Origin of the sequence: Bradyrhizobium vignae, from assembly GCF_004114425.1 — a bacterium.
Taxonomy (GTDB): Bacteria; Pseudomonadota; Alphaproteobacteria; order Rhizobiales; family Xanthobacteraceae; genus Bradyrhizobium; species Bradyrhizobium vignae.
In genome coordinates this window covers 1-114012 of the sequence record NZ_RDQF01000016.1, presented here as the reverse complement: position 1 = coordinate 114012, position 114012 = coordinate 1, and the positions used below count along the sequence as shown (strand labels likewise).

The following is a 114012-nucleotide window of genomic DNA, read 5'->3' as shown; positions in this document are numbered from 1 at the left end:
TGACATCGCGGAGGCGCTGTTCGGCGAGAGGCCGCAGCTCTATTGCGCGATCGCCGAGTGGAACGGCGAGCCGGTCGGCTTCGCGGTGTGGTTTGCAAATTTCTCCACCTTCAGCGGCCGCCACGGCATCTATCTCGAAGATCTTTACGTGCGGCCGTCGCATCGGGGCAGGGGGCTCGGCAAGGCGCTGCTGGTCTATCTCGCGAGGGAGTGCGTCGAGAACGGCTGGTCGCGCCTGCAATGGGCGGTGCTGGACTGGAACGCACCGTCGATCGCGTTCTACAAATCGCTCGGTGCGGTCATGATGGACGACTGGACGCTGTGCCGCGTCACCGGGCCTGCGCTGACGCGGCTTGCCGGGAGCGCGCCCTGATGGAGATCGTCTTTGTCGTCGCCATCGCGGAGAACGGCGTCATCGGCGCGGGCAACGCCATTCCGTGGCGATTGAAATCCGACATGGCCCGCTTCAAGGCGCTCACGATCGGCAAGCCGGTGATCATGGGCCGCAAGACTTTCGAATCCCTGCGCCGGCCGCTGCCGGACCGCACCAACATCGTGATCACGCGCGATGCGGCCTATCGCGCCAGTGGCGCCATTGTTACGACGTCGGGAGCGGCTGCGGCTGCGGTTGCGCTCGGCGATGCCCTGCGGCGTTCGGTCACTGAGATCGCGGTGATCGGCGGCGCCGAGATCTACCGGCAATGGCTCGATCGCGCCGATCGCCTCGAAATCACCGAAGTGCATGCGCGGCCGGAAGGCGACACGCATTTCGACATCGACAAGGCTGATTGGGACGAGATTGAGCGCATCCGCCATCCTGCCGGCCCCGACGACAGCGCTGACTTCTCCTATGTGACATATCGTCGGCGCCCCCGCCATTAACCGCATTCGTCAATGTTTACATTGACTTTTTCGTGCCCAAGCATAGCTCGGAGGACGGCCCAGGCCGCGTTGTAAGGGACCTGCCTGTCCCCTATAAAGCCGGACCGGACAAAGCGGGCGGGGGCAATTCCACCCTGCCGAGGAGAGCGTCGAATGCCGTGGAAGAATCAGGGCGGTGGCCCATGGGGCTCGGGTCCAAAGGGACCATGGGGCTCAGGTCCGCAACCGGTCGGGCCGAGACCGCCGGATCTGGAGGATCTTCTGCGGCGCGGCCAGGACCGCCTCCAGCAGATCATGCCGGGTGGTTATTTCTCCGGCATCGGTATCACGCTGATCATCCTGCTGATCGTCGCATTCTGGCTGCTGTCGGGCTTCTTCCGCGTGCAGTCCGAAGAACTCGGCGTCGTGCTGCGCTTCGGCAAGCATGTCCGCACCGTGCAGCCCGGCCTGAACTATCATCTGCCTTATCCGATCGAGACAGTGCTGCTGCCCAAGGCGCTGCGCGTCAACACCATCTCCATCGGTATGACGCTGATCGAAGATCCGGCGCGTCGCGGCCGCTCCATACGTGACGTCCCGGAAGAGAGCCTGATGCTGACAGGCGACGAAAACATCGTCGACGTCGACTTCACGGTGCTCTGGCGCATCAAGCCGGACGGCGTCGGCGACTTCCTCTTCAACATCCAGAATCCCGAAGGCACCGTGAAAGCGGTCGCCGAGAGCGCGATGCGCGAGGTGATCGGCCGCTCGCAGATCCAGCCGATCCTGACCGGAGCACGCAACGTCACCGAGCAGGGGGTGCAGGAACTGATCCAGAGAACTCTGGACAGCTACGGAGCGGGCATTCAGATCACCCAGGTGCAGATGCAGAAGGTCGATCCGCCCGCCCAAGTGATCGATGCCTTCCGCGACGTGCAGGCGGCGCGCGCCAATCAGGAGCAGTTGCAGAACGAAGCGCAGACCTACGCCAACCAAGTGGTGCCGCAGGCGCGCGGACGCGCGGCCAAGATCCTGCAGGATGCCGAAGGCTACAAGGAGCAGGCGGTTGCCGAGGCCAAGGGCCAGAGCGCGCGCTTCCTGAAGATTTACGACGAATACAAGAAGGCGCCCGACGTGACCCGAGAACGGATTTATCTGGAGACGATGGAGCGCGTGCTCGGCGGCGCCGACAAGCTCGTCTATGACGGCGGCCCCTCAGGCCAAGGCGTCGTGCCCTATCTGCCGCTTCCCGAACTGGCGCCCAAGCGGACACCTATGACCGGTCCGCAGTCGAGCGGAGGCAGCCGATGAGGTCTCCGGTTACAGGTTTCGCCACGCTGCTCGGGCTGCTCCTGGTCCTGATCGTGGCCTACATGTCACTGTTCACGGTGCAGCAGACCGAGCAGACCATCGTGCTCCAGTTCGGCAGGCCCGTCGACGTCGTCACCGCTCCCGGCCTGCATTTCAAGGCACCGTGGAATTCGGTGATCAACATCGACAAGCGGATCCTCGACCTCGAGAACCCGTCGCAGGAAGCGATCGCGTCCGACCAGAAGCGGCTCGTGGTCGACGCCTTCGCGCGCTATCGCATCAAGGACGCGCTGCGCTTCTATCAGAGCGTCGGCTCGATCCAGGCCGCCAACATCCAGCTCACCACGCTCCTCAACGCGGCGCTGCGCCGCGTGCTCGGCGAGGTCACCTTCATCAACGTGGTTCGCGACGACCGCGAGAAGCTGATGCTGCGCATCCGCGACCAGCTCGACCACGAGGCCGACGGCTATGGCATTCAGGTGGTCGACGTCCGGATCCGCCGCGCCGACCTGCCGGAGCAGAACAGCCAGGCGGTCTACCAGCGCATGAAGACCGAGCGCGAGCGCGAGGCGGCCGAGTTCCGTGCACAGGGTGGACAGAAGGCTCAGGAGATCAAGTCCAAGGCCGACCGTGAGGCGACAGTCATCATCGCGGAAGCCAATTCGCAGGCCGAGCAGACCCGCGGCGCGGGCGATGCCGAGCGCAACCGCCTGTTTGCGGAAGCCTACGGCAAGGACGCCGACTTCTTCGCCTTTTACCGGTCGATGACGGCCTACGAGAACGGGCTGCGTGCGAGCGACACCCGCTTCCTGCTGCGGCCGGAATCGGATTTCTTCCGGTACTTCGGTCACCCGTCCGGCAAGACGGCAACCGAGACGCCGGCTAAGCCGTAAGCTAGACAAGGGCGGCGGATCTCGCCGCGCTTTGCCCGGACAAGAACAGCATAACGGGAGGTTCCATTCCGATGAGGTCCATTGCGTTCGCCGACTTCCTCATCGGCCTAGGCATCCTGTTCGTGCTGGAAGGCTTGATGTTCGCGGCCAGTCCCAACTGGATGCGCAAAGCCATGAAGAGCGCCATCGCCACGCCGGACAACATCCTGCGGGCGGTCGGGATCGGCTCGGCCGTGGCCGGCCTGGTCCTGATCTGGGTTATGCGGCGCCCAATTTAGCTATCAAGCCAACGCCAAAGTGAAGGCGCCGGACTGGTTTTCGCCCTATTATCGGGCTCTTGAAGCCCGTTAAGCTCCGCGCTTGCGCCGTGCCCCCGTTCGAGCGCAGTCTGGCGCCGAATCCCTTTGTCTGGAGATCACAATGACCGCTGCCACCACTGCCCCGTCCCACTCGCGCCGTCGCGTGCGACTTGGTGTGCGAATTGGGCTGGCCGCGCTCGCCGTCGGTGCTTTCAGCGCGTTCGGCACGCCAGCCTATGCGCGCGGACCGGATGGCATCGCCGACGTCGCCGAGAAGGTGATCGACGCGGTCGTCAACATCTCGACCTCGCAGACGGTCGACGCCAAGGGCGGCGGCAGCAACACCATGCCGCAATTGCCGCCCGGCTCGCCGTTCGAGGAGTTCTTCGACGACTTCTTCAAGAACCGTCGGGGCCCCGGTGGTGGCAGCAAGGGCGGTGACAACAACCCGCCGCGCAAAACCAACTCGCTCGGAAGCGGCTTCATCATCGACGCATCGGGCGTCGTCGTCACCAACAACCACGTCATTGCGGACGCCGATGAGATCCACGTCATCCTCAACGACGGCACCAAGATCAAGGCCGAGCTGGTCGGGGTCGACAAGAAGACCGATCTCGCCGTGCTCAAGATCAAGCCGCCGAAGCCGCTGGTCGCGGTGAAGTTCGGCGACTCCGACAAGCTGCGCCTCGGCGACTGGGTGATCGCGATCGGCAATCCCTTCAGCCTCGGGGGCACGGTGACCGCCGGCATCGTCTCGGCCAAGAACCGCGACATCTCCTCAGGGCCATATGACAGCTACATCCAGACCGACGCCTCCATCAACCGCGGCAATTCCGGCGGCCCGCTGTTCAACCTCGACGGCGACGTCATTGGCGTCAACACGCTGATCATTTCCCCCTCCGGCGGTTCCATCGGCATCGGCTTCGCCGTGCCGTCGAAGACGGTGGTGGGCGTCGTCGACCAGCTCCGCCAGTTCGGCGAGCTGCGCCGTGGCTGGCTTGGCGTGCGCATCCAGAGCGTCACCGACGAGATCGCCGAGAGTCTCAACATCAAGCCGGCGCGCGGTGCGCTGGTCGCCGGCGTCGACGATAAGGGCCCGGCCAAGCCCGCCGGCATCGAGCCCGGCGATGTGGTCGTCAAGTTCGACGGCAAGGACGTCAAGGACCCGAAGGACCTGTCCCGCGTCGTCGCGGACACCGCGGTCGGCAAGGAGGTCGATGTCGTCATCATCCGCAAAGGTCAGGAAGAGACCAAGAAGGTCACGCTGGGCCGCCTCCAGGATCCCGAAAAGGTGCAGGCTGCGGTGAAGACCGACGAGCCGGCGCCGGAGAAGCCCGTGACGCAGAAGGCGCTCGGCCTTGATCTCGCAACGCTGAACAAGGATCTGCGCACGCGCTACAAGATCAAGGACAGCGTCAAAGGCGTGGTGGTCACCAGCGTCGACGCCAATTCGGACGCGGCCGAGAAGCGCCTGTCCGCCGGCGATGTCATCGTCGAGGTGGCGCAGGAGGCAGTGTCGAGCGGGGCCGACATTCAGAAGCGGGTCGATCAGCTCAAGAAGGACGGCAAGAAATCGGTGCTGCTGCTGGTCTCCAACGCCGACGGCGAGCTGCGGTTTGTCGCGCTGAGCGTGCAGTAGTCGCAGTACGGTCTCGTACAGGGTGGGCAAAGCAAAGCGTGCCCACCACCTTTCCAACATCGCGGCAAGAGTGGTGGGCACGGCGCAAGCGCGCCTTTGCCCATCCTACGGCTGCTGAGCCAGCAACAAGGGCTGACGACGGCGAGGCTACCCCTCCACGAACTCGTCGCGCCGATACCCCTGCGCATAGAGCAGCGCGGTGAGATCGCCATGATCGATCCGCGCGCCCGCGGCAGCGGCCACCGCAGGCTTGGCGTGATAGGCGACGCCGAGCCCCGCCGCCTGGATCATCCCGAGATCATTGGCACCGTCGCCGACCACGACCGAGTCGATGTCGTCGAGATCGAACGACTCCATCAGGTCCACCAGCGTCGCAAGCTTTGCGGCGCGGCCGAGGATCGGCTCCTTCACCTCGCCGGTGAACTTGCCGTCGCGCACGACGAGCTCGTTGGCGCGGTTCTCCTGAAAGCCGAGCTTGGCGGCGATCGCGGTCGTGAATAGCGTGAAACCGCCCGAGACGAGGCAGGTGTAGGCGCCATGGGCGCGCATGGTCGCGACCAGTGTCCTACCACCCGGCGTCAGCGTGATGCGCTTGGCCAGCACCTCGTCGACCGCGCTGGCCGGCAGGTCCTTGAGCAGCGCGACGCGCTCGCGCAGCGCTGGCTCGAACTCGATCTCGCCGCGCATCGCACGCTCGGTGATGCCTGCGACATGCGCCTTCACCCCGACGAAATCGGCGAGCTCGTCGATACACTCCTGGCCGATCATGGTGGAATCCATGTCGGCGAGAAAAAGCTTCTTGCGCCGGAAGCCGACTGGCTGCACGACGATGTCGATGGGCAGGTCGCCGCGGAGCTCGCGCAACCGCTGCTCGATGGCGTGGCGGTCGCCTTCGAGGTTACTGTCGACGCCGAAGGGAATGTCGACCGCAACCCCGTCGAACAGCCAGTGCGCGGGAGCTGCCTGAGGCAGCACGGCGCGGGCGCCGTCGACGATGGTCGAGTCGAGCGCGGGATTGTCAGGGTTGCAGATCAGCGTGGCAACGAGGGACATTTGAGGTTTTCGTGAGCGAGGGGCATTCAGGCAAGGCCGTGCTTATCGCAGGCCCGACCGCCAGCGGCAAGTCGGCGCTGGCGCTCGAGCTTGCGCTCGCCACCGATGGCGTCGTCATCAATGCCGATTCCATGCAGGTCTACCGCGACCTGCGCATCATCACGGCGCGGCCGACAGCGGCGGATGAGGCGCTCGTGCCGCATCGCCTTTATGGCCATGTCGATGCCGCCGTGAACTTCTCGGCTGGTGCCTGGGTAAGCGACGCGGCGAAGGCGCTCGATGGAGCAAGGGCTCAGGGGCGTCTGCCGATCTTCATCGGCGGGACCGGGCTCTATTTCAAGGCGTTGACGGCCGGTCTCTCCGTGGTGCCGCCGATCCCTGCCGAGGTGCGCGACGATGTACGCGCGCGGTTGGAACGGAACGGCGTCGAGGCGCTGCACGCGGAACTCGCGCGCCGCGATCCGCCCGCGGCCGAGCGGTTGAACCTGCGCGACCGCACCCGGATTGCGCGCGCGCTTGAGGTGATCGAGGCAACCGGGCGTTCGCTGCTCGACTGGCAGCAGGAGGGGCAGCCACCGCTGCTGCCGAAAGACAGTTTTCGCGCGGTGTTTCTCGCCCCCGAACGCGACGAGCTGTATGCCCGCATCGATGCCCGCTTCGATGCTATGCTGGGTGCCGGTGCGCTCAGGGAAGTCGAGCGGCTCGCCGCCCGACACCTCGATCCGCTGCTGCCGGCGATGAAGGCCCATGGGGTGCCGGCCTTGATCCGGCATCTGCGCGGCGGGCTGAGCCTGGAGGAGGCCGCTGGGATCGGCCGGGCCGATACCCGCCATTATGCCAAGCGCCAGTTCACCTGGTTCCGGCACCAATTGCCGGAATTCGAGTGGGTGAGGCCGAATGAGGCGAGGGGGTGGCTGGCGACGATGGTGAGCGCGACTGAGGACCCTGGCTGACACGCGTTTGTGCCCGGGTTCCCGAATTTACCTCTCGCCGAACTCCGGGAACACCGCTACACTCCAGAAATCGCGCAGGAACGGCCGCATTGCCTTGACATCCAGGGTTTGGCCGCTATGTTTCGCGCAACCTTTGGGAAGCCGAGCGCCTGCCATGCGTAACATTATTACCAAACTCCTTATCGCCGTCGTACCCAGGCACACCGCCGGGGGTGGCTAGCTGCCATCCACAAGACAGGCGGTGTGCGTGGGCCCTCTTCGGGGCCTTTTTTATTTCCCGAACCCGACACGAATGAAGCCGCTGGCAACAGCGCATCCGGAGCAAGCCAATGAGCGACAAGAGCCACGATCCGAACCAGATGACCGGCGCCGCAATGATCGTCCGTGCGCTCATCGATCACGGCGTGACCGACATTTTCGGTTATCCCGGCGGCGCGGTGCTTCCGATCTATGACGAGATCTTTCAGCAGAGCCACATCCAGCACATCCTGGTCCGCCATGAGCAGGGCGCGGGCCATGCCGCCGAGGGCTATGCGCGTTCCACCGGCAAGCCCGGCGTTGCGCTGGTGACCTCCGGTCCCGGCGCCACCAACATGGTGACGCCGCTCACCGACGCGCTGATGGACTCGATCCCGCTGGTCTGCATCTCCGGCCAGGTGCCGACGCATCTGATCGGCAACGACGCGTTCCAGGAATGCGACACCGTCGGCATCACGCGGCCCTGCACCAAGCACAACTGGCTGGTGCGCGACGTCAATGATCTCGCCAAGGTGCTGCATGAGGCCTTCTATGTCGCAACCTCCGGCCGTCCGGGCCCGGTTCTGGTCGACGTTCCCAAGGACGTGCAGTTCGCGACCGGCACCTATCACCCGCCGCGCAAGTCCGATGTGCACCGCTCTTACGCGCCGCGCCTGAAGGGCGATGCGACGCAGATCCGTAAAGCCGTGGCGCTGCTGGCCAGTGCCAAGCGTCCTGTGATCTACAGCGGCGGTGGCGTGATCAATTCCGGCCCCGAGGCGACCAAGCTCTTGCGCGAGCTGGTCGAGGTTACCGGTTTTCCGATCACTTCGACGCTGATGGGTCTGGGCGCCTATCCGGCATCGGGCAAGAACTGGCTCGGCATGCTCGGCATGCACGGCACTTACGAAGCCAACATGACCATGCATGATTGCGACGTCATGCTGTGCGTCGGCGCGCGCTTCGACGACCGCATCACCGGCCGTGTCGATGCGTTCTCGCCGGGCTCGAAGAAGATCCACATCGACATCGACCCGTCCTCGATCAACAAGAACATCCGGGTCGACGTGCCGATCATCGGCGATTGCGGCAATATCCTCGGCGACATCCTCCAGGTGTTCAAGGCCGAGGCGAAGAAGCCCGACATCAAGTCGTGGTGGCAGCAGATCGCGCAATGGCGCGCCCGCAACTCGCTCTATTACAAGAAGAGCAACGACGTCATCCTGCCGCAGCACGCGATCCAGAGCCTGTTCGAACAGACGCGCGGCAAGGATACCTACATCACGACCGAGGTCGGCCAGCATCAGATGTGGGCGGCGCAGTTCTACGGCTTCGAGGAGCCGCATCGCTGGATGACCTCGGGCGGTCTCGGCACCATGGGCTACGGCCTGCCGGCTGCGGTCGGCGTGCAGGTCGCGCATCCGGACAGCCTCGTCATCGACATCGCGGGCGACGCCTCGGTGCAGATGACCATGCAGGAGATGTCGACGGCGGTTCAGTATGAGCTGCCGATCAAGATCTTCATCCTCAACAACCAGTACATGGGGATGGTGCGTCAGTGGCAGCAGCTGCTGCATGGCAACCGCCTGTCGCATTCCTACTCCGAAGCGCTGCCCGACTTCGTCAAGCTCGCGGAAGCCTATGGCGCCGTCGGCCTCCAGGTGCACAAGCCGGCCGATCTCGATGGCGCCATCAAGGAGATGATCTCGGTCAAGCGTCCGGTGCTGTTCGACTGCCGCGTCGCCGCGCTCGAAAACTGCTTCCCGATGATCCCCTCGGGCAAGGCGCATAACGAGATGCTGCTGCCGGAGCAGGCAAATGACGAGGCCACGGCCAAGGCGTTCGCCGGCGGCAAGGCGCTGGTGTGAGCGCGATGGTCACAAACTCCGCTGTCATCGCCCGGCTTGACCGGGCGATCCAGCACGCCGCGACAGATTTGGGGGCCTCGACGCTGGTGGTTACTGGATGCCCCTTCGCCTTCACGGGACATGACGACGAAGAATAGAGGGGACGACAATGAACCAGCCCGCATCCGCCTATTTCATCGAGGACCGTCACGATCCCAACGAGACACATACGCTCGCTGTGCTCGTGCAGAACGAGCCGGGCGTGCTCGCGCGCGTCATCGGCCTGTTCTCGGGCCGCGGCTACAACATCGAGAGCCTCACGGTCTCGGAGACCGAGGCTCAGAAGCATCTGTCGCGCATCACCATCGTCACCACGGGCACGCCGATGGTGATCGAGCAGATCAAGCACCAGCTCGACCGCATGATCCCGGTGTACCGCGTCGTCGACATGACCCTGACCAAGCGCTCGATCGAGCGCGAGCTGGCGATGGTGAAGGTGCGCGGCCAGGGCGAGCATCGGGTCGAGGCGCTCAGGCTGGCGGACGCGTTCCGCGCCCGGGTGATCGACGCCACCACCGAGAGCTTTGTGTTCGAGATCACAGGCAATACGGACAAGATCAACCAGTTTATCGACTTGATGCGCCCGCTCGGCCTTGTCGAAGTGTCGCGCACCGGTGTTGCCGCGATCGGCCGCGGGCCTGAAGGGATGTGAACCATGCTGGCGCGCGACTGGTACTATAACGAGCGGAATCGGATGGGGATCGAGCCCGCCGTGGCCTCGATCTACGACAATCATGACGATGCCGATCTGCGGGCGCGCGCCGCGCTGAAAATGCTCGGGGTCCAGCGCAGCTGGCGCATCGCCGATATCGGCTGCGGCAACGGCGTGCTGGCGACCGAAGCCGCGCTGATGGGCGCCGAGGTCGACGCCATCGACATATCGCCCGCGATGCTGGCGCTCGCTGAGATCTACGCGCGCGACCGCAAGGCGCCGGTTCGCACCCAGTCCGCAGGCCTGCTCAGCTTCGCCTACTGTCCGGAGTCCTACGACCTGATCGTCAGCGAGTTCACGCTGCACCATCTGCCCGATTTCTGGAAGGCGGTGGCGATGTCGCGGATCTATCGCGCCCTGAAGCCGGGTGCGAGCTTCTATCTTCGCGACATCGTCTATACCGCGATGCCCGACGCGGTCGAACGCGACGTCGAGCAATGGGCCGATTTCCAGATCAAGAATCACGATTTCGCGCGGGAGAGCGTGGTGACGCATATGCGCGACGAATATTCCACCTTCGGCTGGGTGATGGAGCGGATGCTGACCGACGTCGGCTTCGTGCTGGTCTCGGCCGACTACCACGCCCCCATGCATGGCACGTATCTGCTGCGGAAACCGAAAGCCGGCGAGCAAGGCTAGACCAGAACAATAGACAGGGCTGCACGGCAAGCAGAACCGGAAACAACAATGAAGCCGGCCGACATCCTCATCGCCGTCATGGTGGCGATCATCTGGGGGTTTGCGTTCGTGGCGAGCCGGATCGCGCTCGACGAGCTTTCGCCGGAGCTGATGACGGCATTGCGCTTTACGATCGCCGCGGTGCCGTGCCTGTTCATTCCCAAGCCGAAGGTCGCCTGGTCGCGGCTGATCGCGATCAGCTTCACGCTGTTCCTCGGCCAGTTCCTGTCTCAGGCCTACGGCATCGCTCACGGCGTGCCGGTGGGACTGACCAGCGTCGTCGTGCAGAGCCAGGCGCTGTTCACGATCGGCTTCGCAGCGCTCGCGTTCGGCGAGCGGCCGACGCCGGTGCAGACGCTGGGCATCGTCATTGCAGCGGCGGGCCTGCTGATGATCTGCGGCACAGTCGGCTATGATTTCAGCGTCGCGGCCTTCGCGGTGCTGATGATATCGCCGCTCAGCTTTGCCGTCGGCAATCTCCTGCTGCGCGGCGCGCGCGGCGTGCCGATGTTCGATCTGTTCGCGTGGCTGTGCCTCGCTTCGGCGGTGCCGCTGTTCGTGCTGGCACTGATCGCCAACGGGCCGGCGCCGACCTGGACTTCGCTGACGCACATATCGCTGACATCGATTCTCTGCATGCTGATGCTCGGCGGTATCTCCACCTGCATCGCCTATTGGCTGTGGGGCCGCCTGCTGCGTGACTATCCGGCCGCGCAAGTGGTGCCGTTCGCGCTGCTGGTGCCGTTCGTCGGCTCGGCTGCCTCCAGCATCGTATTCGGCGAGCGGTTCGGACCGTTGCGGCTCGCCGGCATGCTGACCGTGATCGGTGGTATCGCCGTGATGGTGCTGGCGAAGCGCCCGCAAGTCCTGCCGAAGACCGCGTGAGGTGAACATGGCCTTCTCGCTATTCTATGCGTTCCTGGCCTTCATGGTGGTGATGTACTTCACGCCCGGGCCGAACAACATCATGCTGCTGTCCTCCGGTCTGACCTATGGCTTCCGCCGCACCATTCCGCACATCGTCGGTATCGTCATCGGCTTTGCCTTCATGGTCGCGACCGTCGGTCTCGGGCTCGGCACCGTGTTCGTGGCCTATCCGATCCTCCAGACCGTCCTGAAATATGCCGGCGCCGCTTACCTGATCTACCTGGCCGCCGTGATCGCGATGTCCGGTCCGGCCAAGTCGGGCGAGGAGAAGGCCCGTGGCCCGATGACCTTCTGGGGCGCGGCCATGTTCCAGTGGATCAATGCCAAGGGCTGGGTGATCGTGATCGGTACCATCACCGCCTATGCTGCGATCGCCCAATTCCCGCTCAATATCGCTATCCAGACCGTAATCAGCCTCGTCGTCGGCACGGTCTCGACCGTGGTCTGGGCGTTGTTCGGCACCGCGTTGCGGCCGATCCTGACCTCTGAGCGGCTGGTCCGCGCCTTCAATATCCTGATGGCTATCCTGCTGCTCGCTTCCCTCTACCCCGTTTTCATGGATGCATGATGTCGCGGATTTCCATGCAGAAACGGGTTTCCCTCGGGGCTGAAAATGCTCTAGACAGCCCCCGAAATCCGCAAATTTCACCCTTCGGACACTGACCATTGGCCGATTTTTGGCCCTGAACGAGGAAACGACTATGCGTGTTTATTACGATCGCGACGCCGACCTGAACCTGATCAAGGGCAAGAAGGTCGCCATCGTCGGCTATGGCAGCCAGGGCCACGCCCATGCGCTCAACCTGAAGGATTCCGGCGTCAAGGAAGTCGCCATTGCGCTGCGCAAGGGCTCGGCCTCGGCCAAGAAGGCGGAAGCTGCCGGCTTTAAGGTGCTGGAAGTTGCGGAAGCTGCCAAATGGGCCGACCTCGTGATGATGCTGACCCCGGACGAGCTTCAGGGCGACATCTATCGCGAGCACCTGCAGGACAACATGAAGAAGGGCGCTGCCCTCGTGTTCGCGCACGGCCTCAACGTCCACTTCAACCTGCTCGATCCTCGCGCCGACCTCGACGTGCTGATGATCGCGCCGAAGGGCCCCGGCCACACCGTGCGCTCGGAGTATCAGCGCGGCGGCGGCGTACCCTGCCTGATCGCGATCGCCAAGGACGTCTCGGGCAACGCCCATGACCTCGGCCTGTCCTACGCCTCCGCGATCGGCGGCGGCCGTGCCGGCATCATCGAGACCACCTTCAAGGAAGAGTGCGAGACCGACCTGTTCGGCGAGCAGGTCGTGCTCTGCGGCGGCCTGGTCGAGCTGATCAAGGGTGGCTACGAGACCCTGGTCGAAGCCGGCTACGCTCCGGAGATGGCCTATTTCGAGTGCCTGCACGAAGTGAAGCTGATCGTCGACCTGATCTATGAAGGCGGCATCGCCAACATGAACTACTCGATCTCCAACACCGCCGAGTACGGCGAGTATGTCACCGGTCCGCGCATCATCACCGAAGAGACCAAGAAGGAGATGAAGCGGGTTCTCAACGACATCCAGTCCGGCAAATTCTCGCGCGACTGGATGCTCGAGAACAAGGTCAACCAGACCTCGTTCAAGGCGACCCGCGCCAAGCTCGCCGCGCACCCGATCGAGGAAGTTGGCGCAAAGCTGCGCGACATGATGCCCTGGATCAAGAAGGGCGCGCTGGTCGACAAGAGCAAGAACTAAAGCATGATCCGGAAAAGTGCGAAGCGGTTTTCCGGAAAGATCATGCGTGAACAACAAGCTAAAGCGCGATGACGATTCATCCAAATCTCATCGCGCTTTAAGTCACCGTTCCTCGGACGCAGCGCATCACGCAAGTGGTGCGCTGCCGAGCCGGGCCCATTGCGGCTTCCGGGTCCCGGCTCTGCGCTCTGCTTCGCTGCGCTTGTCCGGGACACGAGCGAAGACACGAGCATCGCGCGTCGAACCAAATCTTAAGCCTTCGCGATTAGTGTTGGCTCACAAAGAGCGTTCGCTCTTTCATTTCCCGCGCCAAGTATTGCTGCTTCATTCAAATTCTTCGCGAGCTGAAGTACAGCCTTAACGCGAAGAACTGACGCTTAAACCACTTTCTTGACCTCGCGTCGGTTCTCGGATTCTCGTCGCTGCTACTGCAGCACCAAAACGCCTGCCTCTTCAGAGGCAAGCATTCGGCTCTTCATCTACAGTCTCATCACGCGTATCGCGAACCACGATTGCGTCCTGGCACCTTTCTCCGACATGATCGCCGGAACTGGAGGGCGGGGGACCATGCGATCTGTGTCATCACCGGTGCGTCCACAGGCATCGGCTGGGCCGTCGCGAAGTTTCTGATCGGGCGCATCATCGCCAAGCGGCTCGGGCTGCTGGCGCAGTAAGGCGGCCGTTCAGCCCGCCGCGACGGTTTGCCCGCGCGGGCGGCGGCCCATCGCGAGCGTGCGCAAGGCCATCTCCGCCGGGCCTTGGTCTACGGCTTTCGTTCGCCGGCCGCTAACATTAAGCCAAGGTCGGATCGCGCCGCACGTTGCCTGTCCGCGACAGTTCCACTACAGTTTTATGAAACGGTGCAGCCGGCTGCCCCGGACGCCCTGGCCGTTTTCAGGCCGGCCAGACGGCTTGGCATCACTGCGCCGGACCAGAGTTGCGTGTCGTCGATGGCGTCCGCGCCCAATCCAGGTCCTTCTGCCGCGACCACCGTGCTGGCGAGCGTCGCCGCGCTCGGCATCTGGCGGCTGCTCGCCGTTGCCGCGCCGCATCTGGCGGCGCTCGCGCTGATGTACGAGACTGAGACGGATTTCGGCTCGCGCCTGTCCTTCGCGCTGGCCTGGGGCATCCTCAACTTCTTCTGGATCACCCTCCTGCGCCGGCCGGCGCTGTCGGGGGCGCTGTCGCTGACCCTGGTTGTGGTGCTGGTGCTGCTGTCGCGGCTCAAGCACGACGTCGTGCAGATGACGGCCAACTTCATCGACCTGATGATGATCGATCGCGACACCGTCGCGTTCCTGTTCACGATCTTCCCGAATTTGCGCTGGTCGGTGATATCAGCCGGTCTCGTCACGCTGCCGCTGATGTATGCGCTGTGGTGGCTCGACCCGTTCCGCATCCGCCGCCTGCCGGCACTCGCTTGCAAGCTTGCCTGTCTTGCCGCCCTGGTCGCCTATTCGCTCTCTCACCCGGAGGAGGCCTGGCGCGGCTACTACGATGACGGCTATCTCTCGAAATTCTTCCGCTCCGCCGTCACCGCCGTCTCCGACTTCGCGCAGTACGGCTTCATGGAATCGGCTGCCTCGACCGACGAGCGGCTCAACATGCCGCTGGTCGATTCCTGCCATCCCGCCGGCCGGCGGCCGAACATCATCATGATCCATGATGAGTCGAGCTTCGACATCCGCGCCGCGCAGGGCGTCAAGGTGCCCCAGGGCTATGGCGGCCACTTCAAATCCTGGGACGGCAGGCAGCGCACGTTCCTCGCCGAGAGCAATGGCGGGCCGAGCTGGTTCACCGAATACAATGTGCTCGCGGGACTCTCCTCGCGCTCGTTCGGCCGCTTCGCCTATTTCGTGACGCGCATCGCCTCGAACCGGGTCGAGCGCGGCCTGCCGCTGGCGCTACGCCGTTGCGGCTATGATACGCTGTCGCTCTATCCCGCCCATGGCGGCTTCATGGGCGCGCGTAGCTTCCAGATGACGACCGGCATCGAGCGTTTCCTCGACTCCAAGGATCTCGGCGCCAAGGATGTGGAGCCCGACAGCTTCTTCTACGACAAGGCGCTTCAGCTGATGGGGCAGCAGCCGCCGAACAAGCCGCTGTTCACCTTCATCTATCTCGGTGCCAATCATTTTCCCTGGGAGACCCGTTTCCGTCCCGACCTGCTGCCGAACTGGCGCGCGCCGGGCAATGCGCCGTCCATCGACGAATATCTGCGTCGTCAGGCCATGAGCGCCGAGCAATACAAGGCATTCGTCGCGGGCCTGAAGAAGAGCTTTCCGGGTGAGCCCTTCCTGATCGTGCGCTATGGCGATCACCAGCCCGAGTTTGCGCCGCACCTGCTCGAGCCCGGGCTCGATGAGGGGGCGATCGGCAAGAAGCTCGATGTCTACGATCCGCGCCTCTACGCGACCTATTACGCCATCGACGCCGTCAACTTCGAGCCGGTCAGAAGCGCGGCCGTGATGGACACGATCGACGGCCCCTATCTGCCGCTGGTGATCCAGGAAGCTGCCGGCATCCCGCTCGATCCGTCCTTCGCCGAGCAGAAGGAGATCATGCTCCGCTGCAAGGGCATCTTCTACGGCTGCAAGGATGGCGCCGAGGCGCGTCGGCTCAATCGGCTGCTGATCGACGCCGGGATGATCAGAGGGCTTTAGCGGCACGATGTCCTTCGAGCATCATCGCCGCCCCGGGTCCGGCCGGGCGCGATCCGTTGCACTGCGACATCGTCATCTCTCGCGCCTGCACGCCGACTTCGAACTAAAGTCTGAGGCAAAAATGCCCGCAATCACAGACTTGTAACTGGCAGGGCGCTTCGCTTCCAAAACTTCGTCACGATTGCTTCCATCATCCGACACGCCGCCAAATGGTCTTTCCGGCGGTGCGAAGCCCATCCCTGATCCACCCTTCCTTGCAGGAGTGTCGTCCATGCGAGCGCTTGATGCTGCGCGTCTTGCATTTGCCCTCGTGCTGCTGAGTCCGGCTGCCCATGCGGCCGAAGCTGCGCACGACATCAAGGGGCTTTATCTCATGACCGACTATCCGGCGGTCACGGTACGGCCGGGGACCACGACCAACATCTCCCTGCGTCTGCAGAACTATGGTCTCGCGCCGCAGCGCTACCAGCTTTCGGTGGCGGGCGTGCCGAGCGGCTGGACCGCGACGCTACTCGGCGGCGGTCAGCCGGTCGGCGCCGCGATGCCGGCCCCCGACGGCAGTGTCGCGCTGCAGCTCAGGCTCGACGTGCCCGCAGGCAACGATCTCGCCCCGCATACGCTCACGGTCAAGGCCGAAGGGCAGGGCACAACGGCCGAACTCCCGGTTGCGGTCTCGCTCGCCAAGGAGCTGCCGGCCAAGCTCAGCGTGAAGTCCAGCCTGCCGTCGCTGCGCGGCAGCCCGAAATCCAATTTCGATTATACGCTCTCGATCAAGAATGATTCCGGCCGCAATCTCGTCGCCAGTTTTGCAGCAGAGGCTCCCGTCAATTTCGAGACATCGTTCACCGAGGCTTACGGCACCCAGGAGCTCTCGTCGATTCCGATCGATGCGGGTCAGTCCAAAGACATCAAGCTGAAGGTGCGCCCGCCCACGACGATCGACGCCGGTCACTTCCCGGTCAAGGTGACCGTGAAGGCGGAGGATGCCTCTGCCTCCACCGAGCTTGCGCTCGACATCGTCGGCCAGCCGCAGCTCCAGATCTCCGGCCGCGACGGTCTGTTGAGTGCGCGTGCGGTCGCCGGCAAGCAGAGCTCGATCCCGATCGTCGTGACCAATTCCGGCACTGCTCCGGCGGAGAATATCACGCTGGCCGGAACGGCGCCGAGTGGATGGAAGGTGACATTCGAGCCGGCGACCATCGAGCGGCTCGTGCCGGGCAAGGACGGTGAGGTGCAGGCGTTGATCACGCCCAGCGACAAGTCGCTGGCCGGTGATTACCAAGCCACGATCCGCGCCACATCGCGCGGCGAGAACGCCTCCGGCCAGTTCCGCATCACCGTCGGCACTTCGACCGTATGGGGCATGGCAGGTGCCGGCGTCATCGGTGTCGCGCTCCTGCTGATGTTGGGTGCAGTCGCGAGGTTCGGACGGCGATGAGGAATCAATCAACGGACAGCCGAGGGACGGCACCGGATCCCGTCATCGCCGCGCGCGGACTGACGCGGCGCTACGGCGCTACGGCCGTCGTCGACGGCATCGACTTCGACATCGCGCGCGGCGAGGTGTTCGGCCTGCTCGGCCCGAACGGCGCGGGCAAGACCACGACCATCCTGATGATGCTGGGATTAACCGAGATATCATCGGGCGAGGTCAGCGTGCTCGGCTTCAATCCAGCCCGCGAGCCGCTGAAGGTCAAGCAGCGCGTCGGCTATCTGCCCGATGCGGTCGGCTTCTACGATCATCTCACCGCCGCGGAAAACCTCGCCTATACGGCGAAACTGATGGGACTGGCGCGCGCTGAGCGCGCGCGGCGGATCGAGGCGGCGCTGGCGCGGGTGGGCCTCGCGGAAGTCGCCTCAAAGCGGGTCGCGACCTTCTCGCGTGGCATGCGGCAGCGGCTGGGTCTGGCCGAGATCATCGTGAAGCGGGCCGAGATCGCCATCCTGGACGAACCGACGTCGGGCCTCGACCCGCAGGCGACGCAGGAGTTCCTGGGATTGATCGGAGAATTGAAGGCCGAGGGCATCACGGTGCTGCTGTCGTCCCACATGCTCGACCAGGTGCAACGCATCTGCGACCGGGTCGCGCTGTTCCAGGGCGGACGCATCGTGTTGATGGGTGCGGTGCCGGAGCTCGCAGTCAAGGTGCTCGGTGCCGGCTTCGTCGTGGAAGTCGAGGCCGACGGACTCGGTATAGCCCGGCGGCTCGCAATGATCCCCGGTGTGACCCAGGTCGACACCCTGGGCGTCGATCGCTTCCGCATGACTGCCGAGCGCGACGTGCGGCCGGACGCGGCACGCGCCGTGGTCACGGTCGGTGGTGACTTGCGCAGATTGTCGATCGACGAGCCAAGTCTCGAGGCGATCTACGCGCGCCATTTCCAGATCAGGCCCAGGGGAGATGTTCGCCATGCGGCGTGAGGGTTCACCGTTCCGCGGGCTGTCCACCGTCTTCGTCAAGGAGCTCGCCGATCATCTCTCCAGCATCCGCATGCTGATGCTGGAGCTCCTGATCGTCTTCACGGCGCTCGCCGCGCTCTACGGGGCGATCAGCAGCCTCAGGCAGAACACGGCCGAAGATCCGTTCCTGCTGCTCCGCCTCTTCACCATCGACAAGGCGCCCCTGCCGTCCTTCGTCGCCATCCTCGGATTCCTCATCCCGCTGATGGCGATCGGCCTCGGCTTCGATGCCATCAACAGCGAGCACAACCGGCGGACGTTGTCGCGCATCCTGGCGCAGCCGATCTATCGCGATGCGCTGCTGATGGGAAAATTCCTCGCAGCCCTCGCCACCATCGGCATCAGCCTCGCTGCCTTGTGGTTGCTGGTGATCGGTCTCGGCCTGATCTTTCTCGGGGTGCCGCCCGGCGGCGAGGAGATCGCACGCTCGATGGTGTTCCTGGTCGTGGCGATCTTCTATGCCGGTGTCTGGCTCTCGCTGGCCATGCTGTTATCGATCGTGTTCCGCTCGCCGGCGACTGCGGCGCTGGTTTCGCTTGGCATCTGGCTGTTCCTGGCCGTGCTCTGGCCGATGCTGGCCCCGGCGCTCGCGCAGGCAATCGCTCCGGCCGATCCGCGCTACGCGCTGCTCGGGCTCAATGATCCGGCCACCGCGATCTGGACGCAGGAGCTGCTGCGGCTGTCGCCCAACGACCTGTTCGGAGAGGCGATGCTCGCCGTGCTCTCGCCGACCACGCGCACGCTCGGCCCGGTGTTCCTCGACCAGCTTCGCGGCGCCGTCATGGGATCACCGCTCCCATTCGGCGAGAGCGTCATGATCGCCTGGCCGCAAACGGTCGGCCTGATCGCGGGCACCATCGTGCTGTTCGCTTTCGGCTACGTGCTGTTCCAGCGCCAGGAGGTGCGGGCGTGAACCGATCGCGGTCAGCTAGACGAATTCTGCCCTAGCGTCGCGCGATCTGCTCCCACAGCCATCGGGCGACCGCATCGGGCGAGGAGTTCGCATCATTGCCGCTGGCGCGCAAGTTCGCCTCGCGCATGATGGCGATGTCGATCTTGCCGAGCAGCGGCTGCAGCGCAGCCTTGAGCCGTTCGTCGCCGGCGCGTTTCGGCGCCAGCAGCAGGATCGCGTCGTAGGGCGGAATCGCGTGGCGGGGATCGTCGAGCGTGACGAGGTCGTATTTCGCGATCAAACCGTCGCTGGTGTAGCCGGCGATGACGTCGACCTCGCCGCTGGCGACGGCCGCATACATGAAATCCGGCTGCATCTGGCGCTGGGCGCGGAACGGGAGTCCATAGGCCTTTTGCAGCGCCGCCCATTCGGGGCGGGAGAAGAATTCGTAGTCGCCGGCAATCGACAGTGTCGAGGCATGTCCGCTGAGGTCGGCAATGGTGCGGATGCCGAGCGCCTCGGCGCGCCGTCTCGGCATCACCAGCGCATAAGCGTTCTCGAAGCCGAGCTCACCGAGCAGCGTGATGTTGTCCTTCGCGAGCGCCGTCTTCAGCTCGGCGACCAGCTCGGCGCGCGGCTTGATGTCGGTGCGGTGGAGCTGGTTGGCCCAGAGCGTGCCGGAATAGTCGACATAGAGATCGATGTCGCCCGCCTTCAGCGCCTGGAAGATCACGCTCGAGCCGAGGCCCGACCGCGCGGTGGCCGAGAGGCCTGCCGCCTGGAGGCGGTCCCTCATCAGCGCCGACAGCACATATTGCTCGGCGAAGGTTTTTGCGCCGACCACATAGCCTGACGACGGGCGTCCCATGGTCGGCACCAGCGTTGCGGCGACCAGCGCCGCGATTCCGATCGCGCCGAGACCGCTGCGCAAGGGGCTGCGGTGGCGCAAGCCGTTCTCGATCAGGCCAAGCAACTGATCGACGGCGAGCGCGAGCAGCGCCGAGGCCAGGCAGCCGAACAGCACGAACACCCAGTTCTGGGTCTGGAGCCCGGCAAAGATGTAATTGCCGAGGCTGGTCTGCCCGATCGGCGTGGACAGCGTGGCTGTGCCGATCACCCACACAGCGGCGGTGCGGATGCCCGCCATCATCACCGGCAGCGCCAGCGGCAGCTCGACGATGAGCAGCGATTGCCGTGCCGTCATGCCGACACCCTTTGCGGCTTCGATTAGCGCGGGATCGATGCCGTTGAGGCCCGTGATGCCGTTGCGCAGGACCGGCAGCATCGAATAGAGCGCCAGCGCCAGCATCGCCGGCAGGAAGCCGAACGCGGAGAAGGAAACGCCGAACCAGGCCAGCGTGACGGAAGCAGCCAGCAGCAGCAGCGGATAGAACAGCGCAAGCAGCGCCAGCCCCGGTACCGTCTGCACGATGCTGGCGAACGCGAGCAGGATGCCGCGCGGCGCCGGACGGTTGCGGGTCAGGATCGCCAACGGCAGGCTGACGGCGAGGCCAAGTGCGAGCGCGGCGAGGCTTACCCGCACATGGTTGCCGAGATAATCGGGCAGATGCCCCAGCGCCTCGCCCCAACGCGGATCGGTGAAGAGGCTCATGCCGCACCGCTCTGCGGCAGCAGCACATTCAGCCGCCCGACCTGGCGCCGCGGCGTGCTCAACAGCTCCAGCACGTAGTCGTCGCTGCTGCTCGAGAGCTCCGCGGGCGTACCCTGCGCGAGCAATCGTCCGCCGCGCATCACTGCGATGCGGTCGGCGAGCAGGATCGCCTCGGTCATGTCATGCGTGATCATCACGGTGGTCAGGCCGAGCTTGCGGTGTAGCGCGCGATAGTCCTCGCCTAGCGCATCGCGGGTGAGGGGATCGAGTGCGCCAAACGGCTCGTCCATCAGCACGATGCGGGGCTTTGCGGCGAGCGCCCGCGCCACGCCGACACGCTGGCGCTGGCCGCCGGAGAGTGCCTCTGGCAGACGGTCGCGATGCGATGCGCCGTCGAGCTGCACGAGCTCCAGCAGTTCGTCGATGCGCCCCGCGATCGCCACTGCCGGCTCGCCCAGCAGCTTTGGCGTGATCCCGATATTGTCGGCGACGCTTAAGTGAGGAAACAGCCCGCCGCTCTGGAAGACGTAGCCGATCCGGCGCCGCAGCGCGACCGGATCGACGCTCCGCACGTCTTCCCCCTCAACCATGACCGTGCCGCCATCGGCCTCGATCAGCCGGTTGGTGAGCCGCAGCAGCGTGGTCTTGCCTGAGCCGGACCCGCCCACGATGGCCAGAAACTCGCCCTCGGCAATGTCGAGCGACACATCGTCGACGGCTGCGAGGAAGCCGAATCTCTTGGTGACCTCTTGGTAGCTGATCGCCAGCTTGGAAGGCATCGCGGATGGGCTCGCTTTTCTCTTACCCTGCCCCTCCAGGGGAGGGTAAGAGCACGGCAAGTCCCCATGCGTAGCACGCTTGGCGCCTTGATTGAACTTGGCCGCGCGAGCGGCTAAGGCATCGGCCTGAGTTCGGAGGAAGCACATGACGACGCCCACGGCAGTGGCGCTGGAAGATGCCAAGGTCGCGTTCCGGCTGGGGGACGGCCGGGTCTATACGGCGGTGGAGAAGGCGCATCTCGCGGTCGCGCAGGGCGAGTTCGTCGCCATCGTCGGCCCGACCGGCTGTGGGAAATCGACGCTGCTCAATGTCGCGGCCGGCCTGCTCAAGCCGGCGGCGGGCAGCGTCAGGATATTCGACCGGCAGCTGACGGGACTGAACCAGGATGCCGGCTACCTGTTCCAGGCCGACGCGCTGTTCCCTTGGAAGACCGCGCTCGACAATGTCGCGATCGGGCTCGAGATCAAGGGCACGGCGCGCGCAGAGGCGCTGCCGCGGGCGCAGAAATGGCTGACCTCCGTCGGTCTCGGCGCGTTTGCCAGCCGCTATCCGCACATGCTCTCCGGCGGCCAGCGTAAGCGCGTGGCGCTAGCGCAGGTGCTGATCCGCGATCCGAAAATCCTCCTCATGGACGAGCCGTTCGGGCCGCTGGACGCGCAGACGCGCCAGGTCATGGGCAATCTGCTGCTTGATCTCTGGAATGCCGACCGCAAGGCCGTGCTGTTCGTGACGCACGATCTGGAAGAGGCGATCGCGCTCGCCGACCGCGTGGTGATCATGTCCGCGGGGCCGTCCTCGCGCATCATCGGCGACTGGCGCGTCAGCTTGCCGCGCCCGCGCGACATCTTCGAGGTGCGCCTCGACAAGGAGTTCCATGCGCTCCATCGCGAGATCTGGAGCGTGCTGAAGGACGAGGTGATGAAGGGATACGTGCAATCCACTCAGGCAGTGGAGGCGGTCTGATGTCGCGCCCGACGCTGTTTGCGCTGCAGGTCCTGGTCGCGGTCGTCTGCATCGTGCTGTGGCAGGTGCTGTCGACCATCCCCGTGTTCGGCAAGATCCTGCTGCCGCCGTTCTTCTTCTCCAACCCTTTCGACGTGTTCAGCCAGATCGTGAAATGGTTCGCCTCCGGCGTCATCTGGAAGCATCTCGGCATCACACTGGCGGAATCGATCCTGGCTTTCGTGATCGGATCCCTCGGCGGCGTGCTGGTCGGCTTCTGGTTCGCGCGCCAACCGCTGGTCGCCGCGGTGTTCGACCCCTACGTCAAGATGGTCAATGCGCTGCCGCGCGTCGTGCTGGCACCGATCTTCGCGCTGTGGCTCGGCCTCGGCATCTGGTCGAAGGTCGCGCTAGGCGTCACGCTGGTGTTCTTCATCGTGTTCTTCAACGTCTATCAGGGCGTCAAGGAGGTCAGCCGCACCGTGCTCGACAACGGCCGAATGCTCGGCATGAGCGAGCGGCAGTTGATGCAGCACGTCTATTGGCCGTCGGCCCTGTCGTGGATGTTCTCCTCGCTGCACACCTCAGTCGGCTTCGCCGTGGTCGGCGCGGTCGTCGGGGAATATCTGGGATCGGCGGCGGGCCTCGGTTATCTCATTCAGCAGGCCGAAGGCGTGTTCGACGTTGCCGGTGTGTTCGCCGGCATGTTCGTGCTGTCGGCCTTCGTCATCCTGATCGACTTCGGCGTGACGCTGGTGGAGCGGCGGCTGCTGGTGTGGCGGCCGATGGCGTCGGACGGGCGGGGGTAGGGCCCAAGTTCACCTCTCCCGCTTGCTTGCGGGAGAGGCGTAGGCCGCCTCTGGCGGCCGTCATCTCAAAACACGCCGAGGCAAAGCCTCGGCTATGGCGTAGCGTCGGGTGAGGGTTTTCTCCTTCGGGCGATTCTCCCATCGCGGGGACACCCTCTCCCCAACCCTCTCCCGCTTGGCAGGCGGGGGAGGGAGCGCAGAGCCATCAATCCAGCAGCTTGATGTCATCGGGGGCCTGCGGCGGCGTCTTGATCGCGATGGCCTTGACCTGGCCGCTGATCGGCTTGGTGCCGCCATGCGGCGTGCCCTTCGGAATGATGACGAGATCGCCTGGCTTCACCGTGACCTCCTTGTCGCCGAGCCAGATCGTCCCGGTCCCGTCCAGGATGTACTGGATCTCGTTGGTGTTGGAATGCAGGTGCTTGGGCACATTGCCGACCTGGATTGACACAGTGGCGCCGTCGGCGGTCATGAACGTCTTCGAGCGGTAGCCAACCTTGTTGGCGGGGCCTAGCGCGTCGCCTTCCATCTCGCCGGTATGAATGATCTGCGCGGTGATGCTCTCGGCGGCGAGTGCCGGCCCGAGCAGGTAAGTTGCGCCGCATCCGGCGGCAAAGGCGGCGGCGATCGACAGGCTGGCTGTAAGGCGATTCATGGACGATCCTTCCCATTAGGAATTGTTATTGTCTGCGCATGCTATTGCGCCGAAAGACCGATGGCCAGCCCACTTCGGCAGTGCTTCTCAAGCCCGCCCCGCTGCTCTATGGTGCCGCCGGCCGAACGGAGGAAACCAATGAAGAACACGATTGCCAGGCTCGCCGGCGCGCTGCTTGCGCTGACGGTCACCACCGGATTTGCCGCGGCGCAAAGCAAGGTCACCATCGCGGTCGGCGGCGGCTCCTGCCTGTGCTATCTGCCGACAGTGCTGGCCAAGCAACTTGGCGAATATGAGAAGGCCGGCCTCAATGTCGAGCTGGTCGACCTCAAGGGCGGCTCGGATGCGCTGAAAGCCGTGCTCGGCGGCAGTGCCGACGTCGTCTCCGGCTATTTCGACCATTGCGTCAATCTCGCGGCCAAGAAGCAGGAGCTGCAGTCCTTCGTGGTCTATGACCGCTATCCCGGCCTCGTGCTGGTCGTCGCGCCCTCGCGCACCAATGACATCAAGTCGGTCAAGGACCTTGCCGGCAAGAAGGTGGGTGTGAGTGCGCCCGGCTCCTCCACCGACTTCTTCCTCAAATATATGCTCAAGAAAAACGGGCTTGATCCCACCAGCGCCGCCGTGATCGGCGTCGGCCTCGGCGCCACCGCGGTCGCCGCCATGGAGCAGGGGCAGATCGATGCTGCCGTGATGCTCGATCCTTCGGTGACCGTGCTTCAGGGCAGCCACAAGGATCTGCGCATCCTCTCGGATACCCGCACCCAGAAGGATACACTCGAGACGTTCGGCGGCGAATATCCGGGCGGCGCGCTTTACTCGACGGCAGCCTGGGTCAACGGCCACGAGAAGGAAACGCAGGCGCTCACCAATGCGATCCTCGCCACGCTCGCCTGGATCCATTCGCATTCGCCCGAGGAGATCATGGCGAAGATGCCGGAGGAGACGGTCGGCAAGAACAAGGATCTCTATCTTGCCGCGCTGAAGAACACGATCCCGATGTACTCCGAAACCGGCAAGATGGACCCCAAGGGCGCCGATGCCGTGCTCGCCGTGTTCAGCGTCGGTTCGCCCGAGGTCGCGAACGCCAAGATCGACGTCAGCAAGACCTTCACCAACAAATTCGTCGACCAGGCCAAGAAGACGACGGGGAGCGCCAAATAGCTGACGCGAAGGCGTAGTAACCAGGCGTCATGACGTCACTTGTCATTCATCGCGTCACGACGCTTGATCTTGCCGTGCGGCCGATCGTGTGGCCGTTCGCCGAGGAGCGCCGCGCCGAGATCGCGGCGCATTTTGCCGAGAAGCAGCGCGAGCGGCCGAAGATCTGGAACGGTCGCGTCCTGCTCGGGCGCGATGCCGCGTTCACGGACGGCCATCTCGCTGCGACCTATTTCGAAACCGATTTCGCCAGCTTCCTCGCCTGGCGCGACTGGGGTTTTCCTGATCCTGCCGTATTCAACGGTTTCGGCATGGGCGCGCTGCGCACCTCCGATGGCGCCTTCGTGATGGGCGAGATGGCGCAGCACACGGCCAATGCGGGCCGCATCTATTTCCCTTCGGGCACGCCCGACCTTGACGACATCAGGGACGGCGCCCTCGACCTTCCCGGCAGCGTGGTCCGCGAGATCGCGGAGGAGACCGGGCTCACCGCCGACGATTACGCGCCGGAAGCCGACTGGCATTGCGTCGTCTCCGGTCGTGCGATTGCGATGATTCAGGTCCTCAATCTGGACATGCCGGGCGATGAAGCCCGCGCCCGGATCGAAGCCAATCTCGCGCGCGAGGCCGAGCCCGAGTTGTCGGCCATTCATCTCGTGCGCGGGATGAGCGATCTTACGCCGACCATGCCGCGATTTGTCACGGCCTTTATTGCGCAGCAGTTCGCCTCTCGCTGACGCGCGAGGCTTGACATCGCTTCGCGCAGCCCGTGTGATGGGCGAAAACAAGAACGACAAGAATGCAACGCACAATCGTCCGGGAGGTTTTGATGCGCGAGGCCGTGCTGCCACTGCCGAAGGGCACCACCGACAGCAACCAGTAGCGGCGGAGAACGGCGGTGCTGGAGGTGAACGGATTGGTGAAGCGGTTCGGCGGCTTCACCGCCGTGAACAACGTCTCGTTCAGGGTCGACCAGGGCGAGATCCTCGGCCTGATCGGGCCCAACGGCTCGGGCAAGAGCACGATCTTCAACATGCTCTCCGGCACGCTGGCGCCGACCTCCGGATCGATCCTGTTTGCCGGGCACGAGATCGCAGGCCTTGCGCCGCACCGGATCATCAACCGCGGCATCGGCCGCACCTTCCAGATTCCGCGACCCTTCCGCCGCCTGACCATCTTCGAGAACGTCGCGCTCGCCGGATTCTACGGCCAGGGCCGCCACAGTCGCATCAAGGCCGAGGAGGCAGCCGAGCGGTCGCTGGCGATGGTGGGCCTGCCGACCGATCGCCACGCCAGCGTCGACGGCCTGGGGGCGGCCGGCCTGAAGAAGCTCGAGCTGGCGAAGGCCCTTGCCACTTCGCCGAAGCTGCTGCTCGCCGACGAGAGCCTCGGCGGTCTCGACGAGGCCGAGATGGACCAGGCGGCCGACATGCTGCGCAATATCCGCGACGAGCTCAGCATCACCATCATCTGGGTCGAGCACATCATGGGCGTGCTGATGCGCGTCGTCGATCGCGTCATGGTGCTCGATCACGGCGAGAAGATCTCGGAAGGGCTGCCGAGCGCGGTCGCCGGCGATCCGCGCGTCATCGAAGTCTATCTCGGCACCGATGCAGAGACCACGCAGGCCGCGGCCGCCGAAGCGCGCCGCCGGGCGGGAGGTTAGCCCATGCTGGAGCTCCGCGGCGTCAATGCCGGCTATGGCACGTTCCAGGCGCTGTTCGACGTCAATCTCGACGTCAAGGCCGGCGAGGCCGTCGGCGTCATCGGTCCCAACGGCGCCGGCAAGACCACCTTGATGCGCGTCATTTCCGGCCTGATCCGTCCCTCGCGCGGATCGATCAAGATGGAAGGCGTCGATGTCGTGGCGACGCCGGCGCACAAGATCGTCAGCCTCGGCATTGCGCATGTGCCGGAGAACCGGCGGCTGTTTCCGCAGCTCACGGTCGACGACAATCTCAAGATGGGCGCGTTCATGAAGGAGGCGCGCGGACACTATGCCGAACGGCTGGACGTCGTGTTCGACCTGTTCCCGCGCCTGAAGGAGCGGCGGCATCAGATGGCCGGCACCATGTCCGGCGGCGAGCAGCAGATGTGCGCGATCGGCCGCGCCCTGATGTCCAGCCCGAAGCTGCTGCTGCTCGACGAACCCTCGGCGGGGCTCGCGCCGGTCGTGGTGCAGCAGGTGTTCGAGCTGGTGAAGCGGATTCGCGCCAGCGGGCTGACGGTGCTGATCGTCGAGCAGAACGTGCAGCAGGTCCTGAAAGTGGTCGACCGTGCCTACCTGATCGAAGCGGGCACGATCCGCGCCTCCGGCACCTCGTCCGAGATGCTGGCAAGCGACACGGTCAAGGAAGCTTATCTCGGGGTGTGATGGGCATGCAGGCGTTCCTGGACATTTTCGACATCTATCTGCTGGAGGCCGTCATCAACGGCATCCTGCTCGGCGGCGTGCTGGCGCTGCTCGCGCTCGGCCTCAACCTGATCTTCGGCGTCATCGACGTGACCTGGATCTGTTACGCCGAGCTCGTGATGATCGGCATGTACGCCATGTATTTCATGGTGCAGTATTACGGCGTCGGCTATTTCATCGCTGCGCCATTCACCATCCTGCTGGTGGCGGCGCTCGGCGCCCTCTTGCATTACCTCGTGATCGCGCCGCTGTTGACCGCGCCGCCGATCAATCAGCTGCTCGCGACCGGCGGCGTGCTGTTCGTGCTGCAGAGCTTTGCCACTGTCGCCTTCGGCATCGACTTCCGCAATCTCGGCATCCGCCTGCCGGTGCTCGCCTTCGGCGACATGAATTTCAGCTACGCGCGGCTTTTGTCCTTCCTGGCGGCACTGGTCGGCATGGTCGCGGTCTATCTGTTCATGACGCGCACCTTCACCGGCACCGCGATCCGCGCCATCGCGCAGGACCGTCAGATCATGGCGCTGATGGGCGTCGATACGAAGCGGATCTATCTCATCACGTCCGCGCTCGGCGGTGCGCTGGCCGGGCTCGCGGCCTGCCTCCTGGTGCTGCAATATGACGTGCATCCGTTCGTCGGCCTCTCCTTCGGGCCGATCACCTTCCTGATCTGCGTGCTCGGGGGCCTCGGCAATTTCATCGGCGGCTTTATCGCCTCCTTCCTGTTCGCGGAGATCATCTCGCTTGGCGGCCTGTTCTCCGACCTCGAATGGGGCTATGTGCTCGCCTTCGCCTTTTTCATCGTCATGATGTTCATCCGGCCCGCGGGCCTGCTGGCGAGGCGGCGATGAAGGGGCAGGGGCGGCTTGCAGCATGGGGCGTGGGGCTGGCGGTGCTGGTCGCGCTGCCTTTCGTCTATCGCGATCCCTATCATCTGCACATCCTCGTGCTGATCCTGATCTGGTCGTTCGCCTATACCTCCTGGTCGATGATGGGGCGGTTCGGACTGGTCTCGCTCGGGCATGGCGGCTTCATGGGCATCGGTGCTTACGTCACCGCGCTCTTGTGGAATCACCTGGGCCTGTCGCCCTGGATCGGCATTCCCGTCAGCATGATCGCGGCCGGTGCGCTGGCGCTGATCGTCGGCTATCCCTGCTTCCGCTTCCGCATCACCGGGCATTATTTCGTGCTGGTGACGCTGGCGCTGTCGGGCATCGTGCTCCAGGTCATCACCGCGACGCGCGACTACACCGGCGGCTCGCTCGGCTATACCCCGAACCGCGCGTCCGGCAACAAGCTCCTGGCGCTGCAGTTCGACGACAAAACCACCTGGTATCTGATCGCGCTTGCGGTCTGGCTGTTCGGTATCGTGGTCTGGCACTGGGTCGACCGCAGCATGGCGCGCTATGCGCTGGAGGCGATCTCGGAGGACGAGGACGCCGCGGCTGCGGCCGGCGTCAACGTCACCGCCGAGAAGCTGAAGATCACGCTGCTCAGCGCGCTGATGACGGCACTGGCCGGCGCGATCTACTGCCAGTATCAGATGTTCATCACACCCGACACCGTCAGCGGCATCGCGGTTTCGCTGCAGATGGTGTTCGCGGCCATCGTGGGCGGCCTGTTCGTTTCGCTCGGCCCGACCTTTGGCGCCATCATCACCATTTTGCTGGCCGAGAGCTTGCGCATCGGCTTCGGCACCAAGGCGGTCGGCTGGGACAACCTCGTCTACGGCGTGCTGCTCGTGGTTTTCATCATATTCCTTCCCAAGGGCATCCTTGGTAGCGTCCTCGACCGACTGAAGCCGCAACGCAAGGTGCCCCGCGCTCATGAGCAAGAAGCCGTCCAGATCGCTCGCCCAGGAGCTTGACCGCTACATCACGCCATTCCGTTACGATGGCTCGGGCAAGTTTCATCTCAAGGACCATAAGACCGACGAGAAGGGCGACCTCGACAAGGAGAAAGCGCAGGCGCTTCTCGACGCCAACAAGAAGCGCCTCGTCGGGTTTCAGGAGAAGCTCTACGCCCAGGACCGCTGGTCCGTGCTGATCGTGCTCCAGGCAATGGACGCCGGCGGCAAGGACAGTGCGATCAAGGCGATCTTCGAGGGCATCAATCCGCAGGGCTGCGAAGTCACGGCCTTCAAGGCGCCAAGCAGCAAGGAGCTCGACCACGACTTCCTCTGGCGCCACGTGGTCGCGCTGCCGGAGCGCGGCCATATCGGCATCTTCAACCGCTCGCATTACGAAGAATGCCTGGTGACGCGCGTGCATCCGGAAATCCTCGCCAAGGAGAAGCTGCCGCCAAAGCTCGTCACCAAGCACATATGGAAGGAGCGGTTCGAGGACATCTCCGCCTTCGAACGCTATCTCTGCCGCAACGGAACCCTGGTGCTGAAGTTCTTCCTCAACGTCTCCAAGGAGGAGCAGCGCCAGCGCTTCCTCGACCGGTTGGAGGAGCCGGCCAAGCAGTGGAAGTTCTCCATGGACGACATCAAGGAGCGCGCGCTGTGGCCGCGCTACCAGGCGGTCTACCAGGACATCGTCCGCCACACGGCAACGCCTCATGCGCCGTGGTACGTCGTGCCCGCCGATCACAAATGGTTCGCCCGCGTCGTGATCGGCTCGGTGATCAATGCAGCGCTCGAAAAGCTCGACCTGCGCTTCCCCCGCGCCGACAAGGCCTCGCTGGAGGAATTCGAGCAAGTGCGCAAGGCACTGGAGAAAGAGGGGACGGGAGGCAAGAAGCAGGCAAAGTGACAGCCAAGGAGATCGCCGATCGCAAGACCGTCAACTTCGCGCTCCAGGGGGGCGGCGCGCACGGCGCCTTCGTCTGGGGCGTGCTCGACCAGGTGCTCGAGGACGGCAGGCTCGCGATCGAGGCGGTCAGCGCCACCAGTGCCGGTGCCATGAATGCGGTGGCGATGGCCTCCGGCATGGCGAACGGAGGCGCGGAGGGTGCTCGGGAGAACCTGCACGCATTCTGGTACGAGGTGTCGCGCATGGACATGGCGTACGATTTGATGTCGCCGCTGAACCAGTGGATCCAGGCCCTGAAGCTGCCGCCGGAATATCATCCGGTGCACGCCGTCATCCACACGCTGACGCACACCCTGCCGCCGAACCTGCTCAATCCCTTTCATTTCAATCCGCTCCGCGCGCTGCTGCAGCGCGTGGTCGATTTCGACCGGCTCAATTCCTCGCCCGAGGCGCCGCAGCTGTTTCTCAACGCCACCAACGTCCGCACCGGCAAGATCAAGGTGTTCCAGAGCCCGCTTCTCACGGCGGAAACCGTGCTCGCCTCGGCCTGCCTGCCGCCCTATTTCCAGGCCGTCGAGGTCGACGGCGAGCATTATTGGGACGGCGGCTATCTCGGCAATCCCGCGATCTATCCGCTGATCTACCGCAAGGGCAGTCACGACGTCATCATCGTGCAAGTCACGGCGATCAGGCGCAACGAGCTGCCGACCAGTGCGGCCGATGTCCTCCACCGCATCAACGAGATCAGCTTCAATTCGTCCTTGATGCGCGAGATGCGCGCGGTCGCCTTCGCCACGCGGCTGATCGACGACGGCGAGCTCGACAGCGACAAGCATAGCCGCATGTACATGCATTGGATCGGCAACGACCAGTTGATGTCGCAGCTCGGCACGGCCACGCAGTTCCACCCCGAATGGAGCCTGTTGTGCCGCCTGCGCGATGAGGGCCGCGAGGCGGCGCGAAGCTGGCTGGCGCGGAACTTCGACCAGATCGGAAAGTCCTCGACCGTCGACCTGGCAGACATGTTTCTCTAGCCGGCTGAGCCGGCCATGCACAAAAACGCGAAAACAACCCCATGCACAGTAGCCGAGCGCAGCAGAATCAACCGCTTGCAGCTCCGTCATCGTTGCTGCGGATTTTACGAAACTCATTTGACTCGTCGGGCAAAACAGGGGCATGATGTCAACATGCCCGCTGCCCCTCGACAGCTGCGACCCGCGCGCAAGCGCTTTGCATCGGCGGGCTGCTTCCAGGGAACTCGCGCCTTCAAATGTGATCTCTAGATCGTTGATCTTGCTTGACAGTTTTGTGTCCTAGGACGAGCATCGTGGCGGTCGCAAACAAGCGACGCGCAACGTCCACCTCATGAGCAAGGGGAGGTCTATGACGCCACCTCCGCAAATCCAGCCGCTGAGTGCGATGGAGCTCGTTCGGACTATCGCATAGCGGCGAAAACCGCGAACGGCACGCCGGGTCAAGGTTTAGCGGGCCGCATCAGTGAGGCAAGGCCCCTACCTTCCCGGCGCTGTAATTTGCATTACATCACATCGATCGTGTCGGATGGCCGTGACGGGCTGCCGCAACGAGTTTCTCTGACATCCGCTGTTCCCATTCTCCCCGCCGTCGCTCCGCATTGGCGCAAGAGGTCTTTGGCGCATCACAGCACGTCGGTGATGCCGCGGCTCCCGATCCTGCATTGCGGCAAATGCCAAGAGAATGTCGCCTCAAAGGCCAACTTCCGACACAGGGCCGGGGCGAATAACGGCAATCCGACATGACGCATGTGCTTCGGCGGTGACGGTCCCGACGCCGCCGGTGCATTCATTTTTTTCCAGGGAATCCTCGTGTCGCATAAGCTGGCCGCGGCGCTCCTCGCCGCTCTCTTCCTCACGATTCCATCTCTCTCCGGTGCCCGCGCCGAGCCGCCTCCGCCCGCGGCAAACAGCGCCGCCACACTGTCGCCTGACGAGGCGAAACGCGCGCTGGAAACCCTTCAGGACGACAAGAAGCGCGCGCAGATGATCGATACGCTCCGCGTGATCGCCAACGCGTCCGGTCCGCAGCAGGCGGCGCCGGAGCAAAAATCGCCGATCCCGCTCTCGGCCGACGGCCTCGGTGCGCAGCTCTTGCTCACGGTGTCGGAGGAGATCGGCGAGATCTCGAGCGAGATCGCCGGCATGGCACGGACGCTCACGCACTTTCCGGCGTTCTATTACTGGATCATGCGGACCGCGAACGATCCCGCGGCCTATCACCTCCTGATCGAGATCGCCTGGAAGCTGGCGCTGGTGCTCGGGTGCGCCCTCGCTGCCGAGTGGGTGATCTTTCGCCTGATCCGCCGTCCGGTCGCGTTCCTGGAAGGACGCGTGCCACAAACCGCGCACCTGCCGGCACAGGTGCTGCCCGTAGCCGACCCGCCGTCATCGGTGGCCGATGTCACTCCTGCACCCGAGTTGAACAAGCGCCGCCACAGTCTTGCGCGGGTCTGGCAGGTCCTGTCACGGCTGCCCTTCGTGCTGGGGCGCCTTGTGCTCGAACTGCTGCCGGTGGTGGTCTTCGTTGGTGTCGCCACGGCGCTGCTCGGGACGGTGATCGGCGAGCCCACGACCGTTCGCCTCGTGATCCTCGCGGTCGTCAACGCCTATGCGTTTTCGCGCGGGCTCATCTGCGTGGTCAGGGCGCTGGCGGGGCCGTTCGGCCTGTTTCCGCTGCGGGCCGAGACTGCGGCCTATATCGAGATCTGGGCGCGCCGCATCGTCGGTGTCGGCGTCACCGGCATCGCCTTTGCCAATGTGGCGCTGTTGCTCGGCCTGCACCGCGCCGGCTACGCCGCACTGCTGCGCATGGTGATGCTGGTCGTGCATCTCTTCATCGTCGTCATCATCCTGCAATGCCGCCGCCAGGTCGCCGACGCCATCCGCGCGCCGGCCGAGCGGCAGGGGATTGCAGCCCGTTTGCGTAACCGCATCGCCGGCGGCTGGCATTATCTTGCCATCGCACTTGATCTGGCGCTGTGGGCCGTCTGGGCGCTGAACATCCGCAACGGTTATTCGCTGCTGCTGCAATATTTCGTGGGCACCATCGCGGTGGCGCTGGTCACGCGTGTCGCCATCATGGTGACGCTGAGCCTGATCGACCGTGGTTTCCGCATCAAGCCGGAAATCCTCCAGCGCTTTCCCGGCCTCGAGATCCGCGCCAACCGCTATCTACCGCTGTTGCGCCGGATCGTATCCAGCGTGATCGCCTTCATCGGCTTCGTGGCGGTGCTCGAAGTCTGGGGTGTGGACGCCATCGTCTGGTTCTATGGCGGCCAGATCGGCGGCCGGCTGATCTCCGCCGTGGTGACGATCGGCATCGCCGTGTTTATCGCTGCGGCCATCTGGGAAATCAGCAATGCGTTGCTGGACCGCCAGATCAATGCACTGTCACGCGATGGGCATTATGCCCGTGCGGCGCGCCTGCGCACCTTCCAGCCGATGCTCCGCACCGCGCTGCTCTGCCTGATCGCAACCGTCGTCGGCCTCACGGCGCTGAGCGAGATCGGCGTCAATGTCGCGCCGCTGCTCGCGGGCGCCGGCATTGTCGGCATCGCGATCGGCTTCGGCTCGCAGAAGCTGGTGCAGGACCTCATCACCGGCCTGTTCCTGCTGCTGGAGAACACGGTCCAGGTCGGCGACAATGTCAGCTTGTCAGGGCTCGCGGGCGTGGTGGAGAACGTCTCGATCCGCACCATTCGCCTACGCGCCGGCGACGGCGCCGTGCACATCGTGCCGTTCAGCGCGGTCACGACCATCACCAATGCCAGCCGCGGCGCCGGCAACGCCTCGGTCAGCGTCAACGTCGCCTACAAGGAAGACACCGACCGCGCCGGCCAGATCCTCAAGGACATCGTCGACGAGATGCGCCGCGAACCGGAATTCCGCGCATTGATCCGCGGCGACCTCGAGCTGTGGGGCGTCGACAAGGTGGACGGCGCGATGGTGTCGATCGTCGGCCAGATCCGCTGCACCGAGGCCGGGCGCTGGCCGGTCCAGCGCGAGTTCAACCGGCGCATGAAGCTGCGCTTCCAGCAGAACGGCATCGAGGTCGCATCCGCCACCCAGACTATCCTGATGCACATCGCGCCACCGGCCGATAGCGCCGCCACTCCGACGCCGCGGCGAGTGACCGCATAAGCAATCCCAAAATTTCCGGCTTGCCTCTATCGATCCGGCCGCGTTCACTCTGGCCCCAGCCCGCGAACGACATGCGGGCGAAGAAAGAAGGGTGGGCGGGATGAACCGAGGACTCTGGGCCGGATTGCGCGGCCATGTGATGGTCGTTTGCGTATTGGTCGGATTTGCTGCGTTCGCCGGGTCGGCGGGCGCCCAATTGTCTCCGTCGCGCCCGGTCACCCTCGTCGTGCCCTTTGCGGCGGGTGGCCCGACCGATACGCTGGCCCGGATCCTGTCCGAGCGCATCGCGGGCGAACTGCACACGACGGTGGTTGTCGAGAACGTGGCGGGTGCTTCCGGCAGCATCGCCGGCGCCCGCGTCGCGCGCGCGACACCCGACGGTACCACGATCACGATCGGCCATTGGGGTACCCATGTGCTGAACGGTGCGATCCTCAAGCTGCCCTATGACGTGGTCGCCGATTTCGAGCCGGTGGCAATGATCGCGATGGGGACGCAGCTCATCGTCGGTCGCAAGTCGCTGGAGACAAACAGTCTGAAAGAGCTGATCGCGTGGCTGAAGGCCAACCCCGGCAAGGCCACCGCCGGCACGGCCGGGGCCGGCACAGGCGCGCACGTCGCCGGTGTCTTCTTCAAGGACAAGACCGGCACCGACTTCCAGTTCGTGCCCTATCGCGGCGCAGGGCCCGCCATGATCGATCTCGTGGCCGGGCAGATCGACCTCATGTTCGACCAGGCGTCGAACTCGCTGCCGCACGTCAAGAGCGGTGCGATCAAGGCGTTCGCGGTGACGTCGCCGACAAGGCTTGCGTCTGCGCCCGACGTGCCGACCGTCGACGAGGCGGGTCTGCCCGGTCTCTACATTTCCTACTGGCACGGCATCTGGGCACCAAAGAACACACCGAAGGACATTGTCACGAAGCTCAACGCGGCCATCATCGCCGTGCTGGCCGATGCGTCCGTCAAGCAGCGCTTTGCCGAGCTGGGGCAGGAGATTCCGCCACCGGAGCAGCAGAGCCCCGCAGCACTCGCCGCTTTCCAGAAGGCCGAGACTGCAAAATGGTGGCCGATCGTGAAGACGGCCGATATCACGCCGGAATAGCGCCGTTAACCTTTTCTCGCGCGCCTGCCAGGCGTTCGCGAAAATCTCGCTGCGGTGCGAGATCACAATCGGTGCCCGAGTCTCTCCGTCCTTGATCTGGATGGCGCGCTGGCCGACAATGTGTGCGGTTCAATGTGAAGCTCCTTGGGGGAATTCGTGAATAGACCTGCCCGGGTCGTTGCCCAATCGACGTCGTCCAATTCGCAGCAAGGCATGACGCTGCTGCGCGATCCCTTGCTCAACAAGGGCACTGCTTTCACTGAAGCGGAGCGCGAGGCACTGGGCCTGCGAGGTCTCTTGCCGCCATGCGTGCTGACGATGGAGACACAGGCGCAGCGCGTGCTCACCAATCTGCGCACGCTACCGACGGACCTCGAAAAATACGTCGCGCTGAACGCGCTGCATGACCGCAACGAGGCGCTGTTCTTCCGCGTCGTCGTCGACAATATCGACGAGATCCAGCCGATCATCTACACGCCGACCGTCGGGCTCGCCTGCCAGAAATACGGCCTGATCTTCCAGCGGCCGCGCGGCATGTTCATCTCCTCGCGCGATTGCGGCCAGATCGCGGAGATTCTGAAGAACTGGCCTTACCCTGCCAAGCTGATCGTCGTCACCGACGGCGAGCGCATTCTTGGTCTCGGCGATCTCGGCGCCAACGGCATGGGCATTCCGGTCGGAAAACTGTCGCTCTATTCGGCCTGCGCCGGCGTGCATCCGGAACTGTGCCTGCCGATCGTGCTCGATGTCGGCACCAACAACGAAGAGCTCTTGAACGATCCCTATTATATCGGCCTGCGCGAGCGGCGGCTGACGGGGGAGGCCTATGACAGCTTCGTCGACGAGTTCATGCAGGCCGCGCGAAAAACGTTCCCGGGCGTGCTGATCCAGTTCGAGGATTTCGCCAACCATTCGGCGTTCAAGCTGCTGCACAAGTACCGGGATGAAGCCTGCGTCTTCAACGACGACATCCAGGGCACGGCGGCCGTGGCGCTCGCCGGCCTGTTCTCGGCCCTGCGCGTCTCCGGCGGCAAGCTCAGGGATCAGCGCATCCTGTTCCTCGGCGCGGGCGAGGCGGCGACCGGCATCGCCGATCTCGTGGTCTCCGCCATGATGGCGGAGGGCGCTTCCGAGGCGGATGCGCTCCGGCGCAACTGGCTGGTGGATTCCCGCGGTCTCGTCGTCAGCGGTCGCGAAGGCCTCTCTGGCCACAAGCTCCGCTATGCCCACACCGGCCAGGCGCCGATCGCCGATTTCCTCACCGCGATCAAGACGCTGAAGCCCACGGCGATCATCGGCGTCGCCGCGGTCGGCGGCGCCTTCACGCCCGAAGTGCTCAAGACCATGGCCGAGCTCAACGAGAAGCCGATCGTATTCGCGCTCTCCAACCCGACCTCGAAGGCGGAATGCTCGGCGGAGGACGCCTATCGCTACACCGAGGGCCGCGCGCTGTTCGCCTGCGGCAGTCCGTATGATCCAGTGACGCTCAACGGCCGCAGCTTCGTGCCGCGCCAGGGCAACAACTCCTACATCTTCCCCGGCGTCGGGCTCGGCGTCATCGCCAGCGGATCGAAGCTGGTGACCGACGAGATGTTCATGGCGGCGGCCCACACGCTCGCCGACTGCGTCGGCAAGGAGGATCTCGCACAAGGCAGTCTCTATCCGGCACTGCCGCGCATCCGCGAGGTCTCGGTCCGCATCGCGGCGGCCGTTGCGGACGTTGCCTACCAACGTGGGCTCGCCGACGGACCTGCACCCAACGACGTGAAGGCCCTGGTCCAATCCCAGATGTACGAGCCGCATTACTGAGCCACCGAGCCGACGGTTGATCGACGCCAGAACCAAAATCCGGTCAGGCGCTGGCTCGTTCACCTCTCCCGCCTGGGAAGTGGGAGAGGGGCCGCACCTCCGTCGTTGCGCGATCGAGCCTCATTTCATTGCGCCTTAGGGGCCGTCTGTCCCGATTCAGAACAGGTCACTGTGGTGGAATCGTCACAGCTGGCGCGAAACGGACGCGGCCCCAGGGCCGCTTTTGTTCCGACAAGGTTCTGCCCTCATTGCCCACCGAAAATCCGGGCTGTTCGGAGGGGCGTACCATGTCTCGCATTGCACGTGCCGAAACTGCCCGGATTTCCCTCGCAACCCCATGCCGGCTGCTGCTTGCCGTCGCCGGCGCCGCCTCGCTCGCCGCTTGCGCGCAGTCGCCGGTCGGTCGCCAGAAGGCCGATCTGGCTGCTCCCGGCCGGCAGGCCGTGGTGGAGCGCCCGCATAGGCTGGCGGCGCTGCATCCGCGTCCGACCAGCCGGGCGCGCGCTGTCGGCGGCGACGCGAAGCAGACGGCTTCGCACGGCGTCGCCAGCTTCTATTCGGATACGGAGACCGCGAGCGGCGAGAAGTTCGACAAGAACGAGTTGACCGCGGCGCATCCCACGCTGCCGTTCGGCACCAAGCTGCGCGTCACCGATACCTCCTCCGGCCGCGTCGTAACCGTCAGGGTCAACGATCGTGGGCCCTTCGTTCGCGGGCGCGTGGTCGACATCTCGCCTTCCGCGGCGGAGGCGCTCGGCATGGTCGACAAGGGCATCACCAATGTCAGGCTCGAGGTCGTGCAATAAAGCGCGCCTCGTCGAGACCGATGGGGTGCGCTTAACCGGCTGTTAGCGGCTTTTCAAGCATCATGGCTGCCCACAATTCCGGGCTTTGGGGGGAGGCGGCGCTTGAACACGATCCAGTATCTCGAAGATCAGGCCGCGCGCGCCGAGCGGCTCGCCAAACGGATCACGGATACGCTGACGATCGAGAAGCTCCTGACCTTTGCCGGCGAACGCCGTCGCGAGATCGAGGTCATCGCCGGCAAGCATCGCCGCGCCTAAAGCGCGATGAGATTTGGATGAATCGTCATCGCGCTTTAGCTTGTTGTTTACGCATGATCTTTCCGGAAAACCGCTTCGCACTTTTCCGGATCATGCTTTAGCTCTGACGAACCATGCGGCAAGCCCATCCGGGTTTGCTTCCCTGTCTGCGCAATTGAGACAATGCCCGCTCAGCTGTGGCTCTCGACGAAGTCGCTGAGGTAATCGGGTAGCTCTATGCCGTACATGTCGCAGCGCGCCTTTATCTCGCCGACGACATCGGTCGAGATGTCCTTCATCCAATGCTCGAGCGTGTTGAACGAGATCACCTTGACGGGATCGTTGAAGCAGCCGGCAACGAGTTCACCGATGGTGGCTTCAAGATCGCTACGCTCGATAGGGATTTCGGTCGCCTCGTCGCGGCGGTCGATCACCACGAAGAGGGTCTGGTCTGCGCCGTAGGGCACGACGGAAGATACGCCAGCTTCAAGCATGTGAGGTGCTCACGTCTTTGCTTCCGATCTCTGACAACGGGAAAAACCGGAAGAAGGTTCCTGCTCGCGTGCTTGTGAAGGCCGTCAGAGAAATTCTCTCAAGCGCGACAGCTCGATCACGTGTTCGGGTGAGAGTATCTCGGTGACCAGCGGCGGCTGCGCCCCCGTGCGTATCTCGTAGAGATGCCTGGTCGTCACCGGTTTCTGCATGAACGCCGAAATGCAATCGTCGAGCGTGCCTTCGAGGACCTGGTAAGGCTCCCGGTCCGGCCTTCGCTGGTTTGCAAGCGATGGCCATTTATGCAGCACCGCGAGCGCGCCGAAATCGACCTTTGAATCCCGGACGTCCCCCATCGCCTGCCTCACGCAAAGGACGGCCCCAGCACACACATCCACGTGCTGGGGCCTACACACCTATCGCTGCATCTCAAAGCCACGACCACCCAACGCGACAGCCAGGAAAAGGTTCCCGGCCGCCCGGCGCTCCTCAGCTTGCGGCGGCCGCGATCCTGCGTCCCGGGCTGTCGTGCTCCTGGTTGCTCTCGCCGCGGCTGATCTCCGGCGGCAGCCCGGCGAAGCGGCGCAAGGCCCCGGCCATCTGCACCCGGCCCGACACGCCCGTGATCACCACGTCGACCATGGTGAAGGACGAGTGGAAATGGCCGCGCGCCCTCAGCTGCTCGACCGGGACGCCGGCTGCGGCCATCGCCTCGGCATAGGCGACGCCCTCGTCCCGCAACGGATCGAACTCGCAGGTGACGACGAAGGCCGGTGGCAAGTTTTCGACCTTGCCGCGTAATGGCGAGACCCGCGGGTCGGTGCGGTCCGCCGGCGAGCAGTAGAGGTCCCAGAACCAGTACATCAGCGAGCGCGTCAGGAAGTAGCCGGTCGCGTTGTCGTTGTACGACGGGCGATCGAAGCTGCAGTCGGTGACGGGGCAGACCAGAAGCTGGCCGGCGATGTCGGGGCCGCCGCGATCGCGCGCCAGCTGGCAGGTGACGGCAGCGATGTTGCCGCCGGCGCTCCAGCCTGCCACCAGCACCGGGCCCGGTCTGCCGCCGAGCTCGGCAGCGTGCTCGGCGATCCAGCGGGTTGCCGCATACCCGTCTTCGGCAGCCGTCGGGAAACGATGCTCCGGCGCGTGGCGATAGCCGACGCTGACGAACATCATGCCGGTCCTGCGTACCATGTCGCGGCAGAGCGGCTCGTCCGACTGCTCGTCGCCGAGCACCCAGCCGCCGCCGTGGAAATAGACCACGACCGGATGCGGTCCTGCCGTTGCGGGCTTGTAGACACGGTACGGCAGCGGACCGTCGGCACCGGGCAGGGTGCCGTCGACGATCTCGCCGATGGGTCGTCCGGCGGGACGGCCCTTGTTGAACTCGTTCACGAAGGCGCGCGCGCCTTCTGCGCCCATCGACTCGATCGGCGGCAGGTTGAGGGTTGCGAGCAGGTTCAGCACCAGCCGCACGTCGGGCTGCAGGCGCACCACCTCCCCATCGTTGCATTGCGCGGCGCCATCACGGCCGGTGAGCCTGAAGCCGAGCATGCCGCGACTGACGACCTCGTCGCAGATGCTGCGATAGGGGCCGACGCCGCCGGTATAGGGCATCAGCCCCTGCACCTTGCCGGGCACGTTGGCGCCCGTGTACCAGGTGTTGGCGAGCCGGTGCAGCGTCAGCATCGAGCAGTCGGCCATGTGCCGGCCCCAGCCGGCCTGCGCCGTCTCGGTCGGCTCGATCGTGGTGAAGCCGGCGTCGCGTAACGCGGCAAGCCGATCGACCACCCAGTCGACATGCTGCTCGATCGACACCGCCATGTTCGACAGCACCGACGGGCTGCCGGGGCCGGTGATCATGAAGAAGTTCGGGAAGCCGGCAACCGTGAGGCCGAGATAGGTCTGCGGCCCCTGCGCCCAGACGTCGGAGAGCGACTTGCCGCCGCGCCCGGTGATCGGATGCACGGCGCGGATCGCGCCGGTCATGGCATCGAAGCCGGTCGCGAACACGATGACGTCGAGGTCGAAGCTGCGGCCGTTGGTGGAGATGCCGCTCGCGGTGATCGCCTTGATCGGCTCCTGGCGCAGATTGACCAGCGTGACGTTCGGCCGGTTGTAGGTGGCGTAGTAATTGGTGTCGAGGCAGGGACGCTTGGCGCCGAAGGGATGATCATGCGGCGTGAGTGCCGCGGCGGTCTCGGGATCCTTGACGGCGGCGCGGATCTTCTCGCGGATCAGGTCCTGGACGATCTTGTTGCCGTCGACGTCCACGGCCTGGTCGGCCCAGAGCTGCGTCAGGATGTGGACGAGATCGCCGGCGGCCCAGGCGCGTTCGAACCGCTCGCGACGCTCGGCATCGCTCAATTGCCAGCTCACGACGGTCTGTTGCGGATAGGGCACCCCGGCCATCGACTGGCGCGCCTGTGCGCGATAGGTGGCGCGGTCGCTTTGCAGGAGGCTCATACGGTCCGACGGCGGCGGGCCGTTATGCGCGGGCAGCGCGAAATTCGGCGTGCGCTGGAACACGGTCAGATGTGCGGCCTGCTCGGCGATCAGCGGGATCGACTGGATCGCGGACGAGCCCGTCCCAATCACGGCGACGCGCTTTCCCGCGAGATTGACGCCGTCATGCGGCCAACGTCCGGTGAAATAGACCTCGCCCTTGAAGTCCTTGACGCCGTCGATCTCCGGCGGCTTGGGCGCGGAGAGGCAACCGGTGGCCATGATGTAGTGACGGCAGGAGACCGGTGCGCCACTATCGGTGGTGATGAGCCAGCGCTCGGACGCTTCGTCCCATCTGGCTTCGGTGACCCTGGTCTTGAAGCGAATGTCGCGCCTGAGGTCATAGCGGTCGGCGACGAAGCCGAGGTAGCGCAGGATCTCGGGTTGGGTCGCGTATTTCTCCGACCATGTCCACGCAGCCTCGAGCTCCGGATCGAAGGTGTAGCTGTAGTCGATCGTCTGGATATCGCAGCGCGCGCCCGGATAGCGGTTCCAGTACCAGGTGCCGCCGACATCACCGGCCTCTTCGAGGCCGACCGCCGAGAACCCTGCCTTGCGCAGGCGATGGAGAAGATAGAGGCCGGCAAATCCGGCGCCGACCACGGCGACATCGACCTGCTGAGCGGTTCCGCGCTCGTCGGAGGCACGTGTGGCAACCATCGCGTCAGACATGGCATTCCTCCCGTGTGTTTTGTTTGCCGGCAGGCTATCGCCGCAGGTTCAGCTTGTCATTACAGCAAGTGCAATCCTAGGGTGGTCGTTTGCGGCGGCATCGTGACGCGCGAATGTTGCGGCACCACACGCACCGCGATGCACGATGGCCGTGATAGCACGGGGTAATCAGACCGCATCCTTGCGTGTATGCTTGCGCTTACAAGCCACGCGTACCGGCTGGGCGTCATGATTGAGTTGAGTGAGCGCACGAAAGCGAACATGGACGTCGTCCTCGAGGAGACGTGCCGGCAGCTGCCGCATGGCGGCGATCACGACAGCCGCAGGTTCATCGCCGAGCGCCTGATCGAGGCGGCGCAGTCCGGCCATTCCACGCTCGGCGAGCTCGGCATCATCGCGCGCCGCGCGCTGGCGGAGCTAAAGGGCAAGGGCAGATAGGCGCGGGCGAGGCTTGCTTCGCTGACGGCTCTGGACATAACCTGCCGGGCCCCTCATCGAGATCTTGCGAAGATGCGGTCCTTGCTTGCACTTGTTGCGGCTTCCGCAGTCCTGTGTTGCGCACGGTCGGCCGCGGCTCAGCCGGTCGGACAATTTCCATTCGCGTTGACGCGTGAGGGGCAGATGCTCGGGGCCGTGGAAGGCGAGGTGGCGTCGTTCAAGGGACTGGCTTACGCGGCGCCGCCGGTCGGCGCGCTGCGCTGGCAAGCGCCGCAGCCGACGACCGAAAGTTCGGAGATGCGCACCGCCTACGGCTACGGCGCGCCGTGCCTACAACCGTCGCTGCCTGAGGCGAGCGAGGATTGCCTGACGCTGAACGTGTTCCGTCCCTTTGGGGTCGACGGCCCTTTGCCGGTGATGGTGTTCGTCCATGGCGGCGGCTTCGTCACGGGCACCGCGAAGGATCCGCTGTTCGACGGCGCCAAGCTGGCGCAGGCGGGCCTCATCGTGGTCACCGTGAATTATCGCCTCGGCGCACTCGGCTGGCTCAGGCACCCCGCGCTGTCGGATGACGGCTCCGGAAATTACGGTCTGATGGACCAGATCGCCGCGCTGCATTGGGTGCGCGACAATATCGCGGCCTTCGGCGGCGATCCTGATAACGTCACCTTGTTTGGCAGCGATGCAGGCGCGACGTCGATCGCGCTGCTGATGCTGTCTGCGCAAGCGCGCGATCTCTTCCAGAAGGCCATCCTGCAATCGCTGCCCGGCCGCGCGCGCCTGCGCTCGGTGCAAGAGGCGGAGGCCGTGGGCCGGCAGTTCGTGGCCGCGCTCGGGCCGAAGACAGATTTGCGCGCAACCGAGCCGCGGCACCTGCTTGCCGCCGAAAAGCATCTGCTGGGGAAAGCGCCGCGCAGCTTCGCGCCGATGATGGATGGACGTCTGGTGACCGAGGACCTTGCCACAGGCTTTGCGGCCGGACATCAAAGCCGCATTGCTCTGATCATCGGCTCGAATGAAGACGAGGCGGGTTTTGACAATGAGTCCGATATCAAGGAGGAGCTTGCATCGTCCGGCATTGCCAGTAGTGAACTGCGCCGGCTCTATCCCGATCTCGTCAGGCCCTCGGATCTCGCGGCGAGGTTCTACACCGACAAGGTCTTCTCGGAGCCGGTGCGACTGCTGGCCCGGCTGCACGCGGCAAGCGGCGCGCCGACCTTTCGCTACCGTTTCGCCTATGTGCCGGAGGCGCGGCGCGCGAATCCGGAAGTCGGCCACGGACGGGAGTTGCAGTTCATCTTCGGTGCGGAAGGCGTGCCCGGTGCAGGCATCTTGTCGCGACGCGATCGCGCGGTCGCAAGCCGCATCCGCGCCTACTGGATCAATTTCGCCAGGAGCGGCGATCCCAATGGTCCCGACCTGCCGCGCTGGGACGGCGCGAGCGGCGATCGCCTGCTGCTGATCACGAACGATGGCATCGCGAGCGGAGACGATCCGTTCGCGGAGCGTCTCGATCGGCTCGCAGGTGATGGCAGGAAATGAGCTGGATCTAAGCCGCCAGCTCGACGCGGGGCGCCGGGCTCAGCCGGTCTTCCTCCAGATAATCGATCGCACCGTCCTTCTCGACGGCATAGAACTGCTGGCCGTCCCTGGACTTGAAGGCGGCCCGCACGACACCGCGGCGGCCCTTGTCACTGTTGACGACGTCCCCCAGCGCAAACTTCCTCATCTCACGTCTCACTTGTCTTCAGGCCGACTGCTTCGGCCACGTCGGGATTCTGGGTGGCAAATCGTTAACGACTTGCTAACCATGCTGCTTTGCCTATGCTCACCGCAGATCGTGCGGACAGCTCGCACGCGCCTGTTGTCAACGAGACGAGCCCCATGACGCGATTTCCGACCCTCTTCCTGTCGCATGGCGGCGGCCCCTGGCCCTTCATGGAGGACCGACGGGTGCAATATGCCAGGACCGCCGAGGCGTTCGGCCGTCTGCCGCAGCTTCTCCCGGAGAAGCCGAAGGCCGTGCTCGTCATCACCGGACATTGGGAGGCCGATGCCTTCACCGTGTCCACATCGCCGCATCCGCCGATGGTCTACGACTATTACGGTTTCCCCGAGCATACCTACCACCTCAAATATCCTGCGCCGGGCAAGCCCGAGCTCGCCGCGCAAGTGAAGGCGCTGCTCAGGCACGCGGGCTTCGACTGCCGCGAAGATCCCAATCAGGGGTTCGATCACGGCACGTTCGTGCCGCTCGGCCTGATGTATCCGAACGCCGACATGCCGATCGTGCTGCTGTCGCTGAAGTCGAGCTATGACGCGGCCGAGCACGTCGAGGTGGGGAAGGCGATCGCGCCCTTGCGCGACCAAGGCATTCTGATCATCGGCAGCGGGCTGACCTATCACAACATGCGCGGCTTCAACCGGCCGGAGTCCAGGCCGGTCTCGTATGATTTCGAGGCCTATCTGAACGAGGCGATCAGCAACCCGGACGCCGCGCGCCGCAACGCGATGCTGGTCGACTGGGAGAACGCTCCCAGCGCACGTCTGGCGCATCCGCGGGAGGACCATCTGCTGCCGCTGATGGTGGCGGCAGGTGCCGCGGGCAGCGACGTCGGACGCCGCGTCTTCGTCGACGAGGTCGCCAATGTGGCGATGGCATCGTATGTGTTTGGCGGGTGACTCTTCCTTCTCCCACAAGGGACGAGGGTATCAGTCCTCATCCATATCTTAGCTTCATCACCAGGATGCCGCCGGCGAGCAGCATGGTGATGGCGTTGGCGGCGACCAGCGGCGCATCGCCGGAGAGCAGGCCGTAGAGCAGCCAGAGCGCCAGGCCCAGCACCATGACCAGGAACATGCCGAGCGAGATGTCGCCGGTCGAGCGGGTCTTCCACACCTTGATGGCCTGCGGCGCGTAGGCCGCGGTGGTGCAGGTGGCGGCGGCAAAGCCGATGAGCTTGATCACGAGGGGTTCCATGCCGGTTCTATAGCATGGATTCGATGATGGTCATGCCTTCAGGCGCGCTTCCATCAGCCCGCGATAGAGCGCGGCATAATCGCCGGCGCGGTTGCGCCAGGAGACGTCGGTCGCAAGGCCGCTGCGTTGCAGCCGGCGCCAGGTCAGCTTGTCATGGAAGACGGTGTTGGCCTTGCGCAGCGTGCCGGCGAGGGCATCCGCCGTCACGGGGCCGAACTTGAATCCCGTGGCATCGCGGCCGGATGTGTCGGCCTCGCCGATGTCGACGATGGTGTCTTCGAGGCCGCCGACGCGCGAGACGATCGGCACGGCGCCATAGCGCAGTGCGCAGAGCTGGGTCAGACCGCACGGCTCGAAGCGCGAAGGCACGATCAGCGCGTCCGAGCCCGCCTGAATCAGATGCGCCAGAATCTCGTCATAGCCGATCACGACGCCGACCCGGCCGGGATTGGCGCGGGCCACAGCCTGGTAGCCGTCCTGCAGATCGCGATCGCCGCTGCCGAGCAGTGCGAGCTGCATGCCTTCGCGCAGGATGGTCGGAATGGCCTCGAGCAGGAGATCGAGCCCCTTCTGCCACGACAGCCGGCTGATGACGCCCAGCAATGGCGCCTCGTCCGAGGAATCGAGGTTGAACTGCTGCTGCAGCACCGCCTTGTTCGCCGCCCGGAACGTCAGGTCCTCGGCGCCGAAGCGGTAGGCGATGTGCGGATCCTCCTGCGGATTCCATACCGATATGTCGATGCCATTGAGAATGCCGCTCAGCACGCCCGAACGTTCTCGAAGCAGACCGCCGAGCCCCATGCCGCCCTCGTCGCTCTGGATCTCGTTCGCGTAGGTCGGCGACACCGTGGTGATACGATCGGCGAATCGCAGGCCGGCCTTCAAAAAGCTGATGCCGCCGAAATATTCCAGCGCCTGAACGTTGAACGAGTCCCAAGGCAGGCCGATTGATCCGATCAACTCGGGAGCGAACTTGCCCTGATAGGCCATGTTGTGAATGGTCATCACAGTGCCGGGCCGCGGACGATTGTCGTAGTGAAGATAGGCCGGCGCGAGCCCCGCCTGCCAGTCGTGGGCGTGCACGATGTCGGGCACGAAGGCCGGCACGAGGCCGTGGCCGATATCCGCGGCCACGCGCGACAGCGCGGCAAAGCGCACGCCGTTGTCCGGCCAGTCGATGCCCTCGGCAGTGACATAGGGGTTGCCCGGCCGCGCGTAGAGATGCGGCACGTCGAGCACGAACAGATCGAGCCCGTCATGGGAGCCCGCCAGCAGCCGCCCGGGGCCGCCGAAATAATCCGGCCAGCGCCGGAGTTCATCTGCGCCTGACACAAGGCGCATCACGTCGGGATAGCCGGGCATCAAGGTGCGCATCTCGACGCCATGCGTCTTCAGCGCAGCCGGCAGCGCACCGGCGACATCCGCAAGGCCACCGGTCTTGACGAGGGGATAGACTTCAGAGGCGACCGCGAGGACGCGAACAGGCATCATGTATTGAGCCTGTCGATCATCGGCTGGGTGATCAGCGAGATGCCCTGCTCGGTGGTGCGGAAGCGCTTTCCGTCGAACTCGGGATCCTCGCCGACGACGAGTCCCTCCGGGATCTCGACGCCGCGGTCGATCACGACGTTCCTCAAGCGAGCACCGCGACCGACATTCACGTAAGGCATGATCACGGCATTCTCGACATTGGCATAGGAGTTGACGCGCACGCCGGTGAACAGCAACGAGCGTCGTAGCGAGGCGCCGGAGATGATGCAGCCGCCGGAGACCAGCGAGCTCACCGCCTGACCGCGCCGGCTCTCCTCGTCATGAACGAATTTCGCCGGCGGCGTGATTTCGGCATAGGACCAGATCGGCCAGGCGCGGTCGAACAGGTCGAGCTCCGGCACGACGTCGGTGAGGTCGACATTGGCGGCCCAGTAGGCGTCGACGGTGCCGACGTCGCGCCAATAGGCGCGGAGATCGCTCCCCGAGCGGACGCAGGAGGTCGAGTACTGGTGCGCCATCGCGCGGCCGTTCTTGACGATGTAGGGGATGATGTCCTTGCCGAAATCGTGATTGGAGTTCGGGTCCTCGGCGTCGCGCTTGAGCTGGTCGAACAGGAATTTCGCGTCGAAGACGTAGATGCCCATGCTGGCGAGCGAGACGTCCGGCTTGCCGGGCATCGGCGGCGGATCTTTCGGCTTCTCCAGGAACGACTGGATCCAGCCGTTCTCGTCGATGTGCATGATGCCGAAGCCTGAGGATTCCGTCCGCGGCATCTCGAGGCAGCCGACGGTGACGTCGGCGCCGCTCTCGACGTGCTGGCGCAGCATCACCTCGTAGTCCATTTTATAGATGTGGTCGCCGGCCAGCACCACGATGAAGCGGCAGGCGTGGGATTCGATGATGTCGATGTTCTGGTACACCGCGTCCGCCGTGCCGACATACCACATGGTCTCGGAGACGCGCTGGCTGGCGGGCAGGATGTCAAAACTCTCATTGCGTTCGGGGCGGAAGAAGTTCCAGCCCATCTGCAGGTGCCGGATCAGGCTGTGCGCCTTGTATTGGGTTGCGACCGCGATACGGCGGATGCCCGAGTTCACCGCATTCGACAGCGCGAAATCGATGATGCGGGATTTGCCGCCGAAATAGACCGCCGGCTTGGCACGCCGGTCGGTCAGCTCCAGCAGCCGGCTGCCGCGTCCTCCGGCCAGGACGAACGCCAGAGCTTGGCGGGCAAGCGGCTCGGGTCTCGCGGCACTCATGTCATCCTCCCCACAGCTCTGGCGCTCGCTAAAAAGCCTCCCGGCCGCGCACATGGAACCGATAGTAACGGCACGAATAGTAAATCGTGAAGGTGGTTGTTGGTTGCGAATGCACGGGAAGCTTAATGCTTTACCGGGTGATCGGGCCTCAGGCGCCTTCATACGGGTGTCACAGGCGGCGAAGTCGTCGATCCTCGCCGGGCACGGGTAAATCGAACGGAAGTGTGCGTCTTGTGCGGTGCACGCAAATTCCACGCTTTGACTTGGCGCAAGGATGACCGATCATGGCGCTGCGATCCTTTTCCAAGCGAAAGGTCAGACAGGGAGCAAGACGATGAGGATCTGGAAGACGGCAATTGCCTGTTCGCTGGCCGGCGTAGTCGTGCTGGGCCAAACCGCCCAGGCCACGGCGGCCCCGATGCCGACCAACGTCGCGACGATGAAGGCTGCAGCCGGCGACGACGTCGCGCAGGTGCATTGGCGTGGCGGCGGATGGGGCTGGGGTCTTGGTGGTCTCGCGGCCGGCGCGATCATTGGCAGCGCCATCGCGGCCGGCGGCCCTTACGGCTACTATGGCGGTCCATATTACGGCTATGGATATCCGGGCTACGGTTACGGCTATGCCCCGGCCTACTACGGTTATGGCTACGGGCCGACCTATTATCCGCGATATTATCGACCCTATCGTCCGTATTACAGCTATGGCTATTACCGGCCGTACCGCGTCTATCACCGTCGCTACTACAGATATTGGTGAGCACTGCGCGGCTAAAGCGGAATGGATGGCCGCGGATCCTTCACCTCTCCCGCAAGCGGGAGAGGGAGCCCGGCTTCGTTGGTGTCGCGATCAGGCCTCATTTCATCGCGCTTTAGAACGAAAGCCATACGATCAGGCTCATGCATGCAAAATGCATGAGCACGATCGCGGCGAGATGCAGTCGGCCGGGCTTGAGGCGAAGCGCGCGCATCCCGCCGCCTCCGCCTAGTTCGATCCCGCGGCTGCAGCCGTGAAGCTGCGGTCGACGGCTTGGCTCACGTCGAGCTTCTTCGGCAGGATGCCGTAGCGTGTCGAGCGATCCGAGGCGGCCTGGATTTCCTTCACCACGTTCTCGTCGATCACGATCGGGCTGGTGCGCTGTGCCGTGTAGGCCGACAGCAACACGTCTTCCGGCAGCTTGGTCAGCTCGGCCGTGTTCTTCGCGTATTCACCGAGGTGATCCAGCGACCACAGTCGCGCCTTGTTCAGCCGGTGCACCAGGTCCTGCACCGCCGCGCGCTTGGTGGCGATGGCACTGTCGGAGGCGACGATGAAGGTGATGGTCGGTGTCAGGCCTTCGCCGTGGGCGATCACGCGGGCCTTGTCCTTCAGCGTCGCGAACGAGACGTAGGGCTCCCACACAGCCCAAGCGTCGACCGAGCCCGCTAGCAGGGCGATCTTGGCATCGACCGGGCCGAGCGGCGCGAAGGTCGCGTCCTCCAGCTTGATCCCTGTCTTCTCCAGCGTGGCGTCGATCAGGAACTGGCCCCAGCCGCCGCGCGTGCCGGCGAGCCGTTTGCCCTTGAGGTCTGCAGCCGATTTGATCTGTGAATCCTGACGCACCAGGATGGCCTGCGTCCTCGCGTCCGATCGCGTGCCGCCGATCGCCTTGATCGGCGCGCCCGTCGCATAGACCGAGAGGAAGGATAGGTCGCCGGTGTAGCCGACGTCGAGCGCGCCGGCATTGAGCGCTTCGAGGATCGGCGCCGCCGCGGGAAATTCCGACCACTCGATCCTGTAGGGCAGGTCCTTCGCATAGCCGGAGATCTCCAGCAGTGAGCGGTTGCCGCCTTTCTGGTCGCCGACGCGCAGGACGACGGTGTCGGCCGCGAGCGATGCGGCAGCGGTCGACAATGTGATGGCGGCGGCCAGCAGCGAGGCCGCGAGCCGGCGGGTGATGGAATGGTCGTGGGCGTTGATGCTCATTGGATCCGTCTTGTTGCGTCGCTCACGAGGCGTGAGCGGACGATGCAGCGAGACGATCAAGTCTATGAGCGCGCGATACGCAGTCAATGAAATGGCCAACCGTATTGCATGCGCGATCGGCAAGGACGTTTCAACGAAGCGAGGCTTTCGAGAACGCGCGACTTGCGCAGCGGAAAGATGCGTACGGATGAAGCAAAGCGAGGGAATCGCGGTGCGCTTTGCATGACGATGCGGCAGCGAAAATCCTTTCATCGTTCCCGCACGCGCCGATGGAGAGAATGACTTCGCTTCGCGTCACATTCGAAATTCCATTTCATTGACGATGTGGCGGCCGCGCCGCATGATTTGCGCATCGCATCAACGCGGCGCAAAAAGCGCCGGCGGGAAAACTTTCTCTCAACGCAGCTCCGCACGGAACATGCGCAACGCGAACCGTTGCGCAAGCGGCGGAGCCGTGCCAGCGCAGGAGCCAGGGGCCGATGAACAACGACAACAAGCGCAGCGGATCGACTCTCGACCGGCGCCATCTGCTTCGGGCAGGGCTTGCCGCCGCCTTCGCGGCGCCGCTCGGTGCGCTGGGTGCACAGGCTTTTGCGCCGCGCGCCATCGCGCCCGGCGTCGATTTCTCGGAGTTTCCGCTATGCCGCACGGCTTCTGATGTGCCCGCTCTCGCCGGCGCGCCGCGCAAGCTGAAACTATCGTGGAACGCGGGAGCAGTGTGCCTCGCGCCGGTGCCCGTTGCCATCGAGCACGGCTTTTTCCAGAAGCACAATCTCGACGTTGAGCTCGTCAATTATTCCGGCTCGACCGACCAGTTGCTCGAGGCGATCGCGACGGGCAAGAGCGATGCCGGCCTCGGCATGGCGCTGCGCTGGCTGAAGCCGCTGGAGCAGGGTTTTGACGTCAAGATCGCTGCCGGCACCCATGGCGGCTGCATGCGCGTGCTGTCGCGCGCCGACTCCGGGGTCAGCAAGCTTGCCGATCTCAAGGGCAAGATCGTCGCAGTCGGCGATCTCGCCGGTCCTGACAAGAACTTCTTCTCGATCCAGCTCGCCAAGCTCGGCATCGATCCGGTCAAGGACGTCGACTGGCGCGCCTATCCCGGCAATCTGCTCAACGTCGCCGTGGAGAAGGGCGAGGTGCAGGCGTTCCTGTCCTCCGACCCGCTCGCCTATCTCTGGCTCAAGGACACCCAGTACAAGGAAGTCGCGTCCAATCTCGATGGCGAATACCGCGAGAAGAGCTGCTGCATCCTTGGCCTGCGCGGCAGCCTGGTGCGCGAGGAGCCGCAGGTCGCGCGTGCCATCACGCAGGCGTTGCTCGATGCCGCGATGTTCAGCTCGCAGAATGCGGCACTCGCGGCAAAATCGTTCCAGCCTTATGCGCCAAAGGCGGCGACGCTCGCCGACATCGAGGGCATGGTGCGCTACCACACCCATCACCATCATCCCGTCGGCGACGTGCTCAAGCGCGAGCTCAAGGCCTATGCCGACGATCTCAAGAGCGTGCAGGTGTTCAAGCCGAGCACCGACACCGCCAAATTCGCGGAGCGCATCTATGTCGACGTATTCGCTGTCTGACGGTCTTGCCTCCGGCGCGCCGCGCACCTCGCGCGCGCCGCTGCTGGCGACCTGGATCCGGGAGTCCGGCGTCGGCGTTCTCGCCAGCATCACCTGGAGCGCGTTCGGCCTGTCCTGCCTGTGGTGGGAAGATGTCGGCGACTGGTCACGTACGCACTCGCTCGGCATCGCCGCCTTCGTCATCGCGGCCGTGGCGCTGTTCGGAACCGTCGGCGCTGATTATCTCGGCTCCGCCGGAAAGGCTTTGCGCAAGCGGGCGCCATGGCTCGTCGCCCTCGGTGCTTTCCTGACGCTGTGGGAAGTCGCGACCGCAAAGCTCGCGTGGCTGCCGCTGCCGTTCTTTCCGCCGCCGCAGGCGATCATCGAGGTCTACACCGACGATCTGCCGAAGCTGCTCGACAGCGTGTTCGCGTCGGTCAAGCTCCAGCTCGGCGGTTATCTGATCGGCGCCACGGTCGGCTTCTTGACTGGCGTGTCGATCGGCTGGTCGCGCGCGGTCGGCTATTGGGTGCATCCGGTGCTGCGCTTCATCGGTCCGCTGCCGGCGACCGCCTGGCTGCCGATTGCCTTCTTCACGTTCCCGTCGAGCTGGAGCGCTTCGACCTTCCTGATCGCGCTGGCGACGGGCTTTCCGGTGACCGTGCTGACCTGGTCGGGCGTCGCGAGCGTCAGCAACGCCTATTACGACGTCGCGCGCACGCTGGGCGCCAAGCCATCCTTCCTGGTGCTGAAGGTCGCGATCCCCGCGGCGCTGCCGCACGTCTTCGTCGGCCTGTTCATGGGACTAGGCTCGTCATTCGCCGTGCTCGTCGTCGCCGAAATGATCGGCGTCAAGGCGGGGCTCGGTTGGTACCTGCAATGGGCACAGGGCTGGGCTGCCTACGCCAACATGTATGCGGCGCTGATCGTGATGTCCTTGCTCTGCTCCGGCGCAATCACGCTGCTGTTTTCGATCCGCGATCGCCTCTTGGTCTGGCAGAAGGGGACCGTCAAATGGTAGCCACCGCTCTTGCCGAAGCCGTGACGCATCCGGCCGCCGGCGCTGCGCTCGACATCGAGCAGGTCAGCCACGCCTTCGACATCGACGGCATCGAGCTGCCGGTGCTGAGCGACGTCAGCATCTCGGTCGAGCCCGGCGAGTTCGTCGCGCTGCTCGGTCCGTCCGGCTGCGGCAAGTCGACCTTGCTGCGGCTCGTTGCCGGCCTCGACAAGCCCAAGGCAGGAAGGCTGCGGGAGGACGAGGAGCGCATCAAACATCCGCATCCTTCGCGCGTGGTCGTGTTCCAGGATCCGACCCTTTTTCCCTGGCGGTCGGTCTGGGACAACGTCGCCCTGGGCCTCGAGGCCCAGGGCATTCTCAAGAGCCAGCGGCAGCGCGTGGACGACGCGCTCGATCTCGTCGGGCTCTCGTCGTTCCGCAATGCCTATCCGCACCAGCTCTCCGGCGGCATGGCGCAGCGCGTCGCGCTGGCGCGGGCGCTGGTCAACGATCCCAAGATCCTGATCCTCGACGAGCCGTTGGGTAAACTCGACTCGCTGACTCGCATCACCATGCAGGCCGAGCTGGTCTCGCTCTGGCAGCGCAAGGCGTTTACCACGCTGCTGGTGACGCATGATGCCGAGGAGGCGCTGGTGCTCGCCAACCGGGTGATCGTCTTCAGCGAGCGGCCGGCGCACGTGAAGGCCGACATCCGCGTCGATCGTCCGTATCCGCGCCATCGTGGAGATCCGTATCTGGCTGACCTGCGTCGTCAGATCCTTGGCCTGTTGGGGCTCGACGCCACATGGTAACCTCCATAGCCAAGGGTCGTACGGCCCACAGCGAATCCGACTACATCGCCCGTGCCGAGACGCTTGTGGCCGGCTTTGCGGCGCGTGCGGCCGAGCACGACCGCACCGGCAGCTTTCCGTTCGAGAATTTCCGTGAACTGTTCGAGGCGGGCCTGTTGTCGCTGACGGTGCCGTCGGCCCATGGCGGCGGCGGAGCGGGCGCGCGGTACGCCGCGCGCGTCATCGGCATCTTCGGCAAGGCGGATCCGTCGACCGCGCTGGTGCTGTCGATGCACTACATCAATCATCTCGTCATGGCGCGCAGCCAGACCTGGCCGGCGCGGCTGTCGCGCAAGCTCGCGCGCGAGAGCGTCGAAGGTCTTGCGCTCGTCAACGCGCTGCGCGTCGAGCCCGAGCTCGGCTCGCCGGCGCGCGGCGGCCTGCCGGCGACGATCGCGCGCCGCACCGAAACCGGCTGGCGCCTCTCCGGCCACAAGATCTATTCGACCGGCTCGCCGATCCTGAAATGGTACCTGGTCTGGGCGCGGACCGACGAGGCCGAGCCGCGCGTCGGCCAGTTCCTGGTGCCGGCAGGCCTGCCGGGCACCCGCATCGTCGAGACCTGGGACCATCATGGCCTGCGCGCCAGCGGCAGCCACGATGTCATCTTCGAAGACGTCGTGATCCCGCTGGATGCCGAAGTCGACCTGCGCAAGCCGGCGGACTGGCGTGCGCCCGACGCCACACAGGCGACCATCCACACCGTTTTCGTCGCCGCGATCTATGACGGCGTTGCCCGCGCGGCGCGCGACTGGCTGATCTCCTTTCTGAAACAGCGCGTGCCCGCCAGCCTCGGCGCGCCGCTCGCGACCTTGGCCCGCGCGCAGGAGATCCTCGGCGCCATCGAGGCGCGGCTCGCGGTCAATGCGCGGCTGATCGAGACGTTCGCCCGCGACTTCGATGATGGGGTCCAACTGTCGCCCGGCGAATCCAACGCGATCAAGCTGACCGTGACCAACAATGCCGTCGCCGTGGTCGAGGACGCGCTGTCACTGACCGGCAATCACGGCCTGTCCCGTAGCCATCCGCTGGAGCGGCACTATCGCGACGTGCTGTGCGGGCGCGTCCACACGCCGCAGGACGATTCCACCCGCATCGGCCTCGGCCGCACCGCACTGGGCCTTTAGGAAAAGCAACAGGGAGACGATCATGTCGATCGAGTTCATCGGCTTCATCAGCAACAACAATTCGTCCGAGACCATCGTCCGCGAAGGTCCGGTCCTCAATCCCACCCACATCGAGACGGTGGCGAAGGCGCATGAGAATGCCGGCTTCGATCGTGCGCTGCTGGCGTTCCATTCGACATCGCCGGATGCGCTCCAGGTCGCGCAGCACGTGCTCAACCATACCGACCGCCTCAACGTGCTGATCGCCCAGCGGCCCGGCTTCACCGCGCCGACATTGCTGGCACGGCAGTTCGCGGTGCTTGACCAGTTGTCCCGCGGCCGCGTTGCGCTCCACGTCATCACCGGCGGCAATGCCACCGAGCTCCGGCAGGACGGCAATACGATCGACGACAAGGACGAACGCTATGCCCGTACCTCCGAGTTTCTCGATGTGCTCAAGCTGGAATGGACCAGCGACAAGCCGTTCACCTACAAGGGCAAGTATTACCAGGTCGAGAACGCCTTCTCGCAGGTGAAGCCGTATCGTCCCGAAGGCATTCGCGTCTATTTCGGCGGCGCCTCCGACGTGGCGATCGACGTCGCCGGCAAGCACGCCGACACCTTTGCACTGTGGGGCGAGTCCTATGCGCAGGTGCGCGATGTCAGTTCGCGCGTCCATAACGCGGCGGTGAGGCACGAGCGGCCGACGCCGCGCTTCAGCCTGTCGGTGCGGCCGATCATCGCCCCGACCGAAAAGCAGGCTTGGGAAAAGGCGGAGGAAATTCTGGCGCGCGCCACCGCGCTGCAGGACAAGACCGGTTATCGCAGGCCGGCCGACGGCCACGCCACATCAGGCGCGCGGCGTCTGCTCGCGCTCGCCGACCAGGGCAGCCGGATCGACAAGCGGCTCTGGACCGAGATCGCAAAGCTCACCGGTGCCAACAGCAACACCACCGCGCTGGTCGGAACGCCCGCGCAGGTGGCGGAGGTCTTCGGCGATTACTACGACCTCGGCATCAGCCATTTCCTGATCCGTGGCTTCGATCCGCTGATCGATGCGATCGAATACGGCCGCGAGCTGATCCCGCTGACGCGCGAGCTGATCGCCAAGCGACAGGCCGTTCGCGGCGAGGCGGCAGAATGATCCGCCTCATGCTGGCCGGCGCGCTGCTGCTCGGTTGGTTCGAACTGGCGGCAGCGCAAACCACTCTGCGCGTCGGCGATCAGAAGGGCAATTCGCAGGCCGTGATGGAAGCGGCCGGCGTGCTCAAGGACGTCCCCTACAAGATCGAGTGGAAGGAGTTTCCAGCGGCAGCCCCACTGCTGGAGGCGCTGAGCGCGGGAGCGATCGAGACCGGGCTCGTGGGTGATGCGCCCTTCACCTTCGCCGCCGCGTCGGGCGCCCCGGTGAAGGCGATCGCCGCGATCCGCCAGACGCGCGAGGGTCTCGCCATCCTCGTGCCGGAGAACTCGCCGATCAAGACCTTTGCCGACCTCCGTGGCAAGAAGATCGCCACCGGCCGCGGGTCGATCGGCCATCAGTTGATCCTCGCCGCGCTCGAGAAGAACGGCTGGAGTGCGAGCGACGTGCAGATCGCCTTCCTGGCGCCGTCCGACGCCAAGATCGCCTACATGCAAGGCTCAGTCGATGCGTGGTCGACCTGGGAGCCCTATGTCAGCCAGGAGGAGGTACTGTTCAAATCGCGCCGCATCATCTCCTCCGAAGGCCTGACACCGGGTCTCAGCTTCCAGGTGGCGCGGCCCGAGGCCATCCGCGACAAACGCGCCGAGCTGACCGATTTCGTCCGGCGCCTCACCGCGGCGCGGGCGTGGTCGCTGAACAATATCGACAGCTACGCCGCGACGTGGGGCAGGCTGATGAACATCCCGACCGCCGTGCCGCAGAACTGGCTGTCGCGCGCAAAGATTCGCATCGCGCCGATCGATGATGGCGTGGTCGCGGACGAGCAGAGCACGATCGAGCTCTATTTCCGCTGGGGCCTGATCAAGCAGAAGCTGGATGCAACCGAGATCGTCGACCGCTCGTTTGCGGACGCGATTGCGAAGGCGGGGTTGTAGTACACTCTCTCGTGTCCCGGACGCGCTGCAGCGTGAAGCGCTCCTGCGCCGCGTCCGGGGCACGAGGCCTCACGAACCGCTCAAGCATCTGTGAGACGAGAATGGCGTTTCCATAACACTCGCATTTCTCGACGTTTTCATTCTTCACTCCTCACTGCTGACAACACCCTCGTTGCTATTTGCATCGCACCTCTTGCGGCACGGTGCACTCCCGCAAAGATCAATTCGACGACCACATCGGGAGACCGGCCATGGGCCTGCAAGAAACAAGAATCGAATCGCTTCCCTTCGTCACTGCCGAACTCAACTATCTCGCGCCGACATCAGCCAAGCCGCGCACCTATGCCTTCGATCCGCCGCCGGGCGAGCCGAAGAGCACGTCGCTGCCGGAGCCGCATCAGGTCCCGATCTTCGACGCGCGGCTGATCGCGCAGAACTTCTCGCTTGATCGCGAGGGCTTTGCGCTGGTGCGCCATCCGACCCAGGTGAAGGATTTCTACGACGACGAGGAGGTGAGGACGGTGTACTATCCGGCCGTCGAAGCCTTCCTGCGTGCGACCCTGAAGGCCGATCGCGTCTTCATCTTCGACCACACCGTGCGCAAGCGCGTCGAGGGCGCCCCGGACATCCGGGGCGGCGGGCCGCGTCAGCCGGCGACGCGCGTTCATGTCGATCAAACCGCGGTCTCCGGCGCCAATCGCGTGCGCGAGCATCTGCCTGACGAGGCCGAGGAGCTGCTGAAGGGACGCGTGCAGGTGATCAATCTCTGGCGGCCGATCCGGGGCCCCTTGCGCGATTCACCGCTTGCCATGGCCGACGGCACCACGGTGGCGGCCGACGATCTCGTCGCCTCCGACCTGATCTATCCCAACCGCCGCGGCGAGATCTATTCGGTGAAGTACAATCCGAACCACCGCTGGTTCTATTTTCCCGAGATGACGCCGGACGAGGCGCTGCTGCTGAAGTGCTACGATTCCGCAACGGATGGTCGCACCCGCTTCGGGCCGCATACCGCATTCGTCGATCCGACCACGCCGGCCGATGCGGCGCCGCGCGAAAGCATCGAGGTCCGAACGCTGGTATTCCACAAGCAGTAACAAAGTGTGATGGCCCTGCCGGGCATTCCCGGCAGGGTTCCCGGAACCTGAGGGAACAAGCGACGTTTGCAGCGCCGGGCAGGCCAACCCGGGAGCGGTGCCGTGCACGCGCAGACGACTCTATTGCTTGGTCTCGTGACTTTATCTCTTGCTTTGATGTCCGTTGCAAAAGCCGAAAGCGGCCTTGCCTCCTATTACGGATACGCAAAAGCCGGCAAAGGCGGCGAGCTGACCTGCGCCCACCGCACGCGCCCGTTCGGCAGTGTGCTCAGGGTCTCCTACAGCGGGCGCACGATCCAATGCCGCGTCAACGATCGCGGCCCCTTCATCCGCGGCCGCATCGTCGATCTCTCGGTGCCCGCCGCCCGCGCGCTCGGCATGATGAGCGCAGGCGTGGTGCGCGTCTCGGTGGATTAGACCTCGAGGCACGCTATAGTGCCGCCCAAAGTAAGGGGGCGCCATGGCCAGAATCAGGGTGGGACTCGTCGGCTGCGGCTTCGTGTCGGAGCTGCACATGTATGCGTTCCGGCGTGTCTATGGCGTGGACGTCGAGGTCGCGGCCGTGGCTGCGCGCGGCGACAAGGTTGTCGCATTCGCTCAGCATCACAATATCCCGCGCGTTTACCGGAGTTTCGCCGATCTGATCGCGGACCGCGAGTTCGACGTCATCGACATCTGCACGCCACCCAACCTCCATGCCGGGATGATCGTCGCCAGCATGCAGGCCGGCAAGCACGTCATCTGCGAAAAACCGTTCGCCGGCTATTTCGGCCGCGAGGGCGACACGCAGCCGATCGGCAAGCACGTGCCGAAGGCGCTGATGTATGAGCGCGTGATCGAAGAGATGAACCGGACGCGTGCTGCGATCGAGCGCACGGACAAGCTCTTCATGTATGCCGAGGACTGGATATACGCGCCTGCGGTGACCAAGATCGCCGAGATCCTCAAGGCGACCAAGGACAAGATCCTGTTCATGAAAGGCGAGGAGAGCCATTCCGGCTCGCACGCGGCACATGCCGCGCAATGGGCGATGACCGGCGGCGGCTCGCTGATCCGCATGGGCTGCCATCCGCTTTCGGCCGTGCTGTATCTGAAGCAGGTGGAAGCCAAGGCGCGCGGCGAGACCATCCGCGTCGCCAGCGTCACTTGCGACGTCGGCAACGTCACCGCCGAGCTGAAGCCCGAGGAACGCTCTTACATCAAGGCCAATCCCGTCGATGTCGAGGACTGGGGCACGCTCACCGCCACCTTCTCCGACGGCACCAAGGCCACCGTGTTCTCAGGCGACATGATCATGGGCGGCGTGCGCAACCTGATCGAGACCTACACAAGCGGGGGCTCGCTGTTCGCCAACATCACCCCGAACACGCATCTGATGAGCTATCAGACGTCCGAGGAAAAGCTCGCCAGCGTCTACATCACGGAGAAAGTCGACCGCAAGACCGGCTGGCAATATGTCTGCCTCGAGGAGGAATGGACGCGCGGATACTTGCAGGAGATCCAGGACTTCATGGAATGCGTCGCGACCGGACGACAGCCGCTGTCGAACCTGGCGCTCGCGTACGAGACGATCAAGGTGAACTACGCGGGGTACTGGGCGGCGGAGGAGGGGCGAAGGGTGGTGTTTTAGTGATGAAGCCGCTGAGCTGGCCGCGCGCATGGCTGAGCAGTGAGCGCGCAAACAAAAAAGCCTAAAGCATGATCCGGAAAAGTGCGAAGCGGTTTTCCGGAAAGATCATGCGTAAACAAGAAGCTAAAGCGCGATGACGATTCATCCAAATCTCATCGCGCTTTAGGAAATCCACTTGAGGAAATCCACTTGGGAATCCCTTGGGCTATTTTTCGGCGAAGCTCGTATTTGAAAGCGTGCGAGGTCTCTATCTGGACGCCCGCCCTCGATTCTTCTTCTCAGGCTGGTCGATCCATTGTGATCGCGCTTTCAGTCCTCACACCAGCTTCGTCAATTGCCCTGATAATTGCAGGACACGCACATATGACCATCTTTATCGAAGTTCTCTCTAGCATTGTAGCCTGAGTCGCGCAGATTCTGCCTATAAAGTGTCGAGGCAGATCGTTGGTCAACACCACCGCCTGTTGGAACGCCAACAGCCATCATAGCTGATCCAGTATGGTGTCTGTTATGGAGTGATGAACGATGACGCTGATCACTACCAGCATTAGCTGATACAATACCAACAGCCAAAATAGCTGCAACAAGAAGTGCCGTCTTCATGATACACCTCTCAGATATAGGCAACGTAGTTGCTGCCAAAGCAAGGCGACTGCTTCTGTCACCCGGTTCATTGTGAACTAGCTCGCATCTTGGCATCGTTCGAAGGTCGAGAGCTTTGCTCGCCGAGAGAACTCCTCACCCGTCTCGCCGCCGTGCGGCGATACACCCTCTCCCACAAGGCTGGTGCACCGTCAGCGCGGTATGTGGTGCTTACGTCATTGCGGCACAGATTGATTAGCCGCGCGCTACCGCCGTGACCTTTCTTCGAAATGGCGCCAAGTGTTCCAGGCGATGGTGGCAATGCGATCACCGAGCTTGATGCCGTCGCGCTCCAGGCCGCCTGCCAAGCTCCGACAGTCATTAAGTCAAAAATGGTCCGGCACGAAACTCAAGCAATCGACGCAGTATGGAATTCGGCGCATTCAATGTTGCTTCCTGGGGGACGATCTTTCTTAATTGCTGTTGCGGCGAGGGGAGGCCTCCTGTTTCGTGGCGCGCTTCAACTCTGTGCGCCGTGCCGGACTTCGTGCTGTGTGTCCGCCGTGCCAACGCTACTCTGATCAGCAGCATCGCAATCCGCTTCAAAGAGCTCAGGACGTTTGCTCGTGAGCAGAGGCTGTTTTCGCATTTCAGTAAGGCGGGCGCGGCAATATTCGCGATAGAGCAGCTCGAACATGGCGGGCATGGTCACCCCCATCGTTGACTATCACTATTATGCGTATTCCCAATAAGGGTCGCCGCTGGATGCGTGCCCGTCCGACTGCGCCAGCCTTGCGACATGCGAAAAAAGGAGCAGGGTCAATTACCTAAAGGCTATTATAGCAGGCTTGTGTTTCAGTAAAACTTCGTCCGACAACTTCAGGGCGTGGCGGCGCGATCGAATATCCAACCACAGCGCGAAAATAACTACCACTGGATGCAAGCGCCATCGGCTGCAACGTCTCCAGCGCGGCGGGGGGGTCGTTGCAGCAGCGATTGGTTGGCCGCGTGCACGGCTGCGGATCCTTCTCCTCTTGTGGGGAGAAGGTGGCAAGGCGGCCTTCCGCCGTTCTTAAGAATGCCGAAGCGAAGCTTCGGCTACGGCGCCGGATGAGGGGGCCACTTTCTCCGAATTTCACATGTGAGAGGTTCACTCGCGGAGACAGATCCCTCACCCGGCGCGCCGCTCGCGCGTCGGGCCCCCTCTCCCACAGCAAGACCACAACAAGGGGAGAGGTGCACCGTCAGCGCGGCGGCTACGCCCCGTAGGTCGAGCCTTTCGGAAGCGGGAACACCGGGTCCTGCGTTCTGATGTTGGTCGGCCACACCACCGAGATGTGCTCCCCGGCGTTCTGCATCACCACCGGTGTCGAGCGTTCGTTCTGGCCGGAGAGCGGGGTGCCCGGCGGGAAGAATTTCACGCCATAGCCCTGGATCGTGCCGCCGGCGGGAATGTCGACGTCGAGCGCCGCCTTGCGAATGGCTTCGGGGTCGAAGCTGCCATACTTCTCCTTGGCGACCGGCAGCACGTTGTTGAGCAGCACCCAGGTCTGGTTGAAGCCCATCGAGCAGTGCGGCGGCACGTCGGTGGCGCCGGTCTTGGCCTTGTAGCGCGTCACCATCGCGTTGATCAGATCGCCCATGCCGGGCGCGAGCTTGGCAGGATCGAGCAGCTGCGCCGGCACCGGATCGATGTTGCAGAAATTGTCGATGTCGGCGCCGAAGGTGGCGCGCAGCTTGTCGAGCTGGCTGTAGCCGGCGCCGGCCCCGAACAGCATCTTGAAGCGCAATCCGCTCTCGCGCGCCTGACGCAGGAACAAGGTGATGTCAGGGTTGTAGCCGGCATGCGAGATCACGTCGGCCTTGGCACGCTTGATCTTGGTGACGAGCACCGACAGGTCCGGCGCCGAGGCCGAATAGCCCTCGCGCAGCACGACCTGGATGCCGGCCTGCTTGGCATAGGCCTCATCGGCAGAGGCAACGCCGACGCCATAGGGGCCGTCCTCGTGGATCAACGCGACCTTGACCTCCTTCGGGTCCATGCCGAGCTTGGCTTTCGCATGTTCGGTGATGAAGCTTGCAAACGCCTGCCCGTACTGATCCGAATGGATCTGCGCGCGAAACACGTATTGCAGGTTCTTGTCCTTGAACACGGCGGTCGAGACCGCAGTCGTGATCCAGAGGATCTTCTTCTGCTGCTCGACCTTGGCCGCGAGTGGCACCGCATGCGAGCTCGCATAGACGCCGTTGAGAATGTCGATCTTCTCCTGGTTGATCAGACGTTCGGCCTCGTTGATCGCAACGTCGGGCTTGCTCTGGGAATCCGCGGCGACCGGAACAACCTTGGTCTTGCCGCCGATACCGCCCTTCTCGTTGACGAGATCGATCGCGATCTGCGCGCCGATTGACGAGGCGACCGAGCCGCCGGCGGCGAACGGGCCAGTGAGGTCGTAGATCAGGCCGATGCGCAAGGTCTCGGCTTGCGCCTGGGCCCTGGTCCAATCGAGGCTGAGTGCGGCGGCGGCAGCCGCCGATGTCTTCAGCAGCTGCCTGCGTGAAGTCGGCATCCTATCCTCCCTCAAAACCGTCTTATGATTGGTTGTTGTTTTTTGCGAAGTATGGGGAGCGCGACGATTGAAAGTCAACAGCGCCCAAGGTCGATAAGCGCCGGCGGCGGCACAACGCACCTGCGAAAGACAGCGAAAAGCCCACCGCTCCCGTCGGAGCGATGGGCCTGATGCGGGCGTGAGCCAATTACTGCGACAGCTTCACGAAGTTCGGAAACTTCATCTTGCCTTCGGCGATCTTGTCGGGCCAGACCACGACCTGCTTGCCGTCCTGCCACTGGAAGACCAGGCCCGTCACGAAGCCGGGGCCGGATTTGATGCCGTGGGTGAACTCGTCGTTCTTGCCGTAGAACTGGATCTTGCCGATCGTGCCTTCGTAATCGGTTTTCTCGAGCTCGGCGACCATCTTGTCGGCGTCGGTCGACCCGGCCCGCTTGATCGCGTCGGTGATGATGTAGACCTCGTCATAGGCGGTGTAGCCGGTATAGGCCGGTGGGGTGCCGAACTTGGCCTTGAAAGCCGCCGCGAACGGCTTCGTCTTGGAGGTCACGGCGACCTCGGGTGTCGCGACCGCCAGCGACGGCACGCCGTCGGCCGCGCCATTGGTGTCCTTCCAGAAGGTCGGGCTCAGGGCCTGCGCGCTGATGCCGAACATCGGGATCGGCACCTGCTGGTTCTTCCACTGCACCGTCGGTTGCACGCCGACATGGGAAATCCCGGTGACGATCACGTCCGGCTTCTTGCTCTCGATGTTGTTGAAGATCGGCGTGAAGTCGGTGGTGTCAGGGGAGAAGCGGACGTGCTCGACCACGTTGAGACCGGCCTTCGGCAGGCAGGCCTCGTAGCCGACGTCGAGCGGCTTGGTCCAGGCCGCGTCCTCGCTCATGATCGCGACGGTCTTGAACTTGAGCTTGTCGACCAAGAGATCCTTGGCCGCGTCGCAGACGAGCTGGGCTTGCGCCGCCGAGGTCAGATAGCCGTGGAAGGTGTACTTGTTCTTCTCGTAGTCGTTGTGGATCGCCTTTGTGATCTCGTTCGACGCGGCACCCGGTGTGATCAGCGGCATCTTCAGCCGCGCCGCCCAGGGCTCGAGCGCCAGCACGACCTCGCTGATGTAGCTTGCGATCACTGCTGACACCTTGTCCTCGCTCACCGCGCGCTGGAAGGCGCGCACCGAGTCCGCCGACGAGCTCTTGTTGTCGTAGGTGACGATCTCGACCTTGCGGCCGAGCACGCCACCCTTGGCGTTGATCTCGTCGGCGGCGATCTGTGCGCCGCCGGGAGTCGCCGCACCCGCGATCGCCTGCACCTCGGCGATGACGCCGATCTTGATCGGATCGTTCGACTGCGCGTAGGCGGGAGCAGCGAGGCACAACGCCAGCGCCGAGGCGAGCAGGCTGCGGTTCAAGATCGTCGATGGTCGCATGGTCGTTTCCCTTTCTATGCTTCTTGTCGATGCTCGTGGACTTACAGAAAATCGGCGCCGGCTTCGCTGGCGAAACGGCCGGGATCGCCCTCCCAGACGATCCGCGCATGTTCGAGCACATAGACACGGTCGGCATGCGGAAGAGCGAACGTCACGTTCTGCTCGCCGAGCAGCACGGTGATAGAGGTGGTCTGACGCAGCTTTTCGAGTGCCCTGGACAATTGTTCGAGGATGACGGGGGCAAGGCCGAGCGTCGGTTCGTCCAGGATCAGGATCTGCGGCTGCATCATCAGCGCGCGGCCGATCGCCAGCATCTGCTGCTCGCCGCCCGACAGGGTCTGCGCGAGCTGGCCTTGACGCTCTTTCAGGATCGGGAACAGCTCGAACAGCCATGCGAGCTGCGCGGCGCGCTTGTCGTCGGACAGATGCTGGCCGCCGAGGTCGAGATTCTCCCGCACCGTCATCTCGCCGAACAGCTCGCGCGATTCCGGGCATTGCACGAGACCGCTGCGCGCGATTTTCGCCGGGCTCGTGCCGCGCAGCTTTTCGCCGCCGCGCAGGATCTCGCCGCTATAGGGCAAGAAGCCGGAGATGGTGTTGAACAGCGTCGTCTTGCCGGCACCGTTGAGACCGACGATCGACACGAACTCGCCCTCGTGGACGTGGATCGAGACGTTCTCCAGCGCCTGTGCCTTGCCATAGAAAACGCTGACATTCTCGACCTGGAGCAGCGGGACCTTGTCCTTGAAGCTGGTCTCCGGCCGCGCATGGGTCTCGATGGCGCCGCCGAGATAGACCCGCCGCACGGTTTCGTTGCGCATCACATCGTCGGCCTTGCCGGTGACGATCTCCTCACCGAGATACATCGCGAGCACACGATCGACGAGGGCGGCGACGCTCTTGACGTTGTGATCGACCAGCATCACCGCGCGGCCCTCGTCGCGAAAGCTGCGGATCAGGTCGGAGAAGACGTCGACCTCGGCGCGCGTCAGACCGGCGAATGGCTCATCGACCAGCACCACCTTGGGGTCGCGGGCGATCGCCTTGGCAAGCTCGAGTCGGCGCAGATCGGCGAAGGGCAGTGTCGGCGGGCGACGGTTCATGACTGCGCCGAGTCCGACGCGGTCCGCGATCCACTTGGCGTGCTCGACCAGCGCCTTGTCGGGAAACAGCATGAAGAGGCTGTCCGGCAGCAGCGCTACCATGATGTTCTCCAGCACGGTTTGCCGGTTCAGCGGCCGCGAATGCTGAAACACCATGCCGAAGCCTTTGCGCGCGATCTTGTGCGCGGGCAGACCGGCGACGTTCTCGCCCTCGAAGATCACTTCGCCCGCGGTCGGACGCTCGATGCCCATCACGCTCTTCATCGCGGTCGATTTGCCCGAGCCGTTCGGCCCGATCAGGCCGAAGATCTCGCCGGCGTTGACCTCGAAGCCGAGATTCTTCACGGCGGTCAGGCCGCCGAAGCGCTTGGTCAGGCCGCGGACCTCGAGCACGGCCCTGTTTGATAGTCTCATATCCATCACGAACGTGCCTCACGCGAGAGGGCCGCTCCGAGGAAGCCGCCGGGGAAGAAAAGCACGACGAGGAGGGCAACCGCCGAGACGATGAAAGTCGCAAGCTCGCCTGTCGGTCTTAGGAATTCGCCGGCGACGATCAGGAAGATCGCGCCCAGCGCCGCGCCAAGCACGGTGCGCCGCCCACCGAGCACGGCCGAGACGATCACGTTGACGCCGACAGCGACGTCGACGACGGTGCCGACCGAGGCCGTGCCGAAGTAGAACACGAGCAGCGCGCCTGACAGACCGGAGAAGAAGGCGCTGACGACGAAGGCGAAGAGCTTGTGCTTGACGATGTTGAAGCCGAGCGCGCCGGCCTGCACCGGGTCCTGGCCGCTGGCTTGCAGCACGAGTCCAACAGGCGATTGCGACAGGCCATAGAGGATTGCCGCCGAGATCGTCATGAAGCCGAGCGCGATCCAATAGTTGGCGCCGGCATTGATGCTGATGACATCGGGGATGGTGAGCCCGATCTCGCCGCCGGTGAGATCGGCGAACACCACGATGAAGTTCTGCAGCATCAGCACTGCGACCAGCGTGGTCAGGCCGAAATACGGTCCGCGCACTCTGAGCGCCGGGAGTGCCAGCACGAGGCCGGCGATGACGGAGGCGAGGGCCCCCAGCACGATGCAGAGATAGACCGACCAGCCGAACTGGTTGTTGAGAATGCCGGCGGTGTAGGCGCCGACGCCGATCAGGAAGGTCGGCCCGAAATTGACTTCGCCGGCGAAGCCGAACAGGAGGTCCCAGGCCATCGCGAACACACCGAAATAGAAGGCGACGGTGAGAAGTCCGAGCACATAGCCGGAGACGTAGAGCGGCAGCGTTGCACCGAGGATGACGAGCGCCAGCGAGACGAAGAACAGGCGCGAGGTGAAGAAAGTGGGCATCTCAGCGCCTCCCCAGCAGGCCCTGGGGCCGGATGTACATCACGATGACGAGCAGCAGCAGCGCCGGAATGGTGCGGTAGGCCGGCGAGACCAGATAGGCCGTGAAGGTTTCGAGATAGCCGACCACGAAGGCCGCGATCAGTGAGCCGGAGACGCTGCCGAGGCCGCCGAGCACGACGATCGAGAACGCGCTCGCCGTCAGCGGTCCGACGCTGTAGGAGCTGACGCCCAAGAACATCCCGAGCAGCACGCCGGCGATGCCGGCGAGGGTGCCGTAGATCGCCCACACCACGATGTAGATGTTGGTGAGCTCGAACCCGAGCAGGGTGACGCCGCGAGGGTTCATCGAGGCCGCCAGCACCGCCTTGCCGATCCGGGTACGGTTCACCAGGAGCCACAACAGCGCGATGACGAGGCAGCATACGATCGCGGTGAAGATCTCGTTCGTCGGCGTGCGGACGCCGAGAATCTCGACCACGCCCTCGACGATCGGCAGCACGGTTTTGGCGTTGTTGGTGAAGAAGTAGGCGATCAGCTCCTGGATCATGATGCCCCACAGCAGCGTGCCGGTGAGGACGAAGATCTCCTTTTCCTCGTTCGGGATGCGCCGGGAATCCTGGATCGGTTTCACCACCGCAAAGTAAGTAGCAAAGGCGGTCAGGAGCGCAACGCCCACCCCGATCAGCGCGCCGGCATAGGTGCCGACGCCGAGGATGCTCGCGGCAGCCCAGGCCGCCACCGCTGCCGCCACCATGATGGCGCCATGGGAGAGGTTGAGGACGCCGGAGACGCCGAAGATCAGCGTGAAGCCGGTGGCGCCGAGAGCGTAGAGAGCGCTGATGGCAAAGCCATCTATCAGAATCTGGAAAACTCGCATTGATGATTGGCCGCGTGGCAGTCAAACTGCCGCTTTGAGGGAAGGTGCTGCGAGGGTCGCAAATGGAAGCTCCCGGGAGGTGATCCCGGGAGCATGTCCCTGCCTAATTGCCGAGCTTGATGAAGCTCGGAAACTTGACGTCGGCTTTGGCGACCTCCTTGGGCCAGACCGCAACCTGCTTGCCGTCCTGCCACTGCAGCATCAGGCCGGTGATCAGGCCCTTGCCGTATTTGAGCGAGTGGGTGAACGGATCGTCCTTGCCGTAGAACTGGACCCGGCCGATCGTGCCTTCCCAGTCGGTCTTCTCCAGCGCGGTGACCAGCTTGTCGGCGTCGGTCGAGCCGGCGCGCTTCACTGCGTCTGCGATGTAGTAGACCTCGTCATAGGCGGTGTAGCCGGCATAGGACGGAAAGTTGCCGAACTTCTTCCTGAAGTTCTCCGCGAACGGCACCGACTTCGGTGTCACCGCCACGCCGGGACCGGAGACGCCCTGGTAGAGCACGCCTTCCGCGGCCTGGTTGGTGTCCTTGCCGAAGGTCTCGTTGGTCGCCTGCGAGGAGATGCCGAACATCGGGATCGGCACCTGCTGGTTCTTCCACTGCACCGTCGGCTGCACGCCCACGTGCGAGATGCCGGTGATGATCACGTCGGGCCTGGCGCCCTCGATCTTGTTGAAGATCGGCGTGAAGTCGGTGGTGTCAGGTGAGAAGCGAATGTGATCGAGCACCTTCAGCCCGATCTTGGGCAGGCATTCCTCGTAACCGACGTCGAGCGGCTTGGTCCACGCGGCATCTTCGCTCATGATGACAGCCGACTTCATGTGCATCTTGTCCACGAGCAGATCCTTGGCGGCGTCGCAGACCGACAGCGCCAGCGCCGCGGAGGTCAGGTAGCCGTGGAAGGTATATTTGTTCTTCTCGTAGTCGGCATGGACGCTCTTGCTGATCTCGTTGGACGCCGCGCCCGGTGTGACGAACGGCGTCTTCAGCCGTGAGGCCCAGGGCTCCAGCGCCAGGACCACCTCGCTGATATAGCTCGCGATGACCGCGTTGACCTTGTCCTCGTTCACCGCGCGCTGGAACGCGCGCACCGAGTCTGCCGAAGAGGAGTGGTTGTCGTAAGAGACGATCTCGATCTTGCGGCCGTCGACGCCGCCGCGTGCGTTGATCTCGTCCGCTGCAAGTTGCGCCGCCTGCGGGATCGATGCGCCCGCGATCGCCTGCGCTTCCGCGATCACGCCGATTCGGATCGGATCCGCTGCAAGCGCTGCGCCTGACACCGTGATCAGCGCACCGACCGCGGCCGCAGCGAGCGGTATTCGCGATGCAATAGAGAGTGGTTTTTTCATATGTTGTTCTCTCCCTTGAACAGGCCTCTTGTGAGCCATTGGGCCGCGACTATACCGGCCGAGACCTTCTCGGCAAGTGAAACTGCGTTCAGGATCGTGGGAGAGGACTAAAGTCTAGCGCTGCGCAATTGCGGGCAGGATACCTGCGGGACCCTCATCGCACGCAGGCATGCAGATTCCGTCGAGGGGCATGCGTGAGCATCAGGTGGTGCATTCCGAGGCGGACGCCATCGGAAGCAACGAAGCCGGAGGCGGCGGCGACCTCGGTCCGCTCGACGACAACGACATCGATGTCGTGGCGGCCCAGGAACTCAGCGGTGCAAGCGCCGATCACGCCGCCACAGATCACGATGCGCATGGCTTGTTCCTCGAAATGCGCAGGCGCCGAATGAACAGACATTGCCGTTGACATCGCAGCGCAGGCCATCCGGTCCGCACTTCACGCCTCATACTTCTCAATTGTCGCCGGACGCGTGGTCCACCATCCGGGAGCCGTGGCGCGAGCCCATACTACGCTTGCTTCGATCACGAACGGACAGATCAGTCGAACTTCACCAGCCCCTGTTCGACCAATTTCTTGAGAATGGGCGCGGCGCCGCAGTACTTGACGGCCGCTTCAGGATCGAAAACGTGATCGCCCACGAACTTTCCCTTGGTGTAGTGATTCGTGCACGCCCAGAGAAATGGTGAATTGATTTTATGTTTGCGGTAGCCGAGGCCGTTGCTTTTTTCCAACTGGTACAGCATTTCGCCCAGCCCCCAGCTGGTCGACTTCGTGAATCCGCCCAGCTCAAGATAGTCAGTCGCACTTTCCTCCCATGAAAAAGGTGGATTGCCGCTGCGCGGGCGGCCTGCGGGCACATGCACCGTTCTCGCAGTCAGTGGATCTCCGTTGTGCAGGTGTCTTCCGAAATCGAAACTACTCTCAACACCATGCAAGATGCCTATAAAATACCAAGGCACGTTCAGCTTATTGCCGACATCTTCATATCGCTTGCGCCCAGCCAATAGCGTTTTAGTTGCGCTTTCGACCTGAGCCTCCATATCTGGCGGAATTGAGCTGGTCACGAAGAGCTGAAGCATTTCGAGCAGCACGGCATTTTGTGCCGCGAGGCGCTCCGCGATGATCCTTTGTTGGTCCGCAAGTGCCCTTTGCCTCTCCGCGTCAGCCCTGGCATTTTCCGCGAGGGTTCGCTGTGCATTGGCTTCGCGTTGTTGGACATAGGCATACATCCAGCCTCCGCCGACGACGAGCACGAGAAGCGCTGCCACCGCCAATGCGATGCCTTGGCGGCGCAGTCGCGTGCGTGCCTGCGCCTTCTCGAGCTGGTCTTCCTGATCTCTACGTTCTCGCTCTGCCTGCGCAGCCAATTGTTTTTCGGACTCGGTGATACTGTCGGCAATGAATGCTCGCTCTGGTGCCGGCAAATTTGCGTCTGGACGCGCTTGCAGCCATTCCCGAGCCCGCTGAAGTTCGCGGCCGACCAACAGGCCCCTCTCATTGGCTGTGAATAGTTCGAACATGCGACCCAGCCGCTGCCGCCAAATCATGAACTCCCGGTCTTCTGCCAGCAATTTACTGAGCGGCGGCTGTCGCAGGAGCGCTTCGTGTGCGACCTCGATCACTTCGACCTCGGCTCCCGCATCCGTCCGTCGATCCCTGATCAGCAAGCGGCGTTCTGCAAACCGATCGATGAGGGGCAACGTCCTGGGCGGAAGATCGTCACGTTTGGCCACGCGTCGGACGAACTGCCCCGCGTCGTTGACCTGCACCAGATGAGGTATGAAGGCCTCCCGCCACAGCATCAATTGATCGTTCTCGTCCGTCGGTAGTTCACCCCTTGCGACTCCGTCGGCAAAGGCTCCCTTCACCACCGTTGCAATGACGCCCCTGAGGTGGCCGAGCCTTTCGTAATCGACCAGATTGAGTTCGTTGTCGGCGCTGTAATTTTCGTAAAGGTGCGCAAGCGTGAAAGCGAGAAGCGGCAGCGCATCCTGGCCGGACACGTCCCTCAGCAATTCATCGGTCAGCCTCGGATCAAGCTTGAGGGGCTTTGGCTCGAGCAGCCTTGCCGGCCCTTCGATCACCGCGCGGTATGAGCTCTCCAACATGGCTTCCAGAGGAAAAGTGTCCTTCGGAAACTCGGCGAACTTCGCCTCCGCCTGCAGGCGGGGAAGTGCGTCCGAGCGCATGGCGACCAGCGCTAAGGCATGAGCGGAATCGGACGTCAGCGTTCGGGTCAGGATATCGATGAAGCGCTTGGCTTCCGCGCGGCCATCCTCTCCAAACAGCTCCTCACCTTGATCAATGGCGAGAATGATGGTCGGTGGCAACGCGTTCGTGCCATACAAATCAGGTTGATGCGCGATGTCCCGCAATGCGTCAAAAAGCTTGCGAAGACCGGCTTCGTCCGTCTCGATGAATTCCTGAATAGCGGCGCGGCTGCGCGGCAGGCCGCGCTTGCGGAATTCTCCGGCAAATCGTTCCTCGCTGATCTTGCTCAGGAGGGCCTGTGCAAGTCCGAAATCGCCCGAGATAGCGGCACGCTCCGGTCGGATCGTAGGAAGCGGCAACCAGGTCCGGTCGTCTCGATTGAGGCGCGGCAGAAGTCCAGCACGCAGAAACGACGACTTTCCTGATCCCGATGCTCCGAGAATCACGAGCATGCGATCGACACCGACCCGCGCAATGACACGCATTCTGTCGAGCGCGCGCACGATCTGCCCATCGCGCCCGAAGAAGATCGCCGCATCCTGCTCATCAAAATACGCAAACCCGGGATAAGGGCGGCGTCCGGGCTGAAGCTCGAAAGTCGATGGATCGAGCCCAGCAAGCTTTAACCCTAGCGCCAGGCGCTTGTATTCATGAGCACCAGCATTGAGATCGACCCATTGCTCGTCGGTGAGGTCGAGCGGCACGTCCGACTTGTCGGCCCCGATCAGAGCGATGATGATCTTCTTACCCATCAGACGGGCGGTGTCGATCTCCGCCCGGCACCAACGCGAGGCAAGCCATTCGTTGGAGATGAGCGCAAGCACCACCTCGCACCTCTGCGCAGCCTTCTGAAGCGCATCTTTCCAACGCTGGCCAGCCCCGATGCCACGTTCTGGGTCAAGATCGAGAAAGACATCGTCCCAGCCATTCGCTGTCAGCCAGTCCAAAACCTCCCTGGCCCGGTCAACATCGCTGCTCGAGTGACTGATGAAGATATTCCCCATTCATCCCAGCCTTACGGTCCTCGTTCCGCGGAGGACTTTTCCAGGTCACCCGCGCATGCCCGGCCGCAGCGGAAGGTTAGTCTGGTCCGGTGTCGGTTGCGAGGGGCGGAATCAAAACCGCTGCGCGATCGTGGGTCGCAATTTCGTCACCTTCGAATGCGTTGGGGTTGGCGGGCGCTGAACGGGGATAAAGCCGGAGCTCATTGTGCAGGTTGTCGTCTTGGTCATCCTTCTCGCGATCGCATTTGCGGCGGGCTATTTCACGCGGGATCACGTCTCCCGGAAAAGGCGGGCGGAGGCGCGCCGCTGGCGCGAGTACACGGAGCCCGATTGGCTCTCAGCCAACGCACCGGCCAACACCAACGAGATCACGAACGCCAGGACGGCTGCACCCGCGGTCACCGGCGAGCTCGGTCAGATGCTGAACCGCTGGGAAAACAGGGCCCGCGCCCGCCGCACCGGCACGGGATAGGCGTCTCCCTCGCAAATCTGGCAGCCTGGATGGAGCGGCAAGCAAAATCCAGGACAATGCTCCCGCATCGCGCTTCGCTCCCATGCGGGCGACGCCCTCCGTGCGGCCATCATCGACCCATTAGGTCATGTATGCTGACCATCTTTTGGCGTTGCAGTTGCAGCCATTTCTCGTCTAGAAACGGAACGCACTGAGCCCCCTGGCAACCAACCGTCAACGGTCTTGGCCGAGGATTTGTGGCTCAAAAGGGTCCGGCAATGCTGATTCGCGGCCAAATCGATGGGATTTCGGGGGAGGCGGCTCTGGCCGCCGCCACGATCCCGGCCGCGTCGCTGCCCACCCTCCTTATTGGCGGCCTTCTTCTTACTTGCCCCTGAGGGCCGGCTGGGCGCCACGCGCCTGGGCGCTCAGGGGTTGGTCGAGATCACCGGACACCTCAAGCGCCAAGGGACCAAACCGGTCTGAACGGCGCAAACGCTCAAAAGGAAATTTAGGAATGGCCACCCAGAACAAGTCCGAGAAGGACCGCGTCATCATTTTCGACACCACGCTGCGCGACGGCGAGCAGTGCCCCGGTGCCACCATGACCTTCGAGGAGAAGCTCGAAGTTGCCGAATTGCTGGACGATATGGGCGTCGACGTCATCGAGGCCGGCTTTCCGATCACCTCCGAAGGCGACTTCCAGGCGGTCAGCGAAATCGCCCGCCGCTCCAAGAATTCGGTGATCGCCGGCCTGTCGCGCGCGCATCCGGCCGATATCGACCGCTGCGCCGAGGCGGTGAAATTTGCAAAACGCGGCCGCGTCCACACCGTGATCGCGACCTCACCGTTGCATATGCGGGTGAAGCTGAACAAGACCCCGGAGCAGGTGATCGAGACCTCGGTCGCTATGGTCGCGCGCGCCCGCAACCAGATCGACGACGTGGAATGGTCCGCCGAGGACGGCACCCGCAGCGAGATGGACTTTTTGTGCCGCATCGTCGAGGCCGTGATCAAGGCCGGCGCCACCACGGTGAACATCCCCGACACCGTCGGCTACACGGTGCCGGAGGAATACACCCACTTCATGAAGACGCTGATCGAGCGCGTGCCGAATTCGGACAAGGCCGTGTTCTCCGTGCACTGCCATAACGACCTCGGCATGGCGGTGGCGAACTCGCTGGCCGGCATCGTCGGCGGTGCGCGCCAGGTCGAGTGCACCATCAACGGCATCGGCGAGCGCGCCGGCAACGCTGCGCTCGAAGAGATCGTGATGGCGATCAACGTCCGTAACGACAAATTCCCCTACTGGAACAAGATCGACACCACCCAGCTCACCCGCGCCTCGAAGCTGGTGTCGGCGGCGACCTCGTTTCCGGTCCAGTACAACAAGGCCATCGTGGGCCGGAATGCCTTCGCGCATGAGAGCGGCATCCATCAGGACGGCGTGCTGAAGGACGCTTCCACCTACGAGATCATGCGCCCCGAGATGGTCGGCCTGAAGCAGTCCTCGCTGGTGCTCGGCAAGCATTCCGGCCGCCATGCCTTCGTGCACAAGCTGGAGGAGATGGGCTACAAGCTCGGTCCGAACCAGCTGGAAGACGCGTTCAACAGGATGAAGGCGCTCGCCGACCGCAAGAAGGACATTTACGACGAGGACATCGAGGCGCTGGTGGACGAGGAGATGGCGGCATCGCACGACCGCATCAAGCTGACCTCGCTGACGGTGATCGCGGGCACCCATGGTCCGCAGCGCGCCACCATGAAGCTCGACGTCGATGGCCAGATCAGGATCGAGGAAGCCGAGGGCAACGGTCCGGTGGACGCGGTGTTCAACTGCATCAAGCGCCTGGTGCCGCACGAGGCCAAGCTCGAGCTGTACCAGGTCCACGCCGTCACCGAAGGCACCGACGCCCAGGCGGAAGTCTCGGTGCGGCTGTCGCAGGACGGTCGCTCGATGACGGCGCGCGCGGCGGATCCGGATACGCTGGTGGCCTCGGCCAAGGCCTATCTCGGCGCGCTCAACAAGATCGTCATGAAGCGCCAGCGCGATACGGTGACGACGGCCGCGGCGAGCTGAGGCGCGTCAGCGTGTCATTCCGGGGCGCCTCGAAGGCGAACCCGGAATCTCGAGATTCCGGGTCTGGTCCTTCGGACCATCCCGGAATGACGCCGATTGTGGTGGCGAATAGCTGCCCTGCTAAGGGCCAATAGCGGCTCCATCTCCCAGCCGCTATTGATGCAGCCGGAGCAAGGATTGGCCGCCTATGCGCCGGGCGGCCCAAAAAACAACGGGGAGAGACTATGCGCACCTTTGCGATCGCCGCGTCCATCGCGGTCCTGGCCCTCGGTTTGACCGGGCCGGCACTGGCGCAATCGCCAATCATCATCAAATTCAGTCACGTCGTCGCCACCGACACGCCGAAGGGCAAGGGCGCGGAGAAATTCAAGGAGCTCGCCGAGAAATACACCGGCGGCAAGGTCAAGGTCGAGGTCTACCCGAACTCGACGCTCTACAAGGACAAGGAAGAGCTCGAGGCGCTGCAGCTCGGCAGTGTGCAGATGCTGGCACCGTCCAACTCCAAGTTCGGGCCGCTCGGCATCCGCGAGTTCGAGGTATTCGATCTGCCCTACATCCTGCCCGACCTGAAGACGCTGCGGAAGGTGACGGAAGGGCCGCTCGGAGCAAAGCTGCTCAAGCTGCTCGAACCCAAGGGCATCACCGGCCTCGCCTATTGGGACAACGGCTTCAAGCAGATGAGCGCCAACAAGAAGCTGATCACGCCGGCCGACTACCAGGGCGTCAAATTCCGCATCCAGTCCTCGCGTGTGCTGCAGGCCCAGTTCAAGGCGCTCGGCTCTCTGCCGCAGGTGATGGCGTTCTCGGAAGTCTATCAGGCGCTCCAGACCGGCGTGGTCGACGGCCAGGAGAACACCTGGTCGAACATCTATACCCAGAAGATGCACGAGGTGCAGAAGTACATCACCGAGACCAATCACGGCTACATCGGCTACGTCGTGATCGTGAACAAGAAGTTCTGGGACGATCTGCCGGCCGACATCCGCGACCAGCTGTCCAAGGCGATGAAGGAAGCGACCGACTTCAACAACGCGCAGTCGCAGAAGGAGAACGACGACGCGCTGGCCGAGATCAAGAAGAGCGGCAAGAGCGAGATCATCAAGCTCACCGCCGATCAGGACGAAGCGATGCGCAAGGCGATGGAGCCGGTCTATAAGGATGCCGCGGGCCGCGTCGGCCAGGGGCTGATCGACGAGTTCCTGAAGGAATCCAAGAGCACGACGAACTGACCTGAACAGACGATCAACGAAGGGCTTCCGCGCATCGCACGGAAGCCCGTTGTGTTGCAAATCATTTCAGTTGGCATCTGAACGGACATTCACGGCCGTTGCATCTGCCTAGAAACGCGCTCCCTGTCCAAGTTGTAAGTTGCGCGTCAGCCTCCTCGCGCTCATCCTCGCGGGCATCCTTCCAGAGGAGGTCCGGATGAAGAAGTTCACCATCGCCGCCATCGCCGTGCTCAGCATTGCCGGCTCGGGCGCGGTCTATGCCCAATATCATCGCCCGTGGATGGAGCACGTCCGCCACATGCGCATGAACCCCGAGGACCGCGCCGCCTTCGTCGATGCGCGGATTGCCGCCGTCCATGCCGGCTTGAGGCTCAACGCCGACCAGGAGAAGCTGTGGCCGCCGGTCGAGGCCGCGGTGCGCGACTTCGCCAAACTGCGGATCGATCGCGCCAATGCGCGGATGAATGCCGGCCCAGGTGACACGTCGAGGGATACCGACAGGCCGGACGATCCGATTGCCCGTCTGCGCCAGCGCGCCGAGGACATGGGCGCCAGTTCCGCCGCCCTGAAGAAGATCGCCGATGCCGCCGATCCGCTCTACAAGACCCTGGACGAGGGCCAGAAACGGCGCCTCGCCGTGCTGACCCGTCACCGAGGCCCATTCGGCGGCGGGGAGGATGGCCCGCCCCGGCACTTCATGGAACGGGGCATGGACCGGATGATGGAAAGGGGCATGGAGCACTTCCATCGTGACCGGTTCGACCGCGACGGCGGCGAGGGGCGGGACCGCGAGGGCCGGCTCTGAGCGGGGCCGGTTTCTGTGTCCGTTACCCCTGGCGAAGCCGCTGGAATCCAGCGGCTTTTCGCATTTCCGAAGCTGCGGACGAAGCCTTGTTGAACCCCTTGGAAAACTTGCGCCCGATCGCTTGCCATCCCCGGATCGCTTTGCTAAACGACCGGCCTCGCAAGGCATTGACCGCCTTTCGGGCGCATAGCTCAGTTGGTAGAGCAGCTGACTCTTAATCAGCGGGTCCCAGGTTCGAGCCCTGGTGCGCCCACCATACAAATCAAACACTTAGCAGCAGGCGTGACAGGTGAGGTGGCCTCATTTTACAGGTCATTTTACAGTTTTGTTCTCGCTTCGAGCTTCAGCACCGCAGCTTCGGCGAGCCGAATATCGCGGCCCAAGTAATGCGCGTCGAGAATGGCTTCGACGTCCTTCAATGAGTGGCCGGTGACCGCGGCGATCTGCGGCACGCTGGCGCCAGCAATCGCCAACCGAACCACGGCCGTGCCGCGCAGGTCATGAAAGGTGAGACCGCTGATGCCGGCGCGCTCGCAGGCCTTTGACCACGAGGTGCGAAAGCCGTCGGACGTCCAAGGCCGGCCGAGCGTGTTCGTTAGGATGAGCGGCCCCCGACGGTCGGTAGCGTCAAGCAGGGCTCGCAACGGGGTGCCGGCCGGCATGGCGACGCGCCGGCCGCCTTTCGATTGACGCAGCCGAATGTACGGACTCTCGTACGCAGACCAAGGCAGGCGCAACAGGTCGCCCTGCCGTTGGCCGCTCCACAGGGCCAGTATCAAGGCGAGTTGGATCTCCGCCGAGGCGACCGACAGGACCGCAGCGATGTCCTGCTCCGACCAAATCTTATCTTTGCGGTCGGCTGCATAGAGGCGGCCGCCTCGCTCGCATGGGTTGGTAGCAATGATGCCGCGGTCCTTTGCGAACGACATAAGCCGCGCCAATGTCGTCCAGGCGTAGTCGGCCTTTCGTGGCGTGTTAGCGAACTTGTCTCGCCAGCTTTTGAACTCGCCGCGAACTCTACGGTCGGTGAGTGCGGCGATTGGCAGGTCACCGAATTCGTCCTCGACCAGCTTGATGTAGGCGAGGTATGCGCGCTTTGTCGATCGAGCGAGCGCCGTAAACTCTGGTGCAGCTTTGTATTGCGCGATGATCGTCATGCACGTGCCGGTGCGGGGCTGCCGGACGCTCGCGTACGCTTCGTGATATTCGCGAACAAATTCCGGCGTGCCGGCCTTGGCCTTGATTTGCGGTCCGCCACGCCACGCATAGTAGTAGGTCTTGACTTCGCCCGTAGCGAGGCGGGCGTTGACCTTATGAAGTCCTTTCAGAACGACGCGCACGTTTAGCTCTCCATTCATCCAAGGCAGACGTTTCCTGTTGCGGCTGGAGGCCGCTCATGTTGTCCAATGCGAGGTCGATGGCTTTCAGATCCCACCGCGTTGTGCCGGCGAGGGGCGAGGGCAGCTTGCCAGACCGCACCCAAGCGGAAAAAGCGCTCGGCGATAGGTTGCAGTAGGCAGCTGCTTGCTGCCTGCTCAACAACCGCGGCGTGAGCTGTCGGCAGGGCGTCGAGTCGACGTCCTGGGTTGTGGCTGAGTTTGAGAAGCAGATAGTCGCACTAGTACTTCCACGAGATAGGCGACGATCAGAAGCGGACGAATGTTCGTCCGTAAGCCGCGCGTTGTGCGCGCGACCAGCAGATTTCGACTCCATTTTGACGTGCCAGTCGCCGGTACCAACGGCGATTGTTTCACGTGACTCGTCTTAAGACTGAGTGGGAGAGGACTAGCTTGACACCGGATAACCGTGTGTAGATTTAAAATTATCTCATAACCGTAGCGAAGTCAAAGGCGACATCGGCAAGCAACTTGCTCGACGATTTGCCCATATCGACGCTCATGGGCTGCTCGCCCGGTCAGGCCAACGCTGTGAGTGCTGTTGGGCCAAACTTTCCCCCTGATTCTCCGGTGATCTCCAGCGGGCAATCCAGCCTCGTCGCGCCAGTTCGTCCATCACGAGCTTGCGCTGCAAGGGATTGCGCAAGGTGCGATTGAATTTGTCCGTCCTGATAACGCCGCGATGGCGGTCATGCTGCTGCTCGGCGTTACCCCTCGTTGAATCCCACTCACTGCGCTTGAGTAGTCGGAGTAAGCCCATGAGCCCCGGCGCTAAAAGTTTGATTCAGCTGACGCAAGCGGGGGACTGGGGCCAAAACCACCGTAGTAAATTACAGTATCTAAGTAATGCTTCAAGTAATAGATGAATTTTGTCAACAACAGATCAAAGTACAGTGCAGATTAGACGATCCAGACAATGCGTGCCGCCGCGATCATACTTGGGCCTCTAAGTTCTCCAACAAAAGAGGTTATAAATGCACGTCCGTCCTTACAAAGCCGTTCGACAGCTTGGCAATATTTCGAACCGCTCCTATGCCGTCGCCACTAAGGTTGTGTCTTTTACGTCCCTACTGGGGCACGCGTATCTCGACCAGGCGGATCGGCCAAGGCGAAAGCCCACTAGGCATGGTGCGAAACGGGTCATACGAACCAAATCCGCTAGGCACGTTCGCATTACTGCGCTCGCGCACCTTCAAGGTCGCGCCTGGCGCCACGATCCAGAAGGCGCACTCTACCAAAGACTGTCGGATCGCATTTGGAGTCTCGGTGGGCTCACAACCATCGCGGACTCGCCGCCAAGCGACGATCTCGTCGCGCGCGTGAAGGCGAACCAGAAAGACGTCGATTACGCCGTATCGATAGTCGAGTATCTCTTGCGTAGCAACGCTTATCCCGAAGATGGGATTCCATCGACCGTCGAGGACGCGAAAGGGTTTGTTTGGAAATGGTTCGAAGAATACAGCGTTTCAAAAATTGCGCGCATCTGGGAAGACTACAAGCTAGTTGCTCCATATCTTTACGCTCTGCATCTGGAGAAGTCGTTTCGACCATCCAAAATCGAGCGGGTCGATAGCATCATCGACTGGGCTTCGTCGTTTGTCAAAAGCTCCCGACGAATCGAACGATTTTTAGGCCACGCCAGCTTCGTGATGGATGTCCTCAAAGGTTTCGCTCGTGACCAGCGCGAAAGCGATTTCGTTGGCGTCTCTCGCATTGCACCTCCGCTCCGTCGCTTCAGCGACGAAGAAAAATTGATTTCGGCCAGCATCGACCGAATGGATCCAGATTATGGTCGATCCTTCCAGGTATGATTTCTCATAGGCGCTCTGATAATCGAGAACTTTTGGGCGCCGGATTGCCATTGCACAGATGTTGCCGGCCGGGGGCCAACGGCTCATTCCTGGCCGGCGCGATCTCTTGCGGAAGAGTGTGCTCCGCGCGTGGAGGCCACGGTAAGGCACCTTGAACTTCAAGCAAGCTCGACAGCAAATCACATGAGCCCTGTGTGGTTTGAGGGCCGCCGCCCTCCGCGTAGGCTGTGTCACAGGTTCACAGCTTCACAGGCATTCCCAAAAGGAGCCAGGCGGCAACGCCGTGCAGTGTTCTGCCGAAAGGGCATCTTGATCGGTGCTCGGGTCGTCAAAGTCCGGAGTTGCGAGGTGGATCGGCTCATAAGCCCGCAATTCTCGCTGACAGGTTTCTCGTCGGTGCTGGCGAACGGCCTGTGAAATGTGAACGCTCACATCTGCAGGAGATATACATGGACGAGCAATACTACGTTGACGGGGAAGGACGTGACGAAACGGGGCTGCGATACTTTAGGATCGCTCTCCCGGAATCGGCGATTACGGTCTCAGCGAAAACGGTGGTCTCGGAACCTGGTCAAATTTTCACCGCCCTGACGAACGCTGGGGTCAACTGCATCTCCACCGAAAGCAAGAAGGCGATTATCGACGCGCTCCAGTTATTCCAGGGTGCCGGAGCGAGCTTCCAGGTGACCACAAAGATCGGGCATTTTCGTAAGCAGTTCGTCCTTCCGGAGCAAGTGATCGGACCTGCAAAGCTTCCAACTGTGTCTGTGCTCGACGGTCTCGATCAAGCGATGGTCGCCAAGTATAGGACGAAGGGCACGCTCGACGAGTGGCAGCAACAGGTCGCCAAGCCCGTTACCGGTAATTCGCGTTTGATGTTTGGTGGCGCACTGGCCTTCACGGGTCCTATCTTACCCTTCGTGAAAGGGCCGCGGACTGGAGGCTTTCAAATTTCCGGGGCTGCTGAGACGGGCAAGACAACTGCGGCCACTGTCGCCGGGTCTGTCTGGGGTTGCCACGTCGGCACTGAGCGGCAGGAGAAGGGGTTCGCAGAAAGTTGGCACACCACCGAGGGCAAGGCCGAACTGACCGCAATGGCCCACAACAATACGTTGCTGATTCTGGATGAGACGCAACGGGCTGGCCGCACTGCCGCGCATCGCGCCCAGGTAATCACCGATCTCGCCTTTTCTTTGGCTGAAGGTATCGAGCGCGAGCGGTTGACGAACGCGAAATCGTCCCGTGCGTGGCAAACCTACTTTCTCAGCACGTCGAACATGACATTCTCTGAACTTGCGGAAGCCGGCAACGTTGCGATCGATGACCAGCATTTGGGGCGCATGTTCGACATTCCATGCCCTCCCGACAGCCCTCATGGCATCTATGAGACTGTCCATGATTTCGCCAACGGCGAGCGACTGTCTGACGCACTCAAGCGTAGGTGTCGCTTGTATTTCGGCACCGCGGGGCTCGCGTTCGTACGCAGGGTGGTCGCGGACCGCAACAGCGATTTGCCGAAGCTCAAAAAGACGCTCGCGCGCTACCGGGCGCGGTACCGAAAGGCTTTGAAACGAGAACTCCGGGGAACAACGCTCCGATCTCTGACACGAACGGCGAGCCGCTTCGCCACCGTTTACGCGGCCGGCAGATTGGCGATCAAGTATCGGATCCTGCTCTGGGAAAAAGAGGCTCTCCTTGGCGCAATTCTGGACTGTCATCTCAGCGGGCTTCGACTTCAAGCAGATCGGCGGGCCCTCGGCGAGCCAAGCGAAGGTGAACTTCGGCGCAAACTCGTTGCTTACCTCTCTGATCGTCATCCGTTTGTTGATCTCGCTGGTTGTCGCCCGACGAAGGGATCGGATGCTGCGACGAGCGCCGGCGGCTACGTTGGCACGGACGAGGAGGAAGGATGGCTGTATCTAACCGCTCGCAAGGTCAGCGAGGTCGTTGGTGACGGCCCCAATGCCAGTTCCCTCAAGCGGCGTCTCCAGAACGAGGGCAATTTGCGCCGGTCCAAGCAGGGCGGATTCGTAGTCCAGCGCAAGATTTATTCCGGCGGCAAGGGCAACGAGAATTTCGCGTGGGTCTATGCCTTTAGTCCCGCTGTCTTGCAGCGGGCAGAGTAAGCGCGCGCGGATCCCAATGGTTTCCCGGCATTCCGAAAAAGGACGCCTTCGAGGCTCAGAAGGCTTTCTAAATGGCATTCCTTCAGTATGATCCCAATGCCAGTCAATCCCGAGCCGGGGGCCTTATTCGCAGCGCCAACCGGCTCGGACTGTCGCTGGCGAAGGCTTGCGGCGGACGGTCCAGCACTTGACACGTGAGCCCTGCATCAAGGTGTGGTCACGAATAAGGGCAGGTCACCCGGCCCCCGGCCGATGACGATGGCGAGCGGCGACCTTTGTTTCCCAGGAGATGTTAACGGCGGGCGGCATCGCCTTCTTGCCGTCCGCCGATCCAGGCCGGGCTCTTGTAGGCTGCTGGGGGGCACGCCGATCTTCTGATGTGCTTCCCTGCCGGGGGGAAGATGCCCCGATCGAAGCTGCTAGTTGCGGTAAACGATATCCTCGACTCGGCCCTGTCGGCGCAGCTCGGTGTCACGTAAACGCCCGGAGAGGCGTTTGTCTCGGTGCTAGGAGTGGTGAACGATTTCAGATCGGAACGTTGCGCGTAGCATCAGCAGAGGCGGTCGCCCTGGCGTCTCACCCGATACAGAAAGAGCAGTTCAGAGAAATGATGACGCCACATCCAGTTGACCAGGGCGACGTGCTGCTTGGCGTTCAACGGTTTTGCCATCGATCGCTTCTTGCCGACCTGTCGATGCGGCCGGTGATAGGTCGTGAACTTGAGCAGATACGACACTTGTTCAGGCAAGTCCTTTAGCTCGACCGTTTGCGTCGGCCGCGTCAAATCACTTGAGTTGAAGCTGTCTTCGAATTGGACGACCGCGGGCCGTCCCGCCCCAAGTACGAGTAGGTTTGCATGCAAGACCCACGCCTTATCTCTCGCGCGCCAGACCATCTCGAAGCCGCCGACCACAATGGCATCGCCTAAGCCGGCGCGGTCGAGCCGCTTGCGCAGCGTGTGCCGGAATGTCTCGGGGTCTAGCTCGTTAATGTCGGCCTCGCGAGCCAGGAGCACTGTTACAATGTAGGCAGGCGCTGTGTTCGTGTTGGCAATGCGCAGAACCTCGCCAATGAACCAGCGGCGGAACTGGCGCGCGCAGCTTGGGCAGAAAGTCTGCTCGCAAATGTAATAACCAGCTCGGCATTCGGCCAGGTACTCCCAGAGGTGCCGCGGGGCTCCGGCATCTTTTAACACCGTTTCGCTGCGGATGCTTTCGTTCAAAGCATCTTTGCGCGATTCGAATCTATTCCCCCTCGATAGCGTGGAAGGCCGCAGCAGCGCGATATCAAATGCCCTCGGGGGCTTGCGTCGTCTCCAATAGCTGATGACCTTCCGAGTGGTGCTCATAGGACCTTTCCGTTCGCTTTCCGGAACATCTCATAGGTCCAAGCGATAGAACGTGAAATCACACCGGACGCGTGTGATTGTCATCAGCTAGATTTTCAATCCTAACTGCCGTCGTCGTATCAACGCGACCCCAAGTGAAACAACCACCGGAGAAATCTTATGAGTGAAGCTAATGACGCCCGTGTATTCGTCCCCGTGTTGAGTGCCAGTTCAATCAACTGCTCGATCAAGTTCGATCGGCACTTGGAAGCGCTTCTCGATGGGACGCTCATCGAGGATCCAAATGAACAGATGGCGGTCTGTGAGGCGCTGTGTAACATCGGCCTTGCGGATCACAAGATGTTCACTAACGACACACTTGGATCTCAAGAACACCACTACATTTCAACCAAGCCGATGCGAAGGCTCGCAAAGGAATACCTGTATTCGACGAAGCATTGGCCGATTCCCGGGAACCGCTAACCAGAACGAGCATAATCAGATGTGACAGGTCGCCGATTGGCGACCTGTCCACTCCGCTCCGCGAATGGATCGCTTCGAAATCGTCTTGTAGTTCGGGCTTCCTGTTGTGTCCTCGGTCCCGCGATGGCCGCTGTTCTCGCTGAGGTACAGCGCTCTGACGACAAACCGGTCGAGGGCGCAACCCCGCAAATTGCGAACTCTGCGGCCGATCCGCTCGGAGATTGCTTCTGGTCCTGATAAGACCGTGTAAGCTCCAGCGCTGCTGGGGTAGTCGGGCGAACTTGTAAAGACTCCTTGCTGAGCCGCGATGTTGCGGCCAACAAGGAGAAATTCAATGGACGTTAAGCTCGACGCTGTCATCGCTGAGATCGCCCGAACTCTCGATCTCAGTCTACTAATGCACGATCGCGAGTTCGCGACCTTACCGAAACCTCAAAGGATGCACTTCATCACGAGGTGCCTTGCAGGTCACGACATCACAAGAGGCGAAAAGTACGGAGGGAGAAAAGTGCGCCGCTGGCGACCCTCGCTTCATCTCGAAAAGAGCGTTGGTGTGAAGAATCATGGCATACTGGACGGGATCGAGAGGATCGAAGCGCCAGTAGCAATCTGGACGCTTCTCGAAGAATTTTCCAAACTTCTCGATATCAACGATGACCCGATCAGCGAGGTGACCGACTATGTCCTTCGTCTTTTCGGGATGCATTCTCTGGGCCTGCTTGAGTTCCGCGGGGAAGAAGATGGCTTCTATCAGTTCGATAGATCAGAAAAGCGCATCGATGTGGTCGATGAGGCTGGGAATAAGACCGACTTTGTGGACAAGTATTGGGTGTAGTGTTCCATCTCAAGCGACAACGCCGCTATAGATTCGGCGTTGATGACCGGTGCGGAGCGTTCGGACTCCGCACCGGTTTTTACTTCTTCAGGGATGCATGTCGCCCCAATCGCCCTCCGGCGCTCTCGGCGCGACCATCGCCGCATTCTTTTAACCTGCACATCCGGCGAGCCCATCGTGGCGTCGCGCGAATTGCCGGAGCCTGGTCGCCGGGACGACTTGGGAGTAAATGTATTCCTGGGCGCGTATCCAGCAGCTCTTCGGCTTGTGGTCTGCTTCAGGCAGAACGCCGAAAGCGCCGCGAGGACTCCTCTACTAATACTTATCTCAAGATTAGCAACCAGTCGTAGCTGTTGGGACGTTCCCGACTCATGTTTTTTTGTGATCTGCTAGTCGAAAAAACTCAATGCACGGTCATCGAGATAGCAGCGGCGATTCTGGTTTCTTCGTGAATGATGGCAACACGCGAAGCTTCCAAAATCCGTCTGTAAAGACTGGATCCAATTCTCGGGATCAACAACCTGACCATTTTCCCGGTGCCGACGACGTATCCCATCGGCAGTTTTCGGGCCAGTGCGGTCACATCGGCGGGCTGTCGAATCAGGATGCGGCAATTCATGTCCATTGCCGCGGAGACGATGCTGCCCTTTAGGACACTGAATCGAGCGCCCCGCGGATGGCCTTGGTGGTCGAGACCGAGGACATAGACCTGGTCGAATCCTGGCGGTTCCGATTTCTGGCCCACAAGAAGGTCCTTGTACGAGCAGTCATCGGAGCTCGATGCCCTTGACGAACTTCTTTGTTTTGACCGCGGAGATAATCGTCTGCATCATATCCTTCTCCGCGGTTGGGCTGTAGCTGAGATGCCAGCCCATGAAATCGTGTGCTGGTGCATTCACCGGAAAGCCGTGATTGGCACCTCGATACTCGATCATCTGCACCGGCACAGACCGCTTCGTCTTCGCCAGCTCTTCGCACCATTTGGGATTGTTGGCGTCGTCGTGGTCCCCCATAAAGACGATAATCGGACTGGTATATATTGCGGAATGCTGCAATGATGGGCTGCAACCTGGGGCGACGGCGAATGCTGCCGCAAAATGGTGTGGATGATCTGCTTCCTGAGTCGTCATCGACACCAACGTCGCTGTTCCGCCATTGCTGTAACCCATGAGGTAGACTTCATTAGCCTTTGCCAGCTTCTTCTCGATGAGGTAGTCGAGCGCGGAATAGGCATCGTCGGCGCGGCGGCGACCCCAGTGCAGGTCAGCGGGCCCGCAACTGCGATCCACATAACGGGTTGTGAAGCTGTCGAGCACCAGTATGCCGACGCCTTGTGGGTTAAGTACGTTGGCAACATGTGCCGCCCATTCCTTGGAAGGTGTCCCGAGGCCGTCGCAGCCATGCAACAAAATGACGAAGGGCACCGGACCTTTCGAGTCCTGCTGCGAGTATATGAAGGCGTTCAGTTCGCCGTCCTTCTGCACTTCGTCGAACTCTTCCGGAGTGCCGTTCTTGAAGTTCTTCGAGAAGCCAGAATCATAGGGGTTTTCTTTGGTCCAGCGCTTGTTCGAATTATGAGCGTAGTCGCCTTTCCACTTGATCTTGACTTCTTCGGCGGATGCGGCGGTGAAGAGAAAAAGCAACATCAACGGGAACATGGATTTCATATGCTTTGATCCATAGGTTGCTGGCCAACCGACGATATCTCGGCGGAGTGCACGCAGATTGTTTGGGGCTAGAGCGAATACTCGGTGCGAAAATGCCGGGCTCTGTTTTGGGCGCGGCATTCGCAATGGATTTAGCTTTCGACCGACGCGAAGATTATGAAGCCGATGATCAGGCTGACGATCCACGCGACCGCATAATAGGGACGCTGCCTCAAGCGCTTCGCCCTCATGAACAGGTAAACTGGCGTAAGCAGGACGGATATAACGCGGGTTGCCCGGGAGCCATAGCCTGCTTGCTGCAACCTGCGATCATCCAGCCAACCGAGCAGGCCGTTAATGACAACAGGCACCTGGAACGGCAGCCCCCGGCTGGCATGGTACGGAATACCGAAAGCTACGGCGCGGGCTGCAGCGTCCTGGTTGCTGGCGCTCACCATAGCTTCGATCACCCCCAGGACGATTGGTAAGAGGGCCAGCGTCCAGACGTAACCGTTGCCGATGTGCTTCGACGAAATGGCGGGTGGCTCGGCAGCTACAAGCTCACCGAGGTCGCTCTCTCGGAGGGGTTTCCATTCAGGCATACCCTTTCGCCAAACCTGAGTGTCGGTCTCGATCTCTTTCTTGTTCAGAAGGTCCTTGATGGTCGTCGCGGTCGTCGGGCCTCGCCGAGCGCCGTTTACGACGTAGTGCCACTCGTTTGGCCCTGGCTTGCTGGCCGCTCCAAGATCCGGCAGCGGCGGTGGTGCAGAGAGTTCTTCAGTCACTTTGGTGTTCCTCTTTCCAGTGAAGGTGTTGGAAGTTGCCCTCGCTTCGATCCCAAGATTCCCGCTCAATATGGAATATAGTCCCTAGAGACTATATGCCCGATGATGCTCCATCCAGCAATGCAGGATTGGCGCGTCATTGTTGGCAAGAATGTCCGGCGTATTCGTCAGCAGCGCCGAATGACCCAAGAGAAATTGGCGTTCGAAGCCGACTTGGATTTGACCTACATCGGCGGAATCGAGCGAGGGCGGCGTAACCCCAGCCTTTTGGCAATGGCTCGAATTGCTGAGGCTCTGTCGGTGCCGCTCGTCAAGCTTTTGAACGAGCAGTGAAGGTAGTTTTGGGCCGCTACCGAGGAGGTTAGTATTCGTCCGCCCTCATAATGGTGATGATGCGCTCGGTGACCGAAGGGTCTGCAGGGTTGGGCGAATGGAAGTTGAGGGATTTGTCGTAGTAGTCGATTTTGAACATTACGTTTATCCCTTCGAATTGAAAGACGCCCGCGTCGTGTTCCTCGTGTGGATCATTGGCGTGACAGAAGTCGTCGTATACCGCGATTGTGCGGACCAAGCGCTCGACTGCGTCTGATCCCAGTTCGGCGATGCCGGCCGTGATGACGGCGCCCCCGCCGAGAAGGTGGTTGCGAAGTTCGTCGTTGAGCATGCGTATCCGGTCCGTGTGAAGGGACATGGTTGTTCTCCATAATGTCTGTTGGTTGGTGGAGCTGGCTCGCGTCTACTGAGCGTCAGGCAGGAGCAGGTGGTCGAAGCCCGGGCCGTGGTCCGGGCTCGGCTCTCGTCCAGGCGAGCAGGTTATTCTGGACCGGGGTTTATAAGCCCCACCTGGGCGACGTGCCGGACGTAGGTGCCCTTGTCCGGGTAGTCGCGAAGGCGAAGCGTTAAAACGTCCTTGTTCCGCTCGGTCACGACGCAAGGCCACCAGCCAAATCCCGGATCATCGTCTTCGACTAGCACTAGTTGGCCGACAGCGATGCTCTCCCACGTTCGCGGTAGTCCAGCAGCGACAACGTCGCCTGCCTTTGCCTTTTCGGGGGACGGCGCTGGGGCGGGCTGTTGAACCTGACTTCCGTCGCCAGGCACATCGAGCGCGGCTTTGAGCTTGCCCAGGAGGTCCCGCCGGATCGGTGGCACGAACGCTTTTCCGCTGGCGTATAGTCTCCCTACGGGCAGCTTCATGCCAATTTCGGTGACTGCTGGCGAGGCCGGGTGCACGGTCGCTAGCTTCATCTGCGCCGCGGCGCTGACGACTTTCTCGTTGAACTCCGCAAACCTTGCGCCCCTCGGCTTTCCGTCTTCATCAAGGCCGAAGACAAACAGCTTGTCCGTTGCGTTGGCCGTCTTCTTCTCTGGCTGCTTTCCCATGTTTCTCCTCCTCAAAAGCAGACGGGGCCCAATAGGGCCCCGTGGTCTGCGGTTCTAGCGATGTCATGGCTTGGCCATGGTGGCGGGCCAGGCGCCCGCCGAGGCAAATCAATCACGAAAGTGTCTCCACTATAAATTGCAAAGTCGTTGTTAGACCTTGTAGAGCGAGTATAAGCAAATCGCCTTGATGCCTCAAGCGAAATCTGCGCTAAAAACGCACTATAAGTAGCTGTTTTTACGTCTATTTTTGCGATTTTAACGGTATTCGACCGCACCTTTGATGCAGGTAGCAGTAGCCGATTTGGCAGGCTCGTCGGTCGTCAATTCGGTTGCCATTACACAAGTTGAGGCCGTCGAGTGAGCAGAGCCTCCAAATCGCATTCTGTACGAACCTGGCGAACCTCCGCGGGAATGCTGGGTTCAAGGTGCGCGTATTGATACGGCCGGCCACGGTCCTGATGATCTCCGCACAGCCGCCCGGACCATAACAAGCAGCGCCATAAGCGTGAGAGCTACCACAGTCCTGTAAAATGCCAGTGCGATGCAGAAAGTTATGAACCAGCGTGTCTACTGCGATCATTGCGGTACCGGTTTCAAGCCATGTCGGCCGTTGCTCGCGCGCGCCGATCAGCAGCGTCGAGAGCGTCATCATCAATATCTTGTCGGAGACGCCGTAAACGTTTCGCAGCGGGCCGATCAAGGCTTCCTGACGCGCCGCTTCCAACTCCACCCTGGTCGCACCTTTTGCGCCGTCCAGTTGGCTGTCGATCCAGCCCACCAGATCGTCGTTGGCGAGGTCGCGGACGAACAAGAAGAGCGAGTACGCGGTTTGATTCAGTCGGCCGTTGCGCAGGCGCGGCCGGGGCAGGGCGCACGCATCGATGTGGTCGGGCTCCGCACAGGTAAAACTGGTCTTGTCGTATCGGCAGCCTTCGAAATGCCAGTAGCTGCGTAGCTTCGGGCAAGAGGAAGCGTTATTCTCGCTCGCCGCAATCCCCGACCAGGACGCGGTGCCATGCTTGTAGATGTAGCCCCGCGCGACGCGATCGGAGATGCCTTGGAAACTGAACGTCGTGACCAACCAGTCGAAAATTCGTGGCGTGTCGGCGAGGGCGACGGCTTGAACCAAGCCTGCGTGCTGAGCCTCGTCGTCGATCTCCTCAAGGAACGACATCGAACCGGCGACCGCGCATACAGTCCGGATCAAGTCTTCGGCCCGCCCCAGCGGATCGGAGGCTCTCGCCGCGACCAGCCTTTTGTCGGTGCGACCCTTTGCGGTGCGTTGCCGCGGCACGTTGGTCGCTAGATGAGGGATACCAGCCTCCGTTGAGCGTCGCTGTCGCCGTCGATATAGCGCTGCGTCGTCTGAATGGATCGGTGGCCAGCTAGCAGTTGAACATCTCGCAGTGAACCGCCTGCCTTGTGAACCGAGCGAGCCGCTCGCGTAATGAAAGTTCGACGCCCCGAGTGCGACGAACATCCCTCGAACCCGAGTTCCTCATAAGCGCGGCTAAACCAGACAACGATGCTCATCGGTGTCATTGCACCGCCGCGCTCGGATCTAATGAGGGGGCCTTGCCCCCGAGACAGCTGCCGCGCCTCGACGAGAGTTTGCCGAAGCTCAGGATGAATTGGAATCGAGCGGCCGCTGCGCTTCTTGGCGATCTCGTCGCGAACTTCGAGCGTGCTGCCAACCTCGCCGCTCGGGTCGAGCAGCATGGCCCATGTCAAATTGGCGATCTCGGCGGCGCGAAGACCCGCCTTGACCGAGAGCAGAACGATCAGACGGTTACGAATTGGGTGGCGAGAGCGCTCGGCGAAAAACAAGAGATCGTCGATGTGATCAGTCGAAAGAGTCTTCGCTTGCTTGCCAGCCATCTTATTTCAAACCAGTTGCAGTGAGATTCTAGAGCGTATGACTCAGCGCGCAAGGGAAATTTCTATTGTGTCGTCGGTAGGTTGTAAGCCCACGCGCGGAACTTCTTTGCTGCGCAGCGCTTTGCACGAGCCAGCAGCTCAGGCCTCATGTCTTAGCTACGCAGCCAACAGGGTCGAATCCCACAGCTTGCGTGTGATTGGCTGCGCAGGAGCTCGCTGTTACAGCTGTACGGGTTAACGGCGGCTGCGGCCTATTTGCTGGAGACAGAAATGCGTACCCCCATTGTGACTTTTAGCCCCGACGACACGATCAAGGAATTCATCCGAAACGAAGCATCCCGTTCAGTAGCAGCCGCACCTGACCGCGGACAAGCCGCAGCGAGCGAAGGATCTTTTCACACAGCAGCGTCTGTCCGTAAGCCGATCTTGTAAAGGAGGGAGCGAGCGCAATAGGCGTCGCATTCCAATCGGAGACTTGATCATGAATAGAAAATCTACGGTTCAAAAAGAGCGGCTACGAAAGCTAGCCGAAGTGACGGAAACGTTTCGAGCGTCAGAATACCGCGCAGTAATTTCGCCAATCCAAGATAATGCGGAATTCCGGTTTGTCGGCAGTATGCTCATTCAGTTGCAGCGGTTAGAGGAGTTTGTCATCTCGGATTTGATGGAAGCTCATGAGGACGACGTCGAAGACGAAATCGACGGTTGCATTGTAGGTAACCTAATGAAATGGAGCGAGATCATCGGGCAAATGGTGCGAATACTAGAGGCTTCGCGTGATCGCGCCTGGAGTATTTTAGACGAGATTGAGTAGCCGTAGCGCTGAAAAAGCGGAGTTGACCGACTAGCATGATTAGTGGTGGGTCGGCGGCCAGCAACAGTTACGTGCCGCCGACCGCCCTGCGTCGTTTGGAAAAGACCTGGCTTATCGGGTAAAATAACTACGGTCACTCTGAAAACGATCAAGCGATTCTGTAAAAAAATCGGCCGACGAACTGATAAGCAAATGAGAGATTGCTTATCGGTCATATTAGCGAACACTGAAAATCGATTTTGTAATAACCTTCCTGATTGCAAATGCGACACCGATCTCTCGATCTGTGAGGTCTCGCCGTGACTAAAAAGCAACCTGCCAATGACGGTCTTTCTCCAAGACGCGCTTCTCCTAAGCAGGGGACCGCGCTTCGCGGCCTCTGGACGATCGAGGCTAGAGCTTACATTGAATATTCAACCTGCGCGTTGACCCGTTCCGGTCGGAGGCGAGCGAAGGCTAGGTGGCGCAGACAGTCCCCGGGCAGCCGCCATCTTCACGGTGAACCAGAGCGCCAAAATCGACGACGTCGATCTGCAGACCTGGTTCGCCTTGATTGCCCCGAGATTGAAAGCGCCAGGACTGGTCCTGATCTCATGAGCGCCGCCGTTCAGTGTTGAGGCTTAGGCGGCTGGCTGCTTAGATTCCAATGCGCACACAACGTGGCCAACAAGCGTGTCTGTCGGTCTCCAAGAAATTCAGGCTTCCAAGTAGCCTGAGCTCGGGCCTCATTGGTTAAGATGAACGGAGAAGCCTTGCCTTTACCTGTGAAATATACGTTCTTCTTCGTCTCGAAATCGTAGTTGCTGGCAGATGGATTCTTGCGGATGTGGAGCGGTACGAGATTGGCCAATCTATGGGTCCATGAATCCCGTATCGCCTCATCAGGAAACCACTTCATCCATTCCGATCCCTCCGGCGGCGTTTGCGGAAGAACGTGTTCAAGAGAGAGCTGATCAAAAGCCTGTTTCTTGCTTCCGTCGCTGACAAGTGCTTCTAGCCTCAGTATCAGCGCCATGCGCCCCTTGGGCAGGCGTCTGTAAATATCCCCGTCAAGGGCCTCGATGAATTCCTGCTGCTGCTCTGGTGTTAGCTTGAGTGTGGTGAGAGCTTCCACATCACCCTTGAACGAGGCCGGTTCGATCTCCTTTGTGAGGGCGGCGAAAGTCTCAATGCGCTCATTAATTCCCTCGCGGGTAACGAGCAGGAAGTACGCGAGTCGCTCAAGCTGCTTAAAAAACTCATTGAGAAGCGTTGGTTTGTTCCTGAATCTTTTGAAGTAAAGGAGCGCGGGAGGAACCCAATCTTTGAAATCAATCCTGTTAAGCCAAGAGAGATGGTCATTTATCGACTCTGCCAATTCCGTGGCTTCAAAGCCGGCCTCGCGGATAAAATCCCATACTTGCGCATACGGTTCGATGACATTCTCGATCAGCTCAATAGGCGAGCTGTATTCGGTGACATTCTCCTGAAATTCCTTGACCAGGGTCGCCCGCTGCTTTTGCTTCGTGTAGATGGTCCTAATATGTCCAAAGAGCTCCCCGAATGCATCCCTACCAAGCGCGGTTTCGATCTGGCTCCATTTTTTTGCATAGGCGTGACTCTTGACCTCGCCAGCAATCCTTCGGATCGATCCGAGAATGTTTGCTTTGAGGATATCGATGGGCGCAAGGTCGAGTCCGCGGTTGTTTAGGACCGAGAAGATACGATAAGCAGCCTCAAGATCAGGCGTTGAGATCACGACCAATGAGCAATCATTGGCCAGAAATTTCCAAAGCGCGTCGCGATCTACAGGAGAGAGTGCCTGCGCTTTGCTCATGAGCAGCTTGGCGTTCTCGCGATAACGAAGTCGGCTGTCTTCGAGCTTTTCCGTGCTCTCTATCAGTCGTTCGATCCCGCCGGGCTCCTGGATGAATGTGCGAAAAAACGCAGCGTCTTCTTCGCGCGCGAGCAATCGGTACTCGTTCTTTTCGCCAAGGCTCGCCTTGCCCTTCTTGTAGAGGAAATCCGTTATATCATCGGCTGCTTCGGGCATCGCCGACCGCAATGCGGCGAACAGCATTGTTAGTGTGCTAAGACGCTGCTGCCCGTCCACCACCGAGGATTGCCTACGCCTTCCTGCAACATCGTCGCCTCGCACACGCGGGGCGGAAAAAAAAGAATCAACGGTCCCCCGCCTCAGCCAACCATGCCCGCCGTGCGTCACGCCATCGTTGATCTCATCCTTCGACCGCCGTCTCAGCCATGCCCGCATTGCCGGAGACAAATCCTTGAAAAACACCGGCGCAAACACGTTCTGCCAAAGTAGTGCTAGGACCTGGACTCATTAACGCGCAGCCAGCCATACCCTGATCGATGCAAGCTGTACGAAGGCAAGGTAGTTAGCGGCGAGCCTGTCGTAGCGCGTTGCCACCCGACGACATTGTTTGATTCTGTTGAAGAACCGCTCGACCTGGTTGCGAGCGCGGTAGAGATAGGGACTGAAGCAGATCGGATCGCTGCGATTGCTTTTCGGTGGAATGTTGGCCCACGCGCCCTTCTTCATGGCAAGCTCTCTGATCCAGTCGGCATCATAGCCACGATCCGCAAGCAGCATCGACCCGGATTTCAGTCGAGACAGCAGTTTTCCAGCGAGTCGAACATCATGTGCCTCGCCGGGGCTCAGCGCCAGCCGTACCGGCAGACCCTTGCTATCGACCACCGCATGAATTTTGCTCGTCAAGCCGCCGCGTGACCTCCCCATCGCCTGGCGCTGGTTTCGTGTGATGCAGGCTCCATGCTGATGCACTCGGACAATGGAGGTGTCGATCATCTGGACAGCGGCATCATGGGCAGCGGCGAGCGCGTCGATGATGCGGCCCCAGACACCAGCCCGCCGCCAGCGGACGAACCGGTTGTAGCAAGTGGTGTATGGGCCAAACGCTTCGGGCAGATCACGCCAAGGTGCCCCGGATCGCAAGACCCAGAAGATGCCATTGAGGACACGTCGGTCGTTTACCCGAGGAACGCCACGCGGCTTGTTCGGCAACATCGGCTTGATGGCAACCCATTCACAATCGGCAAGTTCGTAGCGCATGATTTGAGCCCCAAATATGCGAGTTGAATCATGAGCGCCCGGCCAAACGCAACCTTTTGGCTGGCGATGGTTTGGCGCTTTCAGGTCAAAGCGGACATCTGCCACACGACGACCCCCGCTCAAATCTTGCGCTTCCACTTGGCCACGCGACCACCTTTGCCGCAGCACGATGGCGCCGCGCGCATCGTGGCCCACGACGTGGAACGAGTTCTTGCCGATATCGATCCCGATCACGGCGACTGCGGTATTGGGTGTCTGAGACATGGCGTGCTCCTTGTCTTTAGCGCCCCTTGCCAGCTTCGCTTGCTGGCGGGGCGAGAGCACGGCCGGGCCATCCCATTCTGATGTCCCCAGTCAAGCACACAGCGCACGGTTTCCCATCTCCACGAGGACTCATCGTGAAGCTCTTGCGCCGATGGATCGTGCAGAGGAGAAGGCGGGACCCAAAGACGTCGGTGAACAGGCTCTGATGCGCGGGTTGGATACCGCATTTCCGTTTTTTCGTCTGGGGCTGTCCCTGGTCTAGCGTCGGGCGTCGATCGGATGATCGGCCACATAATGGGTTTCAGGATTTCCCCTGCCGTGGTCCCACCTTCACCTCTGCACGATTGATGTCTGCGACTACTCCTTTGCAACAAAGGGGGCTGTGGGCCGGTCGAGCGCACCTCACGATTCGAGCGGTCCACAGCCCCCAACGACGTTACGCCTGTCGAGGTGGCATGAGCTCGCGATTGATTGCCCAAATGAAGGCGGATAGCTCGCGGGCAATCGCCGTGACGATTACGGTTCGCCGCTTGCCCTTCCGCTCGAGTGAGCGGAAGCGTCCGCACAATCTGGTTTGCGCTTTCCACGCAATCTCTCGCGCGCCTCTCGGCGCGGCCTCCACCTTAGGCTGCTTGTCTCGGCTCACGCGCGGCGGATATCGATAGCTCCAGGCCGCCTCCACAAGAATACGTCGCGCCCGCCCATTACCGGCTTTGGTGATGCCGCCGCGCTTGACCTTGTCGCCAGTCGAGTTTTCCGTGGGCACCAGACCCAGATAGCCCATCAGCTCGCGCGGATTTTGAAAGCGGGAGAGATCACCGATCTCGGCCAGCACCCCCACAGCCGCAATGAGATCAATCCCCCGCATCGCCTGCAGGGCCGCGACAACCTCGGCAAGCGACCACTCGGGTACCACCTCGCGGATGGCATCTTCCAAACGCTCCATCCGCTCACTTTCCTGGCGTATCCCCTCAAGTAACTCTTCGAATGCGATGCGCTGCTCGCGATGCTCGAGCTTCTGCGACATCAGCCATCTCATGTGGGCTGGTCCCCACGTTGTCTTGCCCGGATAGATGCGTCCCAGCCGCAGCGTCAATGACGAGATCTGTTGACGCTTGCCCTGGAGGTCCTTCTTCACTGCCTGACGGGCGCGCGAGAGATCGCGCATAGCCTCATGGCGCTCGTCCGGCACCCACACCGCGGTGAGCTCGCCCGCGCGCAACAGCTTGGCGAGGCTTACCGCATCGCGCCGGTTCGTCTTCACTCGATCGCCGGCCTTCTTCGGAACGAGCGAGGGGGCCACCACCAGGCAGTCATGGCCGAGGCTCTTGAGCAGTCTGTAGAGGCCATATCCTGTCGGCCCTGCTTCGTAGCAAAACGTCAGATGACAGCATTTCGCTGCAAGCTTTGCCACCAGCTTTCGGATCGCTGCCTCCGTGGCAGAAAACTCCCCGAGATATCGTACCTCGCCGCCACGGCCGCCATCGGCAATGGCTATTGCATTGCGCGATTTTGACGTATCGATTCCGACAAAGACCTCGGTATGATGACCCACGACTCGCCCTCCTTGTTTGAGGCTCTGCCCGGTCCATCCAGGCAACCCTCGTCGCAACATCGAGGGTGAGTCGCCTCATTTTGTGGAGGGGACATACAGTCTAGCGGACGTTAGTCGGACCGTGTGGCCGACTCGTCGATTTTCATGATCGGCTGGCCTGCCTTGATCTGCTGGCCGACGCGATCACGCACGATTCAAGTTTTGTTTTTTTGACTTTGGGGCAGGCAAATCTCCGCCCACGTGGTCGTTGAAACGGTGCGCGGCGATGAACATGGCGACGGCCGACCGGCAATAGGATTCAATGTCGTCCTCTGCTCTCGCCTGATCGAAGCGTGCGATAATCAAGAGATCGGATCCTTTGAAAAGCGCGGCAAACAAGCGGGCGGACCGGAGTGGATCGGGCACGTTCAGAACCGCCTTCGCGTGCAACTGACGCAACAGGGCCTCGATTTGGGCGATGATATGGGCGGGGCGGGCTTCGTAATGGAGCTTGCTTAACGACTTTTGATTGGTCTTGTCGGCCATGATCATGGCTTCGACATTGCTGACGTCCGGCCTCATCAGCATGCGAAGCAGGGATGATCCCACCGCCATGAGCTGATCTTCGGCTGAACCGTCGACGCCCTCAAACAGAGCCTGTGCAAACTGATGGCAGCCGGCCGCGATGGCCGCGCTGAACAGCGCCTCCTTGTTCTCGAAGTGCCTGTAGATGCTGAGCTTGGATATCTTCGCCCGCTGGGCGACCTTGTCCAATGTCGTCGCTTGAAAACCCAATTCAACAAAGAGTTCGCTCGCGGCGTCGATGATCGTTTGGCCAAGCGCCTCGTTGGCGGGCCGGCCGCGCCGGCCCCGGCTGTTTTCGGTCACGGCAGTTCCAGTACTTGACAGTATCCTAATTCTTGAATTATGATACCATGAAGTATCTGAAATGCGCAAGCCAATGGGTAGGTCTCGACCTGTCCTCCAACGGAGCCCATCACCATGGATGACGTCATCATCATCGGCGGCAGCTTTGCCGGTCTCGCCGGCGCCCTGCAGCTCGGCCGCGCCCGCCGCAAGGTCACCGTTCTCGATACGGGTCTGCCACGCAACCGCTTCGCCGGCCACTCGCATGGACTGCTCGGCCACGATCACAAGCCGCCGCTGGACATCTTGGCGGAGGCGCGGCGGCAGTTGGCGCGTTATCCCGCGATCAAACTTGTCAGTGCCCGCGCCGACAGCGTCTCCGGCGCGATCGACGATTTCAACGTCCTCACTGGCGATGGCAAAAGCCTTGGGGCGCGGCGCCTGATCCTGAGCTATGGCGTCGCCGACCAGATGCCTGATGTTCCGGGCTTTGCCGAAAGCTGGGGCACGTCCATCGTGCCCTGCCCCTATTGCGACGGCTTTGAAGTCGCCGGCCAGCATTGGGGCCTCGTCTGGTCCGGCCCGCAGTCGCAAAATCAGGCCAGGCTGTTCCTCGATTGGACCGACAAGTTGACTGTCTTTGCCGATGGTCACGACATTCCGCCCGATATCCAGGCCGATCTGGCGCGCCGCAAAATACCTGTCGTCGATGGCCGGATTACCGAGATCGCCCATCACAAGGGCCATATCGCCACCGTCAATCTCGATACGGGCAGCAACGTCGCAGTCGACATCCTGTTCGCCCATCCGCGCAACAAGCCGTCCGCAAGCCTGCACGAAGCACTGGGCCTTGCCACCGTGGCTACGCCCGCCGGCATCGTCCTCAAGGTCGACGAGCGCCGTCAAACCAGCACGCCTGGCATCTACGCCGCCGGCGACCTCACCACGCCCTTCTTGCCCTCAGTCACCCAGGCATCATCGCAAGGCGCGATGGCGGGTATCTTCGCCCAGCAGTCGATGCTGGTTTGAGCGCACAGTTCAAAGAGGAGCGCTCCCCGATGTCGCCAGTTCAAGTTACAGAGAACACCTTCCACAGTTCACGCAACAGCACTTTCTATTTTGCAAGCGGCCCGAGCCAAGGCACGCCGGTCATCTTCGTCCATGGCTGGCCAGAACTTGCATTGAGCTGGCGGCATCAGCTTCCAATCTTCGGTGCACTCGGCTTCCGGGCGATCGCACCGGACTTGCGGGGGCATGGAAGGTCCTCGCTCTACAGCACGCATGACGCCTACGCCCAGCGCGAACTCGTCGCCGACATGATCGAGTTGCTCGACTCCCTCGGTCAGGAAAAGGCGATCTGGGTGGGGCACGATTGGGGAGCGGTGGCCGTCTGGAACATCGCCAGCCACCATCCGGACCGTTGCCTCGCGGTCGCCAACTTGTGCATACCCTTTGCAACGTTCGAGCACGGACTTGATGTGCTCGTCGGGCTGGTCAACCGCGATCTGTACCCACAAAGCGAATATCCGTTCGGCAACTGGGAGTACCAGCGCTTCTACGAAGAGCATTTCGAGAAGGCCACCAGCGCCATGGAGGCGAACGTCGCAGCAACCTTCAAGACGCTGTTTCGTGCGGGCGATCCCGATGGGAAAGGCAAGCCGGCGGTGGCGTCCCAGATTCGCCGTGATGGAGGCTGGTTCGGCGGAAAGGGCGTCGCTCCGAACGTTCCTCGTGATGAGCGGATCATCACCGAGAGCGACCTGCACGCCTACGTCTCAGCCTACGAGCGAACGAGCTTTTACGGCACCGCCTCCCTCTACATGAATCATGCAGCCAACGCTCGCTATGCACTTGAGGCATTGAATGACGACCATCTCGACATGCCCGTTCTCTTTCTGGAGGCGGAATATGACTATACGTGCGACTGCGTGAACTCGCCTTTGACCGAACCGATGAAGAAGCTTTGTCGCGATCTCACGATCGATAGGATCTCCTCAGGGCACTGGATGGCACAAGAAAAGCCTGTCGAGGTCAATGCAAGCCTCGCGCGCTGGCTGGGTGCGAAGGTTCCGCAAGCATGGCGCGGTTAAGGTCCCGGGCGGCCTCGCGCCGTCGCCAAACTCGCGCACAAAGAAACGGGTTCGGTTGCCGCGGGGCTCCGGTGTCTCGGAAAGCCGACTGACAGGCTGCCCCCGCAGGACACCCTGCGCCACTCCCAACTCAGGATCTCCGATGACCGACGACCTTCCCATTGTGCTCCTCCATGGCTCCGCCACCGGCTCCTACTCTTGGGCCGCGGTCCGCACGGGTCTGGAGGCGCACGGCGCCAGGGTGTTGGCACCCGACATGCTTGGGTACGGACGGTCGCCCACACCGAGCGAGGCGTGGCAGCCAAAGGACGAGGTGGCCCACCTGCGCGGCTGGCTCGACATGCAGGGCGTCGGCGCGTTCCACCTCGTCACCCACTCGATCGGGACATTTTTCGGGCTACACCTGCGGCTGGCCGTCGGGTCTCGCGTGGCGCGGCTCACGTTGGTCGATCCTATGGTCATCAGCGTGCTGCGCGTGCCCGGGGAGGAAGACGCCCTGCGCGAGGTGCAGACCCTCTGCGATCGGTTCATGCGCGCGCTGCCTGATCACGCTGCGGCCGCCTGCCTGTTGGTGGAGCACTGGAGCGGCGCCGGCGCGTGGAACGCGCTGGGCGAGAAGGGGCGTACGCTGGTTGCAGGGCTCGTACCGCGGCTGCGGCTCGAGATGACCGCCAGCGCAGCCGATCGGACCACGCTCACCGAGTTCACCTCGACCGCGGTGCCGGCCTCGGTCCTCGTCGGCGAGCGAACGTCGGCCGCTCCGCGGTCGGTGAGCCGTCTGCTCGCGGGAGCGTTCGACGCCCGCACGGTCGTTGTCCCCGGGGCTGCACACATGATCCCGCTGACCCACCCCGCCGCGGTCGTCGAGGCGATTCATGCCGACATCTGAAGGAAACCTTGACATGAAGCACTCCCATCCCATCCTCGTCACCGGTGCCGCTGGCCAAGTTGGAGCGATCGGACCGAGCGTGACGAAGTCTCTGCTGGAGCGCGGGCTGAAGGTGCGCGCCATGGTCCGCCAGGATGACGGACGGGCGGAATCGCTGAGGGCACTTGGTGCCGAGGTGATCGTCGGAGATTTGTTCGACCTGGACGCGGTGCACCGCGCCGTGGATGGCTGCAAGCGCCTGTACTTCAGCATGTCGGTCAACGAGAAGTATCTGGAGGCTACGACGAACGTGGCGGTGGTTGCACGGCACCACGGCGTCGAAGCATTCGTCAACATGTCCCAGATGACAGTCTCGGAAATGAGCATCCGCGAGACCGCGCGCAGCCCGCAGCACAAGCAGCACTGGCTCGCCGAGCAGGTCTTGCAGTGGAGCGGCTTGCCGGTGGTCACGATGCGTCCGACCGCCTTCATGGACGCGTTCTTCTGGCGATTTGCCGTTCCGACGGTCACCGCTCAGGACGCGCTGATGTTGCCCTTTGGAGAGGGAAAGACGTCGCCAATCGCCGCCCACGATGTTGCGCGGTGCGTGACAGAGGTGTTGGCGAATCCCGAGTCTCACCTTGGAAAGGTCTACGAGCTGACCGGTCCTCGTGCGGAGACGCTTCGCGAGGTCGCCGAAGATTTCACAAGAGTCTTGGGGCGTCCAATCACCTACATGAACATTCCGATGGAACGGTGGCTGGGGAGCCTGCAGTCCTTTGGCGCATCCGAACACGTGGTCGCGCACCTGGAGTCGATGGCACTGCTGCACCGGGATGGCCGATACGACCGATCCTCCGACGATGTGAAGCTGCTGACAGGTGTGTCACCGATGTCGATCGAGGATTTCGTGCGCGCGCATCAGAACGACTTTCTGAAGGCAGACGCGCGCAAGCCTTAATCCTTCGCTCGCAGGCCGGATGAACTGCATCGTCTCGGAAGTCCCCGGCGGTCACCACTGCGCCCAGTGACCGGTAGCCTGGAGGCGAAAGCGCTGGAGACGATGCGCGCTTTGGCATCGGAGAGCTTCGTCAAGAACGAACCAGAACAAGGATATGTCATGGCAGAGCGAAATGCGGATCAGGTCACCGACTGGAAGGGCCAAAGCGGGGAGCGCTGGGTCGTCCACGAGGCCCGGCTCGACGCCAGACTGGCGGTGTTCGGCCAGGCCGCGATCGAAGCCGCCGCGCCCGCGGCGGGCGAGCGCGTGCTGGACGTCGGCTGCGGCGCGGGCGCGTCGAGTCTGGCTCTGGCCGCCCGCGTCGGCGCGGGGGGCCAAGTGCTGGGCGTGGATATCTCCGAACCGCTGATCAGCCGAGCGCGCGCGCGTGCGCCAAAGGATACGCCGGTCCTGTTCCGCGTGGCCGACGCCAGCAGCGCCGAGCTGCCCGAGGGGGCGTTCGACATCCTGTTCTCGCGTTTCGGGGTGATGTTCTTCGACGATCCGACAAAGGCGTTCGCCCATATGCGCCGCGCGCTGAAGCTGGGCGGCCGGGTCGCTTTCGTCTGCTGGCGCGGCGTGGCCGAGAACGATTGGATGCGCCTGCCGATGGGCGCGATCAAGGGCATCGTGCCGCCGACGGCGCCGCCCGATCCCGAAGCGCCCGGTCCATTCTCGCTCGGCGACCCGGGGCGGGTTAATCGGATCCTGACGGCGGCCGGCTTCACTGATATCGCTCTCGCGCCCTTCGATGCTGCCGTCCCGCTTGGCGAGGGCGCGACGCGGGATGCGGCGATCGCCGAGGCGGTGAAGATGACGTTGGAGGTCGGCCCGCTGTCGCGCGCGCTCGCTGATCAGCCCGAAGACATCCGCGCCCGCGCCTCGGCCGCGGTTCGCGCCGCCTTCGCGAGTTGCCTTGGTGATCGGTCGGTGGTGGTCCGCAGCGCGACGTGGATCGTCACGGCGCGCAATCCGGCAAGCTGAGGGATTAAGAGGGGAAGACGCCCGCGCTCGGTGGCCTTTGGCCGGTCAGCGGGATCAGATGAGGGCGTATCCACGGTGTCGGAGCAAAGCGATTTATGAGCACGCGCCCTAGTCTAGGTTTCTCTGACTAGTTCTGCGGTGGCTTCATCGCATTAGACCGGGAAGAAGATGGAGCCACTCGGCCGATTGGGTAGCTTGGTGTCGAACTGAAGAAGACATCCTCTGGATGGGCGTTCTCATCGGCAATGTGCCTAGCTGTCGCGTGCGCCATGACGGCAGTGAGCTGCCTGCATTCATAAATTGAGGGGCAACAGCGAGAGTAAGACAAACCGGGCAGAGCGTTCTGGTGGATGACGAAAATGCCTTCGATCGCGCGGGCTGAGCCGCAAGAAAGTTGTCCACGACACCGAGATTACTACGGCGCGATGGATCAAGCCTGCCGAGGAGCAGGACAACCTCCCGCAAACGGAGTCAGTCTGCGGACTGATAAGGAAACTAACAAAACGGAGTCAGTTGATCACTGATAAGGAAAAGCCACAAACCTTATCAGTCTCACGAAAAGCTTATAAGTCACAGGTAGGCTCTGCAAGTAGGCAGTAAGATCCGTACCGGGTTGAGGTCCGCTCCTTGGGATGGTCGCCGTTCCACCTAAGACGGGCTGACGCTCGCATTCTTCGCCTGGATGCATGCCAAGACACTCGGCACGCATCCAGAAGCGGAACGCTAGCTCTCCAGGGAGAGCTGAACCCGTCGCCCATGCCCCAATCTCTTGCGAGCGAACCTGAATGATCGTCTTGCCCTGCCGTCGCTGGGCCGAACTGAAGGTGGCGAGTGCCTCGTCGACGGAGGAGACCTTTCCGATGTTTGTCCGCAGTCTTCCGTCCCGCACCCTCTGGACGATCTCGCTCAATTTGGCGGCGTCCGGGCATTAAGTCACAATCACGATCTTTGCTCAGGGGGCAGGGATCGTAAATTGAAATAGAGCACCCTGCGGTTCGCACGCGATCGCCCACAGCCGTCCGCCGTGGGCTTGAATGATCGAGCGGCAGATAGATAGCCCCATGCCCATGCCCTCGGGCTTTGTCGTGTAGAAAGGCTCGAACAGGCGCGAGAGGCTCTCCGAGCTCAGCCCCGGGCCGGTGTCCCGCACCCCGACGCGCACGCCACCTTCGGAGGGGTCGACGCTGATCTGTAACTCGCGTGGGCCTTCCAAAGTACCACTCATCGCCTGGATAGCGTTAACGATCAAGTTCAGCATCACTTGTTGCAGTTGGACCCGATCGCCTTGAACACGCGGCAGCTCAGGCAACACACGCGTGCTCACTGTGACGCCGGATTTGACAGCTTCGCTGTAGGTCAGGACTATCACCTCATCGATCGCCTCTTTGAGGTCCACGACCTCCGCCCGCGGCGCGTTCTGATTTGTGAGATCACGCAAGCCACCAATGATGCGGGTGGCCCGGTCGGCGTCTTTGATCATGTGCTCGACAGAACCTCTTGCCTTGTCGTTGTCCGGGGGCTGTTTCGCGAGCCACCGCAAGGCGGCACCTCCATCGATCGCCACTGCGGCAAGCGGCTGCTTGAGTTCATGCGCGATAGAGGCTGTGAGTTGACCGATCGTGGCGATGCGGTTCGCGTGCGCCAGGGCCATCTGCAACTGGCGGTATTGTTGCTCACGACGAACAATCTCCAATGCAATGGTTGCCTGCGCTGCGAAATCTGTGACCAGTTCGATCTCTTTCTCCGTAAAGTGCTCTACGTGCTGCCGCGCAAAAGAAAGTGATCCGATTAGCTCCTCGTTTCTTAGCATCGGCACGAAGAGGAGCGTCCGAAAGCCTCTTTTAACCTGAGTCACGGCGAGAGGCTCTCCCGCACGATAGAGTTCATGTGCGGCTACGTCGGGGATGTGGAACGGCAACTTCGTTGCGATCAGGCGATCATAGAAGCTGCCGGGTCCCACCAGCTTTGGGGGCGGTGAAAACTCCTCCAACACGGTGGGGCTCACTTTGCTCGCAACGAGACGAAGACCTGCTTCCTCCATAAGACGGAAGACACCCGAATCAGCTCGCGAGAGCCGTCTCGCGCTGTCGAGGATGGTGTCGAATACGGGCTGCAAGTTGTGTGGCGAACTTGCAATGGCGCGCAGCACTGCCGAGATGGCCGCCCGCTGACGAATGACCTCGGCCAGCTCCATTTGCAAATCCGAATGGCCGTGAGCAGCTTCAGGCGCCTCGCCGGCTTTGAACTGGTTCATCGCCGCTCCTTCCCGATCTACCTTGCCGTCGGATATGGTACAGCTCCAGCCGCCACTCGGAAAGTTCTCGCGGGGTTCGAGCTTGAGAAAAATGCGTCGGACGTTCGTTCTGGCCCAACAGCGTCAGTTGACCGTCTGGCGACCACTTCCGGTGTTGCTCGATGAGCGGACGTATCTCTGCGCTCGTCGGCCAGTCTCAAAAAGGCGAGAGGACTAAACCGCTAGCGCGGTAGGACGCTGCGGCAGGCGACACAGCCAGGAGGATAGCGCAACGGAGCGTCTTCTCTTGAGATGAGGGGTTCACAACCATTCACCCAGGACGGGAGCATCTCATGATCGACGAGGCAGTGAGCACGTTAAGCGCGCGCATGAGCGAAGACATGACGATCGGCAGGTTCGCGCCCAAGACCCCACATGAGTACGAGCATAGGGCCAAGAACTTCGCGGCGTTTGACGCGTGATCGCGGAGACGGCAAGCTTTGAGGACGTGCGCCGCTACCAGCTCCATCTGGCCGCAGGTCGGCTTGTCGATGGAGCCTTTTTCGCGTATCCGATTTGATATTCAAGGGGAGCGCGATAAACGCCGCGTTGACTGATGACTCCTACCAACGTACGAGAGCGCGTGCAGGAGCATGCAAATGACCCGCAAGTCGCCTTTGCTGTAGCGGCTGGCGACGCGCTCGGATCATCGCGCGACATTTAGTGGGTGTTGGAGCGGAAGAGCTGTCGGAACGAGGGGGCACACTCGTCATCCACGTGACTGGTTCATTTCTGATGGGTGCTTTCGTCGGACTGTTCGCCACTAAAGAGGACTTATCACACTTGACAGTCGGCATGTGCGGGGGCTTCTCTCTGGACCGTTACTACCTGATTGAGCGCGGACAAACGTTGGCGTCCTTTGTTTACATCGCACCGTTGGTAACTCTGTCCGTTGCAGCACTGATCGCCGCGCTACGGCTCGCTCGCACGTTTCCCTGACCATACGGCTGCACGCGATGAGGAACTTGCTGCTCTCCTGGGGATTTGGGCGCTGCTTTCAGCAGGATTTGCAGCCCTTACAGCCATCTTCGCAAAGGTCGGCATTGAGTACATCAATTCCGATTTTGCGACGCTTATCCGCACTGCGGTCATCCTGTTGATGGCTGCACTGATCGTCTGCGCCGCAGGTAATTGGCAACAGCCATCCACCGTATCGGCCAAAACGTGGTTGTTCCTTATCCTGTCGGGTGCCGCGACGGGCGCTTCATGGATTTGCTACTTTCGCGCATTGAAGCTCGGGGATGTCGCGCGCGTTGCTCCGATCGACAAGCTCAGCGTAGTCTTCGTATCACTATTTGCTGTGCTCTTCCTAGGTGAACGGCTTGCGCTGCCAAATTGGCTCGGCGTATTTCTGATCGCCTGCGGTGCCGTTCTCGTTGCCTACCGATGCTGATGTGCATTGGCACCGCTATGCGATCAAGGAGCGTCTTGCTTAGAGAAAGACCCAGCCGGTCCTAGCGCCTACTCAAAAATCCACTTAGTGAACTAGGCGAGAGAGTTGTCCCGCCAATCGCGACGACCATGAAAATGCCCTCAAGATTGCGGTGAAAAATTATGCCGCGGTTGTTGCTGTCGGTCCGATCATAGCCGCCGTCCGCTGCAAAAGGTGGTCCTTCAGGGCATGACGAAGGCGGCGAGGGGCATGGCTCAGAGCCCGCTGACTGGTCGCCAGCGCATCCGCTGCCCCTACGACGATTTGTTCCCGAAGCGCGGCATCAAACACCAACAGCAGTTAAGCTCGGGATACGAAGGCGCAATACAGCTCACATTCGGTCCGCGAATTGAGGAATTAGGACAATTCATTTGGAAACGGATGACGTCGCGTCCTAATATCCAATCATGTCCTTGACTATGAATAATTCGTTCTGGCCCTCGCGATGGGGGCTTAAGTGCCAGGGTGCGCTTTTGGCGGCGCCGGATCTATTGCTCGCAAGGTTACCGGTGAAGCTCGCTGCTCTTTCTGTGGCGAAGCTCGTCGCAAATGACAGGCAGCCTGCAGGCGGGTGCCGAAGGTGGACTCGAGACCTCGACTCGCGATCGGCGCATTGCTCTCGGTCGTACTTGGCGCTGCTTGGAATCTCGCTGGCTTTGGCGTGCCAGAGGGGCTTATGCGATAGTGGGCGCCACAGCTTTCCTTGGCGTCTCGATGAAGACGCCGATCACGGCTGTCTTCCTGACTCTTGAACTCACGCAGCTAAGATAAGGATTCCCTGATTTCTATTGCGGCAGGAACCATCGGCGCCACAGCGGTGCAGGAATGGAATCGTTCCGTTGGCAGCATCTGAGCAAGGGTCCCGACCGACGGTCGAGCGACCAGTCAGGTGAAGGTGAGAGAGGCCGATCTATCTGTGTAGTTGCGGTGCTGGGCGAAGCATCGATGAAGTAATTGTCAGAACGAGCGCAATACGGGGTACCGCCCTTACGACGGGAGGCCACAAACCAGTTAGCGCCCTGGGCAGGCCTCATCGGAAGTTGCAAGTTGAGGGCCTGTTCAATGGAGTTTCGCCATTTACGCTACTTCGTCGCAGTTGCCGAGGAGTTGAGCTTTACGCGTGCGGCCGAGCGCCTCGGCATCAGTCAGCCACCCCTCAGCGCACAGATCCGCCAGCTCGAGCAGGAGCTCGGCTCGCAGCTGTTGATTCGCCGCGTCCGAGGCATGGAGTTGACCAATGCCGGAAAGGTGCTTCTCGAAGAAGCGCGGCTCATTCTGAAGCAGGTTGCAGCGACGAAAACATCGGTTCGCCAGCGCGCCAGGGCGGAGACTGGACGGCTGATTCTCGGGTCTAGCGGGGGCACCTATTTCTATCCGCTTATTCCGCAAATTATCCAGGAATACGGAAAACGTTATCCGGACATCACTTTAATCCCTCAGGCGAGCAACACGGCACAGCTGACCGCTAGATTGCGAACCGGAAACATCGATGTTGCCGTACTCCGGTCGCCGATTGGTGGTCGCAGCGGACTCGTTCTCGAGCCGCTGGGCTCAGAGGACTCTGTTGTGGCGCTGCCCAAATCGCACAAGCTGGGGCGCCTGGAGTCAGTGCCGCTTGCGCTATTGTCGAAAGAAGTCTTTGTGTTCTATCCGCGCGAATTGAACCCCGACAATTACGACGCCGTTATAGCCGCCTGTCGTGCCGCTGGATACAATCCTATTTTGGGCCAGCAGGCGCCACAAACCGTCGCGATTCTTCCGTTGGTCGCTGCGGGCCTTGGCATATCGATCGTCCCCCGTTCCGCTACCAAACTGTTGTCCACCGACATTACATACGTGCCCATTGAAGGACATGTACTGCGCTCAGATCTCTGCCTGGCGCGTCGGAGCAGAGATGCTTCGCGCGCCGCGAGAGATTTTGTTCTCCTCGCACGCAGCCTGGTGCGTGCGAAAGGGGCCATGGGAGAAAACGGGGGCAATTCCGCTTAACGGCCTTAGGCTGGATTCCGCAATCGAAATTCAGGGGCGATCGCCCTCGATCCGTGAATTTGCGGAGTCGTTATTTAGAGGTTTGCTCACTGCTTGCGAGGACAGTCCTGATGCGGGCAACTGAATTTGCCATGAATCGCGAGAGCGTATGCGGGCCGGGCTCTAAGCGAGAACTATCCATTAGCTGACCTGATCTGGAGACCCCATGTTCGCATCGTTCCTGAACCTAAAGAGTTCGTACAAGATTGGCGGAATGTTCTTGCTGCTCACAGCGATCGCGCTGTTGGTCAGCGCGCTGAGTTGGAGGAATGTTTCGATCTTGGAGCAGGCTTCACACTGGACCACGCATACGTACAAGGTCTTGGATCAAGTCAACGGTATGACCGAGGCCATGGTGAATGCAGAGACAGGTGTGCGCGGTTATCTGGTGTCGACCGATGAGCGCTTTCTTGAGCCGTTCAATAATGCGGAAAAGAAGTTCGCGGCCGTCTGGTTGGAGGCGAAGAGGCTCACATCGGACAATCCAGTCCAGCAAAGACGCTTGGAGGACATTAAGACAGCTTCGGCGAGTTGGTTCGACACTGTTGCGCGCAAGGAAGTGTCTCTTATGAAGGGCGGGCAAACTGTCGAAGCGCGGCAGTTCGAAGCGTCCGGCGCCGGAAAGAAATCGATGGACGCTCTGAGGGCGCTTGCAAAAGAAATGATTGACGACGAATCATCTCTGCTGTCGGCACGAGCCGCCACGGCCGCCACCGCCGGTTCTTCGACCTACGTAACGATCGCGGCGGGCGGAATCGCAATGATCATCATAGCCGTCGCCGGGCTACTCGCCATGAATCTGAGTCTTACACGCCCTATGGCTCAAATGACCAGAGCCATGGATAGGCTTGCCCGGAATGAGCTTGCGATCGAGATCGAGCACGCGCATCGCCGGGATGAGATCGGCAATATGGCGAAAGCTGTTCAGGTGTTCAAGGATAATGCCATTCGAGTGCGGCAACTCGAGGCGGAGCAAAAGGATATTGAAGCGCGGGGGGCAACAGAGCGCAAGAACGAGATGCATCGGCTTGCCGGACAGTTCGAAGCGGCGGTGGGAGAGATCATCGATACCGTGTCCTCCGCTTCCACGGAGTTGGAAGCTGCCGCGGGAACTCTGACCAAGACGGCAAGGTCCACTGAGGATCTATCCCTGGCTGTTGCCTCCTCATCCGACCAAGCCTCCAGCAATGTTCAGTCGGTCGCTTCAGCGACTGAGGAAATGACGTCGTCCATCGTGGAAATCGGACGACAGGTCGAAACCTCCACGCGCATAGCTCGGCAGGCGGTGATCCAGGCGGAGGCGACCGATGGACGGATCGTCGTGCTAACGGCAGCGGCAGGGCGGATTGGAGACGTCGTTGAATTGATCAACGCGATCGCTGCCCAGACCAACCTTCTTGCACTTAACGCAACGATCGAGGCCGCCCGGGCTGGCGAAGCCGGTCGGGGGTTTGCCGTGGTGGCTGCGGAGGTCAAAGAACTCGCTGCGCAGACCGCAAAGGCGACACACGACATTTCTGAACAGGTCGCGGCCATACAGGCCGCGACGCAGGAGTCGGTGACGGCTATCAAGGAGATCGGAAGCACGATCGGCAACATCTCGCAGATCACCGCAACGATCGCGGCGGCTGTCGAAGAGCAGAACGCCGCTACACGCGAGATCTCGCGCAACGTCCAACAAGCCGCGGCAGGTACTTCAGAGGTGGCCACAAACATCGGACAGGTCAACAATGGAGCCGCCGAGACTGGCTCGGCGGCGAGCCAGGTACTGTCTTCCGCTCAGGCGCTCGCAGCAGACAGCAGTCGGCTCAAGTTGGAAGTCCGCCAATTCCTTGAAACTATCAGAGCGGCGTAAGGCGCAACGAGCAGGGCAGGCCGACCGAACTCCGTGCTGTCGAATTCGGGCGAGCGTCTGGCGGCGTGCTCGCCGAGAAGTCCCAAGCGTTGGATGGGTTCTTCTAGGGGCCCGTCGAAAAGAGAGGTCCAGAATGCATAAGTGCTCGGTAGAAGAGATTCTCTCGACATCGTGGGACAGGAAAATCGCCTACGATCTTCTCGCCGAATTGGAGGCCTACACCGGTGCACGGCGGTCGGATGTCAACGAGGTGCGAACCTTTCTCGCCTGCAAAGCTCAGCGCGAACTCCTCGAGCGGTTGCAACGTGCGCGCGGCGATCGCAGGGCGCAGAGCGCAGTGAGGGCTGTCGCGCAGGCGATGCGCGACTATGCGTCGGAACGTCCGGTCCTATCCGCCGCGGCGTTTCTCCTTCCTGCAAACGACAGCCCGGAATGGCGCGATGCCCACGCCCGGCTCTTTCAGTTCATCAGGGATCAATTCGTGGAGTGCGGCTTGTACCGCGGAGATGTGGAGGTGGCGTTGTACACTTTGCAAAGCCTAGTCCGCGGTTTCGTACTGAACGAGATGTTTGACCCGGTTCTTGCGGCAGTTCGTGCCGACCCTTTTAGCACCGCGGTCGAGATATTCATCGCCGGGACGACTATCCTTTTGTCCCATGAGGGTGCTGCGGATCCATCAAGCGTGCAATCAACAGGAAAGGCTGCAAAGTAAATGTAATTGAACTCGGAAAGAGAGCGGGAAGCGGAGGCAGTTGCACATGGTCGGCAGCTACAGCCTCAGGTGAAGCTTGCGGCGATGGAGCTATCGCCAGATGCACTTGTCCAAGCGCTGCAGGCGGCTCTTGCGGCTGCCGGGCTGGCCAAAGGCTGTTCAGTAAAGCGCACGGCCGCCACCCCGGTGCCCTTAGATGCTATTTGTCTGCGGCTTTACGACATATTGGACGACGTGATCAGCCTCGAACGTGTCAGGCGTCTGTAGGCGAGTATAGGTGCGCCAGCTCTGCTCGCAGACGGTGAAGAACCAATCCAACGGCAGGAGAGACGGGCGTGAGCTCGCGTCTTTGTTAGATGTCTCGCGGGCGCTTTGTGGCGGCGGCCTGGATCAGCATGGTGACCCATACGCAAAACATATGGAACGGGTGCTGATAAGTCTTGGACACCGACAAAACGTTGGCACTACTTCTTTGCAACCGAACTCGGAAACGTTCCGCGTTGCGTCTTTGATGATGCATCTGTCGGAAAATAGCGTTCTGCGAAATGCATCGTCAACTCTCCGTACCCCAATCGCGCATTGAACTATTTGTGCTGGAGGACGAGCGCGGCACCCGCGAAATGATCTCGATGGTGTTGACGAAGGCGGGATTTGAGGTTGTCTGCTTTGCAGACTCCGATGCATTCCTGGCGACTGCGCGAAAGCGAATTCCCGCTGGCATGCTGATTGACGTATTCGTTCCAGGCAAATCTGGGATCCAACTCCTTAAGGAGCTGCAAGCCGAGAAGTATCCAGCCCCTGTAATTGCGATGTCGGGCCGAGGCGACATATCGCTGGCTGTTTCCGCGATGAAGTTTGGCGCTCTTGATTTCATCGAGAAGCCGTTTCGGGGCTCTGAATTGCTCGACCGCATCACCAGCGCCCTACAGCTCTATGAAGAACGGCAACGCAAGTATGCAGAGCTTGACTTGGATTATTTCCCGGGAGCCGAGCCACTGAGCAGGCGGGAACGACAAGTGTTAGAGCATTTCATCCTGGGAGATTCGAACAAGGAAGCGGCACGAAGTCTCGGAATCAGTCCGCGGACGGTCGAAGACCATCGTTCGCATATCATGAGGAAGCTAGGGGCCAGGAACTATGCCGATCTCATTCGCATCGTTATGCGGACGACCCTACGGGATTCATCTTGAAAGGACACCGCAGGGTGCATCTCCGACAAAGCGCATGGAATTCTCTTTCAGAGGGTCGAAAACGACCGCGCGCATCGCCCTGATGCTAACCGGCGCTATTGCGCTGGCATTGCAGCCTGGCGCTCCCCGTCTTGTCCGAGGTGCTGGTTACCGACTGGCAGTGCAGATTTGGTCTGATCACTTGAGCTCGGCAATAAAGCGCCAGCTCGGGAGTTAAACCTACTCGGAGTTGCGACTGAATGGGCTCACAGCGCATTGAAACAGCGTGACTTAGCTTTGTGTTTGGATCCGTCGCATCTGTCAATACCTCACCCCAGAGCAAACGTTCTCGGCGTTTGAATGGAGACGGTTGATGATGGCGAAAATGATCCTGCCTGTAGCGCTGGTTGCCACTACTATGCTTGCTATGCCCCTGAGAGCCTACGAGAACCCTCGGACCGAAGGGCATTTCACACGCCATTACTTGAGCATCTCCCCCACTGGCCAAAGCACAGCTGGGACTCTTTGGAACTCCCCGACGCCAGGCGACAGCTATCCGGAAGCGCCCGCGAACCAGCCAGGGGGCATTTGCGACCATGGAGATAATCCGCAGATTTGCTGAGGAAAGAGGAAAGCTGGGGCGTATGAGTTGGGGAGCTCAGCGACTTGCTCGCAGATGCTAGAAGTATCTTGCGCGGCGCTTACCCCCCGGGACAATTGCGCTCGCGTCAGAAAGCTATTTGCTGGGTTGCGCCAGACGCGCTCAAGCTCTAGGGCCTGAAGGCTGCCTCCGACGAGATCATGGCGAGGGGGCAAGAGCGCCCTCCCTCTGCCTACGCCGAGATCATCGAGTAGCGTGCCCGCCTGATCAGCTCACAGCCGAGCACCCTCAAAGTTTTTCTCGAAGGAAAAGCAAGTGGGCCCGAGCGGTCGCGGGTTGAACGGCTTGATGCATCCAAAGGTTGGAGAGAAGTATTGTCCCATATGCATAGCGTGAAATGCCAAATTAGAAGAATTCATTTCCAGAATAGATGAGTCAAACCTAGCTTCTTCGTGTGCCCGATTTGGGTTCGACCAGAACGGAGGTAGTTATCATGAAGACAGCGTTCCGCTGTGGCACTCTGCCGCTCGCGGCCATCTGCTGCGTAGGATACGTTCTCACAACTATGCAGGTGGTCCATGCCGCGCCCCCAGCAAAAGAAAGCTGGTTTCTGAGCCGAGCTGACGGAAGTAAGACTTATGGCTTCACGATCCTGGATCAATGCCGCGCATCCAAGCTCAACGGCAGTGGCTCTTGCAATCGCGTGTCAGCCCCCGCCAGCGGGAACGCTCATGCTTCTGCTGAAAAAGTCGGTACGCACTAGCTGAAGAGTGGACTCAGTTCGGCTCGACTATTGCCGGTTGAAACTGCAGCGGTGGTCAGCCGACCTCGACCAGATCGGTATGGTTGACAAGGCTGCGGTTGCACCTCGATCGGCATCGGCAACCGTCGCTCACGTGAATGTCCGGCGAGCCGGGAAGCCCTCACTGTTATCGAGCAAAGCGCATGAAGTTCGTTCCCCGAATGTCGACTGTGGTCGCCCGCATCGCCCTGACACTCATCGGCTGTGGCGCTGGTATTGCAGCATGTCCACACCCCGTCTCGTCCGAGATGCTGGGTGCCGAATGGCAGTGCACGCGTACGCTACTCGTTCTCGTGACTTGTTCTCGGCAGGACAACGTTTGGACCGCCTCGGAACGATCGCCACAAAATCGGGTGATGCGCCTCCACGGGGTTGAACCTGCTCCCAGCTCCGACGAATACCGAACGTCCGAACATCCGGATGGCGAACTAAAGCAACCCTGAGTCGGCTCACAACCGCGAAAATGCGCTAATAGCAACTCTTGTGCAGGTCCGCCAAAGGTTGATGAAACCAGTACGGATATGCCTGTAGCACAGATGGCTGCTACCGTGCGTTCCACACCTGAGAGCTCAAGAGAACCCCCGAGAGCAGGGCATTGCGTGACCATCGTCCTCGCCGGCGTAGCCACAGCTGGACATCTCTGATCGCCGCCCGTTAGCGGAACGGAAATCTCGCAATTTGAACAGGACTGTGTCGGGCGTAGGTTTGTCCACTCGATTGAGCAGTCGAGGAAATGACGATTGTTTCCTCCCTGCTCAATACGAGCACCGCAAGAATTGCGCCCGCTCAGAACACGTCGACCGACCGCTCGCCGCGACAGATGCCCCGCTTCGAGTGCGCCTCAGACGAGTCGCTCTCAATCGAAGCGCTTTGCATTGCTGCCATCGCGGCAAGACACCTCGGCTGCAGAGCGCACCTGACGGGATTGCGCCGTTGGAATGAGAATGGAGTGAGCGCTGCGGCAGGCAACACAGGCGAGGCAGAAAGGAAATCAGGATTCGGATTGAACGCGCATTGTCATCGGCGGCTTTGCTCCCCCTTTGGCCAGCGGATACATGTCAAGCGCCGCTCGTCTCTCTGCGATGAGCTTTCGTTACGGCAACCCGACTAACTTTGCCGACAGAAGCGCGAGGTCCGGTCTCCAGATCGGAAGCGAGGGGCAGGCAAGCCTGCCTCAGGGCCGCCAATGAGTTCTGTGCGTCAAGTTCAGCAAAATTGATCATGGGGTCCGGCCGAGCCATCCCCTCGGAGCCGCCGTCGCTCGCTTGCCCAAAAGCGCAGCGCTGGCGAGCGACGGCGGCGGAGAGGGGTGGCGTGCATCCCCTTGGTGGGCCTGAGCATCG

At 62.2% G+C, this 114012-nt stretch carries 103 protein-coding genes, 1 tRNA gene and 2 pseudogenes (1 of these 106 only partly in view); 68 read left to right on the top strand and 38 right to left on the bottom strand.

Features of this window, described 5'->3' with window-relative positions:
• The 6 genes from EAV90_RS16345 to EAV90_RS16320 form a co-directional block, all read left to right on the top strand.
• A protein-coding gene (locus EAV90_RS16345; protein ID WP_129144002.1) for a GNAT family N-acetyltransferase crosses the window boundary here: on the top strand, positions 1 to 373 show its 3' portion. Its footprint begins 113 nt before the window's first position; 373 of the gene's 486 nt are visible here — the last part of the coding sequence; its start codon lies off the left edge, out of view; it ends in the stop codon at positions 371 to 373.
• A complete protein-coding gene (locus EAV90_RS16340; RefSeq protein ID WP_129144001.1) occupies positions 373 to 882 on the top strand; it encodes a dihydrofolate reductase in 510 nt (169 codons plus the stop codon). Before EAV90_RS16345 ends, EAV90_RS16340 begins: the two co-directional genes overlap by 1 nt.
• Before the next feature lie 153 nt (positions 883 to 1035).
• A complete protein-coding gene (gene hflK / locus EAV90_RS16335; protein ID WP_129144000.1) occupies positions 1036 to 2172 on the top strand; it encodes an FtsH protease activity modulator HflK in 1137 nt (378 codons plus the stop codon).
• Positions 2169 to 3065, top strand: coding sequence for a protease modulator HflC (gene hflC, locus EAV90_RS16330; protein ID WP_122402033.1), 897 nt, complete (start codon positions 2169 to 2171; stop codon positions 3063 to 3065). Before hflK ends, hflC begins: the two co-directional genes overlap by 4 nt.
• Positions 3066 to 3136: 71 nt before the next feature.
• Positions 3137 to 3343 carry a DUF2065 domain-containing protein gene (locus EAV90_RS16325; RefSeq protein ID WP_025038031.1) on the top strand — a complete coding sequence of 69 codons (207 nt, stop codon included), beginning with the start codon at positions 3137 to 3139 and terminating at the stop codon, positions 3341 to 3343.
• A gap of 142 nt (positions 3344 to 3485) precedes the next feature.
• On the top strand, positions 3486 to 5003 hold the full coding sequence (locus EAV90_RS16320) for a Do family serine endopeptidase (protein WP_129143999.1): 1518 nt from the start codon (positions 3486 to 3488) through the stop codon (positions 5001 to 5003).
• Positions 5004 to 5150: 147 nt separating this feature from the next.
• Here EAV90_RS16320 and serB read toward each other — a convergent pair whose 3' ends face one another.
• A complete protein-coding gene (serB, locus tag EAV90_RS16315) occupies positions 5151 to 6056 on the bottom strand; it encodes a phosphoserine phosphatase SerB (RefSeq protein ID WP_129143998.1) in 906 nt (301 codons plus the stop codon).
• 11 nt (positions 6057 to 6067) lie between these two features.
• Between serB and miaA the strand changes: the two genes are divergently transcribed.
• The 11 genes from miaA (at position 6068) to EAV90_RS16260 (ending at position 19227) form a co-directional block, all read left to right on the top strand.
• Positions 6068 to 7009 (top strand): tRNA (adenosine(37)-N6)-dimethylallyltransferase MiaA, encoded by a 942-nt coding sequence (gene miaA, locus EAV90_RS16310; protein ID WP_129143997.1) that lies wholly within the window; start codon positions 6068 to 6070, stop codon positions 7007 to 7009.
• A 329-nt stretch (positions 7010 to 7338) separates the two neighbouring features.
• Positions 7339 to 9114: an acetolactate synthase 3 large subunit gene (locus EAV90_RS16305; RefSeq protein WP_129143996.1), complete on the top strand. Its 1776-nt coding sequence runs from the start codon at positions 7339 to 7341 to the stop codon at positions 9112 to 9114.
• Between the two features lie 148 nt (positions 9115 to 9262).
• A complete protein-coding gene (ilvN, locus tag EAV90_RS16300; RefSeq protein ID WP_061879307.1) occupies positions 9263 to 9805 on the top strand; it encodes an acetolactate synthase small subunit in 543 nt (180 codons plus the stop codon).
• A 3-nt stretch (positions 9806 to 9808) separates the two neighbouring features.
• A complete protein-coding gene (locus EAV90_RS16295) occupies positions 9809 to 10504 on the top strand; it encodes a class I SAM-dependent methyltransferase (RefSeq protein ID WP_129143995.1) in 696 nt (231 codons plus the stop codon).
• A gap of 48 nt (positions 10505 to 10552) precedes the next feature.
• Positions 10553 to 11428, top strand: coding sequence for an EamA family transporter (locus tag EAV90_RS16290; RefSeq protein WP_129143994.1), 876 nt, complete (start codon positions 10553 to 10555; stop codon positions 11426 to 11428).
• A gap of 7 nt (positions 11429 to 11435) precedes the next feature.
• Positions 11436 to 12038: a LysE family translocator gene (locus tag EAV90_RS16285; protein ID WP_164936965.1), complete on the top strand. Its 603-nt coding sequence runs from the start codon at positions 11436 to 11438 to the stop codon at positions 12036 to 12038.
• 133 nt (positions 12039 to 12171) lie between these two features.
• The gene (gene ilvC, locus EAV90_RS16280; protein ID WP_129143992.1) at positions 12172 to 13191 is read left to right on the top strand and encodes a ketol-acid reductoisomerase; all 1020 of its coding nucleotides are present in this window, start codon (positions 12172 to 12174) and stop codon (positions 13189 to 13191) included.
• Between the two features lie 950 nt (positions 13192 to 14141).
• The gene (locus EAV90_RS16275; RefSeq protein ID WP_162500178.1) at positions 14142 to 15854 is read left to right on the top strand and encodes a sulfatase-like hydrolase/transferase; all 1713 of its coding nucleotides are present in this window, start codon (positions 14142 to 14144) and stop codon (positions 15852 to 15854) included.
• 271 nt (positions 15855 to 16125) lie between these two features.
• On the top strand, positions 16126 to 17292 hold the full coding sequence (locus EAV90_RS16270; protein ID WP_129143991.1) for a COG1470 family protein: 1167 nt from the start codon (positions 16126 to 16128) through the stop codon (positions 17290 to 17292).
• Positions 17289 to 18275, top strand: coding sequence for an ABC transporter ATP-binding protein (locus EAV90_RS16265; RefSeq protein WP_129143990.1), 987 nt, complete (start codon positions 17289 to 17291; stop codon positions 18273 to 18275). Before EAV90_RS16270 ends, EAV90_RS16265 begins: the two co-directional genes overlap by 4 nt.
• Positions 18265 to 19227: an ABC transporter permease gene (locus tag EAV90_RS16260; RefSeq protein ID WP_129143989.1), complete on the top strand. Its 963-nt coding sequence runs from the start codon at positions 18265 to 18267 to the stop codon at positions 19225 to 19227. Before EAV90_RS16265 ends, EAV90_RS16260 begins: the two co-directional genes overlap by 11 nt.
• Before the next feature lie 31 nt (positions 19228 to 19258).
• Here EAV90_RS16260 and EAV90_RS16255 read toward each other — a convergent pair whose 3' ends face one another.
• Positions 19259 to 20818, bottom strand: coding sequence for a glycine betaine ABC transporter substrate-binding protein (locus EAV90_RS16255; protein WP_129143988.1), 1560 nt, complete (start codon positions 20816 to 20818; stop codon positions 19259 to 19261).
• On the bottom strand, positions 20815 to 21597 hold the full coding sequence (locus EAV90_RS16250; protein WP_129143987.1) for an ATP-binding cassette domain-containing protein: 783 nt from the start codon (positions 21595 to 21597) through the stop codon (positions 20815 to 20817). Before EAV90_RS16250 ends, EAV90_RS16255 begins: the two co-directional genes overlap by 4 nt.
• A 145-nt stretch (positions 21598 to 21742) precedes the next feature.
• Here EAV90_RS16250 and EAV90_RS16245 point away from each other — a divergent pair, with 145 nt between their 5' ends.
• Positions 21743 to 22561: an ABC transporter ATP-binding protein gene (locus EAV90_RS16245; RefSeq protein WP_122402047.1), complete on the top strand. Its 819-nt coding sequence runs from the start codon at positions 21743 to 21745 to the stop codon at positions 22559 to 22561.
• A complete protein-coding gene (locus EAV90_RS16240; RefSeq protein ID WP_122402048.1) occupies positions 22561 to 23349 on the top strand; it encodes an ABC transporter permease in 789 nt (262 codons plus the stop codon). The genes EAV90_RS16245 and EAV90_RS16240 overlap by 1 nt, the downstream gene beginning before the upstream one ends.
• Before the next feature lie 205 nt (positions 23350 to 23554).
• On the opposite strand, the gene EAV90_RS16235 is transcribed toward EAV90_RS16240, so the two are convergent.
• Positions 23555 to 24004, bottom strand: coding sequence for a cupin domain-containing protein (locus tag EAV90_RS16235; protein WP_129143986.1), 450 nt, complete (start codon positions 24002 to 24004; stop codon positions 23555 to 23557).
• A gap of 138 nt (positions 24005 to 24142) precedes the next feature.
• Between EAV90_RS16235 and EAV90_RS16230 the strand changes: the two genes are divergently transcribed.
• From EAV90_RS16230 to EAV90_RS39535, 13 genes are all read left to right on the top strand, one after another.
• Entirely contained in the window at positions 24143 to 25168 is a 1026-nt protein-coding gene (locus EAV90_RS16230) for an ABC transporter substrate-binding protein (RefSeq protein ID WP_164936964.1), read from the top strand.
• Positions 25169 to 25197: 29 nt separating this feature from the next.
• Positions 25198 to 25902, top strand: a complete 705-nt coding sequence (locus EAV90_RS16225; protein ID WP_122402051.1) for an NUDIX hydrolase — start codon at positions 25198 to 25200, stop codon at positions 25900 to 25902.
• A gap of 161 nt (positions 25903 to 26063) precedes the next feature.
• Positions 26064 to 26831: an ABC transporter ATP-binding protein gene (locus tag EAV90_RS16220; RefSeq protein WP_129143985.1), complete on the top strand. Its 768-nt coding sequence runs from the start codon at positions 26064 to 26066 to the stop codon at positions 26829 to 26831.
• A 3-nt stretch (positions 26832 to 26834) separates the two neighbouring features.
• Entirely contained in the window at positions 26835 to 27539 is a 705-nt protein-coding gene (locus tag EAV90_RS16215; RefSeq protein WP_122402053.1) for an ABC transporter ATP-binding protein, read from the top strand.
• A gap of 5 nt (positions 27540 to 27544) precedes the next feature.
• A complete protein-coding gene (locus tag EAV90_RS16210) occupies positions 27545 to 28426 on the top strand; it encodes a branched-chain amino acid ABC transporter permease (protein ID WP_129143984.1) in 882 nt (293 codons plus the stop codon).
• Positions 28423 to 29442, top strand: a complete 1020-nt coding sequence (locus tag EAV90_RS16205; RefSeq protein WP_122402054.1) for a branched-chain amino acid ABC transporter permease — start codon at positions 28423 to 28425, stop codon at positions 29440 to 29442. The genes EAV90_RS16210 and EAV90_RS16205 overlap by 4 nt, the downstream gene beginning before the upstream one ends.
• On the top strand, positions 29402 to 30331 hold the full coding sequence (locus tag EAV90_RS16200; protein ID WP_129143983.1) for a polyphosphate kinase 2 family protein: 930 nt from the start codon (positions 29402 to 29404) through the stop codon (positions 30329 to 30331). The genes EAV90_RS16205 and EAV90_RS16200 overlap by 41 nt, the downstream gene beginning before the upstream one ends.
• Positions 30328 to 31365, top strand: a complete 1038-nt coding sequence (locus EAV90_RS16195) for a patatin-like phospholipase family protein (protein WP_129143982.1) — start codon at positions 30328 to 30330, stop codon at positions 31363 to 31365. The genes EAV90_RS16200 and EAV90_RS16195 overlap by 4 nt, the downstream gene beginning before the upstream one ends.
• Positions 31366 to 32175: 810 nt before the next feature.
• Positions 32176 to 34506: a mechanosensitive ion channel family protein gene (locus EAV90_RS16190; RefSeq protein ID WP_129143981.1), complete on the top strand. Its 2331-nt coding sequence runs from the start codon at positions 32176 to 32178 to the stop codon at positions 34504 to 34506.
• A 100-nt stretch (positions 34507 to 34606) separates the two neighbouring features.
• Entirely contained in the window at positions 34607 to 35608 is a 1002-nt protein-coding gene (locus EAV90_RS16185) for a tripartite tricarboxylate transporter substrate-binding protein (RefSeq protein WP_129143980.1), read from the top strand.
• Positions 35609 to 35764: 156 nt separating this feature from the next.
• Entirely contained in the window at positions 35765 to 37417 is a 1653-nt protein-coding gene (locus tag EAV90_RS16180; protein WP_129143979.1) for an NAD-dependent malic enzyme, read from the top strand.
• 287 nt (positions 37418 to 37704) lie between these two features.
• A complete protein-coding gene (locus EAV90_RS16175; protein ID WP_129143978.1) occupies positions 37705 to 38223 on the top strand; it encodes a septal ring lytic transglycosylase RlpA family protein in 519 nt (172 codons plus the stop codon).
• Between the two features lie 102 nt (positions 38224 to 38325).
• Complete coding sequence (locus EAV90_RS39535; protein WP_164934324.1) at positions 38326 to 38481, top strand: hypothetical protein; 156 nt, start codon at positions 38326 to 38328, stop codon at positions 38479 to 38481.
• Between the two features lie 170 nt (positions 38482 to 38651).
• Here the strand turns inward: EAV90_RS39535 and EAV90_RS16170 are convergent, their stop codons facing one another.
• From EAV90_RS16170 to EAV90_RS16160, 3 genes are all read right to left on the bottom strand, one after another.
• Complete coding sequence (locus tag EAV90_RS16170) at positions 38652 to 38954, bottom strand: hypothetical protein (RefSeq protein ID WP_122402059.1); 303 nt, start codon at positions 38952 to 38954, stop codon at positions 38652 to 38654.
• Positions 38955 to 39038: 84 nt separating this feature from the next.
• Positions 39039 to 39308: a hypothetical protein gene (locus EAV90_RS16165; protein WP_122406515.1), complete on the bottom strand. Its 270-nt coding sequence runs from the start codon at positions 39306 to 39308 to the stop codon at positions 39039 to 39041.
• A gap of 133 nt (positions 39309 to 39441) precedes the next feature.
• Entirely contained in the window at positions 39442 to 42126 is a 2685-nt protein-coding gene (locus EAV90_RS16160) for a flavin-containing monooxygenase (RefSeq protein WP_129143977.1), read from the bottom strand.
• Positions 42127 to 42315: 189 nt separating this feature from the next.
• On the opposite strand from EAV90_RS16160, the gene EAV90_RS16155 reads away from it, so the two are divergent.
• Both EAV90_RS16155 and EAV90_RS16150 read left to right on the top strand, forming a co-directional pair.
• Complete coding sequence (locus EAV90_RS16155) at positions 42316 to 42564, top strand: hypothetical protein (RefSeq protein WP_122402061.1); 249 nt, start codon at positions 42316 to 42318, stop codon at positions 42562 to 42564.
• Between the two features lie 72 nt (positions 42565 to 42636).
• Positions 42637 to 44106: a carboxylesterase/lipase family protein gene (locus tag EAV90_RS16150; RefSeq protein ID WP_129143976.1), complete on the top strand. Its 1470-nt coding sequence runs from the start codon at positions 42637 to 42639 to the stop codon at positions 44104 to 44106.
• A 7-nt stretch (positions 44107 to 44113) separates the two neighbouring features.
• Here the strand turns inward: EAV90_RS16150 and EAV90_RS16145 are convergent, their stop codons facing one another.
• Positions 44114 to 44293, bottom strand: coding sequence for a hypothetical protein (locus EAV90_RS16145; protein WP_024339659.1), 180 nt, complete (start codon positions 44291 to 44293; stop codon positions 44114 to 44116).
• Between the two features lie 155 nt (positions 44294 to 44448).
• Here EAV90_RS16145 and EAV90_RS16140 point away from each other — a divergent pair, with 155 nt between their 5' ends.
• On the top strand, positions 44449 to 45246 hold the full coding sequence (locus EAV90_RS16140) for a DODA-type extradiol aromatic ring-opening family dioxygenase (RefSeq protein ID WP_129143975.1): 798 nt from the start codon (positions 44449 to 44451) through the stop codon (positions 45244 to 45246).
• Positions 45247 to 45283: 37 nt separating this feature from the next.
• On the opposite strand, the gene EAV90_RS16135 is transcribed toward EAV90_RS16140, so the two are convergent.
• From EAV90_RS16135 to glgC, 3 genes are read right to left on the bottom strand one after another with little or no spacing between them, the layout of a single operon-like run.
• A complete protein-coding gene (locus tag EAV90_RS16135; RefSeq protein WP_129143974.1) occupies positions 45284 to 45544 on the bottom strand; it encodes a SemiSWEET transporter in 261 nt (86 codons plus the stop codon).
• A gap of 30 nt (positions 45545 to 45574) precedes the next feature.
• Positions 45575 to 47035: a glycogen synthase GlgA gene (gene glgA / locus EAV90_RS16130; protein WP_129143973.1), complete on the bottom strand. Its 1461-nt coding sequence runs from the start codon at positions 47033 to 47035 to the stop codon at positions 45575 to 45577.
• Complete coding sequence (glgC, locus tag EAV90_RS16125; protein WP_122402065.1) at positions 47032 to 48294, bottom strand: glucose-1-phosphate adenylyltransferase; 1263 nt, start codon at positions 48292 to 48294, stop codon at positions 47032 to 47034. The genes glgA and glgC overlap by 4 nt, the downstream gene beginning before the upstream one ends.
• Positions 48295 to 48628: 334 nt before the next feature.
• Between glgC and EAV90_RS16120 the strand changes: the two genes are divergently transcribed.
• Positions 48629 to 49051 carry a hypothetical protein gene (locus EAV90_RS16120; protein ID WP_129143972.1) on the top strand — a complete coding sequence of 141 codons (423 nt, stop codon included), beginning with the start codon at positions 48629 to 48631 and terminating at the stop codon, positions 49049 to 49051.
• 225 nt (positions 49052 to 49276) lie between these two features.
• Here EAV90_RS16120 and EAV90_RS16115 read toward each other — a convergent pair whose 3' ends face one another.
• Positions 49277 to 50257 carry an ABC transporter substrate-binding protein gene (locus EAV90_RS16115; RefSeq protein WP_129143971.1) on the bottom strand — a complete coding sequence of 327 codons (981 nt, stop codon included), beginning with the start codon at positions 50255 to 50257 and terminating at the stop codon, positions 49277 to 49279.
• Between the two features lie 479 nt (positions 50258 to 50736).
• Between EAV90_RS16115 and EAV90_RS16110 the strand changes: the two genes are divergently transcribed.
• From EAV90_RS16110 to EAV90_RS16070, 9 genes are all read left to right on the top strand, one after another.
• Positions 50737 to 51837, top strand: coding sequence for an ABC transporter substrate-binding protein (locus EAV90_RS16110; RefSeq protein WP_122402066.1), 1101 nt, complete (start codon positions 50737 to 50739; stop codon positions 51835 to 51837).
• Positions 51815 to 52837, top strand: a complete 1023-nt coding sequence (locus EAV90_RS16105) for an ABC transporter permease (RefSeq protein ID WP_122402067.1) — start codon at positions 51815 to 51817, stop codon at positions 52835 to 52837. The genes EAV90_RS16110 and EAV90_RS16105 overlap by 23 nt, the downstream gene beginning before the upstream one ends.
• Positions 52831 to 53628, top strand: coding sequence for an ABC transporter ATP-binding protein (locus tag EAV90_RS16100; protein WP_129143970.1), 798 nt, complete (start codon positions 52831 to 52833; stop codon positions 53626 to 53628). The genes EAV90_RS16105 and EAV90_RS16100 overlap by 7 nt, the downstream gene beginning before the upstream one ends.
• Positions 53622 to 54794: an acyl-CoA dehydrogenase family protein gene (locus EAV90_RS16095; RefSeq protein ID WP_129143969.1), complete on the top strand. Its 1173-nt coding sequence runs from the start codon at positions 53622 to 53624 to the stop codon at positions 54792 to 54794. The genes EAV90_RS16100 and EAV90_RS16095 overlap by 7 nt, the downstream gene beginning before the upstream one ends.
• 22 nt (positions 54795 to 54816) lie before the next feature.
• Positions 54817 to 55917, top strand: a complete 1101-nt coding sequence (locus EAV90_RS16090; RefSeq protein ID WP_129143968.1) for an LLM class flavin-dependent oxidoreductase — start codon at positions 54817 to 54819, stop codon at positions 55915 to 55917.
• Positions 55914 to 56852, top strand: a complete 939-nt coding sequence (locus EAV90_RS16085; protein ID WP_122402071.1) for an ABC transporter substrate-binding protein — start codon at positions 55914 to 55916, stop codon at positions 56850 to 56852. The genes EAV90_RS16090 and EAV90_RS16085 overlap by 4 nt, the downstream gene beginning before the upstream one ends.
• Positions 56853 to 57103: 251 nt before the next feature.
• A complete protein-coding gene (locus tag EAV90_RS16080; RefSeq protein WP_129143967.1) occupies positions 57104 to 57949 on the top strand; it encodes a CmcJ/NvfI family oxidoreductase in 846 nt (281 codons plus the stop codon).
• Between the two features lie 102 nt (positions 57950 to 58051).
• Positions 58052 to 58366: a septal ring lytic transglycosylase RlpA family protein gene (locus EAV90_RS16075; RefSeq protein WP_122402073.1), complete on the top strand. Its 315-nt coding sequence runs from the start codon at positions 58052 to 58054 to the stop codon at positions 58364 to 58366.
• Positions 58367 to 58409: 43 nt separating this feature from the next.
• On the top strand, positions 58410 to 59579 hold the full coding sequence (locus EAV90_RS16070; protein WP_129143966.1) for a Gfo/Idh/MocA family protein: 1170 nt from the start codon (positions 58410 to 58412) through the stop codon (positions 59577 to 59579).
• A gap of 330 nt (positions 59580 to 59909) precedes the next feature.
• Here EAV90_RS16070 and EAV90_RS16065 read toward each other — a convergent pair whose 3' ends face one another.
• The 10 genes from EAV90_RS16065 to EAV90_RS16020 all read right to left on the bottom strand — a co-directional run bounded on the left by EAV90_RS16065 (position 59910) and on the right by EAV90_RS16020 (position 72047).
• Positions 59910 to 60182: a hypothetical protein gene (locus tag EAV90_RS16065; RefSeq protein WP_129143965.1), complete on the bottom strand. Its 273-nt coding sequence runs from the start codon at positions 60180 to 60182 to the stop codon at positions 59910 to 59912.
• A gap of 499 nt (positions 60183 to 60681) precedes the next feature.
• Positions 60682 to 60867 (bottom strand): hypothetical protein, encoded by a 186-nt coding sequence (locus tag EAV90_RS16060; RefSeq protein ID WP_245509539.1) that lies wholly within the window; start codon positions 60865 to 60867, stop codon positions 60682 to 60684.
• Positions 60868 to 61417: 550 nt separating this feature from the next.
• Positions 61418 to 62728 carry an ABC transporter substrate-binding protein gene (locus EAV90_RS16055; RefSeq protein ID WP_129143963.1) on the bottom strand — a complete coding sequence of 437 codons (1311 nt, stop codon included), beginning with the start codon at positions 62726 to 62728 and terminating at the stop codon, positions 61418 to 61420.
• Positions 62729 to 62915: 187 nt separating this feature from the next.
• A complete protein-coding gene (locus EAV90_RS16050) occupies positions 62916 to 64154 on the bottom strand; it encodes an ABC transporter substrate-binding protein (protein ID WP_129143962.1) in 1239 nt (412 codons plus the stop codon).
• A 41-nt stretch (positions 64155 to 64195) separates the two neighbouring features.
• Complete coding sequence (locus EAV90_RS16045; RefSeq protein WP_162500562.1) at positions 64196 to 65677, bottom strand: ATP-binding cassette domain-containing protein; 1482 nt, start codon at positions 65675 to 65677, stop codon at positions 64196 to 64198.
• Complete coding sequence (locus tag EAV90_RS16040; RefSeq protein ID WP_122402079.1) at positions 65677 to 66603, bottom strand: branched-chain amino acid ABC transporter permease; 927 nt, start codon at positions 66601 to 66603, stop codon at positions 65677 to 65679. The genes EAV90_RS16045 and EAV90_RS16040 overlap by 1 nt, the downstream gene beginning before the upstream one ends.
• A gap of 1 nt (position 66604) precedes the next feature.
• A complete protein-coding gene (locus EAV90_RS16035; protein WP_129143961.1) occupies positions 66605 to 67480 on the bottom strand; it encodes a branched-chain amino acid ABC transporter permease in 876 nt (291 codons plus the stop codon).
• Between the two features lie 103 nt (positions 67481 to 67583).
• Entirely contained in the window at positions 67584 to 68828 is a 1245-nt protein-coding gene (locus tag EAV90_RS16030) for an ABC transporter substrate-binding protein (protein ID WP_129143960.1), read from the bottom strand.
• Between the two features lie 154 nt (positions 68829 to 68982).
• Positions 68983 to 69186 (bottom strand): hypothetical protein, encoded by a 204-nt coding sequence (locus tag EAV90_RS40605; protein WP_245509538.1) that lies wholly within the window; start codon positions 69184 to 69186, stop codon positions 68983 to 68985.
• A gap of 182 nt (positions 69187 to 69368) precedes the next feature.
• Positions 69369 to 72047, bottom strand: coding sequence for an nSTAND1 domain-containing NTPase (locus tag EAV90_RS16020; protein ID WP_129143959.1), 2679 nt, complete (start codon positions 72045 to 72047; stop codon positions 69369 to 69371).
• A gap of 202 nt (positions 72048 to 72249) precedes the next feature.
• On the opposite strand from EAV90_RS16020, the gene EAV90_RS16015 reads away from it, so the two are divergent.
• The 5 genes from EAV90_RS16015 (at position 72250) to EAV90_RS15995 (ending at position 76868) form a co-directional block, all read left to right on the top strand.
• Positions 72250 to 72519 carry a hypothetical protein gene (locus tag EAV90_RS16015; RefSeq protein ID WP_129143958.1) on the top strand — a complete coding sequence of 90 codons (270 nt, stop codon included), beginning with the start codon at positions 72250 to 72252 and terminating at the stop codon, positions 72517 to 72519.
• 496 nt (positions 72520 to 73015) lie between these two features.
• Complete coding sequence (locus EAV90_RS16010; protein WP_122402084.1) at positions 73016 to 74578, top strand: 2-isopropylmalate synthase; 1563 nt, start codon at positions 73016 to 73018, stop codon at positions 74576 to 74578.
• A 224-nt stretch (positions 74579 to 74802) separates the two neighbouring features.
• The gene (locus tag EAV90_RS16005) at positions 74803 to 75807 is read left to right on the top strand and encodes a TRAP transporter substrate-binding protein (protein WP_129143957.1); all 1005 of its coding nucleotides are present in this window, start codon (positions 74803 to 74805) and stop codon (positions 75805 to 75807) included.
• Positions 75808 to 76003: 196 nt separating this feature from the next.
• Positions 76004 to 76612 carry a Spy/CpxP family protein refolding chaperone gene (locus tag EAV90_RS16000; RefSeq protein WP_208738507.1) on the top strand — a complete coding sequence of 203 codons (609 nt, stop codon included), beginning with the start codon at positions 76004 to 76006 and terminating at the stop codon, positions 76610 to 76612.
• 180 nt (positions 76613 to 76792) lie between these two features.
• Positions 76793 to 76868 (top strand) — tRNA-Lys (locus EAV90_RS15995).
• Between the two features lie 61 nt (positions 76869 to 76929).
• Here the strand turns inward: EAV90_RS15995 and EAV90_RS15990 are convergent.
• The gene (locus EAV90_RS15990; protein ID WP_245509537.1) at positions 76930 to 77952 is read right to left on the bottom strand and encodes a tyrosine-type recombinase/integrase; all 1023 of its coding nucleotides are present in this window, start codon (positions 77950 to 77952) and stop codon (positions 76930 to 76932) included.
• 1031 nt (positions 77953 to 78983) lie between these two features.
• On the opposite strand from EAV90_RS15990, the gene EAV90_RS15980 reads away from it, so the two are divergent.
• Positions 78984 to 79820, top strand: a complete 837-nt coding sequence (locus EAV90_RS15980; protein WP_129143955.1) for a hypothetical protein — start codon at positions 78984 to 78986, stop codon at positions 79818 to 79820.
• Between the two features lie 449 nt (positions 79821 to 80269).
• Positions 80270 to 81946 (top strand): DUF927 domain-containing protein, encoded by a 1677-nt coding sequence (locus tag EAV90_RS15975; protein ID WP_129143954.1) that lies wholly within the window; start codon positions 80270 to 80272, stop codon positions 81944 to 81946.
• Positions 81947 to 82496: 550 nt separating this feature from the next.
• Here EAV90_RS15975 and EAV90_RS15970 read toward each other — a convergent pair.
• Positions 82497 to 83294 carry a hypothetical protein gene (locus tag EAV90_RS15970; RefSeq protein WP_129143953.1) on the bottom strand — a complete coding sequence of 266 codons (798 nt, stop codon included), beginning with the start codon at positions 83292 to 83294 and terminating at the stop codon, positions 82497 to 82499.
• Positions 83295 to 83453: 159 nt separating this feature from the next.
• Between EAV90_RS15970 and EAV90_RS15965 the strand changes: the two genes are divergently transcribed.
• Together EAV90_RS15965 and EAV90_RS15960 are read left to right on the top strand one after the other, a co-directional pair.
• Entirely contained in the window at positions 83454 to 83756 is a 303-nt protein-coding gene (locus tag EAV90_RS15965; protein ID WP_129143952.1) for a hypothetical protein, read from the top strand.
• A gap of 334 nt (positions 83757 to 84090) precedes the next feature.
• Entirely contained in the window at positions 84091 to 84591 is a 501-nt protein-coding gene (locus tag EAV90_RS15960) for a hypothetical protein (protein WP_129143951.1), read from the top strand.
• Between the two features lie 403 nt (positions 84592 to 84994).
• Here EAV90_RS15960 and EAV90_RS15955 read toward each other — a convergent pair whose 3' ends face one another.
• The 3 genes from EAV90_RS15955 to EAV90_RS15945 form a co-directional block, all read right to left on the bottom strand.
• On the bottom strand, positions 84995 to 85336 hold the full coding sequence (locus tag EAV90_RS15955; RefSeq protein ID WP_129143950.1) for a hypothetical protein: 342 nt from the start codon (positions 85334 to 85336) through the stop codon (positions 84995 to 84997).
• Between the two features lie 22 nt (positions 85337 to 85358).
• Positions 85359 to 86258 carry a dienelactone hydrolase family protein gene (locus EAV90_RS15950; protein WP_164936962.1) on the bottom strand — a complete coding sequence of 300 codons (900 nt, stop codon included), beginning with the start codon at positions 86256 to 86258 and terminating at the stop codon, positions 85359 to 85361.
• A 131-nt stretch (positions 86259 to 86389) separates the two neighbouring features.
• Complete coding sequence (locus EAV90_RS15945; protein ID WP_164936961.1) at positions 86390 to 87022, bottom strand: DUF4339 domain-containing protein; 633 nt, start codon at positions 87020 to 87022, stop codon at positions 86390 to 86392.
• Between the two features lie 102 nt (positions 87023 to 87124).
• On the opposite strand from EAV90_RS15945, the gene EAV90_RS15940 reads away from it, so the two are divergent.
• Positions 87125 to 87355 carry a helix-turn-helix domain-containing protein gene (locus EAV90_RS15940; protein WP_208738506.1) on the top strand — a complete coding sequence of 77 codons (231 nt, stop codon included), beginning with the start codon at positions 87125 to 87127 and terminating at the stop codon, positions 87353 to 87355.
• Between the two features lie 28 nt (positions 87356 to 87383).
• On the opposite strand, the gene EAV90_RS15935 is transcribed toward EAV90_RS15940, so the two are convergent.
• From EAV90_RS15935 to EAV90_RS15920, 4 genes are all read right to left on the bottom strand, one after another.
• Entirely contained in the window at positions 87384 to 87713 is a 330-nt protein-coding gene (locus EAV90_RS15935) for a DUF3768 domain-containing protein (protein WP_129143947.1), read from the bottom strand.
• 122 nt (positions 87714 to 87835) lie between these two features.
• Complete coding sequence (locus tag EAV90_RS15930) at positions 87836 to 88405, bottom strand: hypothetical protein (RefSeq protein WP_129143946.1); 570 nt, start codon at positions 88403 to 88405, stop codon at positions 87836 to 87838.
• Positions 88406 to 88646: 241 nt separating this feature from the next.
• Positions 88647 to 89699, bottom strand: coding sequence for a hypothetical protein (locus EAV90_RS40160; RefSeq protein ID WP_245509536.1), 1053 nt, complete (start codon positions 89697 to 89699; stop codon positions 88647 to 88649).
• Between the two features lie 8 nt (positions 89700 to 89707).
• Entirely contained in the window at positions 89708 to 90283 is a 576-nt protein-coding gene (locus EAV90_RS15920) for a tyrosine-type recombinase/integrase (protein ID WP_129143945.1), read from the bottom strand.
• 481 nt (positions 90284 to 90764) lie between these two features.
• Here EAV90_RS15920 and EAV90_RS15915 point away from each other — a divergent pair, with 481 nt between their 5' ends.
• Positions 90765 to 91097, top strand: a complete 333-nt coding sequence (locus tag EAV90_RS15915) for a hypothetical protein (RefSeq protein WP_129143944.1) — start codon at positions 90765 to 90767, stop codon at positions 91095 to 91097.
• 607 nt (positions 91098 to 91704) lie between these two features.
• On the opposite strand, the gene EAV90_RS15910 is transcribed toward EAV90_RS15915, so the two are convergent.
• From EAV90_RS15910 to EAV90_RS15890, 4 genes are all read right to left on the bottom strand, one after another.
• Positions 91705 to 93156 (bottom strand): DUF262 domain-containing protein, encoded by a 1452-nt coding sequence (locus EAV90_RS15910; protein WP_245509543.1) that lies wholly within the window; start codon positions 93154 to 93156, stop codon positions 91705 to 91707.
• Positions 93157 to 93420: 264 nt separating this feature from the next.
• Positions 93421 to 94170: an IS5 family transposase gene (locus EAV90_RS15905; RefSeq protein ID WP_129144032.1), complete on the bottom strand. Its 750-nt coding sequence runs from the start codon at positions 94168 to 94170 to the stop codon at positions 93421 to 93423.
• A gap of 700 nt (positions 94171 to 94870) precedes the next feature.
• Complete coding sequence (locus tag EAV90_RS15895; RefSeq protein ID WP_129143943.1) at positions 94871 to 95989, bottom strand: IS110 family RNA-guided transposase; 1119 nt, start codon at positions 95987 to 95989, stop codon at positions 94871 to 94873.
• A gap of 183 nt (positions 95990 to 96172) precedes the next feature.
• Positions 96173 to 96856 carry a TetR/AcrR family transcriptional regulator gene (locus tag EAV90_RS15890; protein ID WP_129143942.1) on the bottom strand — a complete coding sequence of 228 codons (684 nt, stop codon included), beginning with the start codon at positions 96854 to 96856 and terminating at the stop codon, positions 96173 to 96175.
• Between the two features lie 114 nt (positions 96857 to 96970).
• Here EAV90_RS15890 and EAV90_RS15885 point away from each other — a divergent pair, with 114 nt between their 5' ends.
• The 5 genes from EAV90_RS15885 (at position 96971) to EAV90_RS15865 (ending at position 101777) form a co-directional block, all read left to right on the top strand.
• On the top strand, positions 96971 to 97864 hold the full coding sequence (locus EAV90_RS15885; protein WP_129143941.1) for an NAD(P)/FAD-dependent oxidoreductase: 894 nt from the start codon (positions 96971 to 96973) through the stop codon (positions 97862 to 97864).
• Positions 97865 to 97893: 29 nt separating this feature from the next.
• A complete protein-coding gene (locus EAV90_RS15880; RefSeq protein WP_129143940.1) occupies positions 97894 to 98925 on the top strand; it encodes an alpha/beta fold hydrolase in 1032 nt (343 codons plus the stop codon).
• A 142-nt stretch (positions 98926 to 99067) separates the two neighbouring features.
• Positions 99068 to 99814, top strand: coding sequence for an alpha/beta fold hydrolase (locus EAV90_RS15875; RefSeq protein ID WP_129143939.1), 747 nt, complete (start codon positions 99068 to 99070; stop codon positions 99812 to 99814).
• Between the two features lie 13 nt (positions 99815 to 99827).
• On the top strand, positions 99828 to 100754 hold the full coding sequence (locus EAV90_RS15870; RefSeq protein ID WP_164936960.1) for an NmrA family NAD(P)-binding protein: 927 nt from the start codon (positions 99828 to 99830) through the stop codon (positions 100752 to 100754).
• A gap of 159 nt (positions 100755 to 100913) precedes the next feature.
• Positions 100914 to 101777 carry a class I SAM-dependent methyltransferase gene (locus tag EAV90_RS15865; RefSeq protein WP_129144030.1) on the top strand — a complete coding sequence of 288 codons (864 nt, stop codon included), beginning with the start codon at positions 100914 to 100916 and terminating at the stop codon, positions 101775 to 101777.
• A gap of 778 nt (positions 101778 to 102555) precedes the next feature.
• On the opposite strand, the pseudogene EAV90_RS40600 reads toward EAV90_RS15865, so the two are convergent.
• Positions 102556 to 102699, bottom strand: a pseudogene (locus EAV90_RS40600) (NADP-dependent oxidoreductase); the annotation flags it as partial.
• 30 nt (positions 102700 to 102729) lie between these two features.
• Entirely contained in the window at positions 102730 to 104031 is a 1302-nt protein-coding gene (locus tag EAV90_RS15855) for a sensor histidine kinase (RefSeq protein WP_129143938.1), read from the bottom strand.
• A gap of 332 nt (positions 104032 to 104363) precedes the next feature.
• Between EAV90_RS15855 and EAV90_RS41250 the strand changes: the two genes are divergently transcribed.
• Complete coding sequence (locus EAV90_RS41250) at positions 104364 to 104492, top strand: hypothetical protein (protein ID WP_283810476.1); 129 nt, start codon at positions 104364 to 104366, stop codon at positions 104490 to 104492.
• 534 nt (positions 104493 to 105026) lie between these two features.
• Positions 105027 to 105463: pseudogene (locus EAV90_RS15845) on the top strand (EamA family transporter).
• A 159-nt stretch (positions 105464 to 105622) separates the two neighbouring features.
• On the opposite strand, the gene EAV90_RS41720 reads toward EAV90_RS15845, so the two are convergent.
• Positions 105623 to 105793 (bottom strand): LysR family transcriptional regulator, encoded by a 171-nt coding sequence (locus EAV90_RS41720; protein WP_430644732.1) that lies wholly within the window; start codon positions 105791 to 105793, stop codon positions 105623 to 105625.
• Positions 105794 to 106051: 258 nt separating this feature from the next.
• Here EAV90_RS41720 and EAV90_RS41715 point away from each other — a divergent pair, with 258 nt between their 5' ends.
• From EAV90_RS41715 to EAV90_RS15815, 5 genes are all read left to right on the top strand, one after another.
• Positions 106052 to 106273: a chloride channel protein gene (locus EAV90_RS41715; protein WP_208738504.1), complete on the top strand. Its 222-nt coding sequence runs from the start codon at positions 106052 to 106054 to the stop codon at positions 106271 to 106273.
• 291 nt (positions 106274 to 106564) lie between these two features.
• Positions 106565 to 107491 carry a LysR family transcriptional regulator gene (locus EAV90_RS15830; protein WP_129143937.1) on the top strand — a complete coding sequence of 309 codons (927 nt, stop codon included), beginning with the start codon at positions 106565 to 106567 and terminating at the stop codon, positions 107489 to 107491.
• A gap of 205 nt (positions 107492 to 107696) precedes the next feature.
• On the top strand, positions 107697 to 109385 hold the full coding sequence (locus tag EAV90_RS15825; RefSeq protein WP_129143936.1) for a methyl-accepting chemotaxis protein: 1689 nt from the start codon (positions 107697 to 107699) through the stop codon (positions 109383 to 109385).
• 133 nt (positions 109386 to 109518) lie between these two features.
• Positions 109519 to 110097, top strand: coding sequence for a TetR-like C-terminal domain-containing protein (locus EAV90_RS15820; protein WP_129143935.1), 579 nt, complete (start codon positions 109519 to 109521; stop codon positions 110095 to 110097).
• A 545-nt stretch (positions 110098 to 110642) separates the two neighbouring features.
• On the top strand, positions 110643 to 111287 hold the full coding sequence (locus EAV90_RS15815) for a response regulator transcription factor (RefSeq protein WP_129143934.1): 645 nt from the start codon (positions 110643 to 110645) through the stop codon (positions 111285 to 111287).
• Positions 111288 to 114012: the final 2725 nt, after the last annotated feature.

What these genes read in the sequence shown, in the direction of transcription:
- EAV90_RS16340 (WP_129144001.1), top strand. Translation starts at nt 373, where the DNA reads ATGGAGATCGTCTTTGTCGTCGCCATCGCGGAGAACGGCGTCATCGGC.
- hflK (WP_129144000.1), top strand. Translation starts at nt 1,036, where the DNA reads ATGCCGTGGAAGAATCAGGGCGGTGGCCCATGGGGCTCGGGTCCAAAG.
- hflC (WP_122402033.1), top strand. Translation starts at nt 2,169, where the DNA reads ATGAGGTCTCCGGTTACAGGTTTCGCCACGCTGCTCGGGCTGCTCCTG.
- EAV90_RS16325 (WP_025038031.1), top strand. Translation starts at nt 3,137, where the DNA reads ATGAGGTCCATTGCGTTCGCCGACTTCCTCATCGGCCTAGGCATCCTG.
- EAV90_RS16320 (WP_129143999.1), top strand. Translation starts at nt 3,486, where the DNA reads ATGACCGCTGCCACCACTGCCCCGTCCCACTCGCGCCGTCGCGTGCGA.
- serB (WP_129143998.1), bottom strand. Translation starts at nt 6,056, where the DNA reads ATGTCCCTCGTTGCCACGCTGATCTGCAACCCTGACAATCCCGCGCTC.
- EAV90_RS16305 (WP_129143996.1), top strand. Translation starts at nt 7,339, where the DNA reads ATGAGCGACAAGAGCCACGATCCGAACCAGATGACCGGCGCCGCAATG.
- ilvN (WP_061879307.1), top strand. Translation starts at nt 9,263, where the DNA reads ATGAACCAGCCCGCATCCGCCTATTTCATCGAGGACCGTCACGATCCC.
- EAV90_RS16295 (WP_129143995.1), top strand. Translation starts at nt 9,809, where the DNA reads ATGCTGGCGCGCGACTGGTACTATAACGAGCGGAATCGGATGGGGATC.
- EAV90_RS16290 (WP_129143994.1), top strand. Translation starts at nt 10,553, where the DNA reads ATGAAGCCGGCCGACATCCTCATCGCCGTCATGGTGGCGATCATCTGG.
- EAV90_RS16285 (WP_164936965.1), top strand. Translation starts at nt 11,436, where the DNA reads ATGGCCTTCTCGCTATTCTATGCGTTCCTGGCCTTCATGGTGGTGATG.
- ilvC (WP_129143992.1), top strand. Translation starts at nt 12,172, where the DNA reads ATGCGTGTTTATTACGATCGCGACGCCGACCTGAACCTGATCAAGGGC.
- EAV90_RS16275 (WP_162500178.1), top strand. Translation starts at nt 14,142, where the DNA reads ATGGCGTCCGCGCCCAATCCAGGTCCTTCTGCCGCGACCACCGTGCTG.
- EAV90_RS16270 (WP_129143991.1), top strand. Translation starts at nt 16,126, where the DNA reads ATGCGAGCGCTTGATGCTGCGCGTCTTGCATTTGCCCTCGTGCTGCTG.
- EAV90_RS16265 (WP_129143990.1), top strand. Translation starts at nt 17,289, where the DNA reads ATGAGGAATCAATCAACGGACAGCCGAGGGACGGCACCGGATCCCGTC.
- EAV90_RS16260 (WP_129143989.1), top strand. Translation starts at nt 18,265, where the DNA reads ATGCGGCGTGAGGGTTCACCGTTCCGCGGGCTGTCCACCGTCTTCGTC.
- EAV90_RS16255 (WP_129143988.1), bottom strand. Translation starts at nt 20,818, where the DNA reads ATGAGCCTCTTCACCGATCCGCGTTGGGGCGAGGCGCTGGGGCATCTG.
- EAV90_RS16250 (WP_129143987.1), bottom strand. Translation starts at nt 21,597, where the DNA reads ATGCCTTCCAAGCTGGCGATCAGCTACCAAGAGGTCACCAAGAGATTC.
- EAV90_RS16245 (WP_122402047.1), top strand. Translation starts at nt 21,743, where the DNA reads ATGACGACGCCCACGGCAGTGGCGCTGGAAGATGCCAAGGTCGCGTTC.
- EAV90_RS16240 (WP_122402048.1), top strand. Translation starts at nt 22,561, where the DNA reads ATGTCGCGCCCGACGCTGTTTGCGCTGCAGGTCCTGGTCGCGGTCGTC.
- EAV90_RS16235 (WP_129143986.1), bottom strand. Translation starts at nt 24,004, where the DNA reads ATGAATCGCCTTACAGCCAGCCTGTCGATCGCCGCCGCCTTTGCCGCC.
- EAV90_RS16230 (WP_164936964.1), top strand. Translation starts at nt 24,143, where the DNA reads ATGAAGAACACGATTGCCAGGCTCGCCGGCGCGCTGCTTGCGCTGACG.
- EAV90_RS16225 (WP_122402051.1), top strand. Translation starts at nt 25,198, where the DNA reads ATGACGTCACTTGTCATTCATCGCGTCACGACGCTTGATCTTGCCGTG.
- EAV90_RS16215 (WP_122402053.1), top strand. Translation starts at nt 26,835, where the DNA reads ATGCTGGAGCTCCGCGGCGTCAATGCCGGCTATGGCACGTTCCAGGCG.
- EAV90_RS16210 (WP_129143984.1), top strand. Translation starts at nt 27,545, where the DNA reads ATGCAGGCGTTCCTGGACATTTTCGACATCTATCTGCTGGAGGCCGTC.
- EAV90_RS16205 (WP_122402054.1), top strand. Translation starts at nt 28,423, where the DNA reads ATGAAGGGGCAGGGGCGGCTTGCAGCATGGGGCGTGGGGCTGGCGGTG.
- EAV90_RS16200 (WP_129143983.1), top strand. Translation starts at nt 29,402, where the DNA reads ATGAGCAAGAAGCCGTCCAGATCGCTCGCCCAGGAGCTTGACCGCTAC.
- EAV90_RS16185 (WP_129143980.1), top strand. Translation starts at nt 34,607, where the DNA reads ATGAACCGAGGACTCTGGGCCGGATTGCGCGGCCATGTGATGGTCGTT.
- EAV90_RS16175 (WP_129143978.1), top strand. Translation starts at nt 37,705, where the DNA reads ATGTCTCGCATTGCACGTGCCGAAACTGCCCGGATTTCCCTCGCAACC.
- EAV90_RS16170 (WP_122402059.1), bottom strand. Translation starts at nt 38,954, where the DNA reads ATGCTTGAAGCTGGCGTATCTTCCGTCGTGCCCTACGGCGCAGACCAG.
- EAV90_RS16165 (WP_122406515.1), bottom strand. Translation starts at nt 39,308, where the DNA reads ATGGGGGACGTCCGGGATTCAAAGGTCGATTTCGGCGCGCTCGCGGTG.
- EAV90_RS16160 (WP_129143977.1), bottom strand. Translation starts at nt 42,126, where the DNA reads ATGTCTGACGCGATGGTTGCCACACGTGCCTCCGACGAGCGCGGAACC.
- EAV90_RS16155 (WP_122402061.1), top strand. Translation starts at nt 42,316, where the DNA reads ATGCTTGCGCTTACAAGCCACGCGTACCGGCTGGGCGTCATGATTGAG.
- EAV90_RS16150 (WP_129143976.1), top strand. Translation starts at nt 42,637, where the DNA reads ATGCGGTCCTTGCTTGCACTTGTTGCGGCTTCCGCAGTCCTGTGTTGC.
- EAV90_RS16145 (WP_024339659.1), bottom strand. Translation starts at nt 44,293, where the DNA reads ATGAGGAAGTTTGCGCTGGGGGACGTCGTCAACAGTGACAAGGGCCGC.
- EAV90_RS16140 (WP_129143975.1), top strand. Translation starts at nt 44,449, where the DNA reads ATGACGCGATTTCCGACCCTCTTCCTGTCGCATGGCGGCGGCCCCTGG.
- EAV90_RS16135 (WP_129143974.1), bottom strand. Translation starts at nt 45,544, where the DNA reads ATGGAACCCCTCGTGATCAAGCTCATCGGCTTTGCCGCCGCCACCTGC.
- glgA (WP_129143973.1), bottom strand. Translation starts at nt 47,035, where the DNA reads ATGATGCCTGTTCGCGTCCTCGCGGTCGCCTCTGAAGTCTATCCCCTC.
- glgC (WP_122402065.1), bottom strand. Translation starts at nt 48,294, where the DNA reads ATGAGTGCCGCGAGACCCGAGCCGCTTGCCCGCCAAGCTCTGGCGTTC.
- EAV90_RS16120 (WP_129143972.1), top strand. Translation starts at nt 48,629, where the DNA reads ATGAGGATCTGGAAGACGGCAATTGCCTGTTCGCTGGCCGGCGTAGTC.
- EAV90_RS16115 (WP_129143971.1), bottom strand. Translation starts at nt 50,257, where the DNA reads ATGAGCATCAACGCCCACGACCATTCCATCACCCGCCGGCTCGCGGCC.
- EAV90_RS16110 (WP_122402066.1), top strand. Translation starts at nt 50,737, where the DNA reads ATGAACAACGACAACAAGCGCAGCGGATCGACTCTCGACCGGCGCCAT.
- EAV90_RS16105 (WP_122402067.1), top strand. Translation starts at nt 51,815, where the DNA reads ATGTCGACGTATTCGCTGTCTGACGGTCTTGCCTCCGGCGCGCCGCGC.
- EAV90_RS16100 (WP_129143970.1), top strand. Translation starts at nt 52,831, where the DNA reads ATGGTAGCCACCGCTCTTGCCGAAGCCGTGACGCATCCGGCCGCCGGC.
- EAV90_RS16095 (WP_129143969.1), top strand. Translation starts at nt 53,622, where the DNA reads ATGGTAACCTCCATAGCCAAGGGTCGTACGGCCCACAGCGAATCCGAC.
- EAV90_RS16090 (WP_129143968.1), top strand. Translation starts at nt 54,817, where the DNA reads ATGTCGATCGAGTTCATCGGCTTCATCAGCAACAACAATTCGTCCGAG.
- EAV90_RS16085 (WP_122402071.1), top strand. Translation starts at nt 55,914, where the DNA reads ATGATCCGCCTCATGCTGGCCGGCGCGCTGCTGCTCGGTTGGTTCGAA.
- EAV90_RS16080 (WP_129143967.1), top strand. Translation starts at nt 57,104, where the DNA reads ATGGGCCTGCAAGAAACAAGAATCGAATCGCTTCCCTTCGTCACTGCC.
- EAV90_RS16070 (WP_129143966.1), top strand. Translation starts at nt 58,410, where the DNA reads ATGGCCAGAATCAGGGTGGGACTCGTCGGCTGCGGCTTCGTGTCGGAG.
- EAV90_RS16065 (WP_129143965.1), bottom strand. Translation starts at nt 60,182, where the DNA reads ATGAAGACGGCACTTCTTGTTGCAGCTATTTTGGCTGTTGGTATTGTA.
- EAV90_RS16060 (WP_245509539.1), bottom strand. Translation starts at nt 60,867, where the DNA reads ATGCCCGCCATGTTCGAGCTGCTCTATCGCGAATATTGCCGCGCCCGC.
- EAV90_RS16055 (WP_129143963.1), bottom strand. Translation starts at nt 62,728, where the DNA reads ATGCCGACTTCACGCAGGCAGCTGCTGAAGACATCGGCGGCTGCCGCC.
- EAV90_RS16050 (WP_129143962.1), bottom strand. Translation starts at nt 64,154, where the DNA reads ATGCGACCATCGACGATCTTGAACCGCAGCCTGCTCGCCTCGGCGCTG.
- EAV90_RS16045 (WP_162500562.1), bottom strand. Translation starts at nt 65,677, where the DNA reads ATGGATATGAGACTATCAAACAGGGCCGTGCTCGAGGTCCGCGGCCTG.
- EAV90_RS16040 (WP_122402079.1), bottom strand. Translation starts at nt 66,603, where the DNA reads ATGCCCACTTTCTTCACCTCGCGCCTGTTCTTCGTCTCGCTGGCGCTC.
- EAV90_RS16035 (WP_129143961.1), bottom strand. Translation starts at nt 67,480, where the DNA reads ATGCGAGTTTTCCAGATTCTGATAGATGGCTTTGCCATCAGCGCTCTC.
- EAV90_RS16030 (WP_129143960.1), bottom strand. Translation starts at nt 68,828, where the DNA reads ATGAAAAAACCACTCTCTATTGCATCGCGAATACCGCTCGCTGCGGCC.
- EAV90_RS40605 (WP_245509538.1), bottom strand. Translation starts at nt 69,186, where the DNA reads ATGCGCATCGTGATCTGTGGCGGCGTGATCGGCGCTTGCACCGCTGAG.
- EAV90_RS16020 (WP_129143959.1), bottom strand. Translation starts at nt 72,047, where the DNA reads ATGGGGAATATCTTCATCAGTCACTCGAGCAGCGATGTTGACCGGGCC.
- EAV90_RS16010 (WP_122402084.1), top strand. Translation starts at nt 73,016, where the DNA reads ATGGCCACCCAGAACAAGTCCGAGAAGGACCGCGTCATCATTTTCGAC.
- EAV90_RS16005 (WP_129143957.1), top strand. Translation starts at nt 74,803, where the DNA reads ATGCGCACCTTTGCGATCGCCGCGTCCATCGCGGTCCTGGCCCTCGGT.
- EAV90_RS16000 (WP_208738507.1), top strand. Translation starts at nt 76,004, where the DNA reads ATGAAGAAGTTCACCATCGCCGCCATCGCCGTGCTCAGCATTGCCGGC.
- EAV90_RS15980 (WP_129143955.1), top strand. Translation starts at nt 78,984, where the DNA reads ATGCACGTCCGTCCTTACAAAGCCGTTCGACAGCTTGGCAATATTTCG.
- EAV90_RS15975 (WP_129143954.1), top strand. Translation starts at nt 80,270, where the DNA reads ATGGACGAGCAATACTACGTTGACGGGGAAGGACGTGACGAAACGGGG.
- EAV90_RS15970 (WP_129143953.1), bottom strand. Translation starts at nt 83,294, where the DNA reads ATGAGCACCACTCGGAAGGTCATCAGCTATTGGAGACGACGCAAGCCC.
- EAV90_RS15965 (WP_129143952.1), top strand. Translation starts at nt 83,454, where the DNA reads ATGAGTGAAGCTAATGACGCCCGTGTATTCGTCCCCGTGTTGAGTGCC.
- EAV90_RS15960 (WP_129143951.1), top strand. Translation starts at nt 84,091, where the DNA reads ATGGACGTTAAGCTCGACGCTGTCATCGCTGAGATCGCCCGAACTCTC.
- EAV90_RS15950 (WP_164936962.1), bottom strand. Translation starts at nt 86,258, where the DNA reads ATGAAATCCATGTTCCCGTTGATGTTGCTTTTTCTCTTCACCGCCGCA.
- EAV90_RS15940 (WP_208738506.1), top strand. Translation starts at nt 87,125, where the DNA reads ATGATGCTCCATCCAGCAATGCAGGATTGGCGCGTCATTGTTGGCAAG.
- EAV90_RS15935 (WP_129143947.1), bottom strand. Translation starts at nt 87,713, where the DNA reads ATGTCCCTTCACACGGACCGGATACGCATGCTCAACGACGAACTTCGC.
- EAV90_RS15930 (WP_129143946.1), bottom strand. Translation starts at nt 88,405, where the DNA reads ATGGGAAAGCAGCCAGAGAAGAAGACGGCCAACGCAACGGACAAGCTG.
- EAV90_RS15920 (WP_129143945.1), bottom strand. Translation starts at nt 90,283, where the DNA reads ATGGCTGGCAAGCAAGCGAAGACTCTTTCGACTGATCACATCGACGAT.
- EAV90_RS15915 (WP_129143944.1), top strand. Translation starts at nt 90,765, where the DNA reads ATGAATAGAAAATCTACGGTTCAAAAAGAGCGGCTACGAAAGCTAGCC.
- EAV90_RS15910 (WP_245509543.1), bottom strand. Translation starts at nt 93,156, where the DNA reads ATGCTGTTCGCCGCATTGCGGTCGGCGATGCCCGAAGCAGCCGATGAT.
- EAV90_RS15905 (WP_129144032.1), bottom strand. Translation starts at nt 94,170, where the DNA reads ATGCGCTACGAACTTGCCGATTGTGAATGGGTTGCCATCAAGCCGATG.
- EAV90_RS15885 (WP_129143941.1), top strand. Translation starts at nt 96,971, where the DNA reads ATGGATGACGTCATCATCATCGGCGGCAGCTTTGCCGGTCTCGCCGGC.
- EAV90_RS15880 (WP_129143940.1), top strand. Translation starts at nt 97,894, where the DNA reads ATGTCGCCAGTTCAAGTTACAGAGAACACCTTCCACAGTTCACGCAAC.
- EAV90_RS15875 (WP_129143939.1), top strand. Translation starts at nt 99,068, where the DNA reads ATGACCGACGACCTTCCCATTGTGCTCCTCCATGGCTCCGCCACCGGC.
- EAV90_RS15870 (WP_164936960.1), top strand. Translation starts at nt 99,828, where the DNA reads ATGAAGCACTCCCATCCCATCCTCGTCACCGGTGCCGCTGGCCAAGTT.
- EAV90_RS15865 (WP_129144030.1), top strand. Translation starts at nt 100,914, where the DNA reads ATGGCAGAGCGAAATGCGGATCAGGTCACCGACTGGAAGGGCCAAAGC.
- EAV90_RS15855 (WP_129143938.1), bottom strand. Translation starts at nt 104,031, where the DNA reads ATGAACCAGTTCAAAGCCGGCGAGGCGCCTGAAGCTGCTCACGGCCAT.
- EAV90_RS41250 (WP_283810476.1), top strand. Translation starts at nt 104,364, where the DNA reads ATGATCGACGAGGCAGTGAGCACGTTAAGCGCGCGCATGAGCGAAGAC.
- EAV90_RS41715 (WP_208738504.1), top strand. Translation starts at nt 106,052, where the DNA reads ATGACAGGCAGCCTGCAGGCGGGTGCCGAAGGTGGACTCGAGACCTCG.
- EAV90_RS15830 (WP_129143937.1), top strand. Translation starts at nt 106,565, where the DNA reads ATGGAGTTTCGCCATTTACGCTACTTCGTCGCAGTTGCCGAGGAGTTG.
- EAV90_RS15825 (WP_129143936.1), top strand. Translation starts at nt 107,697, where the DNA reads ATGTTCGCATCGTTCCTGAACCTAAAGAGTTCGTACAAGATTGGCGGA.
- EAV90_RS15820 (WP_129143935.1), top strand. Translation starts at nt 109,519, where the DNA reads ATGCATAAGTGCTCGGTAGAAGAGATTCTCTCGACATCGTGGGACAGG.
- EAV90_RS15815 (WP_129143934.1), top strand. Translation starts at nt 110,643, where the DNA reads ATGCATCGTCAACTCTCCGTACCCCAATCGCGCATTGAACTATTTGTG.